We start from the raw sequence: 112,737 nt of genomic DNA on the forward strand, positions 1-112,737 counted from the left end.
ACGCCCGTCAGGCAGTCGTACGACGCTCAGTCGTCAGGAGCGGTCCTGGTCCTGCCACTCGCCGCCGGATTCCGGCGACTCCGAGCCGCCGTCACTGAATCCGCCGCCGGACTCGCTGCCGCCGTCCCCGAAACCGGAGCCCTCGCTGCCGGAGCCGCGCTCGTCCGACCCCTCGCCGAGGCTCGAGCCGGCCTCGCCGTACCCCGACCCCGAGTCGTTCCCGGCCTCGCCGTACCCCGAGCCGGACTCGCCGCCGGCCTCGCCGTAGCCGCCGCCCTCGACGTCACCGCCGGAGCGCTCGTCGCCGAAGCCGCCGCTGTCGTTGCCGGAGGCACCGTCATCGCCACCGCCGTACCCGCTGTCGTTGCTCTCGTCACCGAATCCGCCGCCTCCTCCGCCAGGCGAGGATTGGTTGCCGCTGTCACCGAATTCGGTGTTCTCTTCGTCGTACTGGTTCGTCATTCTTGACGCCTCCCGAGTGTGCTGCTGGTGATGGCAGCCCGCCGGTACCGTGGGCGAGACGGCTTGACGAGTTGTTGAGTTCACGTTCCTACCGAACTCCCCGGACGACCGCAAGCCTTGGAGGCGTGTCGGCCCGAATCCATCCCATTGCAAGGCTTTTACGCCGTTGCCTTTCACAACCACCGGTCGCCGGCGACGCCGGCGGTCAGGAGCTTTCTCTCTCCTCGAGGCCGACGGCCTGGCGCAGTTCCTTGGTGGCGTCACGCAGTTCGGCCGAGTCCCTGGCGTGGGAGTCCATCAGTTGCGCGAGCGCCGCGGCCATCGCGTTGAGCTTGTCCTGGACGGCTGCGTCGGCGCGGGTCTGCGAGTTCTGCAGCAGGGCGACCATCAGGAAGGTCACGATGGTGGTGGCGGTGTTGATGATCAACTGCCAGGTGTCGACCGACCCGATCAGGAAGTACGACGGTGCCCACAGCAGGACCAGCAGGACACACAGCGCGAAGAACCACGCCCGGGAAGCGAACCTCGACGCTGTACCGGCGAACCGGTCGAACAGCCCCACGCTGCCCGACACGTCCGACGGCATGTGCGCCGTACCGGTCTGCTCCGTCACCGTGTTCGCCATCCACCGACCTCCTTCAGTCCAAAGTTGGCAGTCTCCGGTACCCAGGCCGGAAACCTGTGAGCGGATCGGCATACTGGGATCGGTATACCAAGCGAGGGAGCGCGCATGGGGCAGGGTGGATTCGAGTCCGAGGCGGAGCGGGTCACTCGACGGCTGCGCGACGACATCCTCGACGGGGTGCGCGGGCCCGGCGAGCGGCTGGTCGAGCGTGAGCTGGCCGACGACCTCGGGGTGAGCCGGGTGCCGGTGCGGGAGGCGCTCAAGGCGCTGGTCGCCGAAGGACTGGTGACGTTGCGGCCGCGGTCGTGGGCGGTGGTCCGCGCGTTCACCGAGTCGGACATCGCCGATCTGCACGAGGTCCGCGCGGCGTTCGAGCCGCTGACCTTCCGGCTGGCCGCCGAGCGCCGTACCCGGGACGGCCTGGATCGGCTCAAGCGTGCGGTCGATGAGCAGATCGCCGCGGCGCGGGCCGGCGACGCCGTCCGGGCCCGGCGCGCCGCGGCCGACTTCCACGAGATCGTCACCGAACTCGCGTCCAACGAGTTGCTGGTCGAGATCGAGCGGCCGTTGCGCAGCCGGATGCGCTGGCTGTTCGCGCAGCACGACGACCTGTCCGCGGTCGCCGAGCAGCACCGGGAGCTGTACGCCGCGATCGCGAACCGCGACGTCGCCGCGGTCGAGCGCCTCGTCGTCGACCACCTGGAGGCTTCGCGTCGTCTGCAGCGGGACCGCTCGCCGGCCGCCGGCGACTTGACGCGATGAGTTCCGCGGTTTGGTATACCATTATCCGATGAGTTCGCTGCTGCTTACCAACGTCCGCCCGTGGGGTGACGAACCGGTGGATCTGCACATCGCCGACGGAGCGATCGCGGCCATGACGCCCACCGGGACCGAGGACCGGACTGATGGGGTGGAGCGCATCGACGGACGCGGTCTGCTCGCGCTGCCCGGATTCGTCAACGCCCACGCCCATGTGGACAAGAGCTGGTGGGGCCAGCCGTGGATCTCGTACGGCGGTGAGCCGACGACCCAGGGCCGGATCGCCCATGAGCGTGCCGAGCGGGCGAAGTACGGCATCCCCAGTGTGGATGGCGCGATCGCCGTACTGGGTGAGTTCCTCCGGCACGGCACGACCGCGACCCGGACGCACGTCGATGTCGACCTCGGCGTCGGCCTGCGTGGTATCGAGTTCGTCCGCGAGGCCGCTGCCGCCCTCGACGACGCCGTCGACGTGGAGATCGTCGCGTTCCCGCAGGACGGCGTACTTCGGCGACCCGGCGTCCTCGACCTCCTGGACCGGGCCGCCGCGGAAGGCGCGAGCAGCATCGGCGGTCTCGACCCCGCGTCGATCGACCGGGACCCGGTCGGTCAACTCGACGCGTTGTTCGGCATCGCCGAGCGGCGGGGTGTCGGTATCGACCTCCACTTGCACGACGGCGGCGAGCTCGGCGCCTTCCAGTACGAGCTGATCATCGAACGCACCCGCGCCACCGGCTTGGCGGGCAAGGTCAACGTGTCCCACGGCTTCGCCCTCGGCGAGCTGCCGGCGGACCGTCAGGCGCGGCTCGTCGAGCAACTCGGTGCGGCCGGTGTCTCCTGGACGACGGTCGCGCCGGTCAGGTCCGCGCCGCTTCCGTGGCGCGCCATGCGCGCAGCGGGGGTCGCGATCGGCCTGGGTACGGACGGCATCCGCGATCTGTGGTCGCCGTACGGCGACGGCGACCTGCTGCGGATCGCCCTGGGGTTCGCCCGGCTGCACGGTCTGCGCACGGACGAGGAACTCGAGTACGCCGTCCGACTGGCGACCGTCGAAGGCCGGCGGTTCGTGCACCGCGACGGGGACCCGTTCGGCCCCGGTGCGCGGGCTGACGTCGTACTGCTCGATGCCCAGAACGTTCCCGACGCGCTGGTCCGGGCACCGCGGCGTGAGCTCGTGATCGCCGGCGGACGGATCGTTGCCCGCGGCGGTGAACTCGCCGACTGAGCGGCGGTCCTGCCTGTCTCCGGTCGACCGCGGGGGGGCGACATGGTGGGGCAACTTTTGCCGGGGCAGGCGCATCGAAGGAGTAGTGGGGGAGCGCAGGAGGGGGGTGGGGATCCTGGTGATCGGACTTCAGGAGTCACGCTCGGCCTGATTCGGGTCGAGGCATTGTCGACGGCGAGCGGACCGCCCCCGCGGAAGACCGCGTGCTCGCAGACGGCCAGGTGCACTTGGCAGGCCACAAGCAGTGCCCGAGCAGGTGCGCCGGCAAGGCCAGCACGGGCGCGGGCTCAGCCTCGCGTCCAGAGTCGATCCGCGGCGGGAACGACGCTGCCCGGATCGCGAGCCTTCGGCTCTGGTGAGCGATCGGGATCCCGAGCCGTCATGGCGTCGCCGCCGTCCGGTGACGCCGGGGGAGGGACAAATCTCATGCGATTCACGAGCACGGCCGGTGCGGCCGCCGGAATCGTCGCTCTCGTTCTCGGAGCGGGAGTGGCCACGGCAGAATCCCGAAGTACGGCGGCCACGCCGGGCATTCAGATCGTGCCCGCGCCGCCGGGGCCGGAGGAGGCACAGTTCGTGCCCGGCGGCAGCAACGTCGTACCCGCCACGGCGCCGCCCGCCACCGATGTCGGGACGAACCAGGTCCAGACGCTGGCGGCGCCTTTCTACGCGTGTCCGGGGTTCAGCGGGATCGAGCGGACGAACCCGTTGGCCAACCTGTACAAGGACGTGTTCACCTGGGGACCGTACGCGCCGTACAAGGTCGGCAACGGTGGCGGAAACATCAACTGGCTGTCGAATCCGTACAAGAACGCCAGTTGGTACATGTGGTTGCACTCGCTGCGCTGGCTCGGCCAGGGCATCGTTGCCGCTGGCAAGGGAGACCTGACCGCACTGACCCGGGTGAACACGATCGCCTACGACTGGCATCGCGACAACCCGTACTCGTGGAAGGGCAATGTCGGCGCCTGGGAGTCGACCATGCACCGGACGAACGTGCTGATCTGCCTGCGGCAGGCGATCCTGTCCGGCCTGAAGGTGACCACACTGCCGGCCCGCTACGCGTGGGTCGACGCGGCTCTCCTGAGTCACGCGAGGTTCCTCACGTACAACTGGAGCGGCGCCTGGAACCACGGCACCGACGAGAGCATCGCCCTGTTCGGAGTCGGTGTCACGCTGAACCGGGCCGACTACAAGAAACTGGCCCAGCAGCGACTGGCGGCCGGGATCACCACGTCGATCGATGCGCAGGGGTCGACGAACGAGCAGTCCACCGGGTACGCGGCGTTCAACTACTCGCTCTGGGGCCGTGCCATCGCCGTGCTGCAGAACGGCGGTGTCGACCCCGGTACGACGATGTCGACCCGGCGAGCGTTGCTGGCCAAGTGGCTGACCCTGGCGACGAACTCACTCGGCAAACTCCATCAACTCGGTGACACCGAACTCCAGGCGACGTACCCGTGGCCGGGAACGCCGATGGAGTACGCCGGTTCCCGCGGGACGAAGGGTACGGCGCCGCCGTGGCGCGTCGGGATCTACTCGGCCGGCTATGTCTTCGGCCGTACCGGCTGGGGGACCGATCCCAGTCGGGGGTTCGCGGGCGAGTCGACGTACAGCATCCGGTTCGGTCCGGCGAGGGCGTTCCACGGACACTTCGACCACACCAGCATCACGTACACCGCACGCGGCCGGGACATCGTCATCGACGGCGGGTACGCGGCGTACTCGGCCGGAGTGTGGCGCACCTGGGTGATGAGCCCTTCGGCGCACAGCGTGATGACGACGCCGCTCGCGAAGGCCGCGAACCCGGTGACGCGGCTGACCGCGTCGTCGGTGAAGGCGAACGCGGAGTCGTATCAGTTCACCGATGTGCCGGGGACCGGGATCAGCCGCGTCCGCTCGGTCCTGGTGCTGAAGGACCCGGACCTGATGGTCACCTGGGACCGGGCGTCGGCGACGACCGCGCAGGCGTTCCAGACGCTGTGGCATCTGCCACCGGATCAGCGGGCGACCGTTTACTCCCGCACCACCGCAGTGGCGATGGCGCCGGGTGACTCGACCAAGACGGTCCTGTTCCAGATCCCGTTCAAGCAGGCGTTGCCGGCCGGCGCGACCCTGGTCAAGCAGGCCCAGACGAACCCGATCCAGGGCTGGTACTACCCGAGCAGCTACGTCCGCAAGTCCGCGCCGACCCTGATGCTGGCCCGGTCCGGCAGGACCGCGTCGATCCTGTCGTTCGTCGTTCCGGTGCGCGCCACCGGGTCGGTCACCTACACCACCCGGCAGGTCGGTACGACGTTCATCGTCAATCTCAACGTCGGCGGCCGGGCCGCGACGATCGCCATCTCCGGCGGTGGCTCGCTCTACCGCGGCTGACTCAGATCGGATGGAATCTTGACAGAGTGAAGTAAAGGTTCCAATATCCTATTTGATCCGGGTTCTCGGATTCGTGCCGAGAACCCGGAGGCGGGTCTCGGCCGGCAGATCTTCAGAGAGGTCACCGCTCATGACCAGATCCGCACGGAGCAGGGCACGGCGAGGCATAGTCGTGGGTCTCGCTGTTGCCGGGTTGCTTCCGGCCGGCTTGGCTGTCCCGTCGTCCGCCGTACCGGCGCCTCGCACGATCAGTGCGACGGCGAGCGGGAACGGTGGACCGGCGGGGGAGAAGGCGCTGAAGCCCTACATGGGCTGGAGCAGTTACAGCATGCAGGTCTACTCGTCGGACGGCAGCAGCTGGATCTCCGCCGACCGGCTCAAGGCCCAGTCGGATGCGATGCACGAGAAGCTCCAGCCGTACGGGTACGAGTACATCAACATCGACGCCGGCTGGAACGGCAGCACCGACGAGTACGGCCGCCCCGTGCCGAGCACGACGCTCTACCCCGACGGCCTGCAGGCGGTGATCGACCACATCCACGCCAACGGCCAGAAGGTCGGGCTCTACGGCATCCCGGGCATCAGCAAGACCCTGATCGACGCCGACCTTCCCGTGTACGGCGCTCCGGGGTGCCGCACCGGTGACCTGGCCGTCCAGCCGCTGACGAAGGCGGACTACTGGGGCCTCGGTTACCGGATCGACTTCACCAAGCCGTGCGCCCAGAAGTACATCGACTCGATCGCCGACCTGTACGGCGCCTGGGGCGTCGACTTCCTGAAGTTCGACAGTGTGACGCCGGGTTCGGGGATCAGCGACCTCTCGCTCGACGCCCGCGACGACGTCAAGGCGTGGTCGCAGGCCCTTGCCCGTCACAACATCTGGCTCGAGCTGTCCTGGGCGCTCGACATCAACTACGCCGACTACTGGAAGCAGTACGCCAACGGCTGGCGGATCGACTGGGACGTCGAGTGCTACTGCCCCGGTCAGGCGCTGACGACCTGGCAGAACATCGCGCGGCTGTTCCCGAAGCTGGCCGAGTGGTGGCGCCATGCCGGGCCGGGCGGCTGGAACGATCTCGACTCCCTGAACGTCGGCAACGGCCAGATGGACGGTCTCACCCAGGACGAACGTCGTACGGCGGCGACGCTGTGGGCGATCTCGGCCGCCCCGATGTACATCGGCAACGACATGACCAGGCTCGACCCGTACGGCCTGGAACTGCTCACGAACCGCGAGGTGATCGCGGTCAACCAGGCGGGCCGTCCCGCGCAGCCGGTGTCGACGAAGACCAACCGGCAGGTCTGGTTCGCGCTCAACCCGGACAACACCTACACCGTTGCCCTCTTCAACCTCGGCCAGACCGCGTCGGACATGACAGTGAACTGGTCGGATCTCGGACTGGACGGGACCGCCAAGGTGCGCGACCTGTGGGCGCACAAGGAACTGGGCCAGTTCACGTCCGGCTTCACCGCCCAGGACGTGCCGGTTCACGGTGTCCGGCTGCTCAAGGTCACGCCGCAGAAGAACTCGGCGATCAGCGTCAACGACGACGATCTGCGGGTGTCGTACGACGGCGCCTGGCAGCGCAACGGCAACTTCGAGGTTCCGGCGGTCTCGGAGCCGTTGACCGTCACCGTGACCGACTCCGGGACGCAGACCGGTACGGCGCCGACGGACGAGGGCGGCGTACGGACTCTCGAACTGAACAACGACAACCCGCAGATCGTCTACACCGGTTCGTGGAGCCGGAGCACGAATCGCGGACTCGGCGACTATCAGGACGACGTGCAGTACACGGAGACGAACGGCGACTCGTTCTCGTACAGCTTCGTCGGAACCGGCGTCGACTACGTGACCGAGACGCACAACTCGCAGGGTGACGTCGACATCTACATCGACGGTCAGTTCAAGCAGACCGTGAGCACGTACCGAGCAGAAGGGCGCGGCGCCCAGCAGGTCGTGTACAGCATCTCGGATCTGCCGAACGGGACCCACACGATCCGCGGCGTGAAGAAGTCCGGCCAGTTCATGCTGCTCGACAAACTGAACGTCCGGCAGCAGAGCCTGCTGAACCCGAGCACCGCCGGCTTCGACAAGAACGCCCCCGCCGACGTCAGCGTCCAGATCGCCCGCGACCCCGGTGAACTGGTCGCGGTCTCCAGGAACGGCCAGGACCTGGTGAAGGGCACCGACTACACCGTTGACGGAAACACCGTCACCGTGAGGACCGCCTACCTGGCTGCGCTACCCGTCGGCAAGGCGGCGCTCGATTTCCGGTTCCGTGGCGACTATCGCGACGACGTACACGCCGCGACAGCCGACGGCGCAGCGATCAACTTCACCTTCCAGGGCAACGGTGTCGAGTGGATCACCGCACTCGGTCCGGACCAGGGCGAAGCCGACGTCTACCTCGACGGCACGCTCGTACGCAGGGTGAATCTCCACCACGACGTCCGCGTCACCGCCCGCCAGGCCTTCACCGCCCCGACCTTGAAGCACGGCCACCACACCCTCCGCATCGTCAAGGCCTCCGGCGCCACCCTCCGCAACGACACCATCCGTTACACGATCGCCCGTTGAGCGATTTATAAGTTGCCTGGCTACATGTAGCTGATCTAAGCTCGGAGGCCTCGGCAGCGGAGGATCAGGAGGAATCGTGCTGAAGGCCAACCGTGCTGCTGCGGTCGTGGGAGGCGGGATCGGTGGCTTGGCCGCCGCGATCGGACTGCGTCGGGCCGGCTGGGACGTCACTGTCTTCGAACGCTCCAGCGGTCTGCCCGGCACAGGGACCGGGCTGGGTATGTGGCCGAGCGCGCTGCGGGCGCTCGACACACTCGGGCTCGGGGCGCAGGCGCGGGACGTGGGACGACTGCAAGGCAACGGAGTCTTCAGGCGTCCGGACGGTACGGCGTTCGCCACACTCGACGTCGACCGGATACAACAGCGCTACGGAGAACCCGTCTACCTGTTGTCACGTCCCGCTCTGCTCGGCCTGCTCGCCGCCGCCCTTCCGGAGGGCGTCGTACGCTTCGACTCGCCCATCGACGAGGTCGAGGAACTGCGCGGTCGGTACGACGTCCTGATCGGGGCGGACGGCATCCGCAGTGTCGTCCGGACCGAGCTGTTCGCGGATGCTTCCCAATTGCGTTTCGCCGGCGCGACGGTGTGGCGCGGTGTGGCCGATGTCGACTGCTCCGAGGGCGGCGAGACGTGGGGAGCAGGGGTCAAGTTCGGTCTGACACCACAGGAGCCAGGCCGGACCAACTGGTACGCCGTACTGACCGCACCCGAGGGTTACCGGCCACCGGGTGACGATGTCACCGAACTGCGCAGGCTCTTCGGCGACTGGCATGACCCCATTCCGGCGATCCTCGACCGGTACGACGCCTCGGACGTGCTGCGTCACGACCTGCACTACCTGGATCCGCCGCTGCGCAGTTACGTGCGCGGCAATGTCGCGCTAGTGGGAGATGCCGCCCACGCCATGACTCCCGATCTCGGCCAGGGCGCCTGCCAGGCTTTGATCGACGGCGTGACCTTGGCCGAGTGCCTCGCGGCCGCGGCGACGACCACGGAGGGACTGCGCGAGTACGACCGTCGCCGGCGCCGGCCGACGCAACGCATCGCCCGGATGGCCTTGTGGGCGAGCAAGTTGAGCCAGATCCGCCGGTGCACACCGGCCCGAGACCGCGTCCTCAGGCTCGCCCTCGCAGTGGGGACCCCCGCCTGAATGAGCAACTCTTCGGTGGATCTGGGCCGGCCTGATTTTCTCGGTGGCGGTGATCATGGTGTCGATCCTGTTCTACAACCCGAAGATCCTGCCGGCCCGCAGACCCGGCGTCGTCGACTGGTTCGAGGATCTCGTCTTCACCGGTCTGGTCTTCCTGGCCGCGGCCCTGCTGCTCCACCAGGTGCTGGGACTCACCCTCGAGCCCTGACCCTAGAATCCTGACCAGGCCGGACAACTACCCAAGAAGTGTTTGACGGTTGGCCCGGTCTTCGGGCATTGTGCTCCCCAAGATCCGTTGGGGAGTGAGGACGCGATGGCCGAGGACGACATCAGGGAGCTGCGGGCGGTGGCTCATCCGGTTCGGCTGCGCATCCTGTCGCTGCTGACCGGTTCGGCGATGAGTGCCGCCGAGGTGGCCCGCGAGCTCGGGCTGACCCATGCGAACGCGTCGTACCACCTACGGCTGCTGCTCGAGTCGGGCGCGATCGTCGAGGCGGGGGAGGAGCGGATCCGCGGTGGCGTCGCCAAACGCTACCGCTATCCCCACGACGACCCCGCACGGCATCGCCGGCACGCGACCACGCAGACCCAGGTCGCCGAGGTGCGGGCGCTCGCCCGCGAGCTCGAGCGGCGCTTGCGGCAGCGGAAGCGGCGTACCCACAGCCAGCTGAGCGACCTCGAGGGCTGGGTGCGGCCCGAGGTTTGGGAGCGTGTGCGCGAGCTGCTGGCGGAGGCATCGATGCTCATGCACGACCACAATCAGCCGCCGCGGACGCCGGGCACAGTGCACGTCAGTGCCACCTCCTGGACGTTCCAGATGACCAGGAGGGCACGATCATGACCGATGCCCGCGCGCTCGCCCCGCTCCGTGAGCGGAACTTCCGCTACTACTGGCTGTCCCGGCTCATCGACCGGGCCGGCACCACGATGGCCGGTGTCGCGCTCACCTTCGCGGTGCTCGAGGTGAGCAGCTCGGCGACCGCCCTCGGGACGGTCCTGGCCTCCTACAGCATCCCGATGGTCGTGTTCTTGCTGGCCGGCGGCGTCCTGGCCGACCGCTTCGGCCGGACCCTGGTGATCCAGGCATCCAACGTCGCATCCGGACTCAGTCAGCTGGCGGCGGCAGCGCTGGTGCTCAGCGGCACTGCCGAGGTCTGGCACCTGGCGGCGCTCGCCGCGCTGAACGGCACCGCCACCGCCGCGGGCATGCCGGCCTTGGCGGGCGTGCTTCCTCAGCTGGTCCCGCGCGACCAACTCAAGGCCGCGAACCTCGTGCTCGCCGTACCCGAGAACGCGCTGATGGTGCTCGGCCCGGCGGTGAGCGGCGTCCTCGTGGTCGTCGTCGGGCCGGGATGGGCGCTGGCCGTGGACGGCGCCACCTACCTGGTCGCGACGCTGGCCCTCACCCGGGTGCGCATCCCGCGCCCGGCCGAGGGTCACCGGAGCAGGGGCGCCGTCGCCGATCTGCGCGAGGGGTGGACCTACTTCCGCACCACCACGTGGCTCTGGGTGGTCGTCGCGGCGTTCTCCTTGCTCAACGCCATCTCCAGCGGGGCGTTCAACACTCTCGGCCCGGTGCTCGCCACCCGGACCGACATCGGCGAGGCGGGATGGGGTCTGATCCGGTCGGCCCAGGCGGTCGGCTTCCTGGTCTGCTCGCTGGCCCTGATCCGCATCTCCTTCCGCAGGCCACTCCGCTGGGGGATGCTCGCCATCGCCCTCAACGGCGTCCCGCTGCTGGTCCTCGGCATCGAGCCCGTTCTGGTGGCGGCCATGGCGGCCACGTTCGTGGCGGGCGTCGGCAGCCAGGTCTTCGGGCTGGGCTGGGACCTCGCGATGCAGGAGCACGTGCCGGACGAGATGCTGTCGCGCGCCTACTCGTACGACATGCTCGGCTCGTTCGTCGCGGTCCCCGTCGGCCAGTTGCTGTTCGGCCCGGTCGGGCTGGCGTTCGGCATTCAGCAGGTGATGGTGGTGGCCGGCGCGGCGTACGTCGTCATCTCGCTGGTGACACTGGTTTCGCGGCCGGTGCGGGACCTCCGCCGCGCGACGCCGGTCGTCACCACGACCCCTCCGCCACCGTCGTGACCGCCGGATCTCCGGCCGGTCTGATGGGATGAGCACCATGGACTCGACATCGGACCGGCCCAGCATCGTGGTCATCGTCAGTGACGACCAGGGTGCCTGGGCGCTTGGGTGCGCCGGCAACCAGGAGATTCACACGCCCGCGCTGGATGCGCTCGCGTCGCGGGGCGTCCGGATGGACCGGTTCTTCTGCGCGTCTCCGGTCTGTTCGCCGGCCAGGGCGTCGTTGCTGACCGGCCGCATGCCGTCGGCGCACGGCGTACACGACTGGATCCGTGGTGAGGCGTACGGCGTCGTCGAGGCCGACGACGAGCGCTACCTGGCCGGCTTGGTGACGACTCCGGAGGTTCTGGCGAGCGCTGGATGGCGGTGCGGGTACTCGGGCAAGTGGCACCTGGGCAGCGCACGCGAGCCGGCCCCTGGATTCGAGTTCTGGTACGCCCACCGAACCGGGGACGGGCCCTACCACGGCGCGCCCGTGTGGGTGGGCGGCAGGCGGGTCAGCGAACCCCGGTACATCACCGACGCGATCACCGACGAAGCGCTGTCTTTCATCGACGGCGCGGGGGCGAGTGACGCGCCGTTCTATCTCGCCGTGAACTACACAGCTCCGCACAGCCCGTGGACAGGCCAGCACCTGCCCGAAGATCTCGCGCTCTACGCCGACTGCGACTTCGAGACCTGTCCACAGGAGGATGCCCACCCCTGGTTCAGCTGGGAGCCAGGACCGGTCAGCGACGCGATGCGCGACCCCAGGCCGAGCCTTCAGGGGTACTTCGCCTCCATCACCGCGATGGACCGCGGTATCGGGCGGATCGTCTCCCGGCTCGACGAACTCGGTCTGCGTGATTCGACGATCGTCGTCTTCACGTCCGACAACGGCTTCTCCTGTGGCCACCACGGCATCTGGGGCAAGGGGAACGCGACCTGGCCGCTGAACCTCTGGGAACGGTCGGTCCGCGTGCCGTTCATCATCAGCCGGCCGGGCCTGCTGCCGGAGGGCAGAGTCCTCGACGACCTGGCCAGTGCCTGCGATCTGCACCCGACCCTGCTCGAGCTGGCGGGCGTGCCGGTGCCGGCGGATCCGTTGGCGGCCGGCACTTCCATGGTGAACCCGCTCCTCGGCGACGCCGGCGTACATCGGGATACCGTCACCGTCTTCGACGAGTACGGCGGAACGCGCATGGTGCGCAGTGCTGAGTGGAAGTACGTGACCCGCCACGAGGGTCCGGATGAGCTGTACGACTTGACCGACGACCCGGAGGAGCAGGTCAACCTGATCGGAGACCGTCGCCATGCGGCACGCGCCGACGAACACCACGCTGTCCTTGTCGACTGGTTCCGCGATCACACCGACGCCGGCCTGGATGCCTTCGAGCGCCCGGTCTCCGGACGCGGACAACTGCGCCCGGCCCGCCTCGGCCTCGACGACTCGCAGACGTACCAGCCAGGTGGAGCCGAACGCCGCACCGGCGCTTGACCACCTCGCCGGCGCCCGACTCGAACGAGGTTGACCGGGGACTGATCTTCCTCACCGACCCGGCGGGCGACGGGCTGCAGGTGAGCCTCAGTCGGGGCTGACCACAGTCCTGGGCGACGAAGGGGGTGGAACGGCAGGCCTGGCGCCGAGGTGTGGAGGGGACTCGAGACGCCAGGCCCGCCGGCCTGGTGGGGTTGACGGCGCCAGCAAGTACCACGCGGCGCTGTTCGGAGGAAGTTTGTCGCCGGCTTCTTGGTGACTGGCGAGCAGCAGTTCGCCGTCGACCGGCACGGAGACGACGTGTGACGAGCAGTTGACCACACAGCAGAAGCCGTCGCCGCGGGTGAAGGCCAGTACGCCGGACTCTGTCTCCAGCCAGCGGAACTGGTTCGACGCCAAGGCCGGGAGCCGCCGGCGCAGTGCAAGCGCCGCACGATAGAGATGGAGCATCGACTCGCCGGAGCCCAACTGGCGGTCCACGGCGTACTCGGTGAACCAGTGAGGCTGCGGCAGCCATGCGTCCGCGGCCGAGAAGCCGAAGCTGTGCCGGCCGGCGGTCCACGGCAGCGGGATCCGGCAGCCGTCCCGGCCGCGGCGCATGCCGTTGGTGCGGTGGAACATCGGGTCCGTCAACGCCTCGACCGGGAGGTCGGTGACCTCGGGCAGGCCCAGTTCCTCACCCTGATAGAGGTACGCCGCTCCCGGCAACGCGAGCATCAACAACGCGGCGGCCCGTGCCCGGGTGGTCCCGAGTTCGACATCGCCGGAGTCGAGACCCGGCGCGCCACCGCCGTACCGGGTGACGGATCGAGGCATGTCGTGGTTGTTGAGCACCCAGGCGACCGACGAGCCGGAGTCCTGGATCGTGCCCAGTCCGCGATCCACCACGTCGTACAGCGTCTGCTCGTCCCAGTGCGCGCGCAGGAACTCGAAGTAGAAGCACTGGTGCAGCTCGCCCGGGCGCTGGTAGAGCGCCAGTTGACGGGTGTCGAGGACACCGACCTCCCCGATCAGCACGCGTTCGCGACCGGTCGTCGTGCTGTAGCCCTCGGCGATACGCCGCCAGCGGCGCCAGACCTGGTGCACCTCGGGCTGGTCCCAGGCGTACGGGTTGAGCGGGTCTCCGGTGAGTTCGTCGTCCATCGCGTTCTCGTAGTCCGGCAAGCCGTCGGCCTTGTGGAGACCGTGCGCGACGTCGATCCGCACGCCGTCCACGCCTCGCTCGAACCAGAAACGCAGGACCTGTTCGAAGTACGCGGCCACATCCGGGTGCCGCCAGTTCAGGTCGGCCTGCTCCGGGGCGAAGCTGTGCAGGTACCACTGGCCGTCCGGCACCCGCTGCCAGGCTGAACCGCCGAAGACGGACCGCCAGTTGTTCGGCGGCAGGTCCCCGCCCGGACCACGGCCGTCGGCGAAGTGGAACCGCTCGCGTTCCGGGCTGCCCGGGCCGGCCTCGAGAGCGGCGGCGAACCAGGGATGCCGGGTCGAGCAGTGGTTCGGGACGATGTCGATCAGGACCTTGAGGTCGAGCCGATGCGCGTCGTGGACCAGCCGGTCGAAGCAGTCGAGGGTCCCGTACTGCGGGTCCACCGAGCAGTAGTCGGCGACGTCGTACCCGTGGTCGTGCTGCGGCGAGGGATAGAACGGATTGAGCCAGATCCCGTCCACCCCGAGGCTGCGCAGGTACGGCAGCTTCGCCCGCACCCCGGCCAGATCACCGACACCGTCGCCGTCGGAGTCGTGGAAGCTGCGCACGTACACCTGGTAGATGACGGCACTACGCCACCAGCCGGCTCCCTGCTGGGTGCTTCCCGTGGTGAACATGGCGATCGGTCCCTTGGCTGCCCGCGATTCGCTGATGGGACACCACGATCCGCTCCCGGGGCCGTTCACGTCTGCACGGCCAGCGCCCAAGCCGGCTACCTGCTAGCCGGAAGCCCGCCGTCAGGCTGCCCGGCACCGCCACGGGCGGAGGTCACCTGGTCTCGAGATAGGTGATGACGGCAAGCACCCGGCGATGGTCGTCGCCGGTCTCCGGCAGGCTCAGCTTGGCCAGGATGTGGCGGACGTGCTTCTCGACGGTTGCCTCGGTCACCCACAGGCGCCGGGCGATGCCGGCGTTGGACCGCCCCTCGGCCATCAGCGCGAGAACCTCGTGTTCCCGCGGGCTGAGCTCGGCGAGCGGGTCGTTGTGCCGGCGGGCACTCACCAGTTCCTGCACGAGGGCGGGGTCCATCACCGAGCCGCCCCGGACGATCCGCTCCAGCGTGTCGATGAAGTCGCCCACATCGGTCACCCGGCTCTTCAGCAGGTAGCCGATCCGCTGGCCGGAGGCCAACAGCTCCATCGCCTGCTCGACCTCCGCGTGAGCCGACAGCACGACGATCCCGGTCGCGGGGAACTCGCGGCGGATCTCGCGGGCGGCGTCCAGGCCTTCCGTCGTGTTCGTCGGCGGCATCCGGATGTCCAGCACGACCAGGTCGGGCGCCGACTCACGCACCAGCGGCAGGATCCACGCACTGTCACCGGTCTGGGCCACGACCTCGAATCCCGAGCGCTCGAGCAGGCTGGCCAGACCTTCGCGCAGCAGTACGTCGTCCTCGGCGAGGACGACGCGGGTGCGAGCCGCGTCGCGCTCGCCGGTCGACCCGATGGTCATGCCTCCACGGTAGCCCTAGGCATGGTGGAGGATCCGGAGAATGGCACCGGCCGACACGTCGGACTTGGACAGGAACGCCGCGGCCGGGACGTCCCTGACCAGTTCGGCCAGGTCCTCCTCGGCGTGGGTGGAGATCAGCACCACCTTGGACTCGTCCACGGTCGTCTCCCGGTGCATCCGCCGGGCCAGATCGAGGCCGCTCTGTCTGCCGAGATTCACGTCGATGAGTACGACGTCGGGCTCTGCGTCCTCCACGAGGCGCAAGGCCTCCTCGATCGTCGAGGCGACACCGACAACGGTGAACCCGTCCCGTTCGAGCAGGGACTGGGCAGCCTCCAGGAAGTGCAGGCTGTCGTCGACGATGAAGCAACGCAGTGCCATGACATCAGCATCGGCCACCGGCGGTCGCGGCGCATTCCGGCTAACGGGACCTTTCCGGCTACCTGGAGTGGCGGCCGGGCATCTCGCGGAGACCGATTCGGACGGCGGGGGCCTGCTCATTGAGCGGCGAGATCCGCTCTTGTAGCGTCAGCACCGTAGGCGCTGTGCGACGCGCCTTGAGGCGGTGACGGGTGGCATGCAGCCTGCGCGATGGCTGGGAGTGGGAACCGCCCACGGACTGGATCCGCGGGCCGGGTCGCGCGCAGTGGACGACGCCCTGGTGGGCGACGACCCGAAGGTGCTGATCGTCTTCTGCTCGCAGTCGCACGACCTGGACGCCCTGCTGACGGACATCCGCCGGCGGTCGCCCGGCGTACCACTGATCGGCTGCACGACCGCGGGCGAGATCGCCGCATCCGGCCCGAGCGAAGCCAGCGTCGTCGTGACCGCGCTGGGAGGCGAGGGGTTCGCGGTGGAGACCGCGGCCGCCACCGAGGCCTCGCGAGACCTGCGGGCGGCGGGCGCTCAGGTGGCCCGGTGCCTGCCCGTGCGGGAGGACCTCCCGCACAAGATCCTCGTTCTGCTCAGCGACGGCCTGGCCGGCGATCAGCAGGAGATCGTGCGAGGCGCGTACGGCGTACTCGGCGCCGCCGTACCCCTGGTCGGCGGCTGTGCCGGCGACGACCTGAGGATGACGCGCACGCATCAACTGCACGGCGACCGCGTGCTCACCGACGCGGTCGTCGCTGCCGGGATCGCCTCGGACGCACCGTTCGGGATCGGCGTACGGCACGGCTGGCGAAGGGTCGGCGAGCCGATGCTGGTCACCGCGAGCGCCGCCAATCGGGTCTACACCCTTGACGACCTCCCGGCCCTGGACGTCTACCTCAAGCATCTGGGACTCGATCCCTCGATCAGCAGTGACGACCGGTGGCTCGCGCGACTGGCGCTGACCCATCCGCTCGGGCTCAGCCGCCCGAACGGTGAGGACGAGGTGCGGCTGATCAACGGCGGCAACTTCGTGGAGCGTTCGCTGTCCTGCATGGCCGAGGTACCGCAGGGCGCCCTGGTCTGGATCATGGACGGTGACGAAAGGTCGGTGCTCGAGGCAACCGAATCGGCCTGCGGGGACTCACTCGCGGCTCTCGGCGGCCGGACACCGCTCGGCATGATCGCGTTCGACTGCATCGCCCGGCGAGGAGTCCTGGGCGACGCGGGGATCCGGACCGAGATCGACAGACTCGCCGCGGTCGCATCCGGCGTGCCGGTCGCGGGTTTCTACACCTACGGGGAGATCGCGCGGACGCGCGGCCTGCGCGGGTTCCACAACCAGACGCTGGTCGTCCTCTCGGTGGGCTGAGATGGATGCCTCGGCCTGGTCGACGCAGCAGCTCGCCGAGTTCGTCGCCGTCGTGTCGACCGCGAGCAGTGAGGCCGAGGCCGCCCAGGTGGCCGTCGAACGTGCCGCCGAGGCCCTGGACGCCGATGTCGCCGCGATCGTGTGTGACGGCGAGCTGGTCGCAGCGGTCGGTTATCCCGAGAACGCCGTACCGGTCGGCGACATCGAGGCCGCGGGACCCGGTCGGTCGCGGCGGCTCGACGTGCCCGGGGTAGGGGAGTGCCAGGCGGCGGCCGCTTTCCTGGAGCACCCTCCCGGAGCAGCCTTCGTGGTAGCGCGGCAGGACAGCCTGACCCGCGAGGAGACCGGCCTGATGCGCGGCATGGCCAGGGTCGCCGCCATCACGATGCGCATGCTCTGCGTACTCGACGACGAGCGCGCGGCACGGGAAGAGGTCGAGCGACTCGCACGGGAACAAGCGGCCCTGCGTCACGTCGCGACACTGGTCGCGACCGGTGCCTCGCCGACCGAGATCTTCGCCGCGGTCACGGCGGAAGTCGGTCAGCTGCTGGACGCCGACTTCACCGAACTGACGAGGTTCCTGCCCGACGAGACCAAGACTGTCGTGGCCGCCTGGAGTGTGACCGGTGAGCCGGTCCCGCCGGCTGCGCCGACTCCTCTCGGCGGCCACAATCTGAGCACTCTGATCCACCGCACCCGCCGGCCGGAACGGATCGAGTACGACGACGAGAACGCACCACCGCCGAGTACGACCGGCCTGGTCCGGATCCGGTCGGCGGTCGGCGTCCCGATCATCGTGGAGGGCGACCTGTGGGGCGTGATGGCCGTGGGTTCGGCGGGGGACAAGCCGGCCCCTCCCGGCACCGAGACCCGGCTGGCCGACTTCACCGGGCTGGTCGCGACCGCGATCGCGAACGCCGGGGCACAGACCGAACTGAAGGCGTCGCGCGCGCGGATCGTGGCCAGTGCCGACGAGACGCGGCGCCGGATCGAACGCGATCTCCACGACGGCGCGCAACAACGGCTGGTCTCGACGACATTGCGGCTGAGGACGGCGCAGGAGTCCGTACCGCGGGACCTGGATGAGCTGTCCGGCCAGCTGGACAGCGTGGCGGCCGAACTGTCGAGGGCCCTCGAGGAACTGCGGGAGATGGCCCGCGGCATCCATCCGACGATTCTGGCCGAGGGCGGCCTCGCGTCCGCGCTGCGGAACCTGGCCCGCCGATCCTCGGTGCCGGTCGACCTCGACGTCCGGACCAACGGCCGTCTCCCGGAGCGGGTCGAGGTGACGGCGTACTACGTCGTGTCCGAGGCGCTGACGAACGCTGCCAAACATGCGAACGCGTCCTCGGTGACCGTGCGGGCGGACCTGTCCGGAGGAACGCTGCGGCTGGTCATCAGCGACGACGGCACCGGCGGCGCGAATCCCGCGGCGGGCTCCGGCCTCGTCGGGCTGAAGGACAGGGTCGAAGCCGTCGATGGAAGGCTGACGATCCACAGCCCCGCCGGACAGGGCACGACCCTCGTCGCCGAGCTCCCCCTGGCCGGTGAGCAGGCCGGCCGGGGTCACATCGGGTGAGGATCCCGGTACGTTTCGGTGTCGGTGAGCGGAAGTTCCGCCGTCAGGGTGGTGCCCACGCCTCGAGGGCTGTCGAGGGTCAGCCTGCCGCCGAGCGCCTCCACCCGGTCCCTCAGGCCCAGCAGGCCGGTCCCTCGGGTGAAGTCCGCCCCGCCCTGCCCGTCGTCGCGGATCTCGACCCGCAGGACGTTGTCGGCGATGTCCGTGGTCACCGTGACCAGCGAGGCGCGCGAGTGTTTCGCCGCGTTCGTCAGGGCCTCGGACACGAAGTAGTAGGCGCTGGCCTCGACTCGCTCCGACAGCCGCGGCTCGGAGCGCAGGTCCAGTTGGACGGGGATCGCCGACCGTCGGGCCAGTGCCTTGAGGGCTGGACTGAGGCCTCCCTCGGCGAGGATCGCCGGGTGGATACCGCGGGCCGTCTCCCGAAGCTCGTCCAGCGCGTCCGCCAGGCCACCGGCGAGCTGATCCAGCTCCGCGCTCAGCTCGACCAGCTCCGGCGGAACCTTGGCCTGAGCTGCCTGCAGCTGCAGCGCGAGGGAGACGAGCCGTTGTTGTGCGCCGTCGTGCAGGTTGCGCTCGATCTGACGACGCGTCCGGTCGGCGGTGACCACGACGCGTGCACGTGACGCCATCAGTTCGGCCCTGGCCTCGGCGTTCTCGATCGCGGTCGCGACGAGCTCGGTGAAGCCGGCGATCTGCGCCTCGGTCTTCGCGGGGAACTGCGTGTCGCTGGTCGTGGACGCGGCGATGACACCCCAGAGCCGGCCACCGACGTTGATCGGGCAACCGATCGACGAACGGATGCCGAGGGCCTGCGCCTCCTCAGCGATGGCGCCTGCCGCGCCGGCGAAGCTCTCGAGCCGCACCGGTCCGCCCTGCTGCCGGACCTCGCTGGCGACGCTGAGGCCGTCCAGATCGAACCGCTGTCCGACGGCCAAGTGGGCGGGGACCCGGCTCCAGGCCGCCACACCGGTCACCGTCCCGTCCGGTTCGTAGCGTTCCATCCGGGCCAGATCGGCGTTGCAGAGCCGCCCGATCTCCTCGGTCACAGCGGTGAACAGGGCGGCCGCGGGCACGCCTTTCGCCACCTGGGTCGCGACCCGGCGCAGCGCCGACTGCTCGTCGGACAGGCGTTCGGCGACCAGCGCGGCCCGCCGCAGCCGGGCCGCGAGCTCGCCCACGACCACGGCGGTCACCAGGAAGACGCCCAGGCCGATCGCGTTCTGGGCATCGGCGATCAGCAGAGAGTGCAGCGGAGGGACGAAGAAGTACGCGAAAGTCCAGGCGCTCAGCACGGCCGTGACGACGGCCAGCGGCGTACCCCAGAAGACGGCCACCGGCAACACGGCCAGCAGATACAGCACCAGCAGGCTCAGCGTCGGCACATGCGGCTCGCCGAGCTTGACCAGGCCGGTCACGGCAGCGACCAGCAGGCCGGCTGTGAGCAACCCGGTCAGCCGGCGGATGACCGGTGAACTCGCCCGGCGCTGCGCCATCCCGCACCACTTTCCCTGCACGAACGCTAACCGATGCTCCCCGCTGCTGACGACCTCGAACGTCCTGCCACCTGCGGTTGTCGTGCCGGGCGCCGCGGGCCGGTCCGTACCTGCCAGCAGGTATGCCCGGAGTCCGGTCAGCGGGGATGCGGGATGGGGGCTCGCCGCGACGACATCGAGGACGGTCGGAGGGAATCTCGTGGTGTGACGTCCTCCAGTCCAGAAGCCTTGAAGGCCCGGTTCGAAGCCGAGGCGGTTCCTCTGCTGCCCCGGTTCTACCTCGCGGCTCTGCGGCTGACCGGAAACCCGGCCGACGCCGAGGACCTGCTCCAGGAGACCTACCTGCGGGCCTTCCGCGGCTTCTCCCGGTTCCGGGCCGGGACGAACCTGACCGCGTGGCTCTACCGCATCCTGCGCAACACGTTCATCAACGGCTACCGTAAGCGCCGGCGTGAGCCGACGACGGTGCCGGAGGCGTGGGAGCCTGACAGCGAGATGGACCGGTGGCAGGTCGAGGTGTCGGCGGAGGCGACCGTCGTCGGCTCGATCGTCGACGAGCGGCTTCAGCAGGCCCTGTCGTCGCTGCCCGAGCAGCATCGCCGGGTACTGCTGCTCTTCGAGGTCGAAGGGTTCAGCTGTCAGGAGATCGCCGCGATGGTCGGCGTTCCGCGGGGAACGGTGATGTCCCGGCTTCATCGGGGGCGGAAGAACCTCCGGGAGAGGTTGCAACCGGTGCCGGCCGTGCCGGTGTCCGCGGCCTGACCGCTGCGGCGGTGTGCTGCGAGACCGGGTGAAGATTACCTTGCGTGACCATGGGTACCGGATGCGCCAACAGGCAGATGTCACTCCTGGAGGCGTGATGAGTATCGGTGCCGGAATCTTCCTGATCACGGCAGGCGCGATCCTTGCCTTTGGCATCCGTGATCGCAGTGGTGCGGTGGACCTCAACGTCGTCGGTGTGGTCGTCATGCTCGCGGGCGCGGCCGGGATCTGGCTTTCCTACTACATCACCAACAAGCGCCAACGAGTCCGCACCGAGGCGCTGGACCCGGTCGTGGAGGAGGAGTACCGCAGCGTCCAGGACACCGCGGCAGAGCACAGCACTCTGGGGCCATCCGCCGCGTCGACCGCACCCCGGTCGACCGCCGGCGTCGACGGAGATCTTCGCCCTGCTGCGCCCGACCCGGAGCCCCGGCCGGTCGCGGCGACACCGGAGCGTCCGGCCGTTGTCGATCAGTCCGCGGACACCGCCACCGAGCGGCACGTGGATCTGGACCCGGCAGCGAGCGGCCTGCATACGCCGACACCCGACCGGACGCCGCCCGCCGCCGCCCCGACTCCACCGATGCCTCCGGAACCCCGCCACACCTGGAGCAGCCGACTACGCAACCGCTTCAAAACTCGCCACTGAGGCAGCGTCGCGCCTGACAGGTTCGGACCACGGGGCTGTTTGGCGTGTCTGGGACAGGGCACCGGTCCGATACGGACTTTGAGTGAGCAGGGTTCGGCCCGCTCCCATGCAAAGGTCCGAGATGTCGCTACCTTCCCTCAATCGGCCTGTGCCCTTGCCAGGTCCACATCACGTCCCGTTGGCCGTCCCGTCCGGGCTGCGAGCCCGCCCTTCGCCGATCGCCTTGCCGCGATACGACCGATCCGCGCTGCGAGCAGGTGTCGTCCACCTCGGCGTCGGGAGTTTCCACCGGGCGCACCAACTGTCGTACTTCGACGACCTGGCGAATCTCGGCGTCCCGGACTGGGCGGTGGTCGGCGTCGGCATCAGGAACCGTCGGCTGGCCCGGCTGCTGCACAGCCAGGAGAATCTGTTCAGCGTCGTGGAGCGAGGTTCGTCGCACAGCAGCGCACGAGTGATCGGTGCGCTGGTCGACCACCTCGTCCTCATGGACTCCCCGGCCGCGGTGGTGGATCGCCTCGCGGATCCGCGCACTCGAGTGGTGACCTTGACGATCACCGGTGACGGCTACCGGCCTGACAACCCCTTGGGACGATCGGTCTTCGGCGTCATCTGCACCGCCCTCGAGCGTCGCCGCCGCACCGGCGTGCCGCCATTCACCGTGCTCTCCTGCGACAACCTGCCGGACAACGGCGCGGCGAGCCGTGCGGCCGTGCTGGCGGTTGCCGGTACTCGGCGCAGCGGGCTGGCCGACTGGATCGCGGAATCGGTGCGGTTTCCCGGCAGCATGGTCGACCGGATCACACCGGCGATCAGCGACACCGAGCGGCGCCGGGTGGAGTTGGAGTTCGGGATCAGCGACGGCTGTGCCGTCGTCACCGAGCCCTTCAGCCAGTGGGTGATCGAGGAGTCGTTCACCGGCGGACCTCCGCCCGTGGATCGGGTCGGAGCGCGGTTCGTGGACGACGTCGCGCCGTACAAGCTGATCAAGAACCGGATGCTCAACGGCTCGCACTGTGCACTCGGGTATCTCGGCTCGCTGGCCGGTCACCGGCGGACCGACGAGGCGCTGCGCAATCCGGTGCTGGCGAGCTATCTGCAAGTCTTGCTGGCTCGGGAGATCGGTCCGTTGCTTCCGCCGGATGTGCCGGGTATGGCGCTTCCGTCGTACCGGGAGAGCGTGCTGGAGCGGCTGCGCAACCCGGCCGTCGGCGACCCGTTGGAACGCCTTTGCGGCCGGGGCTCGACCAAGGTGCCGGCTTACCTTCTGCCTTCGGTGCGGGCGGCGCAGGAGGCCGGTGCGCCTCGCGCTCTACTCTTGCTCGCACTGGCGGCCTGGCTGCGATATCTCCGGGGGATGACCGATGACGGCCGTAGTTTCGAGGTCGCCGACGTTCGGGCCGCTGAACTCCAGCGCCTGGATCGGTCCGGTGGTCCACGGGCGGTCCTGCGGGTCACCGACATCTTCGGCGATCTCGCCGAGCACGGCGACGACGTACGGGCGATCGAGTCGCTGCTCGCCGAGCTCGACCGCCGCGGCGTCACGGCGACGGTGAGGAGAGTCCTGTGTCAGCACTGATCGAAGCTGACGACCTCGTGCTTCCACCCAGGCTTGCCGGCGGTGTGCGGGTCCTGCTCTGTGATGCCGACGGCAACCTCTTTCCTTCCGAGGAGCCGGCCTTCGCGGCCTCCGCCCGGGTGACGAACGAGCTCCTCGAAACGCTCGGGATCGATCGTGGCTGGACCGGCGAGGAACTGCGCCGGGCCACGACGGGCGTGACGTTCCGGCGGACCGCGGCGGCCTTGGCCGCCGAGTACGGGGTGCACGAGATCGCCGGCCTCGAGCAGTGGGTGGAACGGGAGAAGCAGGTCGTCACTACACACCTGGCAGCCACCCTTCGCCGGGACCGCGAGGTGCTGGAACCGCTCGGCCTGCTGGCGGCCCATCTCGGTCTCGCGGCGGTCAGCTCGAGCGCGCTTGACCGGTTGTCGGCGTGCTTCGTCGCGACGGGCCTCGACGAGCTGTTCCCGCCGGACCGCGTCTTCTCGGCCGAGGACTCCCTGCGTACGCCGACCAGCAAGCCGGACCCGGCGATCTACCGCCACGCCTGTGCGCGGCTCGGCGTCGGGCCGGGGCAAGCACTGGCCGTCGAGGACTCCATAGCCGGCGTCCGGTCGGCCGTCGCCGCGGGCTGCCGAACCGTCGGCAACGTTCAGTTCGTACCACCGGGGGAGAAGACCGACCGCGCTGCGCAACTCGCCGGGTCCGGCGCGGTGGGCGTCGTGGCGTCCTGGGCCGAACTGGCCGACGCGCTGATGCCGGCGCTTGCCGCTCGAGGACCGACCCGCAGGGAGGCATGATGAGAATCGTCTACAACAGCTTCGGCGGCCGGTACTGCGACAACCCCCGGGCGATCTACGAGACGCTGGTCCAGCGGGCTCCGGGCAGCGAGCACATCTGGACCTGCTCACCGGCTCACGAGCACAACTTCCCGGCCGGCGTGGAGCTGGTTGAGTTCGGTGGAGCGGAATGCGTCGCCGCGTTGGAGAGCGCCGACCTGCTCATCTCCAACGACCATGTACCGCTCGACTGGGACAAGCGCCCGGAAACGTCGTACCTCCAGACCTGGCACGGCACACCGCTCAAACGGATCCACCACGACGTCCTGTGGGCGCCGGAGGGCAGGCTCGCGCAACTCGATCACGACGTCGCCAGGTGGGACCGGCTGTTGTCGCCGAACTCGGTCAGTACGCAGCGGTTGCGCCGCGCGTTCGGCTTCACCGGGCCGATCCACGAGACCGGGTACCCGCGCAACGACCTGCTCAGTTCACCGGACCAGGCCGCCGTACGGCGAGACGTTCGGGCCCAGCTCGGCGTGCCGGGCGGCAAGACGGCCGTGCTCTACACCCCGACCTGGCGCGATGACCTCGTCTTCGGCGAAGGACCGGGGCTGCGGCTGGCGATGGATCTGCACGAGTTCACCCGTCGCCTGGGCGACGACCACGTGCTGCTGCTCCGCCTGCACAGCTTGGTCTCCGACCGCGTCGAGGTGCCGCCCGGCGCTCCGATCGTCGACGTCTCGGCGTACCGGGACGTCCGGGAGTTGTACGCCGCCGCGGACCTGCTCGTGACCGACTACTCGTCGACGATGTTCGACTTCGCTGTCACCGGACGGCCGATTCTGCTGTTCACGTACGACCTGGAGGACTACCGGGACCGGCTCCGCGGCTTCTACTTCGACCTCGCCGCGCAAGCCGCCGGCCCACTGTTGCGGACCGACGGCGAACTGTTCGACGCCATCGCGGACATCGACAGCATCGCCGCCTCGCATCGCGCCGCGTACGCCGAGTTCCGCGCGGTCTTCTGCCACCTCGACGACGGCCACGCCACCGAGCGGGTGCTGGACCTGTTGTTTCCTTCCGCCGGCCGAGGCACATCCCCCGCTGTGCAAGGAGAATTCTCATGACGGTCCAAGAGCAACCCCTCGCCGGCACGATGCCCCCAGCAACGTTCCAGGTGGTGATCCTCGCCGCCGGTCTAGGAACCCGTCTCGGCCGGTCGCTGCCCAAGCCGCTGACCGTGCTCCGCGACGGACGAACGATCCTGCAGCGCCAGCTGGACTGCCTCCACGCCGCGTTCGGCGAGGACGTCGACGTGACGCTGGTCGTCGGTCACCAGGCGGGGTTGCTGATGCTCGCCGCACCGGACGCCGCCCACGTACCCAATCCCGACTTCCGCCGGACCAACACATCCAAGAGCCTGCTGCGAGCACTCCGGTGCTCGCGTCCCGGCGGAGTGTTGTGGCTCAACGGTGATGTCGTGTTCGATCCCCGTCTGCTCGAGCAGGTCACGGCGACGGTTGGCGCGGACCGCAGCTTCGTCTGTGTCGACACCGCAGCGGTCGGCGACGAGGAAGTCAAGTACACCGTCGATGCGGACGGCTTCGTTCGCGACCTGTCGAAGTCGGTCGTCGACGGGCTGGGCGAGGCGGTCGGCATCAACTACGTCGGCTCGGCGGACAAGGCGGTCCTGATCGAGCATCTCGAGCGCTGCGCGGACGACGACTACTTCGAACGAGGACTCGAGACCGCGATCGGCGCCGGTTCGCTGAAGGTACTTCCGATCGACATCTCCGCCTACCCGGCGGTCGAGGTGGACTGTGAGGAAGACCTGGCCCGCGCCAACGACACCTGCGTCTGAGCTCGTTGTCAGTCGTCCACCCGATGCAAGGACGCGTACGCAAGATGCAGCGCGTCCGCGGCGGCCAGCACCGTCAAACCGCCCGCCAGGTCCAGCGGGGTGGGCTGCGCCGGTGGACGGCGGCCGGTCGGCCCGGCCACACCGGCGACGGCTCCGCAGTACCCGGGCGGTCCGCTCACAGGACGAAGTAGCGCAGCCAGAGGTACGGCGCGGCGACGAGGATCGTGATTGCGGTCATCACGGCGCCCTTGCGGGTGAACTCCCAGAAGCTGATCGGGTTGCCGGCGCGCAGGGCGATGCCGATCACGACGACGTTGGCGCTGGCGCCGACGGCGGTCGCGTTGCCGCCGAAGTCGGCGCCGGCGGCGAGCGCCCACCACAACGCCTGCGCGTGGGCGGGGTCCGCGACGCTCTTGGTGAGTTCGAGGACCACGGGGCTCATCGTGGCGACGTACGGGATGTTGTCGACGATGCCGGACAGGACCGCCGACACGCCCAGGATCAGCATGACCGCGAGCAGCGGCCTGCCGTCGGTGGCGTTCCCGACCTGTTCGGCGAGGTCGCCGATGACGCCGGTCTTGACGAGCGCGCCGACCATGATGAAGAGGCCCGCGAAGAACAGCAGCGTCTGCCATTCGACGCTGCCCATGTAGTCCTTGGTCGGTACGCCGGAGATTAGCACCAGCAGGCCCGCGCCCAGCAGCGCGACGACCGACGGCTCGACATGGAACACCGAGTGCCCGATGAAGCCGGTGAAGACGACCAGCAGTACGACGGCGCACTTGATCAGCAGCCGGGTGTCCTCGATCGCCTCGCGCTCGTTCAGCCGCAGGACGTTCTCGACCTTGTCCGGGTCGACGGTGAACGAACCCTTGAACAGCCGCGGCACCACGAGCGTGAACACGATCAGCTCGATCACCACCAGCGGCGCCATGTGCACGAGGAAGTCGTTGAAGGTGAGGCCCGACCGGCTGGCGATGATGATGTTCGGCGGGTCGCCGATGAGTGTGGCCGCGCCGCCGATGTTGGAGGCCAGCACCTCGGCGATCAGGAACGGGACCGGGTTGATCGCGAGCCGGTCGCAGACCAGCAACGTGACGGGCGCGATCAGCAGCACCGTGGTGACGTTGTCCAGGAACGCCGAGGCCACGGCCGTGATCAGGGTCAGCAGGATCATCACCCGCAACGGTGATCCCTTGGCGCGTTTGGCCGCCCAGATCGCGATGTACTCGAAGACCCCGGTACGGCGCAGTACGCCGACGATGATCATCATCCCGAGGAGCAGGAAGATGACGTCCCAGTCGACGCCGGTGTCGTGGGAGTAGAACGCGTGCTCGGAGTCGGTCACGCCGAGCGCCAGAAGGACCGCCGCACCGCCGAGCGCGGCGAGCAGCTTGTGCGTCCACTCGGTCGCGATCAGGACATAGGCGATGGCGAAGACGACGACGGCGATCACAGCCATGCGATCACCCGGACGTCGCTCAGTGCGGTCCGACCACCAGCTCCAGCAGGCGGGACGCGGTGATCGCGCCCAGGATCTCCTGGTTCTTGACGACCGCCACCAGCGGGCATCGCAGCCGGGCCATGATCGCGGCCACCTCGAGGACCGTGTCGTCGTGGTTGACCACCGGCAACTCGACCGGTTGCGACGGCAGCAGCCTCCGGACGGTCACCCCCGCCAGCTTGTCCGCGACCTGGTCGGCCAGCGACTCGTCGATCACCCGGGCCAGCGACGGGTCGTCCTGCACGTAGCTCGGCACCAGGAACCGGACCACCTGGGACGCGGGCAGGACCGAATGCGGCCGTCCCCGTTCGTCCACGACGATGAGACCCGGCAGTCTGCGCGAGGCGAGCAGCTCCACCGCCTCGCGAGCGTCGGCGTCCAGGCTGACCACCGGGAACTCTTCTGCCATCTGCTCTCCGTGCACAAGTGCACGATACGCCCGCTCCGGCTCGCTCACCCAGGGCTGGTCTGCCATGGCTGAGGACAGGGGCTGCCGCCGGCGTCATGCCGCCTCCAGGATCGTCGACCAGCTCGCACCCCGGCTGAGGGCGAGCACTGCCGACCAGACTTCCCGGCGCACCAGGCCCAAGCTTCTCCCATCCGCCGGGCTGCGCGCAAACGATCCCACCATCCGGGCGCGTTCCATCCATTGCCCCGAGCAACCCCCGTCGGCGTCCATTCTGTTGCTGGAGGCAACCGTTAACCCGTCGGGTTGGCCCGCCGACCCCGGGGGGTTGTGGTCCGAGATGACCGGAGTGATGAAAACGGTTATCGTTTGCTGTTGTGTCAGTCAACTCAGCCGCGGTCCGGCCGGTCGCCGGACGCGACCCTGCACCGCCACCGCCTCGACCCGTCCGATTCCGCCTGGTGCCGGCCGGGCTGCTCGTCGCACTGGCGGTCGCGGTGGTCGTCAGTTCGGGCATCGGGCCGGTCGCCGTCCCGATCGGTACGACGGCCAAGATTCTGTGGGCTCATCTCGCGCCCGGTGAACACATCGCGACCTGGACGCCGGCGCAGGATCAGATCGTCTGGCAGTTCAGGCTGCCCCGTACGCTGCTCGCTGCCCTGGTCGGGGCCGCGCTGGCCGTCGCCGGCGTGGTCCTGCAGGCGGTGATCCGAAACCCGCTGGCCGATCCTTTCGTCCTCGGCGCTTCCTCCGGCGCCTCGCTCGGCGCGGTCGCCGCGCTGGCGGCCGGAGCCGTCGTGCCTGGCGTGCTGGTCTCCGGCGCTGCGTTCTCGGGCGCTGCCGTGGCGGCCCTGCTCGTCTTCGTGCTCGCCCAGCGCGGCGGCCGGGTCGAGTCGCTGCGCCTCGTCCTCGCCGGAGTGGCATCGTCGTACCTGTTCAGTGCTGGCACGAGCTGGATCACTGTCACCGCCGAGCACGGCAAGCTCCCCGGCCTGGTGTTCTTCCTGCTCGGCAGCGTGTCGGCCGCGACGTGGGAGATGCTCGCGATTCCGGCGGTCGTCGTGACGATCTGCGTGATCCATGCGATGGTCCGGGTCGGCCCGTTGAACGCCGTGATGACCGGTGACGAGACCGCGACCTCGTTGGGTGTGGACGTCTCCCGCTTCCGGATCGAGATGCTCGTCGCCACCTCCTTGCTGACCGGCGCGGTCGTGGCCGTCAGCGGCGGCATCGGGTTCGTGGGGATGGTCGTCCCGCACGTGTGCCGGCTCGTGGTCGGTGCCGACCATCGGCGGCTGGTCCCGGTGGCCGCTCTCGGCGGAGCGATCTTCCTCGTGCTCGTCGACATCGTCGCCCGGACCGCCGCCCCCCCGCAGGAGTTGCCGATCGGCATCGTCACGGCCGCGGTCGGCGCGCCGTTCTTCCTCTGGTTGCTCCGTCGCCGCCCGGTCGGGGGTGTGCGATGAAGGTCGAGGCGCGAGAGGTCGTCGTCAGCCTGTCCGGACGGCCGGTGCTCACCGGCGTCGACCTGGAGGTGCGCTCGGGAGAGGTGCTCGGTCTGCTCGGCCCGAACGGATCCGGCAAGTCCACGCTGCTCCGTACCGTCTACCGGGCCATCCGGCCGGACGGCGGGGCCGTCGAGGTGGGCGGCCTCGACGTGTGGAGTTCGACCATCCGGGAGGTCGCCCGGCGTTGCGCCGTACTGACCCAGGACCACGCCGTCGACGTGGAACTGAGCGTCCTCGACGTCGTCCTGCTCGGCCGCATCCCGCACCGCTCCCTGATCGGGCGCAGCGACCTGGACGAGGTGGCGCTGGCCCGTGAATGCCTCGATCGGGTCGACGCCGCCCACCTCGAGGACCGGACCCTGCCGACGCTGTCGGGTGGCGAGCGCCAGCGGGTGCTGCTCGCGCGGGCGTTGGCCCAGCAGCCGAAGGTGCTGCTGCTCGACGAGCCCACCAATCATCTGGACATCGCGCACCAGTTGGAACTTCTCGGTCTGGTACGGCGCCTTGGCGTGACGGCCGTGGTGGCACTCCACGACCTCACGCTGGCCGCGGCGTACTGCGACCGCCTGGCGCTGCTCGACCTGGGCCGCCTCGTTGCCATCGGCCCGCCCGAGGAAGTGCTGACCCCCAACCGCGTGCGTGACGTCTACGGCGTCAGCTGCGACGTACTCGTCCATCCCCGGACCGGCCGGCTGCTGCTGGCCCTGGACCAAGCCGAATCCCCTGCAAAGGAACCCACCTCATGACCATCCGCCCCTTCGCCACGGCTCTCACCCTGACCACCCTGGTCGGCTGCGGGACCGTCTCGGCCGGCCCCGAAACACCGGGCGCACAGACGACGGCCCAGTCGCAGTACGCGATGACGATCACCAACTGCGGCCAAGAGTACGCGATCGCGAAGGAGCCGCAGCGGATCGTCAGCCTCTACCCCGGCCAGACCGAGATCCTGCTGCGGCTCGGCCTGAAGGACCGGATCGTCGCCCAGGCCCAGGAGGCACGGTCGGAACCCAACCCCGAGCTCGCCGACGACTTCAAGTCGATCCGCTCGCTCGGAGCCAAGACGCCGCCGAGCAAGGAGGTCCTGATCGCTCAGCAGCCGGACTTCGTGTACAGCGGCTCCGAGTACGAGTTCAACACCGAGCAGGGTTTCGCCGGCAAAGAAGAGTTGGTGAAGGCCGGTGCGACGCCGTACGTCGCGACCGCCGGTTGCCGGGAGCGCAGATCGACCGGCACGGTGGAGGACGCGTTCACCGACCTGCGGACGCTCGGCAAGGTCCTGGGCCGCGCGGACCAGGCCGCGGAACTGGAGAAGAAGGCGCGCGCCGACCTGGCCGCGGTGACGGAGCGGATTGCCGGACGCCCACCGGTCAAAGCGGCGCAGGTGTTCTACGAGGGCGGGAAGCTGTACGCCATCGGCGCCGCCATCGAGGTGGACATGCTGCGGCTCGGCGGCGGCCAGAACGTCTTCGCCGCCACCGAACAACGGTTCGCCGACTTCTACGCCGCCGAGGTGAACGCCGAGGTCGTCCTCGAGCGCAACCCGGAGGCGTTCGTGTTCGCCGTCCAGGACGACGCCCACCAGCGGCAGACGATCGACTACCTGAGCCGGACCTTCGCCAGTACGCCGGCGGTCCGCGACGGCCGGCTGGTCCCGGTCCGCAACACCACGTTCGCGCCCGGCACGCTCGCCTCGATCGAGGGTGTCGCCGCCATCGCCGACGGTCTGCACCCGAAGAGCTGAGCAGATGACCCCAACCGCCGAGGTCCCGCTCCTGCGGGACAAGGCCTTCAGGTACTTCCTCCTCGCCCGCACCGTCGCGGTGGTGGGGTCGGCGATCAGCTCCGTCGCACTGCCACTGCTGGTGTTCCAGGTCACGTCCTCGGCCCTGGTGACCTCCCTGGTCACGGCGGTCCAGGTGGTTCCGTACCTGCTGTTCGGGCTGATCGCCGGCGCGATGGCCGACCGGCTCCCTCGCCGCCCGCTCATGCTCACCTGCCAAGCGGTGTCGGCTGCCGCGCTCGTCAGCGTGCCCGTCGCTTCCTGGCTCGGCGTGCTGACGGCGCCGCACGCGATCGCGGTGGCGGCGGTGGTCGCCACCAGCTTCGTCTGGTTCGACGCCGGATCCTTCGGCGCCCTGCCGGCTCTCGTCGGCAGGGCGCGGGTCGTCCCCGCGAACAGCATGGTGTGGATCGTCACGACACTGGCCGGTCTCGGCGGACCGGTCGTCGGCGGCGTCCTGGTCGCGACCGTCGGCGCCGCTCAGGCGCTGTCTTTCGACGCCGCGTCGTACGTCGTCGCCGGTGCTCTGCTGGCGCTGATCGGCCGGTCCTTCGACGCGAAGGAACCGCGAACCGATCGCCAGGGCGGGTTGCGGACCGGGATCCGTGAAGGTCTGGAGTTCGTCTGGCGGCAACCGGTCGTCCGCTCCCTGACCCTGCTGGGAGTCGGCAACTCGGTCACCGGGGGAGCGGTGAGTGCGCTGCTGGTCGTGTTCGCGGTGCGCGACCTCGGGCTGTCCGAGGAAGGCAGCGGCGTCGGGATCCTGATCGCCGTCACCGCGACCGGAGCCTTTCTCGCCGCCCTGGCGCTGCCCAGACTGACCGACCGGGTCCCGATCGGCTGGATCACGATCGCCACCCTGACCGCGAACCCGGTCGCGCTGCTGCTCACCGCGGCCGCCCAATCGTTGCCCTGGGCAATAGCGCCGTTGCTGCTGTGGAGCTTCACGAACACCCTCACCGTCATCAACGGCATCGCCGCCCGCCAGCTCGTGACGCCACTGGAACTGCAGGCGCGGGTGAACACCACCGCCCGGATGGTGGCGTGGGGAGGCACGCCACTGGGAGCCCTGCTCGGCGGCGTACTGGCCGAAGCGGCCGGCGCGAGATCCGCCTACGCGTTGATGTCGTCCGCCGTACTGATCAGTGCCGTCCTCGCCTGGCGATCGCCACTGCGCGACCGCACCTTCGGCGCCGCGGAGCCAGCTGCTCAGGCCCGGTAGTCGAGAACCAGTTCGGGCTGGCGGCGCGGATACGCCGTACTGTGCCGATCGACGCGACCTGCTGGCACGGGCTGGACCCGCGGACGCTGATGCTGACCTCGGCCGACCCCGTCGAGCTGCTGGCCGGCGGGTTCATCACCCCGGAGACCGAACCAGGTGCGGCCCAGGCCGTGCTGTCGAGCGAGTACGAGCGCGACGACTACAACACCTTCGCCTCGATCGCCGGTCGGCGGGCACCGGTCGGAATCCTCGGTGAGTCGACCCGGGGACGCCCGGAGCGAAGCGCTCGCTACCGGGAATTCCTGGCCCCGTACGGCACCCCGTTCGAGCTGCGGACCGCGTTCGTCGCGCGCGGCCGCACCTGGGGCTGTGTGGTGTTCCACCGTACGGCGGCAACCGGGGACTTCGCGCGTCAGGAGGCGACCCTCATCGCGCGGCTGTCGCGGCCGATTGCCGAAGGGCTCCGCGCCTCGCTGCGGCTGGATGCGGCGCGACGGCACGACGACGATACCGCGCCCGGGCTGATCATGCTCGGGCGGCACGACGAGGTGGAGCTGATCACTCCGCCGGCCCGTGCGCTGCTCGACGACCTGGCCCGTGAGAGTACGACGAAGCCGCAAGAGGTCCCGTTGCCGATCCCGTCGCTCGCGGCCGTCGCTCGCCGGCAGGCGCGCGGGACCCCTGACCGGGCGTCGCCGGCGATGGAGGTTCCCACCTCGGCCGGTTGGCTGTCCCTGTACGCCTCGGTGCCGGCCGGCGCCGGATCCGATCAGGTGGCGATCGTGATCCAGCGGGCCGCCCCGGAAACCGCGGTCGCCCTGGAACTCGAGGCCTATGGCCTGACCACGCGCGAGCGTGAAGTGGCAGGCCTCGCCGTCCGCGGCCTGTCCACCGCTGCGCTGGCCGAGCGACTGCACCTGTCACCCTGGACGGTCCAGGACCATTTCAAGTCCGTCTTCGAGAAGACCGGCACCCACAGCCGCCGCGAACTCCGTGCCCTGGTCTTCTACGAGGAGTACCTGCCCTCCATGACCGCACGCACACCCCTCGACGCCGACGGCACCCTCGCCCGAATGCGCTGAACCACAACTCCGGCCGCGTGGGACGATGCGGGCATGGGTGATGTCGCTGGGCGCTCGGGACCGCCTGCCATGGTGGGGAATCTGACGTTTCTGCTGGCGATGGCGGGTGGGTCGGCTCGGGTGAGGGTCGAAGAGGTGCTGTCCGCGTTCGGCATCGGCCTGCGGGGTCTCGGCATCCTGGCGCACATCGCGGCTGAACCTGATCTGTCGTACTCCGCGCTGGCTCGCCGTTCCAACGTCACGGTCCAAACCATGACGGCTTCGATCAAGGCGCTGCAGAACAGCGGCCACATCGCGCCACGCGATCCCACCCGGGCCGGTCGGGCGGCTCGGCTGCTGCTGACGCCGTACGGCGAAGAAACCCTGGCCGCCGTGGACAAGTCGATCGCGGCGATGTCCGACAGTTGGCTCCCGCTCGATCCGGAGGAGCGCAAGACGCTCGCCGCCCTGCTCGGCAAGGTCGTGCGCGCCACCGCCGAGCGCCCTTCGTGACACCTCCGCGATTCCAACCTACAGGCACCCTGTAGGTTGGGGTTCATGTCCTCCGATCCGAGACCTTCGACGGACCGCTTCCGGCCGACGCGTCGTTCAGTCATCACCCACGGAGCCGCGGCGGCCACCGCGGCTGCCGTCGGTGGTGCCGTGGGCTCACAATTCAGTTCCACCGACGCCGCCGCCTCGCCCAGCCCGGTGGTGCCGTTCCACGGCGACCATCAGGCAGGCATCGTCACCGAGCAGCAGTCGAACGTCGTACTGGCCGCCTTCGACGTCACTGCCGACCGGTCCGGTCTGCGCGGGCTCCTCGACGACTGGACGGCACTCGGCGCCGCGCTGAGCGAGGGCAGGCCGGCGCCCGCGCGCAAGCAAGAGACGGCCGACCTGGCGGCCGACTCGGGGATCGCGGTCGGGCTCGGGCCGGCCCGGTTCACGATGACCGTGGGCTTCGGTCCCGGTCTCTTCGACAGCCGGTTCGGGCTCGCCGGGCGCCGACCGGCGAAGCTCGACCCGTTGCCTTCGTTTCCGGGCGACGACGCGGTCGATCCGTTGCGCAGCGGTGGCGACCTGATCGTGCAGTTGTGTGCCGACGACCCGCAGGTGCTGAGTCACGCGTTCCTGCAACTGCGGGCAACCACCGTGGGCCTGGCGAAACTTCGCTGGTCGGACGCGGGGTTCATCAGCGGCCCCTCCGACGGGCGAGCTCCGCGGAATCTGCTGGGACTGCACGATGGTACGGCGAACCCGGCGCCCGGCCCTGGGCGGGAACGCCTGGTGTGGGTCGACAACGCAACAGAACCCACCTGGATGCACGGCGGCACCTACCTGGTGTTCCGGCGCATCAGGTTGCGCCTGCCCGAGTGGTCGTTGACTCCGGTCGCCAAGCAGGATCAGGCCATCGGACGCCGCGCCGACGGCTCGCCTCTCTCGGCGGCGCCCGGGACGGACCCGTCCACGCCGCTCGATCTGGACGCGAAGGATGCGTCCGGCGGTCCGGTGATCCCGGCCCGCGCTCACGTACGGCAGATGCATCGTTTCGAAATGTTCCGGCGCTCGTACAACTACGACCGAGGCTTCGATCCGCACGCCGCGTCGGGTCACGGGACGGACGGGGAGACCTCCGCAGGTCACGGTCACGGACACGGCCACGTCGGTCATGACGGGTATGACGCCGGTCTGCTCTTCCTGACCTTCAACCAGGACCCGGCGCGGCAGTTCGTCCCGGCGCAGCACATCCTCTCCACCGTCGACGACCTCAACCGCTTCCTCCAGACCACAGGTAGCGGGATCTTCGCGATCCCTCCGGGAGTACGTCCGGGCCAGTCGTTGGCCCACGGCCTGGTCTGACGTACGGCAAGGGGTGGCCCGGCAGAAAGTCCGCGGATCGGCGCATCAGAACGGGAGGTGGGGTCGTCTTTAGCGGGAGGATCGGTTGACCGAACCGGTCCGAGGAGGGAGTCGACGGTGACCTTCGAGGAGTGGACGCGACAAGGCGTGCCAGGCCTGGTGCGGTTCGCGACCGTGCTCTGCGGGTCCGGTCAACTGGCCGAGGACCTGGTGCAGGACACCGTGATCAAGGTGCACCGGAACTGGGACCGGATCCAGCAGGTCGGCAACCCGGACGCGTATGTGCGCCGAATGGTGGTCAACGAGCACCTGTCCTGGCGCCGCAAGTGGTCCCGGATCGTGCCGCGCCCGGAGATCTGGAGCGAGGCCGGTCGCGAGCAGCCCGATCACGCGGCCCGCCTCGCCGACCAGGACGAAATCGTCGCCGAGCTCGCCAAGCTGCCGCGCCGGCAGCGCACGGTGCTCGTGCTGCGGTACTACGCCGGCCTCAGCGACGCCGAGATCGCGGAGACGATGGGTTGCTCGCCGCACACCGTGCGTTCGTACGCCTCCCGGGCGCTCGCCACACTCCGCATCGAGCTGGCCTCCTCACCCGCAACCACCGAACCCCACGGAGTGATCAATGCGCACTGAGCAAGACCTCCGGAACGCCCTCGACCGGCTCGCGGCGACAGCCCCCGACGTCACCCCGGTCGTCGACGACCTCCCCGCCGTACGCCCGGCCCGGCGGCGCCGTACGACGCTCGTCCTGGCGACCGTGATGGCGACGGCCGCGGCGATCGTCGGCGGCTCGGTCGTGGTCGACCGGTTGCGGGCAACCACTCCGCCACCGGCCGGCCAGGATTCCAGCTCGCCGTGGGTGGGCTGGGCCAAGGTGACCGCGCCGGACGGGATGATCGTGAACCCACGCGTCTACGAGCCGAACCGGCAGCTGTACCAGTTGGCCGGAGTCGGCAGCCCGTGGTCGTCGTACTGCCTGCTCAGCCTGCACCGCAACGGCGACTTCGACCCACGCAAGATCCCGGCGGACAGTCCGCGGATCGACGTGAACGGCCTGGCCGGCCGGCTGATCACGATGCCGGACGGTCAGCCGATCGTGCCCTTCCCCCGCGGGTACGCCATCTCGGCCGTCGGGCCGGTACGGCCGATGACGACGCTTGCCTGGCAGCCGTCGAGGGGCCTCTGGGCGCTGGTCAGTTGCGTCCAGCAACAACAACTCGGGACTCGTGAGGTGCCACAGATCGACGCTCCGGTCGATGCCGCCGCGGACTCCGCCGTCGCGGTCGCGAGGAAGCTCACCGCGACGCAGCAGCGGGTGCTGTCGCCGTTCAGGATCGGCTACGTGCCGAGCGGTCTGAAGGTGAAGTCGGTCAGCGACAAGACCTCCAACTTCACCGGTGACGGTCACCAGTTCCGGGTTCTGTTCAGCGACGGGAACCCGAGGACCGGGCTGCAGGGGGCCGACCACGGGGAGAGGTCGATGTGGGGTCCGATGCCGGGGGCCGGCGACGACCTCGAGATCACCTACACCACCGACAAGTTCTGGAACCAGAACACCAGGTTCGAGCAGCACAATCCGGCAGACCTGACCATCCACGCCTACAAGGCCTGGTACACCGCCGACGTCCTCGGCGCCGTGGCGGGGTCCAAGCCCGTGGACAAGACCACGCGCGACAACGGGATCCGTCTGGAGGGCAAGGGCATGGCGATCACCGTCCGCCGGTTGGGGAACGGGCCGGCTGACAAGGCCGAGCTCCGCAGGATCGCCGAATCCCTGACCATCCCCGGCAACCCACTCTCGACCGATCAGTGGTACGACGCCACCACCGCCATCCCGCGGTGATCGAGGTCGGCGAGGGAGGTGTCCGCGAGGACCGCGCGCCACGCCTCCTCCGCCGCGCGAGGTCCCAGCTGTTCTGAGCGTTCAGCCGATTCGTACGCCGAAGACCTGGAGCAGGGTGTAGACGCCGAGCAGGCCGATCGCGACGCTGCTGACGGCCAGGAGGACGTTGAACAGGGTGGCGCCGTACAGCCTCGGGTCGGTCTCGGTCCTTCGCAGGTACCAGACCGCGACGACGACGGCCACCAGGAAGATGCCGGTCATCACGCCGCCGATCTGCACCATGATCACCGGCGACTGGATGGTCAGGTAGGCGACGCCCCACAGGATGGGCAGCGCGACGGTGAAGATGCGGATCCAGCGGAGCCGGGCGACCGGGTCCTGCCAGTCGAACACCCCCAGCGTCGCCAGCACGTTGGAGTACATCCGCGACCAGCTCGGGATCGAGGCCCACATGGTCGAGCCGAGGACCGCGATCGCACCGACCAGGAACAGGATGTTCGCCCATTCGCCCAGGGTGTCGGTGTAGATGCGGGACAGCGCGGTGATCATCTCGTTGCCCTTCGGCAGGATGCCCTGTGGTTTCAGCACGGCCGCACCCATGATGAAGAACGCCAGCGTGCCGAAGGTGTAGACGCACCAGGAGATGAAGGCGTCCTTGTACATCACCTTGATCCAGCCGTTGGCACGGCGTACCCATTCCTCGCTGCCGTCGTTCGGACCCGCCCAGCGGGCGTAGCCCTTCTCGACGCACCAGTAGGTGTAGAAGGTGATCTCGTCGGCGCCGACGCCGGTGATGCCGAACATCGCGATCGCCGCGCCCAGCGCGCCGGCCGGGATCATGAAGGTGAGGCCGCCGGCGATGTCGCCGGCGTCGTACGAGTACGGCGTGAACGGCAGGCCGAGGGCGATCAGGATCGTGACCGTCGAGAAGATCACCACCAGGGCGACCGCGCCGCGTTCGATCAGGCTGTACTTGCTCTTGTAGAGCATGGCGATGCTGGTGATCACAAGGAGGACCGTCCAGATCGTCAGCGAGGTCTTGCCGAGCGGGTCGTCGCCGAACGGCATCAGGATGCTGAACGCGACCGCCGTACCGCCGATGATGCCGCCCAGTTGGAGGAGCTTCGACAGCGCGAGGATGATCCACAGGAAGTTGATCCAGCCCATCCGGCCGAGTCTGGGCGGCACCTTGTTGTAGCCGCTGAGGGCCGGCTGGCCGGTGGCGATGGTCCAGCGCGCCAGCTCGACCTGGACGGCGACCTTCACGAACGTGCTGAAGATGACCATCCAGAGGATCGCGAAGCCGGCCTGCGCGCCGAGCGTGGTGGTCGCGATGAGCTCGCCCGACCCGACGATCGACGCGCTCAGGATGAGTCCGGGGCCGAGGTACCGCACGCTGGCGCGCCAGCCCACCGGTGGTTCCTTGATGCCGTCCGCGGTCAGTGTGTACGGATCGGTGGCGGACGCTTCCGTACCAGTGCTCATCGAGGCTCCTCAGGACAAAGTGCTCGGGCTGGCATCATCGACAACACGTGGTGACTCGTCAACCACTCGCCGTACCGGAGGCGTGACGCTCGGCCGACTAGGAGGAGGTGAGCAGTTCGGGTGGGAGCAGTGGGGCGTGGGCTTCGAAGAGGTCGTCGACCATGGTGCGGATCTGCTGAAGGGTGAGCTGGGCGCCGGTGAGGGGGTCCAGCATCACGGCCTGGTAGACGTGTTCGCGGTTGCCGGTCAGGGCGGCGTTGACGGCGAGTTCCTGCACGTTCACGTTGGTGCGGTTCACCGCGGCGCACTGGGGTGGGAGCGGCCCGACGGCTGTCGGCTGGATGCCGTTGCCGTCCACCAGGCACGGAACCTCGACGCAGCATCCCTGGGGAAGGTTGGGGATGATGCCGCGGTTCTCCACGTTGCCGTAGATGACGCTGGTGCGGTTCGTTTCCATGCTGTTGACGATCACGGCGCCGTACTCGACCGAAGGCGCCAGTTCGTTCTTCAGCTCGGCCAGGGCCGTGGAGATCTTCTCGTCCTCGTCGTGGTCCCGGCAGATCTCGTAGTAGTCCCAGCGCACCGGCACGAAGTCACGCACCAGCTCCGGGTTCTTGCGGAAGTACGGCAGGTACTCCGACGCGTGGTGGCTGGACTCGGTGTGGAAGTAGCCGAAGGCCTCCATGATCGAGGTGCGGACCCGTTCGACCCCGCCCTCGTACGTCGACGCGCCGCGATCGTTGCCGCTGTGGTCGCCGTCGTCCTCGGCGAGTCCGCTGGTGTCCTGCCAGTTCAGGTGCCGTTGCATCCGCCGGCGCAGGGCGGGATAGAGATCCTGGCCGCCCCGGCGGAGCTCGAGGATCCAGGCCTGGTGGTTGATCCCGGCGGACAGGTAGTGCACCTCGTCGTACGGAACGTCGAGTTCCCGGGCGAGCATCCGGGTCGTGCCCTGGACGCTGTGGCACAGCCCGACCGGCCGCAGTCCCAGGCTGGTCAGGTACCAGGTCGCCATCGCCATCGGGTTGGCGTAGTTGATGACCTGCGCACCAGGGCACAGCTCGTGGATGTCCGCGGCCAGTTCCCGGTACGCCGGGACGGACCGCAGGAAGCGGAACACGCCACCGGGGCCGATGGTGTCGCCGACCGGCTGGTCGATCCCGTAGGTGCGGGGGATCTCGACGTCGTACCCGTACGCCTCCACGCCGCCGACCTGGAACGTGATGATCACGTAGTCCGCGCCGTCGAGCGCCTCCTTCCGGTCGGTGGTCTCGAGCACCGCGGTCGGGAAGCCATGGTGATCGATCAACTCGCGGGCCGCCGACGCCGTACGGCGCAGCCGCCCGGAGTCGATGTCCATCAGCGCGAGCGTGCTGTCGCGCAGCGCCGGGAAGCTGAGCAGGTCGGCGATCAGGCGGAACGGGAAGACGTACCCGCCCGCGCCGATGATTGCGATCTTCGCCATGGTGGTCCCTTCGTCGGTGAACGCCTTCACGCTAGGAGCTGAGGGGAATAGAGTTCCTCCGCATGAGTACGGCGGACTTCCCGGATCCTCAGGTGACGGACGGGGCCGAGGTGGTGCTGCGTTCGCCCGAGCTGTGGTGCCGCCGCGGGCCGGCACCGACGATGCGCCAGGCACACCGGCACGACGACATCGAGCTCAACGTGGTCACCCAGGCGCCGCTGCGGTACCTGTTCGGCGGCACGCCCGCCGAGATCCGCCCGGGCGAGGTCGGTCTGTTCTGGGCCGCGATGCCACACCGGTTGCTGGACGGGACGGACAACTGGCGCGCCCACGTCGGCTGGGTGCATGTCCCGCTCAGGATGGTGCTCGGTTGGGGCTTGCCGGAAGCGGGCCTCGCGCAACTGCTGGGTGGCCGACCGCTGGTGGCCCCGGTGGAGGCGGCCGGGGACCTGGACGTTACCGCGTTCGACCGGTGGTCCGGCGACTTCGACAGCGGTTCCGCCGAACGGCGCCGGATCGCGTTGCTGGAGATCCAGGCACACATCCGGCGCCTGCTGTACGACGTACGCCGTACGGACCTGTCGTCGGCGGAGTGGGGTGGATCCGACGACGGCTTGCGGCATGTCGCAGCGATGGCCCGCTACGTGATGGCCTACTTCCGCGAGCCGATCACCGCGACGGAAGTCGCCGCAGCCGCACACCTGCACCCGAACTACGCGATGACGCTGTTTCGGCGAGTGGTCGGCACCACGCTCGGTGCGTATCTGGCGCAGTGCCGGGTCGCGGAGGCGCAGCGTCTGCTCATCACCACGAACATCACGACCACCGCGGTCGCAGCAGCGGCCGGATTCGGTTCCCAGAGCGGCTTCTACGCCACGTTCACCCGCCTCTGCGGCACATCACCCGGCGCCTACCGCCGTATCTCCCGCTTCGCCCCTCACGAACCAGGTCGACGCGAGTGAAATGCGAGCCTCACCGACGGTCGGGAGTCCGTCCGACGGATAGCGTGAGGGTTCGGACGGATCGCTCGGTTGCCGAGACCGCGGCCTCCAGCGGGCCACGTCGGCGGTAGGTCCGCCAGGCCACCGCGAACGCCAGCGCGACGATCACGTGGACCACCAGAAGCGCAGTACCGTCGGCGCCATCTCCGGTCATGCCGAGTGCGATGACGTGCAAGCTGTAGAGCGTGAGCGTCATGCTGCCGGCGGCGACCAGTGGAGTCAGCAGGGGTGCTGCGACGCGAACAATCAGCAGGCAGGCGCCGAGTACGCCGAGCGCTGTGCCGATCGTGTGGAGCAGGTCGAGTGGTGTTCCCGAGTGCGGAGCGGACACAGCGAGCCACCACCACGACGACGTGGGCGTGGTACCGCCGAGCGAGGTCGACAGTCTGCGCTCGACCACCGGACTATCCGCGATGCGGTCGAGGCCACCGAGCGGGTGCAGGAGTGTCCACGACACAGCCTTGGTAAGGAGGGCCAGCCCAGCGCCGCCGACGAGCAGGCCCGCAGCCACTCGGGGCGAGTCGAGAGCGAGCCGGCCGACGGCCAATCCGGCCAGCAGGTAGGCCAGCCACGGGAACACCGGGTAGTAGCCGGTCAGGACGAGCTCAGTTGCCAGTGCGCCGGGCTCGGCGAGCGAGCCGAAGGTTGGGTTGCCGCCGCCGGATTCGTACAGCGACGAGCGCACCAAATGGCTGACGGCCGGCGCGAGGAGCGCCCAGGCCACGGCGAGTGGCACAAGTGCTCTAGCGCCGAGCGAGAGGAACGGCAAGGCGCAGACGAACAGCAGCGCGTAGTACACGAGGATGATCGCTACGGGCGTTTCGACCGCTCCGAGCGCCAGTCCCAGGAGTGCGAGCAAACCTGCCCGGGCAACGAGTCCGCTTCGTGCGGCCAGTAGGCGCCTGTCCCGATACGGATGTGAGCCGCCGGTGATCAGGGCGAGACCGACACCGGCGAGTACGGCGAACAACGCCGACGCCCGTCCACTGGCCACCAGGAAGGCGGTGCTCGTCCGACCTGTCTCGTCGACGGCCGGAACGATATGCACCGACATCATTCCGAGCAGGGCGATCCCGCGGGCGGCGTCCACGCCGGACAACCGGCCTCGGCGCCCGACAGACGTGCCGTCCTGCGAGGCGTCGGTTGGCACCTGCTGCAGCGCCATGTGGCCTCCTCTTCCCGTGACTTGCCCGCCTGCCATGCGGACAGCAAACACGGAGAGGCCGAAAGCCAGTGCAAAGCGAGGCGGTCGCAGGGAGAGGGTGGGGTCTTTGTGCACGGGGAGATCAGTGCTGCTGCGCAGATCGATACTCTGCTCACTTGGAAGCTTGGCCGAACAACGCCTCGCCTTCGAGTAGTGAATTGCCGACCGAGGTACGGCGATAGACGACGCGCCGACCCCGTCGGCTGCGTTCGACGAGGCCGGCCCGCAGAAGTACGTGAAGGTGATACGACACTGTCGGCGCGCTCCAAGGGAGCCGGCCGGTCAACTCGCTTGTGGACTGGTGTTCGCCGAGCTCAGCGAGCAGCACCGCGCGGGTGTCACCCAGCAGATCCGCCACGGCTTCGTGGGACACCTGAGCGTCGCGCTGCCACAGGCGCGCGATCCCGTTCGAGCGGTACACGACGGACGGCTGTTCGGGGGCACTTCACGGTGAACTGCACCGGGCCGACGTGCGTCGACGTCGGGATCATCAGCACACCGTCGTCCGCCCAGTCGACGACGACCTCGAACGGTCGATCCAGGACGATTCCCTGGCCGTCCCAGACCATCCCCGGCCCGAGGTCGTTGAGCATCGCCACCGCCCCGCGTGAGGCCAGAAGATCACTCTTGCGCCGGAAGTCGTCCTCGAGGACCAGTTTGGTCTTGTTCCAGTCCGGTTCGACGGCGAGTTCGAAGAACAGTTGCACCGCCTTGGACGCGGCGTCCGCCACCGCTTCCGGCCCTTCGGCCATCAATCGCGTGAGCGCATCGGGCGCCGGACGACGCCAATTCTCGTAGGCCGCCTCGTCCCCGAACAGTGCCACCACATCGGGGCGGACGGGTCGCCCGCGGAGACCGATGTCGAGTTGGCGCTCCACGTCGTCGCGGGGAGTCTGTGCAATCGTCCGGGCCTGTTCGTCGATTGTCTCCACGGACCGCAGTGGGGGAGGAGTGAGGAAATCCGGCGCGTAATCATGGTCCGCCGGTATCAACGCCTTCAGGAGGGCCAGTTCATTGGCCGGCATCAACTCTTCCGCTCGCGCGTACCAGGTCCTGGCATGGCGTGCGGGATGTGCGTCGCGAAGGCGAATGGTGCTCACGACTTCCTGAGCGGGGGAGATGGCAAAGCGCGATCGGCCGAGTTGGTCGGCCGTCATCGTGATGTGAATCGCCACCGACCCAGTATGCACATCGTCCGTGGTTCGGCGAGCAGACGAAATCTGGGCAAAACCCACTGTTCGAACCACTTCGAATCATTTGTCAGAGAAGCTTCGTGGTGGTGGCTATCGGGTGAAGGCCAGCACGATGGCCGCCACGCCGAACAGCACGTCGAGGACGATGCAGAACTCGCTCAAGGATCTCGGTACGACGACGTTGCGGCGCCAATGAAGGAAGTCCCACACGGCATGGCTGGCCAGTGCTACACCGGCCAGCGCCAGACCCAGGCGTGGCGAGACCAGTACGCCGACGACTGCCAGGCCGCCGAATCCCAGCATCGCGAGGCTCTGCGCACCGAGAGCGCCGGCATGGGCTCGCCGCACGACGCCGACCGCGACCAGTACGGCGGCGAAGATCGACAGGCCCAGCCACCACGGGACGCCGGCCAGTTCGCTGACCGTGACGACGGTCGAGCCGACCAAGATGTTCGCCCAGGCGACCCAGGGTAGGCCGAAGGCGGCAGCGGCCAGGTAGCAGCTCGCGGCGACCGCTACGGTGATGGCCACAGCGTCGGTGGCTACCCCGGTCACGAGCTGGAACGCCGCGGCTGCCAACCCCAACGCGGCCGGCCAATACTGCAGCCCCGGCCGTTGCGTCGCCACGATCTCAGCAGAGATGCTTCCTTCGTTCACGCCTGGCAGTGAACCCCGCGAGGGCCGGGACCGCCACCGTTTCGAACACCCTGGAATCTCTCTCGCCGCCTTGTCCGGCGGTAGAGACGGGCATCGCCGGGCCGATGTCATCCACAGAGCGACAGACCGTACCGCTGTGGTACAACGTTGTCAGAGAGTTTGATCGCTCGAGTGATTCAGGCGCTCCAGCGCACCCGACGTTGAGAAGCCAGCGTCGGGTAGGCCCAGACCTCCTGTTGCCGCAACGCTGTGGCACCAGGAGACCTCTGGCCCGGCTCAGGGGTGGGAGATGTCTTGGACAGTTCCGCCGGTTACCTGGTCGGGCATGGCTCGGGCGATGTCGGCCTGAGCCAGTATGCCGACCAGGTCGTGTCCGTCGATGACCGGCAACCGGCGTACCTGATGCTCGCTCATCGTCCGCAGCGCGTCCTCGATGCTGTCGTCCACGGAGATCGCGACGAGCTTGCCTTGCGCGAACTCGCCCGCGCGGGCGGTCGCCGGGTTGCCGCCCTCGGCGATACAGCGAACGACGATGTCGCGGTCGGTCAGCATGCCCCGGAGCCGGTTGTCCTCACCGGCGATGGGCAGTCCCCCGACATCGAGATCCCGCATCTTGCGGGCGGCGTCAACCAGCGTCTCGTTCTCGCCGACGCACTCCGCACCGGCCGTCATCAGATCCCGCGCCGTAGTCATCGATGTCCACTCCCATGAGTGATTGGCCTTGACTGCCCCTGCGGTTCCCCCCTCACCGGCAACCAAACCCGCAGTCCGCCCGCCGAGCCGTCGCCCACCCGGACCGTGGCTGCCGCGGGGGTCCTGAAAGTCGCCGACCGCGGACGACATCGACGCCAACGTCACCTCGGTGCCAAACGCCGTACCGGCCGTTGCTCGCGAGCGCGGCGCCGTACGACGTTGCCGAGGGCAGCCGCCTGGTCGAGAGATCGTCGCGCGGTCCGGTGGAGTCCGTGACCTACCGGGCTCGTGGTGACAGGCGCGGCGGCGCCGCCAGACCCGCACGTCTTCACGACACCGTCCGCCTGACAGTCGGCGTACCCGTCACCGTGCATCTGTCCGCCAACCGCCGGACGCCTCCGCCAACCGTTGTCCTCGGCAACGTTCTGGACACTGTCGGGAGTACGAGAAGTAGTGGACGTCGCCCCAGAGCGCTCCAGATCAGACCAGGTAGCGCCATTCTGGCCATTGGGGGCGTTCTGGTGAGGTGAGGGCGTCGAGCATGATGTGCTCGATCTGGTCGGGGGTCAACCCCTGTTTGTCGGTGGCTCCCGGTGCGGCCGCGAACCACGACTTGTCGCCGTCGGCGAGGTATACGCCGAGTGGGTGATGGCGGTCGGCGACGGCTGCGACGGTGCCCCACGATCGGTGGACGAAGATCTGCTGGTCGCGGTCAGGTGACAGTTCGCGCAACCACCGCTGAACCGTCTCGCGATCGGACAGTTCCGCCGACTCCTTCGTGGTCCGGAACAAGCCTCGCCCGGTCAGCCGCTCAGCGGTCTCCTCGGGCCGACCTCGAAAGCGAGCGACCAGATCCTGCAACCAGCCCATCGGTGTCCTCCCATCCGCCTGCTGAGTCAGCATCGGCGAACCGACTGCTACCGGCAAGTGCAACCGACGTATCGATCGTCCAGGAGTCAGCGGAGGGCGTTCCAGATCGCGACTCCGCCCAGCACCACGCCGAGACCGATCGCACTCGCCAGCAGTCCGGCGGCCCAGCCGGGGAGGCGCCGGCGGAACGCGCGGAGGGCGAGGGACGCGACCAACCAGCTGACGGCGATCGCGAGGATTACTGCCCCGCCGAGTAGGAGTGCCAGCAACCACCACGGAAGCGAGATGTACGTCGTGTTGATGACGTCCGGCCAGGTCATCACCCAGCCGAGGAATGCCAGCACGAGGAGGCCGTGAACCACTGCGACGACAGCGTTTCCGGAGCGGCGTACGTCCACAGCCCAGCAGTGTGGTCCCGTAGAGGGTCACCACCGACGAGCCACGCGCGGAACCCGACGCGCACGATACTTCCCGGACACGCCGAGTGACGGTACGGCGGACGCGTGGTCGTTCCTAGACTCGCCGTCATGGTCGGAAGTCCGTGGAGGCCTGTCGATGAGCGTTGATGCTTGTTCCTCGGACGATCCCTATGACAGGGCCAGGGCGGCGCGGATACTGTTCGACCTGGCGATGCCGGGCCTGTTCGCCAACATTGATGTGCCACCGCCGGACGTCCCGCGGATCGAGTACCGCAGCGAGCCGGTCGCCCGTGCACTGGGCAGTCATCTCAGTACGGCGCAACTCGACTACGTCAGACGGTCGATGCAGGGCTGTCCGCCGTACCTGGTCACGTCTGCCGGCGGGCGCGTCACCTGGCGCGACAGTCAGGGGATCGTCAACGTCGCCCACACCGGACCGCTCGGTGCTGTGGTTCCGGTAATTGCCCGGGAGGCGACCCTGGTGCTCTGGCAGCTGCTCGCGACCGACGCGACGCTCGAACGCCGAGTGGCAGCGCTGGACGAGGCTGACGTGAGGTTGCTTTCGGCAACTACCACCGACAGGGTTCCGCTGGAGATCTTCCGCACGGGGGTGGACGCAGCCGCGAAGGCCCTTGTGCAGCACGCGTATCTCGCCGCCCAGACTCCCTATCCCACGCCCCCCGAGTTCGCTCGGGGCCTGCGCGACAGCGGCATCTTCGAGACCGTGGCCAACACCTGGTACTGGGGCCTGCAAGCCTCGACCTATCGGCGCGGCATCATCCCGGTCTCCTTCGTCGCTCTCGCGGACCGGTTGCGGTACTCCACCGATGCGGTGATCGCTCTGCGTGCGATGAAGGATGCCCGACTACAGCAGGCACAGGAGCGGGCTCACCGTACGACGGGCCCGGGGCCCGACGGACTGATGGAAGTCGACGCAGTGCCCGCCAGCGTGGCGCATTACGCGCGACTCAGCCCAGGCGAGCGTCCGCGCTGTCTAGCGCAGATGCCGCAGATGTACGACGGTCAGCGGCTGACGGTGCTCTCCGCTGTCGCGGACGCCTTCGTGGAGACGTTCGTGCGGTTGGTCGAGGTGATCGAGGTCGAGCGTGCCGTGGTCGAGCACGGCGATGCGGCTCCGCCGGCCCGCGCCGAGGTTTTCGAGGTGCCGGACATGACGTGTAGCCACTGCACCCGCACGATCACCCGCGTTCTGGGTGAGCTCGGCGTCGCCCCACCGGAGTTCGATCTGGTCACGAAGAAGGTCATCGCGGTGTTCCCGTCGAAGGACGTCCGGGCCCGTGGCTTCGAAGCCATCCGACGGTGCGGCTACACCGTCGTACCGCTGGAGTGAGGTGGTGGCGCTCTGACGAAGCCGACACACTCACCGCCATGAGGTGAGGAAGCAACGGTCCCCGGCCGCCGGGTCACGTGCGGGGGTGGGCGTGGGTGGTCCAGGCAGCCAGCAGGTCGAGGGCCTGGGCGGTGGGGGAGGCGGGCTCGGCGGCGTACAGGGTGAGGGTGAGACCCGGTTCGGAGATCATGTCGAGGCTTTCGTAGGCGAGTTCGAGGTCGCCCACCTCGCGGTGGTGGAAGGTCTTGGTGCCGGCGCCGTGGATGCGGACGTTGTGGCTGCTCCAGCGGCCGCGGAAGTCCGCGCTGCGGGTGGACAGTTCGCCGACGAGATCGTGCAGATCCTTGTCGTACGGGTCGCGGCCGGCTTCGGTGCGCAGGATCGCGACGCAGGTGTCGGCGGCGCGGTCCCAGTCGGGGTAGAACTCGTGGGCGGCGTCGAGCTCGAGGAAGGTGAACCGGGCGAAGTTGGGTTGCCCGCCGGGCGCGGCGTCGTACAGCGAAGCGTGCATCGCGCGGCCGAGGTGGTTGCACGCGAGCAGGTCCATCCGGCCGTTGCGGACGATCGCCGGGGCGGTGAACCGGTCCAGCACCCACTGCAGACTCGGCCGCGGGGTCCAGCGCTTGCCTGTGCGGCGGCGCGGCCGCATGCCGGCGCTGGTGCCGTCGGCGGCGTGCGCGAGGTGGAACAGGTGGGCTCGCTCGGCGTCGTCGAGCTGGAGCGCGCGGGCGATCGCGTCCAGCACGGACGGTGACACCCCGCCGAGGGAGCCGCGCTCCAGTTTGGAGTAGTACTCGACGCTGACTCCCGCCAGCACCGCGACCTCGCCGCGGCGGAGCCCGGGCACGCGGCGGGTGCCCACGTCGGGCAGTCCCGCCTGCTGCGGGGTGATCTTGGCGCGCCGCGAGATCAGGAACTCGCGGACCTCGGCGCGGTTGTCCATAGCAACGACGGTACGACGTCCCTCGCCCGGGTGGGGTGCTCTGTCAGTACACGTTTCGACAGGGACTCCTCCAGCGCTCGCCTGGCGTGTTGACTGAAGTCACCGATGCGGTCCTTCCCGTGGGCCGCTCAGTGTGATGCGAGGAGATGTTCCACCGATGCGTGGTGTCGTGATGTACGCCCCCGGCGACGTCCGGGTCGAGGACCGGCCCGAACCGGCGATTCTGAAACCGACGGACGCGATCATCCGGTTGTCCGCGACCTGCATCTGCGGGTCGGACCTGTGGCCGTACCGCGGCGCGGACGAGGTCGCCGGGCCGACGCCGATGGGTCACGAGTACGCCGGGATCGTCGAAGAAGTCGGTACGGCGGTGACGTCGGTCAAACCGGGTCAGTTCGTGGTCGGATCGTTCTTCGCCTCGGACAACACGTGCGAGATCTGCCGGGCCGGCTATCAGACGTCCTGCGTTCACCGCGAGACTCTCGGCGCCTCTGGTGCGGCGCAGTCGCAGCGGATGCGTGTGCCGCTGGCCGACGGGACGTTGGTCGCGACGCCGGAGGTCCCCGACGATGATCTGGTGCCGGACTTCCTGGCTGCTTCCGACGTACTCGGGACCGGCTGGTTCGCCGCGGTTGCCGCCGAGGTCGGTCCCGGCAAGACCGTCGCGGTGGTCGGCGACGGCGCCGTCGGGCTGCTCGGCGTGATGGCTGCCCAGCAGCTCGGTGCCGAACGGATCATCGCGATGAGCCGGCACGAGTCGCGCCAGAAGCTGGCGCTGGAGTTCGGGGCGACCGACATCGTCACCGAACGCGGCGACGCCGGCGTCGATGAGGTCAAGGCGCTGACCGGCGGGCTTGGTGCGCACTCCGTGATCGAGGCGGTCGGCACTCAGGAGTCGATGATGCAGGCCATTCGCTCCACGCGCCCCGGCGGTCACATCGGGTACGTCGGTGTCACCCACGACGTCGCTCTGAACGGTGACGAGTTGTTCTTCTCGCACGTCCACCTGCACGGCGGTCCGGCGCCGGTACGCCGGTTCCTGCCCGACCTCATGGACCGCATCTGGAACCGGACCATCCGCCCCGGCCGGGTCTTCGACCTCGACCTCCCACTCGACGAGGCGGCCGCCGGCTACGAGGCGATGGACAGTCGCCGCGCGATCAAGGTCCTGCTCCGCCCTTGAATCACAACACGACCATGCACACCGCGTCCGGGCACCCCGCGACGCCTGGATTGCCCGTGGAACCGTCGCGTCGGCAGGCCCGGCTGACTGCAGGGTTGGTGGCGACCGTGGTGTTCCTGACCGCGATCGCGCCGCTGGCGACCGACATGTACGTGCCGGCGTTTCCACAGGTTGCAGCTGACCTGACCACCACCGCCACCCAGGTCCAGCTCACGCTCACGACGTTCTTCGTCGGTATGGCGCTCGGGCAGCTGGTCGGTGGGCCGGTCTCGGATCAGCGTGGCCGGCGGCTGCCGCTCGTCGCCGCGATCCTCGCGATGACCGCCGCCTCGGTCGTCTGCGCGCTCACGCCTACGATCGCGGTGATGGCCGCGGCCCGGTTCGTCCAGGGCTTCGCCGGGGGCTGGGCGATGGTGATCGGGCGGGCGGTGATCGTCGACCTCGCCAGCGGCGCGCGGCTGATCAAGGTGCTCAACGTGATCGCCGCGGTCGGCGGCATCGCGCCCATCGTCGGCCCGCTACTCGGCGCGGTCATCCTGCAGCTGTCGGACTGGCGAATGTCGTTCTGGGTCCTCGCCGCCCTTGGTCTCGCGATGACGCTGGCCGTCCTGGTCGCCGTACCCGAGTCCCTTCCGCCCGAGCGACGCCACGGCGGAGGCTTTCGCAGTTTCCTCACCGCCGGCCGGGTGGTCCTCGGCAACCGCTCGTACGTCGGCTATCTGCTGGTCGCCGGCGCGTCGATGGGCGCCTTGTTCGCGTACGTCGCGACGTCCGCGTTCGTGCTGCAGTCGATGAACGGACTCTCGCCGGTCGCGTACTCGATCGACTTCGCCGCCAACGCCGCCGGCATGACAGTCGCCGCCCTGATCGCGGCCCGGCTCGCCGGTCGCGTCTCCACCCGCAAGCTCATCCTGGTCGGTCAGCTCGCGGCCCTCGCGGCAGGTGTGGCGATGCTGGTCGGCGCGGTGTGGTTCGGTACGCCGCTCGTCGTGGCGATCGTGTCCTTCTTCGTCCTGATGAGTGCGCAGGGTTTGATCATCCCGAACGGCGGTGCGCTCGCCTCGGCCGCCGTACCCGATCACCCCGGCACCGGATCCGCCCTCCTCGGCTTCGTCCAATGGGTGGCGGCCGGCACCATCGCCCCGATCGCCGGACTCGGCGGCGAGCATACCGCCGTACCCATGGCCGCCCTCCTCATCGTCGGCGCCGCCACCTCCCTGATCGGACTCCTCACCCTGACCAGGCCGATGCCGGGCTGAACGTCCGCGAAAGGATCCGGGCGGCGGGTGTCGGATCGGGGCCGAGGTGTTCGTAGCAGGAGTGAGCGGGCGCCCAGGAGAGGGCGCCCACCGTTCTCGAGGAGAGCATCATGACCGCTACCTACACCTTCGACGTCTTCTCCAGCCTCGACGGCTACGGTGCCCACCGCGGCGACTGGGGCGGCTACTGGGGCAAGCAAGGCCCCGAGCTCCTCGACCACCGCCTCGCCTTGTACGGCGGGGAGCAGCGGGTGGTGCTCGGGGCCACCACCTATCGGGAATTCGTGGAGTTCCTGAGGTCAAGCACCGAGGAATCCGAGGTGCGTGACTCCTGGGTCACCCAGATGAGGAATCTGCCGGCGACGGTGGTGTCGACGACGCTCGAAGGCCCCCTCGACTGGCCGGACGCGACGCTTGAGAGGAGCAACGCCGTGGAGGTCGTCGCGCGGCTCAAGGAGGAGTCGGAGGTGCCGTTGCGCTCACACGGCAGCCTGTCGATGAACCGGGCGCTGATGGCCGCCGGTCTGGTCGACCGTGTCCAGGTGACGATCTTCCCGGTGATCACCGGTCAGACCGGGGTGGAGCCGATCTTCCGAGGCGCGGCCGACTTCGACCTCGAACTGCTCGAGAGCCGAACCCTCGACCGCCACATCCAAGAACTCACCTACCAACCCACCCTGCACAGCTGAGACCCTCCAAACATCACGTCAATCATCCGAGGCCCGCAAGCTCACCCAGCAGCTCTGACCTCGGCCGCTGCCCCCGGTCACCAAGGTGCCGGTGATGGTGGGTGGGGGTGGCATGGGGGCCACTGGTCGAGGTCTTGCTGGGTTTCGCCTCTGCGCTCGCAGTGGAGACAGACCACGCATTCCAGGTCGGGATCGACGGCGAGATCGTGGCCGCGGGGATCGGTCACACCGGACGGGAGGCCGGGGCAGGGGTGATCGTCGGTGGCGCATCGGTCGTCGAACCGGGCACCGCAGCGTACGCAGAACTCCCACACCATCGAGCCGCCGCCGTCGATGTCGACGATCTCCACATCGATCAGGCGATGTCCGTTGACCAAGGGATCCAGATCGGGCGTCACCGAACCCACCGCCGCCTCTACCGAGCCCCCGCGCGGGATCCGTCCTGAATCACCGCACCCCGGTACCCGCCCAGCCACCCCACACGCGGATCAGCAACGTGGAGGCCACACCTGGCACCGCGCCGTGGCTCAGGTGCCTTGCGGGGTGCCTTCGAGCCTTGCCAGACGCCGCGTCCACCAGGTCGGCCGGAGTTGTGCCTGTTGGCGGAGGCGCCGGTATTCCCACCGCTGTGCCGCGGCGATCACCGGTACGGCGACCATCGGCAGCACGACGCCCGAGGCGAACCTGTGCCTGCTCTCCCGCAGCAGTCCACCGACGGCCGCAGCGCCGGTGAGATAGAGGATCGTGTTGTACGCAGGCATGAGTTCGGGGCCAAGACCCTCGCAGTCCCGCAGCCATGGCAAGCCGAGTCGCGTACGCCGCGTCGGCCACGCGGAAAGGTGGCCGATCATCGCCGCGACACCGAACCCGTTCACCAGACCGGCGAGCGTCGCACCCTCCGGGCGGCCCAGTTCGCGCAAAGTCTTCGTGGTCGCCGCCGCCCAGAGTCCCGCAGCCGGCGCCGGGCCGATCACGGAGGCGAACGGCATCCCCACTCCCGCGCCGAGTTCGAAGTACACATGCCCGGCCAACCCGAGCACACCCCACCGAGTGAACGGCCGGGCCGTCATCCCGTCCTCCTTCCGTAACGCCATACGGCTGCGGCAGTCAGGGTCTTGGTGGCTGTCAGGCTCGTACGGCGGCGCAGCGCTGATGTCAGCCTGTACCCGAGTTCAGGACCAGAGACGCCATCCACCATCGGCCGGCCTTCGGGGGGCCGAGGCCGGCCGACGGTCGCGGTGCGCGTGGTTACGAGGTGTGCGGGTTGTCCCGGAACTCCGCGTGGCACTTCAGCGTGTCGCCGAGGTCGACACAGACCTGCAGGCCGGCCTTCATGATGTCGCCGCTGGTGTTCAGCTCCTTGCCGTCGTACGGACCCCACTCGTCGCTCTCGCACAGACCGTCGTCCTCGTGCCACACGCCGTTGGCGAAGGTGCCGTTGCGGAGCTGTGCCCGTGCACGCGCGATGACGCGGTAGCCATCACCCGGACAGACGTCGTTGATGGTCCAGTTGTTGTACGTTACGGAACGGGCCGCGGTGAAGTTGAGGTCCGCGTCGGTCTCGCCACCCGACGTACCGCCGGACGGATACGTGTAGACCCGGGCGTACACATGACCGTCCGCGGCCATGGCGGGCGTCAGGCCGACACTGAGCAGCGCGGCCGAGCCCACCGCGATACCGAGGGCTCTGATGGGGAATCGCATATCCGAACTCCTTCTCATTGGGCGGTAGCTGTCCGGTCACGGACAGTGCCCCATGCTCACCCTGCCGGAGCGGCGGCGTCCCACTTCCCGATCGAATCCGGTCAAGCCGAACTAGGCGGACAGGGTGGCCAGATGGGTGGCGACGGTCTGGGCCTCGGGGGTGTTCAGGCGGTCGAAGAGGGCCAGCGCCAGGCGGAGCTCGCACCGGGCAGCCCGAGCGTTGCCGAGGAGGACCAGGGCCCGGGCACAGCCCTGGTGGCTTCGCGCCTGCTCGTACGGATCGCCCAGCTCTTCGGAGATGGCCAGCGCGGTCCGATGCCGGTCGAGCCCGGCCGAGGGTGATCCAGCCGCACAGTCCAAGGTGCCGGACTCGTTCAGCGCGACTGCCTCGGCGTCCCGGTTCGCGACCTCGCGGGCGATCAGCAGGGCCAGCTCCAGCCGCGCCCGCGCCGGCTCGAGAGCGCCCAGCGCGCCGAGGGCCCGGCCGAGGGTGATCAGCGCGTAAGCCTCGCCGGTGCGGTTCGCTACCTCGCGCGCGATGGCGATCGCCTCCTCCGCATCCGCCCGTGCCTGGTCCAGCCGCCCGAGACTCAGATTGACGGCCGCCCTGCTGTTCAGCGCGCGTCCCTCCGTCACCCGGTCACCCGTCTCGCGCAGTATCGAGAGGCACTCCTGGGCCCGCTCATAGGCCTCGTCGTACCGGCCGAGTCGTTCGGCCAGGTGCACCACGTTGTGCAGAGCGTGGGCCGTCGCGAGCCGGGAGCCGATCATGGCCGAGATCTCGATCGCCTGCAGGTAGTCCCCACGGGCGTCGTCGTACGCGCCGACCCGTTCGAGCACCAGGCCCCGGTTGATCAGGGCACGGATGCGCTCGCGATGATCACCGGCAGCCGTCGCGATGGCGAGTGCCTCGGCGTACACCTCGCGGGCCTCCCCGAACTTGCCGAGCCGCCAGTAGGCGACCCCGAGACTGCTCAGGGCCTTCCCGCGCAGGGCGCGCGGAGCGACTCGGGCGGCACCCGCATGCAGCACCTCACCGTCGGCGTAGTGGCCGGCGTCGTCGAGATAGCGATAGAGGATCGACGACAGGTCGGCCGCGTGGTCGGCCAGATCCTGCTCGGCGGCGCGGAGACCACAGGCCACCAAGTTGACCCTCTCGGCCTCCAGCCAGGCCAGGGCGGCCTCTCGGTCCGGTGGTTCCACCACCGGTACGACGGACGGCGGCACCCGCGGACGCCAATCGGTCTCATGTGGCGCGTAGACCGCCATGGCCACGGCGGCCATCGCCTGGTAGTGGTCGACCAACCGGGTGAACGCCGCCCGGCGGGCGCTCCCCGGGTCCTCGTCGCCGCCGCGTTTCGCCGCATACACCCGGACCAGATCGTGCAGCTCGAACCGACCGGGGGAGCGCTGTTGCAGCAGGCTTCCGGTGAGCAGGTCGCCAAGCAGGGTTGACGTTGCGGCCACGTCCGCGCCCGCGAGCACGGCCGCCGCGGAGGCGTCGAAGTCGGCGCCCGGGTGCAGCGCCAGCATCCGGAGCAAAGTGCGATGGCTCGGCGGGAGACTTGCGTACGACTGGGCGAGCGCGATCTCGACGGCATCGTCCAGGCACAGGGTCCGGCCGCGTTCGGCCAGCCGCTCGAGGTGATCGGTCAGACTCCAGGCCGGCGTGGCCTCGATCCGGCCCGCGACCAGCGCGAGCGCGAGCGGCAACTGACCGACCTGTACGGCGATGCGCCGAGCGGTCTCGGGGTCGGCGCCGATCCGGGCAGACCCGATCGACTTCCGCAGCAGTTCGTCGGACTCTGCCGGGGTGAACGGGCCGAGGTGGAGCCGCTCCGCACCGGGCAAGTCGAGTCGCCGCCGACTGGTGACCAGGACGACGCTGCCGGGTACGCCGGGCAGGAGGGGTTCGACCTGATCGGCGGAGGCGGCGTTGTCGAGCAGGATGACGGATCGCCTGTCCGCGAGGACGTCGCCGAGTTTCGCCGTACGGGTGGCGTGGTCGCCCCCTGGCAGCCGCGTGACCCGGACCCCGAGCAGGCGGAGGAACGCTTCCAGTACCGCGCCCGGTTCGGCCGGTTCGCGCGGGTCGAAGCCACGAAGATTGACCGCGAGAACCTGGTCGACACCGGTCATCAGGTGCGTGGCGTGCACGATCAACCGGGTCTTGCCGACTCCCGCCATCCCGTCCACCGCGATCACCACCGGCTCCGACCGCCCGAAGGCGGACCGCCGCAGCCGGGCGAGCGCCTCTGCGCGGCCGGTGAAGAGGTCGAGGTCATCGGGAAGCCGGTCGGTCACGTTCACCACGGCCGCGTCGGAGGCAGCTCCGCTGACCACTTGGTAGGCCTGCCGCCAGGCGAGGACGGCCTGTTCGTCCGCGTCGCCGGTCAAAGCCCGGACGACATCGACGACCAGCTCGACGTCCAGGCGGCTGCGACCGGGCTGAAGGCAGCGGTACACCGTGTCGTACGCGGGGACCTCGGCGACTCCACGTGCCGTGCGGCTCTTGACGATCCGCCGGTGCAACTCGCGATAGGACACGCCCGACCAGACGCGCAATTCGCGCAGGCGGGATCCGAATTCAGCCATCCCCGCGACGTCATCCGGCCGTGGCGGTGCGGTTCTCGACATACTGCGTGCGCCTCCCCCGTGGTTCCCCCCGAACCTGCTCGCCGGGTGAGGCTAACGCCTCAGCACACGGAACGCGACAACTCGGCGCGGCAGAACTTCCGCGGGGTCGAGGGCCCTACTTGGCCAGCTGGGCATGGTGGCCCGACCAGAAGCCACCTTTCCCCTGGGCGAGCCGCTGGTACGGCGGGATGGTGTAGATCCGGATCCGGTTGTCGAGGAAATCGGAGATGGCCAGCACACCGCCGTCGTTGCTGACGTCAAGGCCGGTGGTCTGGTTGCCGGCCACTATCGCGTCCAGCGGCCGCCCGGTCCTGGCGTCCAGCGCGACCACCGAACCCCACTCGGGACCCGGGATGTAGTAGCTCTTGGGGTTGTTACGGCCACGGCAGGAGACATACAGCACCCTCCCGTCCGGGCTGAGGTCGATGGTGTTGGGATGATCGTCGACCTTTGCCAGCCGCTGTGCCTTGCCGGACGTCAGGTCGACGACGTACACGGAGGCGGTGCCCATGTCGCTGGCATAGAGCCGCCGTCCGTCGCCGACCAGGTGCCGCATCGCGCCGCCGGTGCGGAGCAGGATCTTCTGCTGGCCGCTGCGAAGGTCGAGCCGCGCGACCTCGCCGTTCTCGTAGCCGGCCACGTAGAGGGTCCGGCCGTCCGGCGCGGGGTAGAGACCGCGCGGAGTGCGCACGGTGGGCAGAACCTTTCGGACCTGCCAGGATCGTACGTCGATCACCGACACGTCGTTGCTGGTCCAGTTCGCGGCATACAACGTGCGTTCGTCCGGCGACAGCGCCAGTACCTTCGTCCAGGTACCTTTGACGTCCAGGCTGCGCTGCACCTTCCGCGAGGCCACGTCGAGTTGCCAGACGGTGCCTGTCTCCATCTGCGAGACGTATGCGGTCTTCCCGTCACGCGTGAAGGTCACCTCGACAGCACCGCCGTGCCGGCCCAGGCGGATGCCGGCGAGCTTGGCCCCGGACACCGCGTTGTGCACCGCAACGCCATCGCCACCGAGCAGCGTCACCCAGAGTTCTTTGCCGTTCGGCGTGAATGCCACCTGTTTGGGAGCCCGTCCGGTGGCATAGCGGTTGACCGAGCGGACCAGCTGGGCGGCCGGGTCCTTGTACCGCGTGCTGGCTGGGATCCTCGGAGTCGGTGACGACTGTGTGGCGCTTGGTGCCGGCGGGCTCGCGGATGTCGGCGTCGGCGTTGGCGTCGGCGAGGCTGCGCCCGCCGAGACGGTGGAGGCCGGTGCCGACGACGGCGCCGAGGCAGAATCCGAGCACCCGGCTGCGGTCAGCGCCGTGGCTGAGAGAAGCAGGACGGGAATCGCGCTGTGCCTGCGCATTCAGTCAGCGTAGCGGCCGATCGGCGATCACTGGTGAGCGACGGGCCGGTCGAGAACTGGTCTCGTGCGCTGCCGGCCAGGCGGCGCGAGTGACATTGCCCGGGTCCGATGCAGGGCCCGGGCAGCCGTGTCGTGCAATCATCTGTTGATGGATGCTGCGTCGATTGACGAACTGTCTGCTGAGGTGCTCGCCAAAGCAGTGTCCGCCGAGAGCGGGCGCAGTTCGGTCACGGTCTACAGCAGGCCGGGTGCCCGCCTTCGGCAGACGCTGATCGCGCTGGCCGCGGGCCGGGTGATGGCTGAGCACAAGAGTCCCGGGGACGCTTCGGTGTACGTCCTGCGAGGTCGGGTCCAGGTGCACGCCGGCGATGCGGAGATCGAGCTCGGTCCAGGTGACCTGGTCGCCGTACCCCCGCAGCGCCACGACGTCGAAGCCCTCGAGCCGTCTGTCCTCCTGCTCACGGTCGCCTTGCACTGAACCGAGCCCGCACTACTCCGGCCCTCCCAGGATGTCGATGCCGTCGACGGTGAACGTGCCCGTCACGACGGTGACCGTCAGTCTGTGGGGATCAGTGGTCGTGAGCCCGCGGAGCCAGTACGACGTCTGGCGCGTGCCGGTGGCACCGACGGTGATCCGCTGGGCGGGTGCACCGTCGACAGCTACGTCGAGCGTGGCCCGTGCGGTCGCTCCGAAGATGTTGAGCTCCGCACCCTGGAACGGCACGGTCACCGATGCACCCGGGCTGAGCACGTGCAACGTTCTGTTGTAGTTCGCGAAACCCACTTGCTGGAACTGCGTCGCGCCGGTGTAGGTGAGGCCCGATGCTGTGTCGTCCAGCTTGTCCGAACGCCAGGCGTGGCCCTCGACCGGTTCGACGGAAAGGTTGTCCCAGCTGTTCTGGTAGTAGCCGGAGGTGAGCGCGATGCGACCTGCCATGACCGGGTTCGGCGCCGAGTCGGTCCAGGTCGTCAGCACGGAACCATCAACGGCCGGGGTGATCTGGTTCTCCTTCGCCTCCAGCGAGATGCGGTGCCAGGCGTCCGGGTCGAAGCCCGTGATGGTGCCTGAAGCGACGACGGTGTCGAGTTTGCGCAGTTGCCAGGCGCCGGCGGGGGACAGGCGCAGGGCGTAGGCGGCGAGATCCGATCCCTGGGTCACCACTTGCCGTACCCCCAGCCCGGCGAAGTTGGGAAGGGCCGGGTTGCGGACCGTCCGGTCGAAGCGCACATCGATGGACGCGCGGTAGTTCGCCCACGTGTGATCGCCGAGGATCGTCGCCGGTGTCGCCGTCGAGAGCCGGTTCTGGGATCCGTCGCCCCAGACGTTCCAGGTGTAGCCGCGGTTGTCTGCGTGGATGCGTTGCTGGAGGACGTTGTCGTGGTTGCCGTCGCCGGACTCGACCACCTCGAAGGCGCCGTTCTGGTCGGCCGTGTAGCGCGGGGTTCCTCCTCGCCGCTCCAGGTAGGTCATGTCGACGCCGTTGACGTTCTCGGTCGGATAGCCGGCGTACTCGAAGTCGTCGGAATACGGGAGCGCAAGCGGTGAGTTCTCGGCGTTCGGCGCGTACTCGCCAGTGGTGTAGTCCTTGGCCGAACGGTGGATCCCGCGGGCTTGCGACGACATGGTGAGGATCGAGTACGGCTCGACCTTGATGCGGTACACGAAGTACCTGCTGCCGTTGTCACCCGTCTCCGAGCGCACCGGCGTGACGTACCCGATGTTCTTGAAGTGGTTCACGTCGACCGGTTGCCTGGCGGCGTCGTCCGGTCCTTTGGTCTGCCAGAGGTAGAGCGGTGTCTTCGAAGTGGTGCCGAGATCGGTCACCTTGACCTCGAAGTACCGGGCCTTGCTGGTGTTGTTGGCGTGGACCTGGGTGAAGTCGGTGCCGCGGCGGTCGGTATTCGCGTCGGCCGGCTTCGCCGGCTCCCGCAGTGTCAGGTACGTACGGGTACTCGAGTCGACCGCGGTGCCGCCGTCGGCGAACGTTCCGTCTCCGTAACTGGCGCCCTCGATGTACTCCCACCCCTGGTCGATGAACTGCATGAAGTGCCGCACCAGAGTGATCCCGACGCCGCCCTCGTAGTAACCGGACCACGGGTCGGAGGCCCGGATCAGATGCTTGGGCGAGTACGACGACCCCTCGTAGAGGGCGCTCACCGCCGGCTGGAAGAGGAAGGACGTCATGTGCGCCGGGTGGTTACCGGAGCCGGACCACCGGTAGGCGTTGATGAACCGATCCGCGATGTCGACCGCACCGACCGTCCCCCCGATCCCGCCCCGCTCCGGCTGGGCGTTGATGCGGTACTCCGGGTCGATCATCGGCGCGACACCCTCGGAGTACAGGATCTCCTTGCCGTACTCCTTGTTCAGCCTGGTGAGGTTCGGCCCGCCCCCGATCGTGTAATGGATGCCGATGGCATCGATCTGGCCGAGTGCCGCCGCACTGTTCAGGATGGCCGCGGAGACCGTTTCGCCGTTGCGGTAGGAGTCCATCGCGACGACCTTGATCTTGGAGTAGTCGTAGCGGGCGTCGTCGGCCCGGGCATCCGCTTCCAGCCGTTGCGCGAAGTCGACCACCCAGCCGAGTTCGGAGGCGAGGTGGTTCATGCTCACCTCGTTCTGCGACGGGCTGATGTAGTCGAACTTGACGCCGTACGTGTCGTAGGCGGCGTCGATCGTCTCCTTGTACCACCGGTACCGGTCGGCCGGACGGTTGCCGGTCCACGACGGCTCGCCCCAGCGCAGCGCCTCGACCTTGACGTGCGGGTTGATCTTCTTCGCGTCCGCGATCAGCCGGAAGCCTGCGCCACGCAGGACGTTCGCCGGTTCGTCCGCGCTGCGCTTCGTCGCGGGCTCGGCGCCGGACGAGGTGTCGGTGTCCGAGCCGAGCTCGACCTTGATGTGGTTCAGACCCGCACCGGTCCGCCGGTTGAACAGGAGGTTGAGGATCCGCCAGTACGCCGCCGGGTTCTCCTCGCGATAGTCGAGCAACAGCCGCGACGTGTTGTTGCAGGAGACCGAGCCGAAGCCGCCGAAGACGTTGTACGCGTTCCCGTCGGCGTCTCGCTCCACATCGTCGCCGTCGACGACGATGTCCTTCCAAGGGGTGGCGTCGTCGCCGAAGGACAGCGCCGGGAGCGTTCCCGGGTCACTGGTCTCGTTCACCGAGGTGGCGACGGAAGGCGCAGTGGCCCAGATGGACGTAGCGATCAGCGCCACGGACGCCGCCCGGCGCCACCGGATCTTGCCAAGCATGCTGCTGCCTCCCAGTGCCAGATGCCCAAGTCCTCTCACCCGGTCCGGACGAGAGGCGCAGAGACAGGCTCATCCGCACCCGGCATCAGCAACAAGACTCCGAACGCATTCGATCAAACCCCACCACAACCGCTCAGGCACGCCGCGCCGAGCGGCGGACGGCCTGTTGAGCTCATGAGGACGTAGGCAGCCTACGAAGGAAGTCGATCAGGCCATCCGTGAACGCCGATTCGTTCTCGAGATGTGGCCAGTGGCCCGCGCCGTCGATGATCAGATAATCCCAATCCTCGCCAAGTACGGCAGCTGTCTGCTTGATGGTGGCCGGCGGAGCCAGGTCTTCAGCGCCGCCGACGACGAGCCCGGGCATGGTGGGAGGCTGCGTCACCTCCGGTGGAGTTCTGGGGGACATGTCGCGGTAGTACTGGATGGCGGCTTCAAGCGAAGCGGGGGTCTGGAAGCAGGCCTTGACCTCGGCGACCGCTTTCTCCCTGATTGGGCCTGACCAGTTGGGCGCCCACCGTCGGTAGAGTTCGTTGATGTAGGCGAAGTCGTCCCGGCGCGCAGCGTGTGCCGCTCTCGGCAGTTTCAGACGTGCGATATGGCGGACCCTCCAGAAGAAGGCGGGCGATCGGGGTATCAGGTCCGGCAGTGGGAACGAGATCGGTACCAGACCACGGATACGTCCTGGTGTCAGAGAGGCTGCCCCGTAGGCCAGTATTCCTCCCCAGTCGTGCCCGACGACCACGGCGGTGTCCTCGCCCAGGGCGTCGAGGAGCTTGCCGGTTTCCTCCGCAAGGTGCAGTGCTCGGTAGTCGAGTCCCGTGACGGCGGTTTCTGGGTGGTAGCCCCTCAGCCACGGCGCGATGGTTCGGTAGCCGACCGCGGCAACCTTGCCGGTGATGCCTGTCCAGCTGTACGGCGTATCGGGAAAGCCGTGCCAGAACACGACGAGTGGTCCCACACCGTGCTCGGTGAACACGAACGTCTGTCCGGCGGATGTGCTCGCCCGCGACCACGTGACCATGGCGGCCGTCCTCAGCCGCGTTCCGTCGTACCGGCCGGGCGCGGTGGCAGGTCCCACTCGTGGTCGGGTGTGCGCAGGACGGTGACGGCGGCGATCGCGAAGCACAGCGCCATCAGGCCCCACGCCACCGAATCCATGACGACGTTCTGGAAGACGACGAACGCGACCACGTGACCCGGCTGCGACAAGATCATCGCCAGCCATCCGACGGTCGGGATGCTGCCTCGCAGCGCGAGGCCCATCAGGATCGCACCGAGAACATGACCGATCACGAACATCGCCGTACTGAGCCCGGACGCACCGCTGGACCAGGTCGCGTCGATCAAGGCGGCGGCGCCGTCTCGTTGCTGCGCCGGAACGGCGGCTCCGGCCAGGTAGAGGCCGTCGATGGCGAACATCGCGTAGCCGCCCAGGTAAGCCGCCAGGTTGATCCCCAAGGCGATGGTGGTGAGAACCGGGCGCCGGCGTCTGGCCAGCCGAGCGAGGGCCAGAAAGGCGGGGACGACGGTGAGCGCGGACAGAAACCCCAGCCAGACGACGACACGCTGGTCGCTGGGATCCGCCGCGATCTGGTCCAGCGCCCTGCGCGTGTCGGAGTCATCGGTCATGAACAGGCGGGCGATCGTCACCGAGCTGGCCGGAACGACCAGGACGATCCCCGCCACGATGCGCTGGAACCGCCGTAGATCGCGTGTCGGCGCACTCGGTGGGTTGTGAACACGCTCAACCCGCGTTCCCCTCGTCAGGGCATCCATGGCAAACCCTCTCGGCCGATCGGACAACTTGGTGCCCCCAGCGTCCGCCGCTCGAGTCGCCGCCGCATCGTGCGAAATGCTCACCCGCTACTCACATCGGCGGCGCCAGGACGGCGGTGAGGTCCTGGTCGTCGCTTCGTTCTGGGCTAGGAGGCTTGGGACGCGTCCGCCTCGAGGCGGACGCAGCATCGCCCTGGGTGCGGCTTGAGGTGGGCTGTCAGGTGGGTGGAGCCCAGTCCGGCCAGGAGTCCTTCGAGCAGGCACAGGTTCATTTCGCAGACCAGGTCCGTGTGCTGCTGGGCCAGCGCGTGGAACGGGCAGTTGCCGAGGACGATGGCGTTCGCTTCGGCGCGCGGTTCGAAGCCGTGTTCCTCGAGGAGGTGCATCACGGTGGCTCGGCTGTCCGTCTCAGGAGTCGCGCCGGTGACGGTGGCTGCTGCGGCCAGCTCGGCACCTACTTGGCGCGCACGCCGTTCGAGGGCTGCTCGCGGGGACTCTCCCGAGGTTTCGGCATCTTCGATCGCCGTGGCAAGAAGGCTGCCGGCCAGGTCGTAGCGGTGTTCGGGCAGCGATACGCCGACGTGCCGGCTGGAGCGGCGGTACAGCTTCGACGGTCGTCCGGCACCGGGCCCGGATCGCCCGGTGCGGCGTTCGAAAACGACTTCGAGCAGGCCTTCGTCGGCGAGTCTGTCGAGGTGGAAGGCGGCGGTGGAGCGGGGGACACCCAAGGAGGCGGCAGCCTCGTCCCGGGTCACCGGACCCGCCTGGCGTACGACGTGGTCGTACAGCCGCCGTCGCGTCGGCTCCTCCAACGCCGCGACCGCCACGATCCGAGCCTCCCGCGAGCCGTCCACGGGACCACTCTAAAGCCAAGTCCCATTGACGAAAACCACGCAGGCTTCTAAAGTCAAGATGTATCTACTTTAGAAGGAGTGGGAGCGATGACGACTGAGGTGCCCAGCACCCGCACTGCACGCCGGGAGGCGTTGTCCGACCCGGCGTATCAGGCGTTCCTGGTGTTGCGAACGGTCTTCACGGTGGCGCCGATCGTGTTCGGCCTGGACAAGTTCGCCAATCTGCTGACCGACTGGCCGGGCTATCTGGCCCCGTGGATCGATGACATCGTTCCGGGGTCCGGTCAGGACGCGATGTATGCCGTCGGTGTCATCGAGATCGTCGCCGGCGTCGCCGTCGCTCTGATCCCGCGGTACGGCGGGCTGATCGTTGCGGCCTGGCTCGCGGGCATCATCCTCAACCTGCTGACGATCCCAGGCTTCTATGACGTCGCGCTGCGCGACTTCGGGCTCCTGGTCGCCGCCGTCGCGCTGGCCCGGCTCGCCACCCGGTACGCACCTGCCCGCCACGGCTCCTGAGCCGGCCGGAGGCGATCATGACCGAAGAACCAAGCTATGTCATCGTCGGCGCGAGCCTGGCGGGTGCCAAGACGGCCCAGGCCTTGCGGGAGCATGGCTTCCGCGGGCGGATCGTCCTGATCGGTGACGAGACCGAGCGTCCCTACCAGCGGCCCGCGCTGTCCAAGGGCTACCTGATGGGCAAGGACGAACGCGACAAGATCTACGTTCACGAGGAGCCCTGGTACGCCGAACACGGCGTCGAGTTGTTGCTGGGCCACCGCGCGACGAGGCTGGACCGTGTCGCCCACGAGGTCGAGCTCGACACCGGAGATCGCATCGGTTACGCGAAGTTGCTGCTGGCAACAGGGGCGTCGCCGCGACGTCTCCGGCTGCCGGGGGCGGATCTCGACGGCATCCACTACCTGCGCCGGGTCGGTGACTCCGACGTCTTGCGCGAGGCGCTCCGAGGCGGCGGGCGGATCGTTGTCGTGGGCGCCGGCTGGATCGGGTTGGAGACCGCGGCCGCCGCCCGCGAGTACGGCTGTGACGTCACGATCGTCGATCCACAGCCGACGCCCCTGGTCGCCGCGCTCGGGACCGAGATGGGCGCCTTCTTCGCGTCGCTGCACCTGCGCAACGGTGTCGGCCTGCGGCTCGGGTGCAACGTGACCGAGTTTCGGGGGACCGGCCGGGTGACCGGTGTCGTGACCGACGACGGCAGCGAGTTCGCGGCCGACGCGGTGGTGGTGGGCATCGGCGCGATTCCGAACACCGAACTCGCGCAGCATGCGGGTCTGAGCTGCGACAACGGGATCCTGGTCGACGAGTCGCTGCGCACCGATGACCGGGACATCTACGCGGTCGGCGATGTGGCGAATTCGCATCGTCCCTTCTACGGCGGGCAGTTGCGGGTCGAGCACTGGGACAACGCGCTGAAGGCGGCGCCGGTCGCGGCCAGGGCGATGCTGGGTGAACGGGTCGCCTATGACGAGCTTCCGTACTTCTTCACCGATCAGTACGACGTCGGGATGGAGTTCTGCGGCTTGATCGGCCCGGACGGCTACGACCGGCTGGTGATCCGCGGAGCGGTCGAGAAGCAGGCGTTCCACGCGTTCTGGCTGGCCGATGACCGAGTGGTCGCAGGAATGCACATCAATCTCTGGGACGACGGCATCGGACCGGTCCAGGAACTCATCCGCACGCGGCAACCGGTCGACGCGGACCGGCTGGCGGACACCTCAGTGTCCCTGGCGGCCGGCGCCATGGCCTGACGGGACCCACACCAACCCGCCGGCGAGTCACCCGGCCAGGGTGCCGCAAACGACGGCATGGAACGGTCCTCAGAGGTCGTGGCCGGGTGGACGTTGGCGGAGGTAGTCCTCGACGCCGAACAGGTGGGCGGCCATCCGGACGCGGGCCCGGTCGGGGTCGCGACCCGCCAGGGCATCGAGGATGGCCCGGTGCTCGCCGTGGGTGGCTTCGTCGGCGCCTTCCTGACTGATCGAGCGCCACAGTCGATCGCGGGTGGTCCGTCCGCCGAGAGCCTCGATCAGCGCCGACAGCACCGGATTGCCGCACGCCTGGGCAATGACGCGGTGGAACGCGATGTCGTTGTCGATCAGGGCCTCGTGGTCCGGCACGCCGTCGGTCAGTTCGGCCTCGGTCCGGCGCAGGATCTCGTCGGCCGCGGCGAGCGCCTCCTCGCTGATCCGGGTCGCCGCCAGTCCGGCCGCCTCGGTCTCGAGCATTCGCCGTACGGCGTGCAGGTGGTGCGCGCCGCTGTGGTCCTGCAAGTCCACCACGAAGCCCATCGGTGCCAGCAGCAACGATGGGTCGAGGGCGGTGACGTAGGTGCCGTCGCCCTGCCGGGTTTCGAGCACACCCATCATGGACAGCGCACGGACACCCTCGCGCAGCGGACCGCGGGAGACTCCCAACGCCTCGGCCAGGTCCTTCTCGACCGGCAGGCGGTCACCCGGCCGGAGCGCGCCGTCGATGATCAGCTTCTTGATGCCCTGGACGACGACGTCGGTCTGCGAGACACCGACGCGAGCGGCTGTCCGGCCGTCGTCCGCCGGGGCGCTCGGTTCCCGGCGGGGCCCGACGCCGGCTGTCATGCCACCGACTCCGCGCTGTCCTGCGACGCCCAGTAGGATCCGGTCGGGAACGTGTACCTCGCAAGCGACGGTCTGCGCATCTCGGCGCTGTACCCGGGCGCGGAGGGCAGCAGGTAGGCCCCGTTCCGGACGATGCAGGGGTCGGTGAAGTGCTCGTGCAGATGGTCGACGTACTCGGTGACGCGGCGGTCCAGTGAGGCGGAGACCGCCACGTAGTCGAAGATCGCGAGATGCTGGACCAACTCGCACAGGCCGACTCCGCCCGCGTGCGGGCACACCGGTACGTCGAACGAGGCAGCCAGGAGGTACACGGCGAGAACCTCGTTGACGCTACCCAACCGGGCGGCATCGAGCTGGCAGTAGTCGATCGCGCCGGCCTGGAACAGCTGCTTGAACAGAATCCGGTTCATGCCGTGCTCGCCGGTGGCGACGCCGATCGGCGCGACCGCCCGGCGGATCGCGGCGTGCCCGAGAATGTCGTCGGGATGCGTCGGCTCCTCGATCCACAACGGACCGAACGGGGCCAGGGCCTTGACCCACTCGATCGCCTCGGGCACGTCCCAGACCTGGTTCGCGTCGATCATCAGATGACCGCCCGGACCGATCACCTCGCGGGCGATACCGCATCTGCGCATGTCGTCGGTCAGGTCGGCGCCCACCTTGAGCTTGACGTGTTTGTAGCCGGCCGCGACGGCCTCTTCGCAGAGCCGGCGCAACTTGTCGTCAGAGTACCCGAGCCAGCCGGCCGATGTGGTGTAGCACGGGTACCCGCTGGCCTCGAGTTCCTTGATCCGCTGCGCCCGGCCCGGTTCGCGGTCGGCGAGGAGCGCGACCGCCTGCTCCGGCGTGAGCACATCCGACAGGTACCGCAGGTCGGCGGCCGCGACCAGCTCCTCGGGTGACATATCGGCCAGGAGTCGCCACAGCGGCTTCCCGGCTCGCCGCGCGGCCAGGTCCCAGACGGCGTTCATGACGGCGGCCAGCGCCAGGTGTACGACGCCTTTGTCCGGCCCGAGCCAGCGCAGTTGCGTGTCCGACTGCAGCTCCTGGTAGATCCCACCCAAGTCGCGGCTGAGCTCGTCGACGTCCCGCCCGACCAAGGGGCGGCCGCGTTGTGCCGCCGCAGCGACGCACAGGTCGTTGCCGCGCCCGATCGTGAACGTGAAGCCGTGCCCGGTCAGCTTCGGGTCGTCGGTGTGCAGGACGACGTAGGCGGCCGAGTAGTCGCCGTCCTTGTTCATCGCGTCGGAGCCGTCGCGGGTGAGCGAAGTCGGGAAACGTACGTCGACGACCTCCACCGACGTGATGCGTGGCATGAGACCCCCTGCTGCTCCGATAGATTAGATGATTTCGCCCTCAGACGCGCTTCAGTATGGACCATGCGCCGCCTCAGCGCTACGATCCACTGAATTCATATGATGATTCTCCTATACAACCCTCGCTGGAGGTGCTGGGATGAGCGACCTGGTGGGCTCGGACCGGACGGCTGCGAACCGGCTGTACTACGACCGGCCCGCCGGTACCTGGCTGGAGGCGTTGCCGCTCGGCAACGGCCGGATCGGCGCGATGTGCTTCGGTGGCGTCGGAGCCGACCGGATCGGTTTGAACGACGAGACTCTGTGGTCAGGCGGTCCGGAGACGGCGCGCCTGCTGTCGGAGCCGCTCGGCGCCGTCGGAGCCGAGGCGGTGCAGGCAGTGCGTGCGGCTCTGGCTGCCGGCGACCTCCGGCGCGCACATGAGCTGGCCCGCGGATTCCATTCCGGCTACTCGCAGGCATACCTGCCGCTCGGCGATCTGCTGCTCGACATCGCGATCGACGGCTCCACGCCGGCTGCCGGCGACGTAGCGCAGTACCGCAGAGAACTCGATCTCGACACGGCAACGGCGTCGGCGGAGTACGAGATCGGGGGAGTGGCAGTCCGGCAGGACGTGTTCGTGAGCGCACCGGCCGGGGTGCTGGTCCTGCGCATCACGTCATCGAAGTCAGCCGCGCTCAGTGTCACGGCGTGGCTCACCTCGCAGCTACGTTCGCGGCCGCAGCTCGCCGACGGCGGGGTCGGACTGCTACTGCAGGCCCCGGCTGATGTCGCGCCACCGCATCGCGACGTACCGGAGCCGATCCGGTACTCCGACGGCCCGGATCGTGGCATGTCAGCGGCGATCGCCTTGCGCTCGCGGACCGACGGTGAGGTGACCGCCGACGAGACCGGTCTCACCATCCGGGGAGCCGGCGAAGTGACTCTGATCCTCTCCACAGCCACCGGGTACGACGGCCCGTCGACACCGCCGACCCGGACGGCGGAGGAATGCTGGACAGCGGCTGACGAGCGGGTGCTGGCCGCGCTGGGCCATGAGTACGACGAACTCCGCGCCGAGCACACCGCGGACCACCAGGAGCTGTTCCGCCGATCGTCGCTCGAGCTGACCGGAGCGCGGGACTGCGCGGATCTGCCGACCGACGCGCGGTTGACCCAGCATGGCGATGACCCGGCGCTGGCGGCTCTGGTGTTCAACTACGGGCGCTACCTGATGGTCGCGAGCTCGCGTCCCGGTGGACTGCCGACCAACCTGCAGGGGATCTGGAACGACATCCTCCGGCCGCCGTGGAGCTCGAACTTCACGGTCAACATCAACACCGAGATGAACTACTGGCCGGCGGAAACGACGAATCTGCCCGAGTGCCACGAGCCGCTGCTCGACCTTCTCGGGCACCTCGCCGAGGCAGGTCGTCGTACGGCGGAGGACCGGTACGGCTGTGGCGGCTGGACGGCACATCACAACACCGACGCTTGGTGCTGGACGCTTCCCGTCGAGGGCGATCCGAGGTGGTCCAACTGGCCGATGGCCGGTGCCTGGCTGGTCCGCCATCTGTGGGATCACTACGCCTTCACGGGCGATCTGGAGTTCCTCGGCCGGGCGTGGCCGATCCTTCGAGGCGCCGCGGAGTTCTGCCTGGACTGGCTGGTCGAACTGCCGGACGGCAGCCTGGGTACGTCGCCGTCCACCTCGCCGGAGAACGACTACCTGGCCGATGACGGCGAACCGGCGTCGGTCACGGTCTCGGCGACGATGGACCTCGCACTGATCTCCGACCTGTTCGACCGGTGTGCGCAGGCCGCCGGACTGCTCGGGTTGATCGATCCACTGGTGGAACGTCTCGTCCTGGCCCGCAAGCGGATCCCCGAGCCGCCCATCGGCAGCCGCGGGCAACTGCAGGAGTGGGCCGCCGACCTGCCCGAGGAGGACCCGCACCACCGGCACATGTCGCATCTGGTCGGCCTTCACCCCGGCGACGCGATCACCCCCGACGGCACCCCGGCCCTCGCGGCAGCCGCCGCGCGCACGCTCGACCTGCGTGGTGACCAGGCCACCGGATGGTCGCTGGCCTGGAAGATCAACCTGCGGGCGCGGCTGCGGGACTCCGCCGGCGCGCACCGGTTGGTCCGGGCGTTCCTGACGCCGGCGGACGACACCGGCACGGACTATGTCGGCAGCGGAGCCGGCGTCTACCCGAACCTCTTCTGTGCACACCCGCCGTTCCAGATCGACGGCAACTTCGGCGCGACCGCCGGGATCGCGGAGATGCTCCTGCAGAGCCACACCGGGGAGATCGAGGTACTGCCGGCCCGGCCGGACGACTGGCCGACCGGCCGGGTGACGGGTCTCCGCGCCCGTGGCGGCGTCACGGTCGACATCGCCTGGAGCACGGGTGGTGTCGACGTGGTGCTCACCGCGGATCGGGACCAGGAGCGCGTCGTCCGCTACGGCCATGAGCGGATCGCAGTCCAGCTGAGTGCGCGCACATCCCACCGTCTCGGCTTCAGCTGACCGGTCCGAGGGAGGAGACCCTGATGGCAGTCCTGACGAGCATCCCGCCGCCCGTCGGCGAAGCACCGGCCCCGCAACGGCGACGCCGACGGCGTGAACGCACCACGATCACCGGTCTGCGGCGGAGTCTGCGCCGGCACTGGACTCTCTATCTCCTGATGGTCGTGCCGCTGATCTGGTTCGTGGTGTTCAAGTACATCCCGATGTCGAACGCCGTCCTGGCGTTCAAGAACTACAACGTGGTCAGGGGCATCTGGGGCAGTCCGTGGGTCGGCTGGCAGAACTTCGAGCTGTTCTTCCAGAACCCGGTGTTCTGGACCCTGCTGAAGAACACGTTCCTGCTGTCGGTGTACACCGTCGCGGCGAGCTTCCCGTTCGCGATCATCCTGGCGCTGGCCCTGAACGAGGTGCGCACCGGTCTGTTCAAGAAGTCGGTCCAGCTGGTGACCTACGCGCCGTACTTCATCTCGACGGTGGTCGTGGTGTCGATGACGATCCTGATGCTGTCGCCGCGGCTCGGCATCGTCAACGAAGGGCTCGGGTTCTTCGGGGTGCCGGCGATCGACTTCCTCGGTGACCCGGACTACTTCCGGCACATCTATGTCTGGTCCGACGTCTGGCAGACGACCGGGTACTCCGCGGTGATCTACCTCGCGGCGCTGGCCGGGGTCGACCCCGCGTTGCACGAGTCGGCCAAGATCGACGGCGCCAGCCGGCTGCAGCGGATCGTGCACGTGGATCTTCCGGGCATCATGCCGACCGCGGTGATCATCCTGGTTCTTGCCGTCGGCAACATCATGGCGATCGGGTTCGAGAAGGCCTTCCTGTTCCAGAACCCGCTGAACCTGAGTGAGTCCGAGATCATCGCCACCTACGTGTACAAGACCGGGCTGCTGAACGCCGACTTCAGCCTGGCCACCGCCGTCGGTCTGTTCAACTCTGTCATCAACCTGGTCCTGCTGCTCGGCGTGAACATGGTCGCCAAGCGCATCACCGGAAACGGACTGTGGTCATGAGCGCCGGGAGTGAGACCGCGACGCGGGTGAGCGCGCGGAAGGAGCGGCGTGCGTCGCGGGCGCGGCGGATCCGGGAGTCGCGCACGGACCGGATCTTCATGTTCTGTGTCTATCTGCTGCTGACGGTGTTCCTGGCAGTCGTTCTGATGCCGCTGCTCTACATCGTGGCGAGTTCGTTCAGCAGCCCTGAGGCGGTGTCGTCGGGCAGGGTGCTGTTCTGGCCGGTGGAGTTCTCGCTGCGCGGGTACGACGCGGTGTTCGAGAACCCGCAGATTCTCCGCGGCTACGCGAACTCGTTGTTCTACACGGTCGTCGGCACGATCGTCAGTGTCGTGATGACGATCGCGATCGCGTATCCGATGTCGCGCCGGACCCTGGTCGGGCGGAACCTGGTGATGAGCCTGATCCTGTTCACCATGCTGTTCACCGGCGGGCTGATCCCGACGTACCTGGTGGTCCAGCAGGTCGGACTGCTGGACACCCGTTGGGCACTGATCGTCCCGCAGGCCATCGGGGTCTGGCAGGTGATCATCGCGCGGACGTACTTCCGCACCGTGATCCCCGAGGAGCTGGTCGAGGCATCGCAGCTGGACGGCTGCGGCGACCTGCGGTTCCTCTGGTCGGTGGTGATCCCGCTGGCCAAGCCGATGATCGCCGTGGTCGCGCTGATGTACGCGATCACGCAGTGGAACTCGTACTTCGACGCGCTGATCTACCTGAAGAACCCGGACCTGTTCCCGCTGCAGCTCGTACTGCGCAACATCCTGATCCTCAACACCTACAGCGGCGGCGCGATCGACGCTTCCGTCGTCCTGCAGCGGCAGCAACTGGCGGATCTGCTCAAGTACTCGCTGATCGTCGTGGCCAGTGTGCCGGTGCTGCTGATCTACCCGTTCGTCGCCCGCTACTTCACCAAGGGAATCATGATCGGCGCCGTCAAGGGCTGATCCTTCGCACCACCTCTACCCCCTGTGAGGGACAACATGACAACTCAGCTCAGGAGAACCAAGTCCGCGGCGGTCGCCGGGCTCTGTGTGCTGGCACTCGGTCTGGCCGCGTGCAGCGGATCCGGTACGACGGCGGACGAGAGCAAGCCACTGCCCACCGTGACCGGCAACCCGGCCGTGACACTGGACGTCTTCGCGCCACAGGGCGCCGAGACCAACCTGGCCACGAACGACTTCACGAAGCTCGCGAAGCAGAAGTTCAACATCACCTTCAAGTGGCAGACCACCACGTTCGATGCCGGACCGGCCAAGGAGAAGCGGCAGATCTCGCTGGCCAGCGGCGACTACCCGGACGCGTACATGCTGATTCCGTGGGTCGACCAGTTCACGCCGACCGAGCTACTGAAGCTGGGCAACCAAGGTGTCCTCGTACCGCTGAACCAGTTGATCGACCAGTACGCGCCGAACATCAAGAAGGCGCTCGACGCGGAGCCGGAGTGGAAGGCGATGGCGACCGCGCCGGACGGCAAGATCTACGGCATGCCGCAATGGGTCGACTGCTACCACTGCTCGTACCAGGGCAAGCTGTGGATGAACTCGGCCTGGCTGAAGAAGCTCGGCCTGCAGCAGCCGAAGACCACCGAGGAGATGCGGGAGGTGCTGCGGGCGTTCAAGACGCGAGACCCGAACGGGAACGGGAAGGCGGACGAGGTCCCGCTCAGCGCGAGCGTGCGGACGCCGCCGCTCGCGTATTTCATGAACGCCTTCATCTACAACCCGCAGGGCGCCAGCGGCTACAACAACTCGACGCTGGTCCTGAACGACGGCAAGGTCGACGTGCAGGCCAACAAGGACGGCTGGCGTGAGGGTCTGGCGTACCTGAACTCGCTCTACAAGGAGGGCCTGATCGACAAGGGCGCCTTCACCCAGAACGCGGACGCGCTGACCCAGCAGGGTGACGGTGGCAAGGTGCCCATGCTCGGTTCGACCACCGTCCTGCACCTGGGCGAGGCGGTCAGCATCGGGGTGCCCGACGGCCGGGACAAGCAGTACGACGCGGTTCCGCCGCTCACCGGACCGAAGGGGGTGAATTACGCCGGGTACAACTTCCCGAGTGCGCCCGGTGCGACGTTCGTGCTGACGAACAAGGCCACGCCGGAGGAGCAGATCCAGGCGATCAAGCTGCTCGACTACATCTTCACCGACGAGGGACAGATCAACGGGCAGTTCGGCAGCGAGGGCAAGGCCTGGCAGAAGCCACAGCCCGGGGACGTCGCGCTCGACAAGTCACTGAAGCCGACGTTCAAGCAGATCCCGCAGAAGCCCGGCTCGCCGCCGCGAAACTCCGGGTGGGGAGCGATGGCGCAGTACAACAACACCGAGAAGTTCCGGAATTCCGAGGCGATCGCGACCGACATCTACAGCCAGGCCGGGTACGAGCGGCGCCTGTTCGAGGCCACCAAGCTCTACGCGGGCAAGGAGGACAAGTCACAGATCTACCCGTTCTGGAAGGTGTGGATCGATCCGTCGCTGGCGACTGAAGTCGCGACGCTCCAGACGAACATCGACAACTACGTCCAGCAGAACGCCCTGCAGTTCATCACCGGCTCGAAGAACATCGAGTCCGACTGGGACGCCTACGTCAAGGGCCTCGAGGGCCTCGGCCTGAAGCGTTACCTGGAAATCCAGCAGACCGCGTACGACAAGATGCCCAACAAGTAGGTCGACCCTGGACCGGCCGGAGTGTGCCGGCCGGTCCACACTCCCATCACTGACGAGGAGCGACGGTGCCGTTCGACGCAACCTTCGAGTCCCTGGCCACCTTCGAGTGCCCTGACTGGTTCCGGGACGCGAAACTCGGCATCTGGTCACATTGGGGACCCCAGTCCGTGCCGCGCTACGGTGACTGGTACGCCCGGCACATGTATCGGCAAGGCACCGATCAGTATCGGTACCATCTGAGGACGTACGGCCATCCGTCGGAGTTCGGCTACAAGGACGTCGTACGGCTGTGGCGGGCGGAGCGGTTCGACCCCGAAGAGCTGATGGACCGGTTCGTCGCGGCCGGCGCACGGTACTTCGTGGCGCAGGCCGTTCACCACGACAACTTCTTCAACTACGAGTCGACCGTCAATCCCTGGAACTCGCTGAAGGTCGGCCCGGGCAAGGACATCGTGGGCCTGTGGAAGGCGGCCGCGGACGGGCGCGGACTGCCGTTCGGGATCACCGAGCATCTCGGTGCCGCGCTCGGATGGATGGCCGTCAACAAGGGCAGCGACAAGCACGGTCCCTTCGCGGGTGTGCCGTACGACGGAACCGATCCGGCCTACCGGGACTTCTACCTCGACAACAGTCGGTATCTGCCGGCAGACGACGTGGAGGTGCCGGACCCGTGGTACTGCGACGATCCCGAGTGGCGTCGTTACTGGCTCGAAGCGGTGACCGAGATGATCGACCGGTACCAGCCCGACCTCCTGTACTCCGACGGTCCGTTGCCGTTCGGCGAGGTCGACTACGCGCCGGGTCTCGGTGCGGTTGCTCATCTCTACAACACCAGCGCGCGGATCCACGGCATCAACCGTGCTGTCTACCAGCAGAAGGATCGTCGACCTGAAGTGAGCACGGTCGGCGTGATGGACATCGAACGGAGCCAGACGCCTGGCATCCACCCCGCACCGTGGCAGACGGACACGTCGGTCGGGGACTGGTTCTACAACGTTCGCGATGTCTACAAGACCTCTGGCCACGTGATCGAGATGCTGGTCGACATCGTGTCGAAGAACGGCAACCTCCTGCTCAACGTCCCGCAGTTGCCGGACGGCACGCTCGACGCCGAATGCCGGCAGCTTCTCGACGACCTCGGCGCGTGGATGCGGGTGTGCGGTGACGGCATCTACAGCACTCGACCGTTCCGGGTCTTCGGAGAGGGGCCGTCCAGCGTGATGATCGACGGGTTCACCGAGGATCGCGTGAGGTGGACGGCGGCCGACTTTCGCTTCACCCGCCGGGACGACACGGTCTACGCATTCCAGATGGCTTGGCCGAGCGACGGACGGGCAGTGATACGTAGCCTCGCTGACCATGAGATGGTGACCGGCGTGACGCTGCTCGGCCACGGCCCAGTTCCGTTCGAGCAAGCTCAGGGCATCCTGGTCGTCCGACTACCCGACACCCGGCCGGTCGACGTCGCCAACTGCCTCGCGCTCGACCTCCGCACCGGCTGACCGCAACGACCATCCGGGGGCTGGTTCAGGGCTCACCAACCGTGTCGGTGCGGCTGCCCGTTCTCGCCGCCGGATTTCCGAACCATTGCTGGTGGCAATTATCTAGCTTCTGACCACGGTGTACGTCGTCGAGGTCTCGGCCCGGCTTGGACGAGATTGTGTTACCCCGCCTTGCGACGTACCTTGCGCAAGCTTCGACGGTTAGGCATTGCGTTCACGCGGGGGGCGCGGGTCTACCCAGATCCAGACGTCGGTGCCGTCGCCGGCGGGGTGATAGGCGAGGGCCCAGCCGCGGATGTCGTCCGGGGTGCGGCCCATTCGCCGGGCCGCGCGGCGACGTTCCTCCCAGTCGTCGACGTAGAAGACCTGGCCGTGACCGGGACCACCGGACAGCCTGATCGTGCGTCGGCTGTCGGTCATTGTCAGACCAGCCGCCGACCGCCCTGACCCATACAGAGATGATCGGTCCTGGCACCGACAATTTCAGCCGGCAGCGGCGGCCGCGGTCCGAAGACGGTCAGTCCTCGAGCCTCGCGAGCGTTTGCTGGTTCGCGTCGCGGCGACGTTGGGCGATCGCCGCGTTTCTGGTTGTGCGCGCCAGCTCGACCTGAAGTCGCCTGGTCCGGCGGTTGGCGTCTCGCAACTCCTGGCGCGCCCGTTCCAGCGACTCCGCGAGGCGTTCGATGGTGGCTTCCAGGTCCGCGATGTGGTGGTCGTGTGCGCTCAGTTGCGCTTCGGCCTCGGCCCGTTCTGCCTCGGCGGCCGCGTACTCCGACTCGGCCTCCTTCGCCCGAGACTCGAGTTCGGAGCGGCGCTTCTGGAGAGTGCGGTCCACCTTCGGGGCTCGCCGCGGACGGGTGGTGGTGGTCTTCTTCTCCGGCACTTTGGGTCGGGTACTGCGGACTACCCGAGGCTTGATCGGGGCGAGTTCGGCGAATCCGCCGGTCTCGTCGACGACGCCGAAACCGACGTGGCGCAGCGCGCTGGTGAGTTGTCCGGACCGCAGCAGCTGCGCGGCGCCGGGGTCCACCACGGCCGCGTCGAGAGTCTCGGTCAGTCGCTGCGCGATCTGCTGACTCACCGGGCGCCCGTGGTCACGCGCCAGCGCTCGAGCCGTCTTGACCAGCTGCTGGACCAACCGGTGGCGGTGTGGGGTCAGCTGGCGCAGCCGTGCACCGTCGCCGGAGATCTGCGCTTGGCGCAGTTGTTCTCCGAGTTCGGTGAGGTCGTTGATCTGGTCGGGGGCGGCGCGGATCAGCTGATTGGCCAGCCAGGCCGCGACTGTGGGCTTCTTGAGAGTCTTGATGACGGCGCTGGTCCGCGGGTCACCGGCGTCCCTGGCCACTCTGGCGAGCTCGTTGCGTGCGGGGGTGAACTGCTCGGGCGGCAGCCCGTACAGCTCGATCACCGCCGCATCGACGTCCACGTGATCAACCATGCGGTGGCCCGTCCGACAGGCGCAACGCCGATCGCGATGCGCGTCTGATCGCTCACTGTCTGGGTACCGGGGCGGTGGGCAACAATCGAAGGAGGACACGGTGTCTCAGACGGTGACAGGCCGAAAAGGCGGCGAAGACTGGACTGACCAGGACGTCGCAAGACTGCGACAGCTTGCCGACAGCAACACCCCGACCGGCGTGATGAGCATCAAACTGGGACGCAGCGAGGACGCAATCCGCGCCAAGGCCCACGCAGAAGGCATCTCCCTCGCACCGGCAGTTCCGCCCGCCGTACGGCAACGTCACCACCTGACCGCATTCCGCCGCCGCCCGGTACGGCGCACTGCGCGCGAGCGGTCGCCGATCGATCCCAGGCGGACTACGGTGTTGTCGGCCAGGTCGACCGCACGAGCCCGCCAGGAGTTGACGCCTCAAGGTCTGAGCGGCGACGCGGATGCACGGAGGCGCTCTGGTGGATGGGACGACGTGTCGCCGCGAGGAGATCGGCAATGATCTCGACGGCGATCTCGTCGGGGCCTTGGCCGCCCAGGTCGAGGCCCACGGGACCACGCAGCCGGGCTTCGTCGGCCAGGCTGGGGATGAAGCCGTCGGAGGCCAAGTACTCCTGTATCCGCCGGAGCCGGCGGTTCGGCCCGAGCACACCGATGTACTTCGCGGGCGTGGCGAGCGCGGCGGCGAGGTATTCGCAGTCGCGGAGGAAGTTGTGCGTCATCACCAGGACGTAGCTGAAGGCGTCGACCTCCGGGAGTGTGCGGACCAGCGTCGTACCGGCGGGGAAACGCTCAGGAGCGAGCAGGAGGCGGCGGTGATCGACCACGACGACCTCCCAGCCCAGGCCGGTCGCCGCGCGGACGACGGGCGGTACGTCGTCCCCGGCGCCACAGATGACGACGCGGGGGGCCGGCAGCAACGTTTCAGTGAAGACATCGTGCCCGTCCGGCTCAGTGTGCGACGGCATGGACCCAGGTAGCGTTCCGGCGGGTTCCTCCCCGTCCACCTGCCACCAACGGTGTCCGGTCTGGGGTCCGGACACCACCGTGGCGATTCGGACCGGTCTGCGAAGCCGCACCGTCTGATCAAGCAGGTGGAGCAAGCTGTTGTCCGCGGTCGCGGGCTCGACAAGGATGCGCAGCAACCCGTTGCACCCCATCCCCCAACCGAGGACCGCCTCCTCGGCACCGCGCAGGTCGTACTCGACGACCTGCGCGACACCGCTGCGGTGAACCTCCCGAGCCGCCTCGACGATCTCCTGGTCGAGGCAGCCGCCGGTGAGGTTGCCGACCGTGCGGCTGCCGGCGTCGATCAGCAGCCGCGCGCCGGGACGCCGGTACGACGACCCTTCCACCTCGATGAGCGTGGCCAGGGCGAGGGCCGACCCGCGACTGCTCCGCCATTCCCGGTTGATCGCGGCGAGCTCGGCGGCCGTGGCAGTCATGTCGTCACATCACGTCCTCGATGCGGATCGGCAGGTGGCGCACCCGCCGGCCGGTGGCATGGTAGACCGCGTTGGCGATGGCCGGTGCGACGCCGACCATCGACACCTCGCCGAGGCTCTTGACACCGACGGAGTTGAGCCGGAGGTCGGGCTTGTCGATGAGGCTGACGTCGATATCCCCGATGTCGGCGTTGACCGGAATCGCGTAGTCCTCCAGGGACGCGCTCAGGAACCCGCCGAAGCGCGGGTCGACTTCGCTGCCTTCTCGCAGTGTCGCGCCGATGCCCCAGACCACTCCGCCGCGAACCTGGCTGACCGCTGTCACCGGGCTCGCGACCCGGCCGCAGTCGGCGACGCTAACCACCCGTGGCACCCGGATGCGCCGGATCCGCAGCTCGATCCTCACCTCGACGAAGTGGGCGATGTAGCTCATCGAGGTGAATTCCGGGTACTGCGGCCCGACGCCGGCCGCGATCCCGGTGGCGACGCGGTCCCAGATGTCGTCCGGCTGGCCATGAGCCTTGGTCCGGGCCTGGACCTCGACCGGAGGCCGGCCGGCCATCGCGGCCGGCAGGTCGACCCGGCCGCTTGGGGGCAGACCGAGCTGTTCGCGTAGCTTCGCCAGCGCGGCGTCGACCGCGGGCAGCGCGGTGGCGGTGCCCCACGACCCGGCGGTGGTGTGCATCGGCGGCGCGCCCCGGGTGTCGCCCACGATGACGACGACGTCCTGGACCGGGACGCCGAGGTTGCTCGACATCAGGGTGGTGATGGCGGTCCGGATGCCTTGGCCCATCTCGTGGCCATCGACGGTGATGGTGACCCGGCACCGCCGGCGTCCGAGACTTTCGGCCCGCAGTACGGCGGTTGCCGGTGCGGTGGCTGCTTTGTACGCGCCGGACGCGACGCCCCAGCCGATCCGGGTGCCGTCCTTGGCGCGCATCGATCCGGGGGCAGGCCGCCGGTCCGCCCAACCGAAGAGGCTCGCGCCCCGGCGCAGGCACTCGGCGAGATGCCGCGACGAGAACGGGTTGCCACTGATCGGGTCGGTCGTGGGCGCGTCGTTGGCGAGCCGCAGCGCCACCGGGTCCTGTCCGAGCCGGTAGGCGAGCTCGTCGACGGTCGACTCGAAGGCGAACGCCGCGATGTGCTCGAACGGTGCCCGCATGTATCCGGGCGTCTGGGTGTCGGTCCGAACCAGCTGGTGCCGGCCGCGGAAGTCGGGGATGTCGTAGAGCCGGCCGGTGAGCTCGGTGTACTGCATCGGGAACAGGTCGTGCCGTGAGGTCTGCGCGTCGATCTCGTGGATCGCCGCGAGCATCCGGCCCGAGCGGTCGGCACCGAGCCTGACGCGCTGCCGGCTCGCCGGCCGGAAGCTGCCCGCGTGGAACGTCTGGGTGCGGGGGATGACCAGCTTGACCGGTCGACCCACCCGGCGGGCGGCGACGGCGAGCGGACCCAGGTGCATCTGGAGCGAGTTCTTCTGCCCGAAGGCGCCACCGGCCGACGGGGAGATGACCTCGACGCGGTCCGCGGAGATGCCGAGCTCGTACGCGACGCCGTGCTGGACGCTGTTCGAGTTCTGGGTGCTCTCGTAGACGATGAGGTTCTCGCCCTGCCACTCGACCGTGCCTCCGAGCAGCTCGATCGGCACCGTGTGCTGGGGCGGGCCGTGGTACGTGACGTCGAGCGTGACCGGGCTCGCCGCGTAGGCGGCGTCCGCGTCACCCATCACCGTGTCGGGGAAGCGCGGGTTGACCGTTGCCTGGAGCAACGTCTCCGCGCCGTCGGCGTCCAGCTCCACCGCGAAGGGCTCGGTCTCGTATCGGGCCTTGACCAGCGCGGCGGCCTCGGTGGCAGCGACCAGCGTGTCCGCCACCACGAGCGCGATCATCTGTCCCCTGTACGCGATGCGGTCGGAGGTCATCGGCTGGTGGCTCTGGACGGCGAATCCACCCGCCAGCAGGAACGGGGCCGCACGGAGCTCGTCGGAGGGAATGCGGGTCAGCACCAACTGCACCCCGGGGACCGCCTCCGCGGCGGCCGTGTCGAACTCGACCACCCGGCCCTTGTTGATGGTGGCGACGACGGGCACGGCATGAGCCAGCCGGGCCGGTGTCCGGTCGGCCCCGTACCGAACGGCGCCGGTGACTTTGTCGCGGGCATCGACGCGGCGGACATAGGGCCGGCGCTCGGTCTGCTCGCCGACCAGGGCGGCGGCCGGCACCGCGGATCCGACCGTCTCCACTCCGGCCAGGGCAGTGGCCGCACCCGCGCCGCGGAGGAAATTACGCCGTGTGGGCATGTCGTCAACAGCCTCCTGTGGTCGTGCGGCTCATCGAGTGGCCCGCGTTCCGGCGATCATCAATGCTTCGGTGACGGTTCGGATGCCGAGCTCGATCCGGAACCCGTTGTGGTGGCCGGCCCGGGCGCCGGCGAAGGCGACCTCGCCGGCCCGGCGCGCGGTGTCCTCGGTCAGTCGTTCGCCGATCAAGGTGTGCTCGGCCGCCGGCACGCGCCAGGGGCGTGTCGCCACGCCGCCGAGGGCGACCCGGCATTCCTCGATCCGGCCGCGCCGGCTGACGGTGAGGCCGACGGCGGCCGAGGCGAGCGCGAAGGCGTAGGACTCGCGGTCGCGGATCTTGAGGTACGTCGACCCCCGGCCGGCGCGGGTCTTCGGCACCCGGATGCGCACGATCACCTCGTCGGGCGCCAGGTTGTGCTCGCGTTGCGGCGTACTGCCCGGCTCGCGGTGCAGATCGGCGACGGGGATCGTCCGCCGCGCGGCCGGACCGACCACGTCGACCATGGCGTCGAAGGCGAGCAGCGCGATCGCCCAGTCACCCGGGTACGTCGCGATGCAGGCGTCGCTGCCGCCGAACAGTGCGTGGTGGCGGTCGATCCCGTCGATCGCCGAGCACCCACTACCTGGCTCGCGCTTGTTGCAGGGGAAGGCGGGACCGCCCCGGAAGTAGCTGCACCGGGTGCGCTGTAGCAGGTTGCCGCCGACGGTCGCCATGTTGCGCAACTGCTGCGAGGCCGCCCGCCACAACGACTCGGACAGCGCCTGGTAGTCGCGTCGTACCGTGGGGTGGTCCGCCACGTCTGCCATCCGGGCGCCGGCGCCGAAGCGCAGCTCAGGACCGGAGACGTCGATCTCGGTCAGCTCGGCGATCCGGCTGATGTCGACCACCGCCCGCGGGTTCTCGACCCGCAGCTTCATCAGGTCGTAGAGCGTGGTGCCGCCGGCCAGGACCTTGGCGCCCGGACCACCGTCGGCCAGAGCCTCGACCGCCTGGTCGACGGTGCGCGCGGCCGTGTACGTGAAAGGTCGCATCGTCAGCGTCCCGTCCGTCGAGCCGTCTCGCGGACCGCGGCCACGATGCCGACGTATGCTCCGCACCGGCAGAGGTTGCCGCTCATGTACTCGCGGATCTCCGCCTCGTCGCTTGCGTGCCCTTCGGCGATGCAGGCGAGGCCCGACATCACCTGGCCGGGAGTGCAGTAACCGCACTGCAGGGCGTCGTGGTCGATGAAGGCCTGCTGCAACGGATGCAGCTCGCCGTCCGGTCCCGCCACGCCTTCGATGGTGGTCACGGCACGGCCGTCCACCTGGACCGCGGGAGTCAAGCAGGAGACCACCCGGCGTCCGTCGAGGTGCACGGTGCACGCGCCGCACTGACCGTGGTCGCACCCCTTCTTGGCCCCGGTGAGGTCGAGTCGCTCACGCAAGACGTCGAGCAGCGACTCGCGCGGATCCACGGTGACCCGGATCGGACGTCCGTTGACGCTGAATGCCAGGTCGGCGGACGCGGGTGCCGACGCGGCGGAGAGGGCGTTGTCCATGCGGACACGGTAGGAATCGCGGTTCAGCGGTCGCATCCGTCAGATTGCTGCCGCGACCGGCGGATTGCTGCCAGGTCAGTCAGACGCTCCGCGCATCGCCGAGGCCTCGGTCGTCTTGTCCGCTCACTGCTGTTTGCGACGACGTCCGCTCACGGCTGGCTGCGGCGATGTCCCACTCACGGCTGATTGCGGCGGCGGATGCGCCGGTACTCCGACGGGGACGTGCCGGTCTCGCGGGCGAACGCGGACGACAGGTGGGCCGGGCTGCTGAACCCGCACAGGTGCGCCACCTCGCTGATCGAGGCGTCGCTCTGGGCGAGGTGCCGCCGGGCGGCCTCGACCCGCAGCGACGTGAGGTAGCGGCGCGGCGTCTGCCCGGTCGCCGCCTTGAACACCCGGAGGAAGTGGTAGACGCTCAACCAGACCTCGCCGGCGATGTCCGACAGCGTCAACGGTGCCTGCAGATTGTCCCGCATCAGCTCGATCGCCTTGCGGACCCTGGCGTCCTCGTACCGCGGTACCGCGGCCGGCGGCATCCCGCCGTACCGGGTGTGCAGGTGGACCGCGAGGAATTCGGCGGCGGCCTCGGCGTACAGGTCGTCGACGTGTTCGGCTGCCGCCGTGGACAGTCCCAGCAGGACCTGTTCGACGACCGGGTCGGTGACCGCCAGCGCGTCCGGCTGCCGCGACTCGACACCGTCGCGACCCCATAGCTCCAGTCCGACCCGCTGCATGAGGCTGCCGGGCAGGTAGAGGTGCAGCGTCGTCAGGCCGACCGTTGACCGCCAGCGCAACCGGGTCGGCCGGCCCGGCGCGGTCAGCCCGATCTGCCCCGGCCGGTAGTGGGCAGACCGCCAGCGGGATTCGCTGTGCGACTCCATACGCCCGTCGCCGGCCGTGACGAGCACCAGGTGCTGGTCTCTGATCGGCGGCATGAAGAAATCTTCGGTGACCGGTCGGTCCGCGTGGACCTGCAGCAGTACCGAGCGCCAGCCGGTGTCGGTCCAGCTGCAGAAGGTACGCCGAGCGTGCTGTCCAAGGTCGTGCTCCAGCGCTTCGTAACCCTGCATCGCACCGCCTTACCGCTCGCCCTCATGACTGTCCCGGGTGACCGGGCGGGGACGCCATTTCCTGACGTGGCGGAAACTACCACCGGCCCAAAGGGGGATCCGGCCGCTGTCCACCAGGCGAGTACATGTCACCCCGGGGCGGGCGGCCGAGCACGGTAGTTACGCTTCCCAGCATGCGGATCGCCGGGTTGGTGCTGGCCGCGGGTGCGGGTCGACGGATGGGTGCACCCAAGGCGCTGGTCCGCGACGAGGACGGCAGGGCGTGGGTCGTGCGGACCTCCCGTCTGCTCGCGGCCGCGGGGTGTGAACCGGTGCTCGTCGTGGTCGGCGCATCCGCGGCGCTTGTGGCGGCCGAGCTCAGCGGCGAGCCGGTCGAGCTTGTGGTGGCAACTGATTGGCAACACGGCATGGGCGCGTCACTGCGCGCCGGGCTGGACGCGTTGGACGCGCTGGATGCGACCGATGCGGCGCTCGTCGTTCCGGTCGACGTGCCCGGCCTGACCGCGGCCGCCGTACGCCGGATCGCCGCCGAGGCCGAGCCCGGTGCGTTGGTCCGCGCCGTGTACTCCGGCACGCCCGGTCATCCAGTGCTGCTCGGGCATGACCACTGGCCCGGAGTCCGGAACGCCGCGGTCGGCGACCAAGGAGCCCGCTCCTACCTGCGCAGCCACCCGCCACGTGACGTCGACTGCTCAGACCTTGCCGATGGCGCAGACGTCGATCGGGCCGACCAGTTGCCCCCGGGACATCACCTCAGAGTGTGAAATCGACCTTCTCGTTGCCGGTACGGACCAGGGTCTGCCAGAGGGGGCTGGGGTTCCCGAGGGCTGCGGCGCGGAACTCTCGCCAGTACCAATCGCGGCCCAGCATCTGCTTGGCCCGCGGGATGATCTCGCCGTCCGGCCCCGAGTAGTAGCGGCGGACATTGCCGACGCGGTGGGGATGCACAAGTCCGCGATGTTGCGGTACTTCGAGACGCGGGAGCAGATCTTCCTCACGATCACCGGTCAGGAGTGGCGGGAATGGTCCTCCGCGGTCTGCGAGCGTCTCCAAGGCCTGACGAAGGCAACGCCCGCGGACGTCGCAGCGCTGCTCGCCGAGTCGCTGATGGCGAGACCGCTGTTCTGCGATCTGCTGGTGCACACGCCGCTCAACCTCGAGCGCAACGTGTCTCCGGGGACGGTCCGCGAGTTCAAGATCCTGGCCATCGAGGTGCATGGCAACGTGGTCGCCGAGCTGCGGCGGCTGTTCGGTCTCGAGCGGGCCGTCGCCGGCGACGTCGTCACGGTCGCGACCAGCATGGCCGGCGCACTGCGACAGATGGCCGAGCCCGGACCCCGGCTACGCGAGCTCTACCGGACCGATCCAGAGCTTTCCCACGCCGTGGTCGACGTACCGCCTCAACTGAAGCGCATCATCGAGGCGCTCATCGTCGGGCTCAACGTGTGAACCCGCTGCCCACCAGGACGGCCGGTGGGCAGCGGGTTGAGAAGGGTCACCGTGCGAGGTCAGACGAAAGCTCTTCGCCGAAAGTTCGCCGGGCTCGTCGGCGGCTGTGCTTCATCGGGGAGCTGTGCACGTTCACACATTTTCTGACACGAGCTCTTGAAACTGTCGAGAACATGCGTTTCTATCTGAGGTGCCGTCCCGCGCCTGAGAGCTGTGAACGTTCACAGGCGCTCTATATCTCAGCTCCTGTCTCCGCCCCGTTTCGCGACAAGGAAAAGAGGTACTCCGTCATGCCTCGACCAGCGCAGCTGTTCCCCGGATCGAATCCGCCCGGCCGGCGGGCCCGCGGCCTGCCCGGCCGGATCATCCGACGGGCGATCGTCGCCGCGACCGTCGATTGGAGAGTTCAGCATAGGTTCGCCATCAGAGGCCGACTGGCCGTCGCGGCCGTCGGCGTCGTGACGGTCGGGCTACTACCGAGCACCGCGGCGGGAGCGATCGACATCCCGTCCGCACCTGCCGCGCCGCAGGCGGCTGGACCCCAGATCGACAAGCTGAACCGCGGCGTGATCCATGTGCACACCGGAAAGGGCAACCGGGTCAGCTGGCGGCTGCTCGCCGACGACCCGCCCGGCGTCGCTTTCAACGTCTACCGCAACGGCACCAAGGTGAACGCCACACCGGTCAGCGGGCCGACCACGTACGACGACATCGGCGCTCCCGTCGGTGCGAAGTACACCGTGCGGCCCGTGGTCGACGGTGTCGAGCGACTGTCGACGTACGCCGAGGAGGAATCGCTGACGCTGAACGGCGTGTCCGGTCCCACCGGTATCACCGCCAGCACGCGGGACGTGCCGTTGCAGATCCCGGCCGGCGGCACCACGCCCTCCGGTGAGAGGTACACCTATGTCGCGAACGACGCGAGCGTCGGTGACCTGGACGGTGACGGTCAGCACGAGATCGTGCTGAAGTGGGACCCCACCAATGCCAAGGACAACGCGCACGCGGGCTACACCGGCAACGTCTACCTGGACGCGTACAAGCTGAACGGCACCCGTCTGTGGCGCATCGACCTCGGCCGCAACATCCGGGCCGGCGCGCACTACACGCAGTTCCAGGTCTTCGACTACGACGGCGACGGCCGCGCCGAGGTGGCCGTGAAGACCGCGGACGGCACCCGCTCCGGCACCGGCCAGGTGATCGGCAACGCGAGCGCCGACCACCGCAACTCGTCCGGCTACATCCTCTCCGGGCCCGAGTTCCTGTCCGTCTTCCGTGGCACCGACGGCGGCGTACTGGCGACCGCGAACTTCGTGCCACCGCGCGGAGACGTCTCGTCCTGGGGTGACAACTACGGCAATCGCGTCGACCGGTTCCTTGCGGGTACGGCGTACGTGGACGGCTCGCGGCCCAGCATCGTCATGGCCCGCGGCTACTACACCCGGTCCGTGATCTCGGCGTGGGACTTCCGCAACGGAGCGCTGACTCGCCGCTGGACGTTCGACTCGAACATCGCCGGCAGCCAGTGGACCGGCAAGGGCAACCACAACCTGTCGGTGGCCGACGTGGACGCCGACGGTCGCGACGAGATCATGTACGGATCGATGGCCCTCGACGACGACGGCCGCGGGCTGTGGCAGAACAACACCCATCACGGCGACGCGTACCACGTCAGCGACTTCATCCCGACCCGCCCCGGGCTGGAGGTGTTCAAGCCGTCGGAGTGGACGAACGAACCGACGCACTGGATGGGCGACGCTCGCACCGGCCAGATCATCTGGAGCGCCCCGTCGTGCGGGTGCGACAACGGCCGTGGAGTCGCGGCGGACATCTGGGCCGGCAACCGAGGCGCCGAAGCGTGGTCGGCGTCGGTCGGCGGCCTGCGCAGTGCCACCAACGGGAGTCAGGTCGCGTCCCGCAAGCCGAGCTCCATCAACTTCGTGATCTGGTGGGACGGCGACGCACAGCGCGAGCTGCTCGACGGCACGCACATCGACAAGTACGGCACCAGCGGGGACACCCGCCTGCTGACCGGCTCGGGCGTCTCGTCCAACAACGGAACCAAGTCGACGCCGGCGTTGTCGGCCGACCTTCTCGGTGACTGGCGAGAAGAAGTGATCTGGCGTACGTCGGACAACCGCGCGCTGCGGATCTACTCCACCACCGACAGCACGAGCATCACCCGACCGTCGTTGATGCAGGACCGGCAGTACCGGGTGGCCGTCGCCTGGCAGAACACCGGCTACAACCAGCCCCCACACCCGAGCTTCGCGCTCGGAGGATGAACCACCGCAGACAGCCACACCGCCGAAACGAACACCCGGGGGAGACGAGGAACGAGCATGACGCGCAAGCATCCCATCCGCACGGCACTCGGCATCACTACCGCAGTCACGCTGGCTTGCGGTGCATCGGTACTCGGTCCGGTTCTCCCGGCCGCCGCACTGTTCGGCGAGGCGGAGATCAAACCGATCGAGAGCAACCTCAGCGCAAAATCATGGGCGAGCGTCGACGCCAGTAGCGGGGCGTCCACCGCTGAGCTGGCGATCGACCAGAACGACCAGACCGCGTGGATCGCCGACGGCACGTCCCGCAGTCAGTGGCTGACGCTTGATCTGGGCGGTGCCTACGACAACGTCAGGAAGGTTCGGGTCGTCTTCCCGGACGCGGGTGCGGTCTACCAGTACGTCGTCGAGGCGTCTGCGGACGGGAGGAGTTGGAGCGTCATCGCCGACCACTCGGCCAACCAGCAGGCCGGCCGCGGATCGGTGGACCTCTTTACCAAGCCAGGCACGAGGTACGTCCGAGTGAAGATCACCGGAGCGTCGCCAGGCGCGACCCTGGGGATCAGTGAGCTCGGCGTCTACAACTACCTGCGTGACGAACTGGTGCTCGGTTCAGACGCCTCCTGGGTCGACAACGACGTGGCCGAAGGACGCAACTACTGGGTGAATCCGCTGGCGGCGGACCGAGGCGCGGGTCCGCACCTGCTCGACGTCCTGAAGGACCGCGGCTTCGAATACACCCGGCTGCGCATCTTCAACGAGCCCCGCAGCGAGACCACGGGCAGTCTGCTCGCCACGCCGTACCAGGGTCCGGAGCGATCGGCCGAGGTGGCCAAATGGGTCAAGGCGCGGAACATGGGTCTCGGGATCGACTTCCACTACGCGGACTCGTGGGCCGATCCGTCCAAGCAACCGAAGCCGCGGGCATGGGCCCAGCTCGAGTTCGGCGATCTCACGAAGGCGGTGTACGACTACACCTACGACTACATCGACCGGCTGATCGAGCAGGGTACGACGCCAGACAAGGTGGCCGTCGGCAACGAGATTGCGAACGGCTTCATGTTCGGCAGTGAGGCCGCTCTGGCCGGTGTGACCAATCCGGCCTACTTCCGGAACCAACCGGAGATCTATCAGTCGAAACCCGGCGGGGGCCTGCTGTGGAACTACTGGCGCTCCGAGGACCCGGTCGAGCAACGTCTGTACGACGAGGCGTGGGACCGCTTCACCACGCTGTCCGCGGCGGGCATCCGCGCGGTTCGCGATGTGTCGGCTGCCCACGGCAAAGACATCAAGGTCGAGACCCACATCGTCACCAGTGGTCAGGCCGGCAAGACGCTCGAGTTCTGGCGCCAGTACCTCACCCGCTTGAACGCCAAGGGCGTCGACACCGATGTCATCGCCCACTCGTACTACCCGCAATGGCATGGGACGCCGGAGTACTACGAGTCCGTGATCAACGCTGTCGCGGCGGCGCATCCGAAGTACAAGATCGAGGTCGCCGAGACGTCGTACCCGGCCTCCGGTGGAGGTGGAACCCCACTTCCCAACTCGCCGTACCCGCGGACCGTCCAAGGGCAGGCCGACGCCCTGCAACGCGTGTTCCAGATCGCCAACGACATCCCGAACAACCAGGGCCTGGGCGTGCTGGCGTGGGAGCCGGCGAGATGGGAGTCAATGTTCCGCGCTGTTCCTGGAATGACGCGCACCTGGGAGCCGAACGCGTCGATCGACGTCTTCAGCAAGAGTCATGCATCGCACGTGCTCGAGGACACCGTGTACTCGGCCGCAGTGGTCGGCGACGAGGTCGTGTTGCCGGACTCCGTGCGGGCGCTGACCACAGCGGATGGTTCGACCCGACCGGTCCCGGTCGTATGGGGCCCAGTACCGGACGGTGGCACTGACACGGCCGGCCGGCTCACGGTCCACGGCTCCACTGAGTTCGGATCGGTGACAGCGGTCGTCGACGTGGTCGAAGCGTACGTCGGCGTTGAATGTGACCGGGTGATCAGCGGCCGGCATGCCGGGCAGTTGACTGTGACCGACGGCGTGACCTGTCTGGACGGAGCGACCGTGTCGGGGCCGGTGTCGGTACGGGCCGGGGCGTCGCTGCAGTTGGACGGCGCGGTGATCGCGGGCCCGGTGCAGGCTGACGGCGCGGCCGCCGTGGTGGTTTGCGACAGCCGGATCTCCGGCCCGGTGACGGTTTCTGGGAGTACGTCGGTGATGCTCGGCAACCCGATGCTCGGCTGTGCCCCGAACGAGTTCGCCGGCCCCGTGACAGTGAGCGGGACGCAGTGGTGGAACGTGATCGCCGGGAACACGATCACAGGCCCGTTGTCGTGCAGCGACAACGCCGTACCTCCAGTGAACAACGGATTCACCAATGCCGTGACCGGCCCGAAGTCAGGCCAATGCAAGCCGCTGTAACCCAGCTGTCCAGGAGGATTGATGAAACTCGGATCGTCTGCCAGCGGCACCACGACCGCCCGGCCCGCGGACGTCGTCGTGAATGCCGGTGTTGCGTGACCACCGATTCAGCTGATGCCGAGGCCCATCTCCGCCACGGTATGGGCCTGGACGTGGGGACGCGGTCCGTCGGCGACGTGCTCCACGACGGCTCGCACATGGGCCTGGGCCGCTTCCGCCAAGCCGTCGTACACCGCGAGAAACACCTCTCGCGCGCGGGCGCGCGGCCACCCGGACGGCAGGAGTTCGAGCGGGAGCAGGGGATCGAGCGCCGGGAACCGGCGGTAGGTGTCCATCACCTCGGTACGAGCCCGTACGGCGGCCGCGCCAGTGATGTCACCGCCCCGGATGCGGGGGAGAAGCGGGTCCCAGCGCTGGACGAAGGTCCCGTACTCCTTCGCGATGCCCGCAAGGTCCCAGGCTGTGATCGGGTCACGGGTGGCGTCCGAGGTGAACTGTAAGTGCTGCCCGCGGAACACGGTCGTGACTCCGGGGGTCACCGCGACCAGATCCGCGTGTTCCTGCTCTGTCAGCGGATGCGGCGACACCCAAACCCCGTCGTAGAGCGGTGCGAATCCCTGCCACCGCAGGTCGGCTCGCAGCGAGCTTCGCCCAGCCTTCTCCTCCTTCGGCATCGTGAAGACGACAACCGTCCATGACCTGTCCCAGGAGTCCGGACCGGTGGCGAATGCCGCGATGGAGGCGCCGCCGATCGACAGGTTGGCGGCGGCGGGCTCGGTCAGACGATAGGAACTGTGCCGACCCTGGCGGCTGACGTCCAGCACGCCTCGGCGGCTCAGCCTGCTGATGGCGGTCCGCGCCGCGCCGGTGGTCACACCGAACTCGCCCAGGAGGGTCACGATTGCCGCGCTCGGCAGCCAGGCACGGGTGCGCACGGTGTAGTCGGCGATCAGGGTCACCGCCAGGCTTTGCGGTGAGCTGCCGCTCTGCCGGCGCGGCAGCCGGACGGAATCGGCGGCGACGTCGGAGAAGATCTCTTCGACGTTGAACGGGCTGACCACGGTGTGCTCCCGGCGCAGGTCGGCGTGAGGGCGATGCCACTGTAGCGACAACGTCCGAGGGTCATGCGGCCGATGCCGAAGGCGGCGGCGTGCACGTCGGCAGGCACGTCCCCGATGAGCCGCCGGGAACCCGCGGCGTGCGCGACAATGGTCGCCCGAGGACCGCAGACTCGTGCTCGCCGGATCTGCGGCGCGTTCTCATCAGCCGACAGCAAACTCCGAGGCGTCGTCAGTGACCGGAACCGAGAAGGGCCCGAGCCGGGACGCGCGGCTGCGTGTGCTGATCGCCGAGGACCAGTACCTGATGCGCGAGGGCACCAGGCGGCTGCTCGACGAACACGGTGGACTCGACGTGGTGGGCGTCGCTTCGAACTACGACGAAGTCATCGCCGAGACCCGGAGGCTGCGACCGGACGTCGTTCTGATGGACATCAAGATGCCTCCGACACACTCCATGGAGGGGATCGAGGCGGCTCACGCGATCAAGGGTGAGTATCCGGACATCGGCGTGATCATCCTGAGTCAGCACGACGACGAGGGCTACGTCTGGGCGCTACTGGAGCACGGGGTCGCCGGTTACGGCTACCTGCACAAGGTGCGCGTCGGAGACGTCGAGCAGTTGGTCCGCGCGATACATGAAGTGGCCGACGGCGGGTCGGTGCTCGACCCGCGGATCGTCGAGAAGTTGCTCGCCCTGCGTTCCCGGAAGCCAGGCTCACCGCTCGCGGAGCTCACCCCGGGGGAGCTGGACGTACTGCGGCTGATGGCGGAGGGAATCGGCAACAAGCGGATCGCGGAAGCGCTCTATCTGTCCGTCGGCAGCGTCGAGAAGCGCATCGCCGCGATCTTCGCAAAGCTCGGACTCGCTCCGGAGAGCGAGCTGAATCGCCGGGTGGCCGCCGTTCTGGTCTACCTGCGGGAATCGCCGGCCGGGCGTTGAAGCGGCACGATCCGCGCCTCCAGGGGAACCTCCGCGCGGATCCAGGTCCCGGCGCCCGGTCGGCTGTCGATGTCCAGGGTGCCGCCGACCGCGGCGATCCGGTCCGCCATGTTCTGCAGGCCGGAGCCACCGGTCGGGTCGGTGAGACTGAATCCCGGACCGTCGTCATGCACCTCGAGAACGAGTCGCCGGAAGTCGTCCGCCCCGTGCACCGACACGGTCAGCTCGGCCCCGGCGGCGTGTTTCTGCGCGTTGGCCATCGCCTCGAGAGCAACGAAGTACAGCGCGGCCTCCTGGTCGCGACCGAATCGGCGCCCGGTGAGTGCCGGTTCCACCTCCACCCGTACGGCGGCGGGCACCCGGGCAGCGTGCGTGCGCAGCGCGGCCGGTAGTCCCTGATCCGCGAGCAGGCTCGGGTAGATACCCCGTGCCAGATCCTGGAGCGCGAAGACGGTTTCCTCGGCCTCGGTGGCAGCCTCCGTGAGAAGCTGCTGCGCCGCAGCGGGCGCCGCGAGCGAGGCCCGCTTCAGCTTGGCGGCCAGCGCCACGAGTTGTTGTTGGACGCCGTCGTGCAGGTCGCGTTCGATCCGCCGCCGTTCGGCGTCCTGGACACTGACCAGCCGTTGCCGTGAGCGTCGCAGTTGCCGGGTCTGCTCCTCGATCTCGTCCAGCCGCCGGCGCAACTCCGACTCCAGCCGCACGTTGCGCAACGCGAGCGCGGCCTCCTGCCCGAGTACTCCGAGCAGCTCCAGATCGGAGGAGACCAAGGGATGCTGCGGCCGCCGACCGCAGGCGATGATCCCGACCAGGTCCGTCCCGGCGACGAGCGGAAACACGGCGCTCGGCTCGACGTCCTGGAGAACGCCAAATGTGGCCAGCTCGGACGGCATGTCATCGGCCAGGAGACCGCCCGTGCTCGCCTGGAGCGCTGCGATCTGCTCGTCGGAAGCAACCCCTGCCGGGCCGACGTCGCAGCCCGCGATGGCTGCCGGTTGCAGAATCGATGTCCCACCGGACTGGACATGCAGCCACACGCCGGCCCAGTTCGTCCCAAGGGCCCGCTGCACCGACTCGGCGATCGCCTGGGCGAGCGTTCCTGACCTCGACGCCTCGGTGAGCATGTCGGTGTAGCGGACGACCGCGGCATATCCGGCGGGCTCCGGGCCGTAGACGAGTCGGCGTACGAGCCTCTCGAGGCGCGCGAGCAGGGGTCGTCCCGCTACTGCGACGGCGAGGGCGAGTAGCAGCGGCACGAGTACGCCGGATCCGCCGGCCAGCAATCCGGCTCCGAGCGCGACCCCGATGAACGCGGCGGAGAGTGCGACCCAGATCGTCCCGTAGACGATTGCGTGCGAGATGAAGAGGTCGAGCTCCCACAGGCGGTAGCGCAACACCGCAAGCGCTATCGCCAGCGCGGGCAACGGGTCGGCGATGAGACCGACAACCGTGCCGGCGGTCCCCAGCGCACCGCCCGCGGTATCGAGCGCGACGCGCGCGAGGTTGGCCAGTCCTGTCAGGGCCGCCGCCACCAGCACCCACTTGAGCTGCTGTCGGGCGACCGGATCCGCCTTCCGGAATCGGGCGATCAGACCCAGGAGGGCGAGCAAGGGCAGGACCGCCAGGAACGGCTGCCCGACCTGGTAGAGCGGCTCCGGCTGGGCGAGATAGGCAAGCGGGCCGGAGACCTCGGCCGGTGCACTCGCCGGCGGGAACTCGGGAACCTGACCGGGACCCGCGAAGAGATAGCCCGCCACGGCAACCATGGCTGCGAGAACGCCAGCCACGACCAGGAAGCCACGGCGCAGACCGGCTCCGAGCTCGCCGTCCGGAAGAGCCAGGATCGTGATCGTCCAGACCATGACCAACGGCGCCTGACCTACCCAGATCCAGGCGAACGCCGCCTCTTCGGCCGGCGCGGGCCCGGCCGACGAACCGAGGACTCCGGCGGCCAGCACGGACAGCCCGAAAAGCGCTCCGGCTCCGGTGAGCAACCACCCGATCCGGTTCTCCGGTCGCTGCCAGCGAACGAGAAGCCCGAGCAGCGCCGCGGCGAGACCGGTTTCCGCGGCGCCGAGGACAGCTGCGTCGACGCCGGGCCCGGCGCCGAGGAGCAGCGCCAGGCCGCCTCCAACGGTGACCAGGACGAAGACCGCGCTCAGGACAGCTGTCAGTCGGACGCCCGACATAGCTCGAATGATCACCGCGCACAGGAGAACCCGCAACCGGGTCAGCCCCCATCGGGAACGGAGGCCAGCCCCCACACAGTGTCCGGTCATCCGGCCTCCGACCGCGGTGTCGTGTGCCTAGCGTCGGAGTACCCGAACGAAAGGAGAGACCGATGACCGATCGGGTCGAACGTGTGTCAGCCCTCGCCGGCGTCCTGGCGACGCTGTTGTGGGCGGGAGGGGTTGTCCTGATCGGGGGCGGCCATGTCGGCCTCCCGGGAGGTGTCCCCGAGGAACCGGCGGACGAGGTTCTCGCCCACTTCCAGGGCGCCGGCGACGCGGTCGTGTCGGGAGGCTGGTTGTTCATGCTGGGCTCCCTCGCGTTCCTGTGGTTCGTCGGCATGCTGCGCAGCCGGCTCCTCCGAGCCGAGGGCGGTGCGGGGACCTTCGCTTCGCTGGCGTTCGCCGGCGGGATCGCGACGGGTGTCTTCGCGCTCGGCATTCCCACCGGGGGCGTGGTGGCGGCCCTCGGTGTGGCTCAGCTGGGAGCGTCGGAGGCGGCCACGCTCAACGCATTGGAGGCCACGTTCTTCATCGGCGCCGAGCTCTCCGCCATCGTGCTGCTCGCCGCCGCGGCGATCGTCGCGGCCCGCACTGCGGTCCTGCCGCGCTGGTGGGCGGGGATGAGCATCCTGCTCGCGGTATGGCTGGCGATCGGCCCGATCGGTTGGATCGGTGTCCTGGCCGGGATTCCCGTCTGGACGATCACGACCAGCGTGATGCTCACACGAGCGGACCGGCACGCGCAGATCTCCACCGTCCCAGCGTCGTCCGCGCAGCACTGATCGGGGAGAAGAACGATGGACTTCCGCATCCGGCTCAAGCAACGACGCGGCTCACAGGAAACGGACGGCAACCCGACAGCTCGCCGCGCTGCTTCGGGCCGGGTCGAGGCGCACGAGTCGACAGGCAAGGGGATCGTCACAGCGGGGCTCGCCGTCGGTGGCGTGCTCGGTTTCAGCGGCAGCTTCCTTGGTCCGGGGGAGGTGCAGGACGTGTTGTACGCGGTGAGCGCCGTCGGACTGATTCTGGCGGCGACACTGCTCGCCGTGGAGCACGCTTCGACTGGACGGCGGCTTGCCGCGGCCGGCTTCGCTCTGCTTGCTTTGGGCGAGACCCGGTTGCTGAGCCCGACCGACGCGCCCGGGGCCGATGTCTCATTCGCAGCGGGGGTCATGCTCTACGCGCCCGGCCTGCTGCTGATCGGGCTGTCCTCGTGGGCGCCACGATGGGCCCGCGCGACGGGTGTGGCCGCAGCCGTCTTCTTCGCCGCACACGCGCTGGCGTACTTCGGTGGACGCACCGTCGACAGCACCGGACCGCTGGCCTCGATCGGCTACGGATTGCTCACCGTGACCGTCGCCGGCTGGGTCATCACGGTCCTCCGCTCATCGGGCCTGTGGAGCGCTCGGTTGTCAGATCAGCATCGGCAGGAGACCGAGGATCGGCTCTCCGAGAGAGCCCAGCCACTGCGCGAGCGTACGGAGGGGCGCGACCAGAGCCGATCCCGCCGCGGCCAGTGAGCCCGCGGCGAGGAGGATGCGGGTCAGCCGCTCGAGCCTCGGCGCGATCCGGGCCCTGTCCGGCTCCGGCTGGCGCAGTCCGGCCTCGATGTCGCGGAGTTCCGACTCCGCCGCGACCGAGGTCACCGGGTCGAGCCGCGTGGCCTTGACGCCCACCCGCAGGTCGGCGAGCGCCTGCCGGGCCTGCTCCGGCGTCACCACGATGCCGGTCTGGCCTCCGGTGATGTGCTGATCGCGGCCGACGTTGTTGATGTTGGCGGCGTTCTGGTTGCCGATGTTGAAGGTCATGGCGACTCATCTCATGAGCTGGGGTGGCGGTAGTTCCCGGTCGACCCGCCGGCGGCGCGCGGTGGCGACGATGTGCAGCACGATCCCGGCGATGATCAGCAGTACGCCGACCAGGTTGACCAGGGCGCCGAGCGCGAACACCAGGAAGCCGCTGAAGTCGTCCTGGGTGGGCATGCCGGATGCGGACGCGAGGTCCATGATCTGACCGAAGTACGTGTACCAACCGACGGCGGCGATGGCGAGTCCGGCCAGGAACACCACGACACCGGTCCAGATCAGCCCTCGGGCCTTCGTCTTCGTCGCGGCGATCTCACGGAAGAAACTCTCCCGCTGCTGAATGACGTGCTGGACGTACTGGTCCCGGCCGACGTTGTTGATCGTGCGCGCTCGCTGATCGCCGATGTCGTAGCGGACCCCGGTCGGCGCGCCCTCGCCCGTGCTGTAGCGAAGCTGTACATCCGCGAACGTGACGCGGTCGCCCGGGTACAGCCGCCGCGGCGCCGTGACCGGCTCCCCGTTCACGAAGGTGCCGCCGACCGAGCCCAGATCCTCGACGTAATCCACACCGCCCCGCTGCCACAGCGCCGCATGCGTGCGGCTCAGGTACGGGTCCTCGAACCGTACGTCGCAGCTCGGCAACCGGCCGACCGTCAAGTGGGCGCCGGTCAGCTCGATCCGCCGCCCTTCATGCGCTCCGGCCTCCACCACGAGGTACGGCGTACTCGATCCATCGCTCATCATCCCCCGCGGCAACCACGAACCCCTCGCCCGAAGTCACCGCGCCCCCACGATCAGTTAAACACCCGCTCCCGGACCGGAACAAGACGCAGCCTCCGGCCTTGGTTCCATCGCGTCCGCATGACCGTTGTGCATTGATGCACGAAACTGCATCATAGAGTCCATAATTACGCAGTACGCCCGGATGGTGCCGCGGCCAGTTCCGCGGCCTTCGCATGTGTCGGAAGGAGTGGTCCGAAGTGGCCGCGAAGTGGGAGTTCGTTCTCTGCGATGCGCTCGCGAAGGTGCACCCGGTTCGGGACCCGCGTCCCGTATCCGCCGAGACCCGGTTCCAGGCGTTCCTCGGCGAGCCCGCGTCGTTCCAGCTCGCCTACCGCCCTCCGCTCGACCCGAAGTTCCGCGACCCGAGCCCACTCCGGGTGCGGGTCGAAGGTGAGGCGGCCGACCTGGTCGCTGTGTCGAGTGTGGATCTCGTGCCTTGCTCCTTCGTCGCTCTCCCCGGGCATGACGACGGCTACGAGTGGGACGAACCCGGGTTGTATCCGGACGTGTTGCGCCCCGTGCCGAACGGCGAAGCTCCCGTGCGGTTCGGCGGCTGGGGAGCGCTGTGGTTCGACGTCACCACGACCGATCCGGCGCGGGCCGGCGTACACGAACTCACGATCGTGATGATCGCGCCCGACGGATCCGAACTGCATCGGGCGCCGGTCACCGTTGAAATCACCGGCATCGAGCTGCCGCCGCTCGACATCGTGTCGAGTCACTGGATACACCTCGACGCGCTTGCGGACCACCACGGCGTCGAAGTCTTCAGCGAAGAGCATTGGACGCTCGTCGAGCGGTTCATGGCGTCGGCGGCTGAGATGGGCGCGACGTCACTGCTCGCACCGGTCTGGACGCCGCCGCTCGACACCGCGGTCGGGTCGTACCGCACCGTTGTGCAGCTCGTCGACATCACGGCGACCGGCGACGGATACCGGTTCGGCTTCGATCGACTTCGGCGCTGGCTCGACCTGTGCCGGCGTACCGGGATCACCGGCGTCGAGGTCGCGCATCTGTTCACCCAGTGGGGCGCGAAGGCCACGCCTGGAATCGTGGTGAGCGACGACGGTCTGGACCCTCGGCGTGCCTTCGGCTGGGACGTCCCGGCGACCGACGCACGGTACCGGAACCTGATGGAAGCGCTCCTGCCGGCGCTGCAGGCCGTGCTCGACGAGGAATGGGACCGCGACCACGTGGTCTTCCACATCTCGGACGAGCCGTCCGGGGAGGACGGGCTCGCGAGCTATCTCGCCGCGAAAGCCGTCGTCGCCGATCTCCTGAAGGGCTGGACGGTTGTCGATGCCCTCAGCGAGCACTCCTTCTACACGTCGGGCGCCGTCCCTGTGCCCGTCGTCGCGACCGATCACGTCGAACCGTTCCTGGCGCAGCGCCCGGAACGCCTGTGGGTGTACTACTGCGTCAGCCAGGACCGCGATGTCGCGAACCGGTTCATCGGGATGCCCTCGTCGCGCAACCGTGCGATCGGGCACCAGCTCTTCGCATCCGGAGTGGACGGATTCCTCCACTGGGGATTCAACTTCTGGTACACCTGGCACTCCATCCGGAGGGTGGACCCTTTCACCGACACCTCGGCCGGAGGTGCGTTCCCGTCCGGGGACGCCTTTGCCGTCTACCCAGGTCCGGACGGAACGCCCTGGCCGTCGATCCGGCATCGCGTCTTCGCACAGGCGATGTGGGACCACCGCGCGTTGCAGGCCGTACGCGCTGCCCACGGAACCGCTGCGGCGCTGGACATCATCGACCCCGACCGCACCCTGCGCTTCAACCGACCTGTCCTCGAGCCACAGCACTACTACGAAGCCCGCCAACGCATGACCACGGCACTGACGACTGCCAACACCGCCCCCGCGGAGTAGTCCGAGCACGTGGACAGGCTCGGATTCGCCTATGCCGCCTTGGAGTCCGAGCCTGGCTTACCTGTCCGTTTCTTGAATGAGGGCGTCCCAGTTGATGGGTGGGCGTCCGGAGGCGACGTCGCCCAGGACGAACCTGGCCGGGTTGCCGGCGGCTCGAGCTCCTGAAGCTAGCCAGGCGGCCACTCCTGGGGGATTTCGCCGCGCGAGTTCGTCGAGATACCTGCAACGCTCTTCGACGACGAGCAGTCGCTCGGCCGGCGAGTTGGCTCTCTGCAGGGCCGAGAAGCTGGTCCGCCAGGCCAGGCACAAGGCATCGTCGCTGAGCTCGGCCACCTCGACCTCTGGCTCGACGGTCAACTCGAGTTCTCGAGTGGTGGGTTCGGCAGCGGGGACCGGGTTGCGCTCGCCAGGATTCGCGGGACTCGGCAGCTGGCCGTGATCTGTGAGCCGGCCGATCCAGCGGGGAGCGACGTACGGCGAGCTTCCGATCGTCAGGATCAGGACGAGCATCGCCATCGGTGCACCGAGCAACGTTCCGAGGCCGACGAAGGAGACCGCCCCGGCACCGGCAAGAGCCGCACAGTTGACCACTGATCGCCGGCCGGCCCGGTCGAGCGGCGAGTCGTCATCGGGGGTCAGGGCAACGAGGGCAGCGACGCCTCCGGTCAGCGCGGCGAAGGCGAACAAGAGAACTATCACCGAAAGCGACCAGGTGAAGGCGACCGCTGCGCCGATCACCCCGACGATGCCGCAGAAGCCCAGCCAGGCAGCCCGATACGCCCTCATCGTCAATCCTCCCGCATCCGATCTCGCGCAGTACAACCTTGCGCTTCCGGGACGCGGACGACTATGACCACGTTCGGCCAATCCGAGGCCGCGCTGGTCGCCGATCCCCGGCAACGAAACTAGGCCCCGGACGGCAGTTCCTGAGCCGGCCAATCCAGGAGGCGTGCGCCGAGTACGGCGGTGTGCAGCATGAACCGCTGGGTCGGATCGCCCGGATCATGCCCGGTCAGGTCCTTCACCTTCGTCAACCGGTAGGTGACGGTTCGGACGGAGACGTTGAGGCGCCGCGCCGCCTCGGTGGCGACCTCACCGGTGGCGAAGTACGTCTCCAGGGTCTGCAACAGCGGCTCGGCTCCGCCCCGCGCGCGAGTCAGCGGCGACAGTACGGCTTCGATGAGGTCCACGATGGCGGCCTGATCGCGGATGAGGACGCGATACGCGAGCATGTCGCGAGCATCGACGACCGCGCCGGCGAGTTGCAGCCGATCGGCGAAGATCAGCGCCTCGCGTGCCTCCTCGTACGAGCGCGCGATCCCATAGGCGCCGGGATAGGGCCGACCCGCCGCCACCCGCCACTCCCGGCCTTTCCGATGTCGGCGCAGCGCATCATGGATCAACGTCCCGGCGCTCTTGGCGACGGTGCGCGGCGCCGTGCTCGCTATGGTCGCCGGGATCAGCACGACCAGCAGACCTTCCTTGGTCGCAACGAGCACCTCGCGGTCTCCGAAGCGGTCGAGAATGAACCGCTCCAGCATTCCGGCGCTGGGGTCGCCTTCGGTGAGTCCGTCGGCGGGCCTGGCCAGAACCACCTGGTGTGGCCGCCCCAGATCGAGGCCGAACGGCTCGGCCCGCTCGACGATGCCGGACAGATCGGGATCGCCGCGCAGCAGGTCGTCGACCAACTCCCGGCGGAGCGACTCCTCCTGCCTGATCAGTTGCTGGGTTGCCGCCTGATAGCTGTCCACCAGTACGGCGATCGCCTGGCCGACCGCCATGAGAACCGACTGAGCCGAGGCACGCACGGTGTCGCGGTCACGGTACGGTACGACGTCCGGGAGGTCCCGCCACATCCGCGATGCCGCGGACAGGTACAGGTCGACGACTCGCCCGGCGGGGATGCCTTGTTCGGCGGCACGGCGGCCGAGTTCGCGCACAACGGCCAGCTCGTGCTCGTGCGGACGCCGACCCGAGATGGCAGCATCGGCAAGCAGGGTGAGGTATTCGACGAGGAGTTCCAGCGGTGCCTGGGAATCGCCGGCAGCCGCTTGCGCGATGGCGGTCAGCCAGGCTTCGTCCGCGCTGTTCCCGGCCTCGGACCCCGGCCACGGGATCCCGCCGGATGCGCTCATGTCACTCCCACTCGCTCAGCCTCTGGAGCCGCCGCACTATTTATTACAAGTGGGATTGGTATAAATTACAAGGACCTGGAGGGGAACCATGCGCCGAGGAGAGCAGGTGGTCGAACAGAGCCCGCGGCGCGACGCCGCCCTCGGGGTTCTGCGCGCCGCCGAGAGTCCGCTCGGCATCGTCGAGATCGCCTCGCGCAGCGGCCTTCATCCGAACACCGTGCGCTTCCATCTCGACGCGCTCACCTCCCAGGGCCTGGTCGAGCGCTCACAGGAGAAGCCGTCCGGAAGAGGCCGGCCACGGACGGTCTACGTAGTCCGTCCGGGGATGAACCGGGGTGGCCGACGCGACTACCGCCTCCTCGCCGAGATCCTGCTCGGCCGGCTGGCAGCGACCGAGGGCGGTTCCGGCGCGGAGGACACCGGCCGGGCCTGGGGCCGGCAGCTCATCGAACACGTCCCGCCGTTGCGCCGGACGAGCCGTGCCGAGGCCATCCGGCGGCTGACCGCGATGATGAGCGATCTCGGCTTCGCTCCCGAGTACTCCGGTGACACGCCGGGGCAGGTCCGGCTGCGGCACTGCCCCTTCCTCGAACTGGCCGAGGACTACTCGTCCACCTTGTGCCCGCTCCACCTGGGCCTGATGCGGGGCGCACTCGCCGAGATCCGCGCCCCGATCGAGGCGACCCGCCTCGAGCCGTTCGCCGAACCCGATGCGTGCCTGGTCCACCTCGAGTCAAAGTCGCGCCGCGGGTAACTGCGACGGCGACTCACCAGTTATCCGGCGACCCGGCCGGCGAGGATTCCTCGGCGTACTGGCACGGCAGGCACAGGCTGGCCATCGGTATCGCCTCCAGCCGTTCCGCGGGGATCGTGCCGCCGCAGAGCTGACATCGACCGAAGGAACCGATCGCGAGCCGGAAGAGGGCCGCGTCGATCTCCGCCAGCACGGCGCGGGCGCCATCCATCAGCGCTTCCCTCACCTCGGCCTGAGCTCCCTCGGAGTCCACGCGCGCCTCGTAGGACAGATCCCTGAGCTGATCGAGCCGGAATCCCCGTTGCTGCTCGAGGTCCCTACGAAACCACTCCACGTCCCCAATTGCCCTGCCAGAGGCCGCGGCAGGAGCTACCTGATCCAGATCACCCATCGATACCCTCCTTACGGCGACAGGTCGCTGAGCCTGCACACCGCCAACCATCCCGCCTCGACAACGGACGCAGTACGCCCCTGACCGGCGAACGTCCCACGCCCTCATTGCCGAACACCGGCAACTCTCGACCCGACCAGGTGCTCGGGCCGGCGAGCAGGTTCGAGGCGGTGGGGGATGATGTCAAGACGGCCTGGTTGGTTCCGACCTTCTCGTGATGGCGCCGGATGGCGGTGCCACTGGAGCGAAGGAGCAATCCCATGTCCGTTGTCCGCATTCACAATTTCGCGATCTCGCTCGACGGTTTTGCCACCGGGGAGGGTCAGGCCCTCGACACCCCGTTCGGGCATGCCGGCGAACGGCTGCACGAGTGGTTTGTCGGCACCCGGTTCTTCCGCGCACAGGACGGCCTGCCCGGCGGCACTGTCGGCGTCGACAACGCGTTCGCCGAGCGGCACGACCCGGGCATCGGAGCCGAGATCATGGGCGCCGGAAAGTTCGGCCCACCCGGCTGGCAGGACGACCCGGACTGGAAGGGCTGGTGGGGACCGAACCCTCCGTTCCACACGCCGGTCTTCGTGCTCACCCACCGCCCGCGGCCCTCGATCGAGATGGAGGGCGGAACCACGTACCACTTCCTCGACGCCACGCCGAGCGAGGCGCTCGAGCAGGCCCGTGCGGCGGCCGACGGTGCCGACATACGGATCGGTGGCGGACCAACCGTCGTACGCGACTTCCTCGCCGATGGTCTGGTCGACCACATGCACATCGCACAGGTGCCCATCGTGCTCGGCCGCGGCGTCCGCCTCTGGGACGGCCTGGAATCACTCGAGGAGACCTACACCATCGAAGCAGTCTCAACCCCAACCGGCGTAACCCACCTAACCTTCACCGCCAAAAGCCAATGAACGATTACCAATTGTCCGATCGCGCTGCGGCCGTCGAGGGGTGTTGGGCTGAGCCCTCAGCCTGCCGAGAGGCGACGGCTTCCGTCGAGCCGGTCACAGCGCGACAATGGCGAGCACAGGCGCGTTGGGGGGACCATGGACGCCGAGTCCGAGCCGACGGATGCAACTCGCTCCAAGCCGCTCGTGCGCGGCGTGGGCACCTTGGTTCGCGGTCTGGGCAATTTCTTCGCCGGCTTCCAAGGCTCCACCTGGGATCGGAAGGCGGATGAGGCGATCGACGCCTACCTCCGTGAGGTCGCCGAGCTCAGGTCCCTCTCCGAGGTGCACAGGCAGCGGATCGACTCGCTGCTGAGGACCAAACGACTGTTTCTCCGTGACCAGTTCGCGGTGGAGCTGATCGCGAACCGGCTGACGCTGCTCCTTGGTATCTCGGCCGTGCTCGTACCGGGCGTGATCGTCGGGCTCGAGGTCCCAAGAAGTGATGGCGATCAGAACCCCGTCTGGCTCTACGCCTTCGCGCTGATCGGGCTCATGCTCGTCCTGTCCTGGCCCGCCGTCGCTCTGGAGAAGCTGACCGGCCGGGAGCGGGCCGGAATGACCTGGGCTGCGCTAGTCCTCTCGACCTACATAGCGATCGCCGTCTGGTACGCAGCGACGCCGGGCCGCGGCGATGAGGACGCAATCCTCATCGCCGCAGTCACTGCCTGGACGTGCCTGATCATCGTGCTCCTCGCGCGCGTGTACGTCGTTAGCTGGAACCAGGCGGCGCTCACCAAGGCCTGGAGGGAGCAGCGGGTCGAGGCCGCCGTAGTCCTCGATCTGGTGGCAGTCCTTCAGATCCTTGAGCACACGACTGACCGTGATGACACCCGCCGGCCCTTGAAGTCGACCGGCGATGCCCGTGCATTGCTGGCCGATGCGGCGCAGGCAGTGAACGACCATCTGCCCAGGCTGATCGACGGCCGCCCCGCGTTCAGCGTCGATGCCGAGACGATCGCCCGCGAAGCAGCCGCAGCCATTCTCGATCTGAGATCCGCGGTCACGCTCCCAGGCGGCCGCAGCAGCGACGAGGACCTGGAACGGCTCAAGACAGCCGTCGAGGCATGGGCCATCGGCAGCCTCGCCGATCTCCCGCGACAGCCACCGCCTGCCGCTGAGGAGGCCCTTGAAGTAGCGCGTCGACGCTCGGGCCTCCGCCAAGTCGCGCGCACGCTCGCGTTGGGCGTCGTACCACTCGGCCTCCTGGCTGTTGTGACGCTCCTTCCACTCAAGCTGTCAGGAGCTGTCACTGAGGCCCTTGCCCCCTTCGCCGTCACCTGGCTCCTGCTGTCCGTCGCCGCCCTCCTCGCTCCCGCCGACGTCAAGCTGGACACCAAAACCCTCTTCAACCGCTGACGATCCAACGAAAGCTGCGCGCCGGCATATGTTGCCTGTGGCATCGGTACAGCCGCCACGGGCGCACACAAGCAGAGGTGTCTGACCAGAGCCATCACCCCGGCCTGGGTTGCAGGGGTTGACGAACGCCCTGCGGTGATGCGGTGGTGAAGTAGTGCAGGAGCCGGGCTGCAGTGACCACACCGAGCAGGATGGAGTTGTTGCCGTCTGTGTCGACGACGGCGACCAGTGGAACGCGGCTATGGGCCATCAGCACTGCGACCTTGATCGGCGGTGCCTCTGGCCCGACGACGGGCGGTGGGTACAGGTGGCGCGGCGCCCATTCCGCAACCGTGTGCCCGGCCAGGCGTTTCACATGCTCGGTATCGTCGCGTCCGTCGTCTACGGCGGCGAGTAACGGGTCTTCGACGAAGCAGAACGGGACGAGTTGGCGCACGAGCTGAGTTCCGGGTACGACGGCTTGCGGGTGTCCCTGCGGATCAAGGACCAGCAGGGCAGGTAGCGACAGTTTGGCAACCATCTTCGCCGCGTCTACGGCGCTGTCGTCGGTGGTCACGAAGGGGTAGGGCTGGGCGAGATCACGTGCGCGCATGCCGTCCTCCTCAATTCATGCCCGCGATGCCGCGTGCGGGCTCGACCTGCTGGTGGACATCGGGGACACCGTCGGCGTCGTCGTCCTGCGTTTCTGCCTGCCACAACCGGCGGTAGATGTTGTTGCGACGTTTGATCAGGGCCGCGGCGACCGCTGCGGCGATCAGTGAGCCGACGAGAACGGCTGCCTTGATCCGCTCGGCGTCGGCAGGATCGGTGAAGGCGAGGTCGCCGAGCAGCAAAGCCACGGTGAATCCGATTCCGGCCAGCACCGCCAGCGCGAACACGTCCGCCCAGGCAAGGTCTGGGTTGAGGTCGGCCCGGGTGAACCGGGCTGCCAGGTAGGTACCTGCGAAGATGCCCAGCGTCTTGCCGACGGCAAGACCGAGGACCACGCCGAGTGGCTCGGGACGGGTGAACACCTCTCCGAGCGCCTGGGTCGAGACAGTGACACCGGCCGCGAACAGCGCGAACAGCGGCACCGCCACCCCTGCCGACAGCGGACGCAGCAGATGCTCGGTCCGCTCCGCGGGCGAAGCCCTCTCGCTACGGCCCCTGGTGGTGCGGATGAGCAGGCCCATGGCGACACCGGCCACCGTGGCGTGAATGCCGCCGTTGTACGTCAGTGCCCAGATGGTCAGGCCCAGGGGTACGTACCACCACCAGCCGCGGACTCTGAACCGCTGAAGCAGGTGGAAGACGACCAGCCCGGCCACTGCACCGCCGAGTGCGAGCGGATTCAGCTCGGCGGTGAAGAAGAGCGCAATCACGAGGATTGCTCCCAGATCATCGACCACGGCAAGGGTCAGTAGGAAGGCGCGCAGAGCTGAGGGCAGGTGCGTGCTGAGTACTGCGAGGACGGCCAGCGCGAACGCGATGTCGGTGGCCATGGGTACAGCCCAGCCGTTCGGGCTGCCTTGACCGATTGCGGTCGTGGCCAGATAGAAGGCGGCCGGGATCGCCATGCCGCACACGGCTGCGACTACGGGAAGGGCCGCGGTCGCCGGAGTTCGGAGCTCGCCGACAACCAGTTCCCGTTTCAGTTCGATGCCGGCGACCAAGAAGAAGATGGCAAGAAGACCGTCGGCGGTCCAGTGTCCCACCGAGAGGTCGAGGCCGAGTGCGGATATGCCGAAGTGCGCGTCGCGTACCTGGTGATACGACTCGCTCCAGGGTGAGTTGGCCCACACGAGTGCTGCTGCGGCTGCCGTCAGCACGAGCAAGCCGCCGACCGTCTCGGTGCGCAAGGCTCGCGCAACCTGTACGCGCTCAGCCCATGGCAGCAACCCGAGGAAGACGGAACGCTCACGCGGGACAGCACTCATCCAGGGGACCTCCGGGGGCATAGACGCACGGCCAGAGAGCCTCGAACCCGTCCGGACTTCCCGGCACACGAGCTCTGACGCTTCGTTCGGGTTGATCGGCCCCCATTGGGGCCTGGGCTGGTGCGGCTGGAGACCCAACTCAGTGTGCCGGGAGCGGGGCCTCCGCCGCGCTACCAGTCTTCCGGCGCCGTGTGCAGGGCGGTATGGGGTCCAACACCCATCTTCGGGCCGCGGTGCATTGACCAGATGGACAGCAGGACCGGGATGGCTGAGGCTGGTCGGTGTGAAACGAGGCGCAGGTATGCCGTTGTATTGGAGAGTTTGCCTCATCAACGGGGCGGTGTTCGCCGTCGCGACCCTCGCGCTGGCGCTCGGTCCTGCCACGGTGTCGAGGCCGGTCCTGATCTCCGAGGCGATCGTTCTGGTCGTCGGGCTCACCGCGATCGTCGTGGTGAACTCATTGATGTTGCGGACCAGCCTGGCGCCATTGGATCGGCTTGTCCGGCTGATGGAAACCGTCGATCTGCAGCGACCGGGGCAACGACTCCCGGAGGCCGGCAGTGGGGCCGTCGGCAACCTGGTGCGCGGCTTCAATGCGATGCTGGTGCGGCTCGAGACCGAGCGACGTACCAGTAACGCAAAGGCTCTCACCGCGCAGGAAGCCGAACGGCACCGCATCGCGCAGGAACTCCACGACCAGATCGGCCAGCGATTGACGGCCGTGCTGCTGAGTTTGAAGCAGATCGCGGACCGGGCGCCGGGAGACTTGGTCGACGAGATCCGCGTGGCGCAAGACGCCACCCGGGCCAGCTTGGAGGAGGTGCGAGATGTTGCGCGCCGACTCCGGCCAGGCGTCCTGGAGGACCTCGGACTTCACGACGCACTCGCCGCGCTTGCGACCGATTTCGCCACGCACGGCGTACAGATCCGCAGGATCGTCACCCCCGGCCTGCCGGACCTCGAATCCGATGTCGAACTTGTCATCTACCGAGTGGCGCAGGAGGCGCTGACGAACGTCGCCCGGCACGCCCGGGCCGATGACGTCGAATTGTCCCTGACCCGGCACGGCGAGGCGATCATGCTGCGCGTGGCTGACAACGGACGCGGCCTTCTCGGCGCCGAGGAAGGTACCGGCATCCGTGGAATGCGGGAACGCGCGTTGTTCGTCCATGGCGAACTGCGGATCGCCCCACGGGCCGGCGGCGGTAGCGAGGTAGCACTGAAGGTGCCGCTGAAGGAGAGGCCATGACCCGCATTCTCCTTGCTGACGACCACGCCCTCGTGCGCCGCGGCGTACGGCTGATCCTCGACAGCGAACCGGGGCTCAGCGTCGTCGCGGAAGCCGGCGACGGCGTCGAAGCGGTCGAGCTGGCTCGGCGTACCCCGGTCGATCTCGCGGTGCTGGACGTCGCGATGCCGCGAATGACGGGGCTCCAGGCCGCCCGGGAGCTGTCGCGACTGCGCACACCACCGCTGGTTCTCATGCTGTCGATGTACGACAACGAACGGTACTTTTTCGCCGCCCTCAAGGCCGGCGCATGCGGCTACGTACTGAAGTCGGTCGCGGACCAGGATCTGGTCGACGCGTGCCACGCGGCCATGCGGGGAGAGTCTTTCCTGTATCCGGGCGTGACCAGCACCCTTGTCCGTGACTACCTGGAGCGGGTACGCCGCGGTGAGGACGTGCCCGGACATGTCCTCACCCCACGCGAGGACCAGGTCGTCAAGCTGATTGCCGAAGGACACTCGTCACGCCAGATCGCGACCGCCCTGACCATCAGCGTGAAGACGGTCGAACGCCATCGCGCCAACATTCTCCAGAAGCTCGGCATGCGGGACCGCACCGAGCTCACCCGATATGCGATCCGGGCCGGCCTGATCGAACCCTGAACGGCCGTGACCCCAACCTCGAGTGAACGGGCAGCCGCGATAGAGAGGAGGCCATCGATGAAGGCCTATCGCGCGTTGTGGTTGAGTCTGGTGGCGCCCCTCGGATTACTCGCTCTGATCTGCGCCGCAGCGGCGTCTTCGGTGTGGACGGTCGTCGTAGTGTTCCTCCTGGCGACACTGACGTTGGTCGGCGTGTCGGCGAATCTGCAAGCGATCGGAACCACTGGAAGGCCGCACAGCCCGGTGTCGTTGTCCAAGTCCTTCGGACACGGAATCGCCGGCGGCGGCACAGCCGTGTGCCTGTTCGGGTTCGGCCACATCGCGGGGGTTTCCGGGATAGCTTTGGTCGGGCTGATGGTCGCCAGTTCGCCCACCGCTGTGCGGCTGTTCCGCGGTCCGGCCACGCGGCACCACGAGCCGAGGCGAGAACACGGCCGGCTCCCGTCCGACCAGCCCGCGACATCGCCCTGCGGGCAAGAACGCCTCTTCGACGACATGACAAATGCCGAACTGTGCATGGCCTGGCGTCGAAGCTTCATCGACCTGCTCGACGCGAGTTCGCCGGCCGACGTGGCTTCAGTCGCCGCGTACCGGGAGCAGTTACTGGACGAACTCGAAGCGCGCAGCCCCGGCGGATTCGCCGAATGGATGGCATGCGGAGCACGTGCTGCGAGCGACCCGTCGAAGTACCTCTGCCACGGGAGCGACGCAGGCCGCCTGACGGGTGACGGCAACGATTCGTGACGTCACACATGGCGTCGGCAACACGGGCTGCCCAAGTCAAGCCTTAGGCGAGGCGGTTCGGCTTGTACTCCGCGGTCGCTGCCAAGCGGGCTGCGGGCTACCAGACCGCGACGCTCGAGGAGTTGACCGTCGCGGAATCGATTTGCCTCCGGCCACTACGACCGGCACGTCCGCCCGACCACGCCTACCCCGGTGCCCTCGACCTCCATTGCCAGGCGCCAGGTGTGTGCACTCCAGCACCAGCCGAGCTTCCACGGTGCCTACCGCAACAAGAGAACCCGATCGTCGAACGGGCAGGAGGACACTGAGGCGTAATAGCCAACTGGGCGTTCGATCCGGAAGTACCCACAAGACCCTCGAGGTCTTCGAAGGCACCCAGCAAATCCAACAGTTGATTGACTTCCGCTCCTGCTCGGCAGACCCTTGGTCGAGCTGAAGTAGCCAGGGACGGCGTGAGCCGTAGGGCGGTTGTCGTCGATTTCTGGTCTTCGATCGGTGCTGCCGTGCGAATGTTTGATGGGATTGATCCACCCGGCTCTACGTCTGGTCACGCACGCTTGCTTCGGCCGACGGCGGTTCGACGACCTGGTGTGAGATGGCCCAGGCGACCGCCTCCAACCGGGAGTGCGCATTGAGCTTTGCGAGCATCGCGCGAACGTGCGAGCGCAGCGTGTTGACCGAGATACCCATCGCCTCCGCCATGGCGGAGGTGCTCTCGCCGTGCACGATGCGTTCGAGGACTTCGCGCTCGCGAGGGGTGAGGAGTTCGGCGAGCTGGCGGGCCTTAGCCACTTCGAGCGGCGCCGGAACGAAGGCGTCCCGGAGCACCTGGGCGTCGTAGACGATCTCACCGGCCGCTACCTTCTCGAGCGTGCTCACCAGGTCATCCAGCTCGGCCTGCCGGGTCAGCAGGCCAGATGCCCCGGCTTGGATGGCAAGTGAGATAGCGTCGGGGTCTGTGCGCGCAGTGAGCACAAAGACCCGCGGCGCCGACGGTAGGCGTCTCAGGGCCTCGGCCGCGGCGAACCCGTCGCCGGTCGGGAAAGCCAGGTCCATCACCACGACGTCGACCGAAGTCTCGGCGGCCGCGGACAGAGCCTGATCGGGCCGGTCGGCGATGAGCACGATCTCGTGGCCGAGCCTTCGCAGGGCAGCGGCCAGCGCAACTGTGAACATCTTGTGGTCGTCACAGAGAATGACTCGCATGCGCCTCACCGTCGCCTCACTCAGACTCCCCCTGTGAGTCGGCAAAGTGCCTGACTTGTCAACCATACGCGCGGGATTATGAGACCGAACATTCTCACTGCGTGATGGTTCGGTACGGCGGAGTGGGTGGGATGGCGGGCAGGAACGTGGCGTACCCAGAGGGTGTTCGCAACCTGTCTCTCAAGCGCGGGTCTCATCCAAGTTGAGGATGCAGGCTCACCCGCAAGATGCAATGTTTGTGAGAGATCACCAATATCTGGTGATCCACAGGGAAACGTCAAGTTGCCGGGGGGGCCACGATGACGGTTTGGCAGTCGCATGCTCAAGTGACCGGACGACCCTGCAGGAGCAGCACGCCCAGGTCGTACCGGAGTGACCCGTGACCGGCACCCCCGATCTCCGGCACACGCCGGCCGCCGAACCACAACGACCGGCCCGCGGGGGCGAGGTGGAGTTGCAGCCGCTTCGGCGGCTGTGCCATGACGTCGCCCAGGAGCTGGCCGTCATCCAGGCGCTGGTCGATCTCGCCGGCATGGAGCCGAACCTGCCCCAGCGGTCGCTGCGTCGCCTGGAACAGATATCCGCGCGTGCGGAGTTCATCACGCAGATGACACGGCAGTTCCTGGAGGGGACGGCGGCGTGGGTGGAGATCGACCTGGCTCGGCTCGTCGAGGAGGCGATCGAGGATGTGCAGCTGCGCACGGACACCAACTGCCGGCTGGAGGCCGGGCCGGGCAGGCTGATTGCTGATCCGGTGATGTTGCGCCGGGCAGTGGTCAACATGCTCGACAACGCGGTGCGCGCCGCCGGGCCCGCGGGATCGGTGACCGTGCGCACCCGGCTGGACGGGGGCCAGGCGCTGATCGAGGTCGAAGACACCGGACCGGGCTTCGGTCACGCGGATCCGGGTCTGGCGTCACTCGGGCTCGGCGTCGTGAGGGACTGCGCCGTACGCCACGGTGGTGAGGTTGCCACCGGGGCCGGCGAGTCAGTGGGTGCCCTCGTCCGTCTTCGCCTGCCGCAGTCGCCGTCGACGCATGGCACTGGTCTTCGGGACTAGCCATGCATGTCCTGCTGTGCGACGACCATCAGTTGTTCCTCGAGGTGATGCGCCCCGCCCTCGAAGCCCACGGATACACGGTCGACGTCTCCAGGTCGGTCGACGAGGCGGTCGAGCGTTTCCGCAGCCGCCACGCCGATGTCGCGGTGCTGGACGTGTGCCTTCCGGAGAGTTCGGGCATCGACGTCGCCCGGCGGCTCCTCGCGCTCGATCCGGATGCCAAAGTGGTGGTACTCACGGGATTGACCGACCCATCGGTGGCACGCGAGGCCGTCGAGGCCGGCGTGGTCGGTATTGCGAACAAGGCGCGTCCGCTGGCCGAAACGGTGCGGATGCTCGAGGTCGTACTGGCCGGCGGGACAGCTCTCGACGGGTATGCGGTCCACCGCCCGGCGCGGCGGAAACCGGAGAACACGCAGCAATGGCTCGCCGGCTTCCTCACGCCGCGCGAGCGTGAGGTCCTCGTCAGACTGGTCCTCGGCGAGAGCACGGTACGCATTGCGTCCGGGATGGGGATCGGGTTGAGCACGGCTCGCACTCATGTCCAGAGCGTGCTGACCAAGCTGGGAGTGCATTCGCGGGTGGAGGCTTGCTCGTTCGCGGTGCGTCACCACATCGTCGACCTGCCCGCCGCGGAGAACTGATCGCGGGGGCCGCGCACGGGTTCGGACTCGGCGGATTCGTCCCTCTCGTCGCCCCGCACCCCAGCGGTCAGTGCCAGCGCGACGGCCTCGAGACTGCTGTGTACCTGAAGCTTGGCCAGGACTCTTTGGACGTGCGTGCGGACGGTGTTCGACGACAGCTGGAGCCGGCGAGCGATGGCGCGCCGGTCCAGCCCGTCGATCATGCAAACCAGAATCTGCCGCTCGCGGTCGGTCAGTCCGGCGAGCAGGTCGTCGTAGCGGTTCCTCGCCTCGGGACGTGCGAGCAGCGGAAGCATCCCGCCGAGCAAGGCCGGGGGAAACAAGCTGTGTCCCTGGGGGGCTGCGCGGACGGCTGCCAGTAAGAAGTCGACGCCCATGTCCATGCTCACCCACGCGCGCACGCCCATGCGGACCGCACGCACGGCTGCCCGCGGATCGTCCACGCCGGTCACCGCGACGAAGACGGCGCGTGGCGCGATGTCGCGCAGCTGTACACCGACGGCGAGTCCGTCTTCGGAGCCGAGGTGAAGATCGAGCAGGACCAAGTCGGGGTTCAGGTTCGTCACGGCGGTCAGTGCGGAGCGGCCGTCGGCCGCCGTGCCGACCACATCGATATCGGGCTCCGCGGAGAGGCGTTCTTGCAGCGCCTCCGCGAAGGCGGGCTGGCCGTGCACGATCACGACGCGCAACGGACTCACCAGCGGCGGTACGGAGCCGACTGCCTGCTGCGCCGAATCGGTCATCGTTGCGATGTCCTCGGTCGTCTGTGCATGAACGTCCGTCTGGACCGAACTGTTCACAGTATCTCGTGGATCGTAACCGGGGCAGTACTGCAGCTGACCTACGCCGCTTGGGGGATGGTGCCGTCCGGGTCGGCTATCTGCAGCACCGGATCCTACGTCGCTTGTGGGGTGGTCGCGCCCGATGTCGACGCTACCGTCGGTGCGTCGAATCAAACACCTGCTCGCCGGCGAAGGAACCACGAAACCGGTGTCGGCCGAACGACTCCTCGCAGTTCGCGACGGTGAAGCCGACTGTGCTCTCCTGAGCCCGCGTCCGCCATGAGCTCAACCGAGGTGAGGCTGCCGATGACCATGCAGATGCCCATGCAGATGACCGGGCAACGGGCCGTGGTGACCGGAGGCGCCGGTTTCCTTGGGTCCCATTTGTGCGAACGGCTGCTCGACAACGGCTACGAGGTGCTGTGCCTGGACGACTTCTGCACCGGTACGCCGGCCAACGTCTCGCATCTGGTCGAACGCGACGGCTTCAGGCTGATCCGTGTCGACGTGACCGGCTACATTCACGTGGCCGGTCCGGTGAACGCCGTACTGCACTTTGCATCACCTGCGTCCCCGGTGGACTACCTGCAGCTACCCATTCAGACACTGAAGGTCGGGTCGATCGGTACGTTGCACGCGCTCGGCCTGGCGCGTGAGAAGGGCGCGCGGTTCCTGCTCGCGTCCACCTCGGAGTGCTACGGCGATCCGTTGGTGCACCCGCAGGCGGAGAGCTACTGGGGCAACGTCAACCCGGTCGGCCCGCGCGGTGTGTACGACGAGGCGAAGCGGTTCGCCGAGGCGATGACGATGGCCTATCGCAACCATCACGGCGTCGACACGGCGATCGTGCGGATCTTCAACACGTTCGGTCCGCGGATGCGCCGCGACGACGGTCGTGCGATTCCCACGTTCATCTGCCAAGCGCTCGCCGGCGCGCCGCTCACCGTGGCCGGGGACGGAGCTCAGACCCGCTCGGTGTGCTACGTCGACGACCTGGTCGAAGGGATCGTGCGCCTCCTGCACTCCGGGCACGCCGGTCCGATGAACATCGGGAATCCGCGTGAGATGGCTGTGGTCGAGCTCGCGGAACTGATCCGCGACCTCGCCGGCTCGACGTCGCCGATCGAGTTCGTGCCACGCCCGCAGGACGACCCCACGGTACGCCGGCCGGACATCTCGCTCGCCACGCAGCTACTGGCGTGGGAACCGAAGGTCGACATCGAAGACGGGCTACTGCGCACCATCCGGTGGTTCAGCCGGAACGGCCTGGCGAGCCGGCCGGTCCGGCACCCGGCTTGAGCTGTACGACGCAAGCCGCGATCTCCGCGACACCCATGTCGTCGCCGACCCGGGCCAGACCGCCCGCGGAGTTGTCGGCGCGCCACCACTCGACGATCCGGTCGAGTAGGCGCTCGCCGTACTCCAGCTCTGTCCGTTGCCCGACAGGGTCGAGGAACTGGGTCCTCGCATGTCGCGATCCTCGTGAAGCGAGCCGCTCGGCGACGACCTCGACCGGAACGGCCACGACGACGACGAGGTCGGGGCCGGCCCAGACCTGCGAGGACGCCAACGTGCGCAGCACAGGCTCGGGGTTACCGCGCAGTCCGAT

107 protein-coding genes (1 of these 107 cut by a window edge) are annotated in these 112,737 nt (G+C 68.5%); 57 read left to right on the forward strand and 50 right to left on the reverse strand.

The window, feature by feature from the left end:
• Positions 1-33 precede the first annotated feature (33 nt).
• Positions 34-462: a hypothetical protein gene (locus tag ACYVOK_RS14415; RefSeq protein ID WP_460662887.1), complete on the reverse strand. Its 429-nt coding sequence runs from the start codon at positions 460-462 to the stop codon at positions 34-36.
• A 205-nt stretch (positions 463-667) separates the two neighbouring features.
• A complete protein-coding gene (locus tag ACYVOK_RS14420) occupies positions 668-1,087 on the reverse strand; it encodes a low affinity iron permease family protein (protein ID WP_460662888.1) in 420 nt (139 codons plus the stop codon).
• A 105-nt stretch (positions 1,088-1,192) separates the two neighbouring features.
• Between ACYVOK_RS14420 and ACYVOK_RS14425 the strand changes: the two genes are divergently transcribed.
• The 9 genes from ACYVOK_RS14425 to ACYVOK_RS14465 all read left to right on the forward strand — a co-directional run bounded on the left by ACYVOK_RS14425 (position 1,193) and on the right by ACYVOK_RS14465 (position 12,743).
• Entirely contained in the window at positions 1,193-1,849 is a 657-nt protein-coding gene (locus ACYVOK_RS14425) for a GntR family transcriptional regulator (RefSeq protein ID WP_460662889.1), read from the forward strand.
• A gap of 28 nt (positions 1,850-1,877) precedes the next feature.
• Positions 1,878-3,071, forward strand: coding sequence for an amidohydrolase (locus ACYVOK_RS14430; protein WP_460662890.1), 1,194 nt, complete (start codon positions 1,878-1,880; stop codon positions 3,069-3,071).
• 426 nt (positions 3,072-3,497) lie between these two features.
• Complete coding sequence (locus ACYVOK_RS14435; RefSeq protein WP_460662891.1) at positions 3,498-5,447, forward strand: heparinase II/III domain-containing protein; 1,950 nt, start codon at positions 3,498-3,500, stop codon at positions 5,445-5,447.
• A gap of 130 nt (positions 5,448-5,577) precedes the next feature.
• Positions 5,578-8,028: a X2-like carbohydrate binding domain-containing protein gene (locus ACYVOK_RS14440; protein WP_460662892.1), complete on the forward strand. Its 2,451-nt coding sequence runs from the start codon at positions 5,578-5,580 to the stop codon at positions 8,026-8,028.
• 76 nt (positions 8,029-8,104) lie between these two features.
• The gene (locus tag ACYVOK_RS14445) at positions 8,105-9,178 is read left to right on the forward strand and encodes an FAD-dependent oxidoreductase (RefSeq protein WP_460662893.1); all 1,074 of its coding nucleotides are present in this window, start codon (positions 8,105-8,107) and stop codon (positions 9,176-9,178) included.
• Between the two features lie 43 nt (positions 9,179-9,221).
• A complete protein-coding gene (locus ACYVOK_RS14450) occupies positions 9,222-9,386 on the forward strand; it encodes a hypothetical protein (RefSeq protein ID WP_460662894.1) in 165 nt (54 codons plus the stop codon).
• A 105-nt stretch (positions 9,387-9,491) separates the two neighbouring features.
• On the forward strand, positions 9,492-10,019 hold the full coding sequence (locus ACYVOK_RS14455; RefSeq protein ID WP_460662895.1) for an ArsR/SmtB family transcription factor: 528 nt from the start codon (positions 9,492-9,494) through the stop codon (positions 10,017-10,019).
• The gene (locus tag ACYVOK_RS14460; RefSeq protein WP_460662896.1) at positions 10,016-11,266 is read left to right on the forward strand and encodes an MFS transporter; all 1,251 of its coding nucleotides are present in this window, start codon (positions 10,016-10,018) and stop codon (positions 11,264-11,266) included. Before ACYVOK_RS14455 ends, ACYVOK_RS14460 begins: the two co-directional genes overlap by 4 nt.
• A gap of 37 nt (positions 11,267-11,303) precedes the next feature.
• Positions 11,304-12,743: a sulfatase-like hydrolase/transferase gene (locus ACYVOK_RS14465; protein ID WP_460662897.1), complete on the forward strand. Its 1,440-nt coding sequence runs from the start codon at positions 11,304-11,306 to the stop codon at positions 12,741-12,743.
• A gap of 87 nt (positions 12,744-12,830) precedes the next feature.
• Here ACYVOK_RS14465 and ACYVOK_RS14470 read toward each other — a convergent pair whose 3' ends face one another.
• The 3 genes from ACYVOK_RS14470 to ACYVOK_RS14480 form a co-directional block, all read right to left on the reverse strand.
• The gene (locus tag ACYVOK_RS14470; RefSeq protein WP_460662898.1) at positions 12,831-14,567 is read right to left on the reverse strand and encodes a glycoside hydrolase family 13 protein; all 1,737 of its coding nucleotides are present in this window, start codon (positions 14,565-14,567) and stop codon (positions 12,831-12,833) included.
• A 151-nt stretch (positions 14,568-14,718) separates the two neighbouring features.
• Complete coding sequence (locus tag ACYVOK_RS14475) at positions 14,719-15,402, reverse strand: response regulator (RefSeq protein WP_460662899.1); 684 nt, start codon at positions 15,400-15,402, stop codon at positions 14,719-14,721.
• Positions 15,403-15,417: 15 nt separating this feature from the next.
• Positions 15,418-15,783 carry a response regulator gene (locus ACYVOK_RS14480; protein ID WP_460662900.1) on the reverse strand — a complete coding sequence of 122 codons (366 nt, stop codon included), beginning with the start codon at positions 15,781-15,783 and terminating at the stop codon, positions 15,418-15,420.
• A 196-nt stretch (positions 15,784-15,979) separates the two neighbouring features.
• Between ACYVOK_RS14480 and ACYVOK_RS14485 the strand changes: the two genes are divergently transcribed.
• Positions 15,980-17,143, forward strand: coding sequence for an FIST signal transduction protein (locus ACYVOK_RS14485; protein WP_460662901.1), 1,164 nt, complete (start codon positions 15,980-15,982; stop codon positions 17,141-17,143).
• Position 17,144: 1 nt separating this feature from the next.
• Positions 17,145-18,722 (forward strand): GAF domain-containing sensor histidine kinase, encoded by a 1,578-nt coding sequence (locus tag ACYVOK_RS14490; protein WP_460662902.1) that lies wholly within the window; start codon positions 17,145-17,147, stop codon positions 18,720-18,722.
• On the opposite strand, the gene ACYVOK_RS14495 is transcribed toward ACYVOK_RS14490, so the two are convergent.
• Positions 18,710-20,218 carry a DUF4118 domain-containing protein gene (locus ACYVOK_RS14495; RefSeq protein WP_460662903.1) on the reverse strand — a complete coding sequence of 503 codons (1,509 nt, stop codon included), beginning with the start codon at positions 20,216-20,218 and terminating at the stop codon, positions 18,710-18,712. The two genes, ACYVOK_RS14490 and ACYVOK_RS14495, sit on opposite strands and share 13 nt — an antisense overlap.
• A gap of 204 nt (positions 20,219-20,422) precedes the next feature.
• Here ACYVOK_RS14495 and ACYVOK_RS14500 point away from each other — a divergent pair, with 204 nt between their 5' ends.
• The 6 genes from ACYVOK_RS14500 (at position 20,423) to ACYVOK_RS14525 (ending at position 25,830) form a co-directional block, all read left to right on the forward strand.
• Complete coding sequence (locus tag ACYVOK_RS14500; protein ID WP_460662904.1) at positions 20,423-20,980, forward strand: sigma-70 family RNA polymerase sigma factor; 558 nt, start codon at positions 20,423-20,425, stop codon at positions 20,978-20,980.
• A gap of 97 nt (positions 20,981-21,077) precedes the next feature.
• On the forward strand, positions 21,078-21,629 hold the full coding sequence (locus ACYVOK_RS14505) for a DUF6458 family protein (protein WP_460662905.1): 552 nt from the start codon (positions 21,078-21,080) through the stop codon (positions 21,627-21,629).
• 148 nt (positions 21,630-21,777) lie between these two features.
• Complete coding sequence (locus ACYVOK_RS14510; protein ID WP_460662906.1) at positions 21,778-23,208, forward strand: mannitol dehydrogenase family protein; 1,431 nt, start codon at positions 21,778-21,780, stop codon at positions 23,206-23,208.
• Positions 23,196-23,990 (forward strand): HAD family hydrolase, encoded by a 795-nt coding sequence (locus tag ACYVOK_RS14515; RefSeq protein WP_460662907.1) that lies wholly within the window; start codon positions 23,196-23,198, stop codon positions 23,988-23,990. The genes ACYVOK_RS14510 and ACYVOK_RS14515 overlap by 13 nt, the downstream gene beginning before the upstream one ends.
• On the forward strand, positions 23,990-25,096 hold the full coding sequence (locus ACYVOK_RS14520) for a CDP-glycerol glycerophosphotransferase family protein (protein WP_460662908.1): 1,107 nt from the start codon (positions 23,990-23,992) through the stop codon (positions 25,094-25,096). Before ACYVOK_RS14515 ends, ACYVOK_RS14520 begins: the two co-directional genes overlap by 1 nt.
• Positions 25,093-25,830, forward strand: coding sequence for a phosphocholine cytidylyltransferase family protein (locus tag ACYVOK_RS14525; RefSeq protein WP_460662909.1), 738 nt, complete (start codon positions 25,093-25,095; stop codon positions 25,828-25,830). The genes ACYVOK_RS14520 and ACYVOK_RS14525 overlap by 4 nt, the downstream gene beginning before the upstream one ends.
• A gap of 8 nt (positions 25,831-25,838) precedes the next feature.
• Here ACYVOK_RS14525 and ACYVOK_RS14530 read toward each other — a convergent pair whose 3' ends face one another.
• Genes ACYVOK_RS14530 through ACYVOK_RS14540 form a run of 3 tightly spaced genes read right to left on the reverse strand, consistent with a single transcriptional unit; the run spans position 25,839 to position 27,743 of the window.
• Positions 25,839-26,009 carry a hypothetical protein gene (locus tag ACYVOK_RS14530; protein WP_460662910.1) on the reverse strand — a complete coding sequence of 57 codons (171 nt, stop codon included), beginning with the start codon at positions 26,007-26,009 and terminating at the stop codon, positions 25,839-25,841.
• Positions 26,006-27,292 carry an ArsB/NhaD family transporter gene (locus ACYVOK_RS14535; protein ID WP_460662911.1) on the reverse strand — a complete coding sequence of 429 codons (1,287 nt, stop codon included), beginning with the start codon at positions 27,290-27,292 and terminating at the stop codon, positions 26,006-26,008. Before ACYVOK_RS14535 ends, ACYVOK_RS14530 begins: the two co-directional genes overlap by 4 nt.
• A 19-nt stretch (positions 27,293-27,311) precedes the next feature.
• Positions 27,312-27,743, reverse strand: a complete 432-nt coding sequence (locus tag ACYVOK_RS14540; RefSeq protein WP_460662912.1) for a CBS domain-containing protein — start codon at positions 27,741-27,743, stop codon at positions 27,312-27,314.
• Between the two features lie 374 nt (positions 27,744-28,117).
• Here ACYVOK_RS14540 and ACYVOK_RS14545 point away from each other — a divergent pair, with 374 nt between their 5' ends.
• From ACYVOK_RS14545 to ACYVOK_RS14585, 9 genes are all read left to right on the forward strand, one after another.
• Positions 28,118-29,206 carry a FecCD family ABC transporter permease gene (locus ACYVOK_RS14545; protein WP_460662913.1) on the forward strand — a complete coding sequence of 363 codons (1,089 nt, stop codon included), beginning with the start codon at positions 28,118-28,120 and terminating at the stop codon, positions 29,204-29,206.
• Entirely contained in the window at positions 29,203-29,994 is a 792-nt protein-coding gene (locus tag ACYVOK_RS14550; protein ID WP_460662914.1) for an ABC transporter ATP-binding protein, read from the forward strand. Before ACYVOK_RS14545 ends, ACYVOK_RS14550 begins: the two co-directional genes overlap by 4 nt.
• Positions 29,991-30,989 carry an ABC transporter substrate-binding protein gene (locus ACYVOK_RS14555; RefSeq protein ID WP_460662915.1) on the forward strand — a complete coding sequence of 333 codons (999 nt, stop codon included), beginning with the start codon at positions 29,991-29,993 and terminating at the stop codon, positions 30,987-30,989. The genes ACYVOK_RS14550 and ACYVOK_RS14555 overlap by 4 nt, the downstream gene beginning before the upstream one ends.
• 4 nt (positions 30,990-30,993) lie before the next feature.
• The gene (locus ACYVOK_RS14560; RefSeq protein WP_460662916.1) at positions 30,994-32,250 is read left to right on the forward strand and encodes an MFS transporter; all 1,257 of its coding nucleotides are present in this window, start codon (positions 30,994-30,996) and stop codon (positions 32,248-32,250) included.
• A gap of 41 nt (positions 32,251-32,291) precedes the next feature.
• Entirely contained in the window at positions 32,292-33,332 is a 1,041-nt protein-coding gene (locus ACYVOK_RS14565; protein WP_460662917.1) for a helix-turn-helix transcriptional regulator, read from the forward strand.
• Between the two features lie 69 nt (positions 33,333-33,401).
• Positions 33,402-33,824, forward strand: coding sequence for a MarR family winged helix-turn-helix transcriptional regulator (locus tag ACYVOK_RS14570; protein WP_460662918.1), 423 nt, complete (start codon positions 33,402-33,404; stop codon positions 33,822-33,824).
• Between the two features lie 150 nt (positions 33,825-33,974).
• Entirely contained in the window at positions 33,975-35,174 is a 1,200-nt protein-coding gene (locus tag ACYVOK_RS14575) for a Dyp-type peroxidase (protein ID WP_460662919.1), read from the forward strand.
• A gap of 117 nt (positions 35,175-35,291) precedes the next feature.
• Positions 35,292-35,807, forward strand: a complete 516-nt coding sequence (locus ACYVOK_RS14580; protein ID WP_460662920.1) for a SigE family RNA polymerase sigma factor — start codon at positions 35,292-35,294, stop codon at positions 35,805-35,807.
• Positions 35,797-37,017, forward strand: a complete 1,221-nt coding sequence (locus tag ACYVOK_RS14585; protein WP_460662921.1) for a hypothetical protein — start codon at positions 35,797-35,799, stop codon at positions 37,015-37,017. Before ACYVOK_RS14580 ends, ACYVOK_RS14585 begins: the two co-directional genes overlap by 11 nt.
• An 81-nt stretch (positions 37,018-37,098) precedes the next feature.
• Here the strand turns inward: ACYVOK_RS14585 and ACYVOK_RS14590 are convergent, their stop codons facing one another.
• Both ACYVOK_RS14590 and melA read right to left on the reverse strand, forming a co-directional pair.
• Positions 37,099-38,502, reverse strand: coding sequence for an Nramp family divalent metal transporter (locus tag ACYVOK_RS14590; RefSeq protein WP_460662922.1), 1,404 nt, complete (start codon positions 38,500-38,502; stop codon positions 37,099-37,101).
• 97 nt (positions 38,503-38,599) lie between these two features.
• Positions 38,600-39,964 (reverse strand): alpha-galactosidase, encoded by a 1,365-nt coding sequence (gene melA / locus ACYVOK_RS14595; protein ID WP_460662923.1) that lies wholly within the window; start codon positions 39,962-39,964, stop codon positions 38,600-38,602.
• A 62-nt stretch (positions 39,965-40,026) separates the two neighbouring features.
• Here melA and ACYVOK_RS14600 point away from each other — a divergent pair, with 62 nt between their 5' ends.
• A complete protein-coding gene (locus tag ACYVOK_RS14600; protein ID WP_460662924.1) occupies positions 40,027-40,926 on the forward strand; it encodes a helix-turn-helix domain-containing protein in 900 nt (299 codons plus the stop codon).
• A gap of 10 nt (positions 40,927-40,936) precedes the next feature.
• Here ACYVOK_RS14600 and ACYVOK_RS14605 read toward each other — a convergent pair whose 3' ends face one another.
• From ACYVOK_RS14605 to ACYVOK_RS14635, 7 genes are all read right to left on the reverse strand, one after another.
• Positions 40,937-42,130 carry a heparan-alpha-glucosaminide N-acetyltransferase domain-containing protein gene (locus ACYVOK_RS14605; protein ID WP_460662925.1) on the reverse strand — a complete coding sequence of 398 codons (1,194 nt, stop codon included), beginning with the start codon at positions 42,128-42,130 and terminating at the stop codon, positions 40,937-40,939.
• Positions 42,131-42,281: 151 nt separating this feature from the next.
• Positions 42,282-42,527 carry a winged helix-turn-helix domain-containing protein gene (locus tag ACYVOK_RS14610; RefSeq protein WP_460662926.1) on the reverse strand — a complete coding sequence of 82 codons (246 nt, stop codon included), beginning with the start codon at positions 42,525-42,527 and terminating at the stop codon, positions 42,282-42,284.
• Complete coding sequence (locus ACYVOK_RS14615) at positions 42,508-43,344, reverse strand: hypothetical protein (protein WP_460662927.1); 837 nt, start codon at positions 43,342-43,344, stop codon at positions 42,508-42,510. Before ACYVOK_RS14615 ends, ACYVOK_RS14610 begins: the two co-directional genes overlap by 20 nt.
• Positions 43,345-43,452: 108 nt before the next feature.
• Positions 43,453-44,019, reverse strand: a complete 567-nt coding sequence (locus ACYVOK_RS14620) for a hypothetical protein (protein WP_460662928.1) — start codon at positions 44,017-44,019, stop codon at positions 43,453-43,455.
• 276 nt (positions 44,020-44,295) lie between these two features.
• The gene (locus ACYVOK_RS14625) at positions 44,296-44,712 is read right to left on the reverse strand and encodes a CBS domain-containing protein (RefSeq protein WP_460662929.1); all 417 of its coding nucleotides are present in this window, start codon (positions 44,710-44,712) and stop codon (positions 44,296-44,298) included.
• A gap of 480 nt (positions 44,713-45,192) precedes the next feature.
• Positions 45,193-45,582 (reverse strand): hypothetical protein, encoded by a 390-nt coding sequence (locus ACYVOK_RS14630; protein ID WP_460662930.1) that lies wholly within the window; start codon positions 45,580-45,582, stop codon positions 45,193-45,195.
• A gap of 86 nt (positions 45,583-45,668) precedes the next feature.
• The gene (locus ACYVOK_RS14635; protein WP_460662931.1) at positions 45,669-45,980 is read right to left on the reverse strand and encodes a hypothetical protein; all 312 of its coding nucleotides are present in this window, start codon (positions 45,978-45,980) and stop codon (positions 45,669-45,671) included.
• A gap of 157 nt (positions 45,981-46,137) precedes the next feature.
• Between ACYVOK_RS14635 and ACYVOK_RS14640 the strand changes: the two genes are divergently transcribed.
• Positions 46,138-47,352 carry a heavy-metal-associated domain-containing protein gene (locus tag ACYVOK_RS14640; protein ID WP_460662932.1) on the forward strand — a complete coding sequence of 405 codons (1,215 nt, stop codon included), beginning with the start codon at positions 46,138-46,140 and terminating at the stop codon, positions 47,350-47,352.
• 73 nt (positions 47,353-47,425) lie between these two features.
• Here ACYVOK_RS14640 and ACYVOK_RS14645 read toward each other — a convergent pair whose 3' ends face one another.
• A complete protein-coding gene (locus ACYVOK_RS14645; protein WP_460662933.1) occupies positions 47,426-48,295 on the reverse strand; it encodes a helix-turn-helix transcriptional regulator in 870 nt (289 codons plus the stop codon).
• Between the two features lie 157 nt (positions 48,296-48,452).
• Between ACYVOK_RS14645 and ACYVOK_RS14650 the strand changes: the two genes are divergently transcribed.
• The 3 genes from ACYVOK_RS14650 (at position 48,453) to ACYVOK_RS14660 (ending at position 51,426) form a co-directional block, all read left to right on the forward strand.
• The gene (locus ACYVOK_RS14650) at positions 48,453-49,478 is read left to right on the forward strand and encodes a zinc-dependent alcohol dehydrogenase family protein (protein ID WP_460662934.1); all 1,026 of its coding nucleotides are present in this window, start codon (positions 48,453-48,455) and stop codon (positions 49,476-49,478) included.
• 56 nt (positions 49,479-49,534) lie between these two features.
• Entirely contained in the window at positions 49,535-50,737 is a 1,203-nt protein-coding gene (locus tag ACYVOK_RS14655) for a multidrug effflux MFS transporter (RefSeq protein ID WP_460662935.1), read from the forward strand.
• 110 nt (positions 50,738-50,847) lie between these two features.
• Positions 50,848-51,426 (forward strand): dihydrofolate reductase family protein, encoded by a 579-nt coding sequence (locus ACYVOK_RS14660; RefSeq protein ID WP_460662936.1) that lies wholly within the window; start codon positions 50,848-50,850, stop codon positions 51,424-51,426.
• Positions 51,427-51,503: 77 nt separating this feature from the next.
• On the opposite strand, the gene ACYVOK_RS14665 is transcribed toward ACYVOK_RS14660, so the two are convergent.
• The 5 genes from ACYVOK_RS14665 to ACYVOK_RS14685 all read right to left on the reverse strand — a co-directional run bounded on the left by ACYVOK_RS14665 (position 51,504) and on the right by ACYVOK_RS14685 (position 56,914).
• The gene (locus ACYVOK_RS14665) at positions 51,504-51,824 is read right to left on the reverse strand and encodes a hypothetical protein (protein ID WP_460662937.1); all 321 of its coding nucleotides are present in this window, start codon (positions 51,822-51,824) and stop codon (positions 51,504-51,506) included.
• A 129-nt stretch (positions 51,825-51,953) separates the two neighbouring features.
• A complete protein-coding gene (locus ACYVOK_RS14670; protein WP_460662938.1) occupies positions 51,954-52,496 on the reverse strand; it encodes a hypothetical protein in 543 nt (180 codons plus the stop codon).
• 178 nt (positions 52,497-52,674) lie between these two features.
• The gene (locus tag ACYVOK_RS14675) at positions 52,675-53,130 is read right to left on the reverse strand and encodes a hypothetical protein (protein ID WP_460662939.1); all 456 of its coding nucleotides are present in this window, start codon (positions 53,128-53,130) and stop codon (positions 52,675-52,677) included.
• A 111-nt stretch (positions 53,131-53,241) separates the two neighbouring features.
• Complete coding sequence (locus tag ACYVOK_RS14680; protein ID WP_460662940.1) at positions 53,242-55,725, reverse strand: tetratricopeptide repeat protein; 2,484 nt, start codon at positions 55,723-55,725, stop codon at positions 53,242-53,244.
• Between the two features lie 157 nt (positions 55,726-55,882).
• On the reverse strand, positions 55,883-56,914 hold the full coding sequence (locus ACYVOK_RS14685) for a YncE family protein (protein ID WP_460663073.1): 1,032 nt from the start codon (positions 56,912-56,914) through the stop codon (positions 55,883-55,885).
• Here ACYVOK_RS14685 and ACYVOK_RS14690 point away from each other — a divergent pair.
• Complete coding sequence (locus tag ACYVOK_RS14690; RefSeq protein ID WP_460663077.1) at positions 56,859-57,131, forward strand: hypothetical protein; 273 nt, start codon at positions 56,859-56,861, stop codon at positions 57,129-57,131. The two genes, ACYVOK_RS14685 and ACYVOK_RS14690, sit on opposite strands and share 56 nt — an antisense overlap.
• A gap of 135 nt (positions 57,132-57,266) precedes the next feature.
• Entirely contained in the window at positions 57,267-57,596 is a 330-nt protein-coding gene (locus ACYVOK_RS14695) for a cupin domain-containing protein (RefSeq protein ID WP_460662941.1), read from the forward strand.
• Between the two features lie 12 nt (positions 57,597-57,608).
• Here the strand turns inward: ACYVOK_RS14695 and ACYVOK_RS14700 are convergent, their stop codons facing one another.
• The 4 genes from ACYVOK_RS14700 to ACYVOK_RS14715 all read right to left on the reverse strand — a co-directional run bounded on the left by ACYVOK_RS14700 (position 57,609) and on the right by ACYVOK_RS14715 (position 63,007).
• Positions 57,609-60,374: a glycoside hydrolase family 30 protein gene (locus ACYVOK_RS14700; protein WP_460662942.1), complete on the reverse strand. Its 2,766-nt coding sequence runs from the start codon at positions 60,372-60,374 to the stop codon at positions 57,609-57,611.
• A 172-nt stretch (positions 60,375-60,546) separates the two neighbouring features.
• Positions 60,547-61,398, reverse strand: a complete 852-nt coding sequence (locus tag ACYVOK_RS14705) for an alpha/beta fold hydrolase (RefSeq protein ID WP_460662943.1) — start codon at positions 61,396-61,398, stop codon at positions 60,547-60,549.
• Positions 61,399-61,409: 11 nt separating this feature from the next.
• Positions 61,410-62,063, reverse strand: coding sequence for a hypothetical protein (locus tag ACYVOK_RS14710; protein ID WP_460662944.1), 654 nt, complete (start codon positions 62,061-62,063; stop codon positions 61,410-61,412).
• Between the two features lie 236 nt (positions 62,064-62,299).
• Complete coding sequence (locus ACYVOK_RS14715; protein ID WP_460662945.1) at positions 62,300-63,007, reverse strand: helix-turn-helix transcriptional regulator; 708 nt, start codon at positions 63,005-63,007, stop codon at positions 62,300-62,302.
• Between the two features lie 87 nt (positions 63,008-63,094).
• Here ACYVOK_RS14715 and ACYVOK_RS14720 point away from each other — a divergent pair, with 87 nt between their 5' ends.
• Together ACYVOK_RS14720 and ACYVOK_RS14725 are read left to right on the forward strand one after the other, a co-directional pair.
• The gene (locus tag ACYVOK_RS14720; protein ID WP_460662946.1) at positions 63,095-63,526 is read left to right on the forward strand and encodes a hypothetical protein; all 432 of its coding nucleotides are present in this window, start codon (positions 63,095-63,097) and stop codon (positions 63,524-63,526) included.
• 17 nt (positions 63,527-63,543) lie between these two features.
• On the forward strand, positions 63,544-64,779 hold the full coding sequence (locus ACYVOK_RS14725; RefSeq protein ID WP_460662947.1) for an NAD(P)/FAD-dependent oxidoreductase: 1,236 nt from the start codon (positions 63,544-63,546) through the stop codon (positions 64,777-64,779).
• Between the two features lie 69 nt (positions 64,780-64,848).
• Here ACYVOK_RS14725 and ACYVOK_RS14730 read toward each other — a convergent pair whose 3' ends face one another.
• Positions 64,849-65,625 (reverse strand): FadR/GntR family transcriptional regulator, encoded by a 777-nt coding sequence (locus ACYVOK_RS14730; RefSeq protein ID WP_460662948.1) that lies wholly within the window; start codon positions 65,623-65,625, stop codon positions 64,849-64,851.
• Positions 65,622-66,941, reverse strand: coding sequence for an L-fuconate dehydratase (locus ACYVOK_RS14735; RefSeq protein ID WP_460662949.1), 1,320 nt, complete (start codon positions 66,939-66,941; stop codon positions 65,622-65,624). The genes ACYVOK_RS14730 and ACYVOK_RS14735 overlap by 4 nt, the downstream gene beginning before the upstream one ends.
• Positions 66,942-67,080: 139 nt before the next feature.
• Here ACYVOK_RS14735 and ACYVOK_RS14740 point away from each other — a divergent pair, with 139 nt between their 5' ends.
• The 5 genes from ACYVOK_RS14740 (at position 67,081) to ACYVOK_RS14760 (ending at position 74,640) form a co-directional block, all read left to right on the forward strand.
• Entirely contained in the window at positions 67,081-69,453 is a 2,373-nt protein-coding gene (locus ACYVOK_RS14740) for a glycoside hydrolase family 95 protein (protein WP_460662950.1), read from the forward strand.
• A 23-nt stretch (positions 69,454-69,476) separates the two neighbouring features.
• Positions 69,477-70,469 carry an ABC transporter permease gene (locus tag ACYVOK_RS14745; protein WP_460662951.1) on the forward strand — a complete coding sequence of 331 codons (993 nt, stop codon included), beginning with the start codon at positions 69,477-69,479 and terminating at the stop codon, positions 70,467-70,469.
• Positions 70,466-71,416 carry a carbohydrate ABC transporter permease gene (locus tag ACYVOK_RS14750; RefSeq protein ID WP_460662952.1) on the forward strand — a complete coding sequence of 317 codons (951 nt, stop codon included), beginning with the start codon at positions 70,466-70,468 and terminating at the stop codon, positions 71,414-71,416. The genes ACYVOK_RS14745 and ACYVOK_RS14750 overlap by 4 nt, the downstream gene beginning before the upstream one ends.
• 36 nt (positions 71,417-71,452) lie before the next feature.
• Positions 71,453-73,138, forward strand: a complete 1,686-nt coding sequence (locus ACYVOK_RS14755; protein ID WP_460662953.1) for a type 2 periplasmic-binding domain-containing protein — start codon at positions 71,453-71,455, stop codon at positions 73,136-73,138.
• Between the two features lie 65 nt (positions 73,139-73,203).
• Positions 73,204-74,640: an alpha-L-fucosidase gene (locus ACYVOK_RS14760; protein WP_460662954.1), complete on the forward strand. Its 1,437-nt coding sequence runs from the start codon at positions 73,204-73,206 to the stop codon at positions 74,638-74,640.
• A gap of 201 nt (positions 74,641-74,841) precedes the next feature.
• Here ACYVOK_RS14760 and ACYVOK_RS14765 read toward each other — a convergent pair whose 3' ends face one another.
• The 7 genes from ACYVOK_RS14765 to ACYVOK_RS14795 all read right to left on the reverse strand — a co-directional run bounded on the left by ACYVOK_RS14765 (position 74,842) and on the right by ACYVOK_RS14795 (position 82,448).
• On the reverse strand, positions 74,842-75,060 hold the full coding sequence (locus ACYVOK_RS14765) for a hypothetical protein (protein WP_460662955.1): 219 nt from the start codon (positions 75,058-75,060) through the stop codon (positions 74,842-74,844).
• A gap of 97 nt (positions 75,061-75,157) precedes the next feature.
• Positions 75,158-76,066 carry a hypothetical protein gene (locus ACYVOK_RS14770; RefSeq protein ID WP_460662956.1) on the reverse strand — a complete coding sequence of 303 codons (909 nt, stop codon included), beginning with the start codon at positions 76,064-76,066 and terminating at the stop codon, positions 75,158-75,160.
• Between the two features lie 392 nt (positions 76,067-76,458).
• Positions 76,459-77,535, reverse strand: a complete 1,077-nt coding sequence (locus ACYVOK_RS14775) for an XdhC family protein (RefSeq protein WP_460662957.1) — start codon at positions 77,533-77,535, stop codon at positions 76,459-76,461.
• Positions 77,536-77,539: 4 nt separating this feature from the next.
• On the reverse strand, positions 77,540-79,837 hold the full coding sequence (locus ACYVOK_RS14780) for a xanthine dehydrogenase family protein molybdopterin-binding subunit (protein WP_460662958.1): 2,298 nt from the start codon (positions 79,835-79,837) through the stop codon (positions 77,540-77,542).
• 30 nt (positions 79,838-79,867) lie between these two features.
• Positions 79,868-80,869, reverse strand: a complete 1,002-nt coding sequence (locus tag ACYVOK_RS14785; protein WP_460662959.1) for an FAD binding domain-containing protein — start codon at positions 80,867-80,869, stop codon at positions 79,868-79,870.
• A 2-nt stretch (positions 80,870-80,871) separates the two neighbouring features.
• The gene (locus ACYVOK_RS14790; protein ID WP_460662960.1) at positions 80,872-81,378 is read right to left on the reverse strand and encodes a (2Fe-2S)-binding protein; all 507 of its coding nucleotides are present in this window, start codon (positions 81,376-81,378) and stop codon (positions 80,872-80,874) included.
• A gap of 176 nt (positions 81,379-81,554) precedes the next feature.
• Entirely contained in the window at positions 81,555-82,448 is an 894-nt protein-coding gene (locus tag ACYVOK_RS14795; protein ID WP_460662961.1) for a helix-turn-helix domain-containing protein, read from the reverse strand.
• Between the two features lie 173 nt (positions 82,449-82,621).
• Here ACYVOK_RS14795 and ACYVOK_RS14800 point away from each other — a divergent pair, with 173 nt between their 5' ends.
• The gene (locus ACYVOK_RS14800) at positions 82,622-83,212 is read left to right on the forward strand and encodes a nucleotidyltransferase family protein (protein WP_460662962.1); all 591 of its coding nucleotides are present in this window, start codon (positions 82,622-82,624) and stop codon (positions 83,210-83,212) included.
• Here ACYVOK_RS14800 and ACYVOK_RS14805 read toward each other — a convergent pair.
• Entirely contained in the window at positions 83,202-83,396 is a 195-nt protein-coding gene (locus ACYVOK_RS14805) for a hypothetical protein (protein ID WP_460662963.1), read from the reverse strand. The two genes, ACYVOK_RS14800 and ACYVOK_RS14805, sit on opposite strands and share 11 nt — an antisense overlap.
• Between ACYVOK_RS14805 and ACYVOK_RS14810 the strand changes: the two genes are divergently transcribed.
• The 3 genes from ACYVOK_RS14810 (at position 83,391) to ACYVOK_RS14820 (ending at position 88,609) form a co-directional block, all read left to right on the forward strand.
• Positions 83,391-83,897 carry a hypothetical protein gene (locus ACYVOK_RS14810; protein WP_460663074.1) on the forward strand — a complete coding sequence of 169 codons (507 nt, stop codon included), beginning with the start codon at positions 83,391-83,393 and terminating at the stop codon, positions 83,895-83,897. The genes ACYVOK_RS14805 and ACYVOK_RS14810 overlap by 6 nt on opposite strands.
• Before the next feature lie 290 nt (positions 83,898-84,187).
• Positions 84,188-86,182: a rhamnogalacturonan lyase gene (locus ACYVOK_RS14815; protein WP_460662964.1), complete on the forward strand. Its 1,995-nt coding sequence runs from the start codon at positions 84,188-84,190 to the stop codon at positions 86,180-86,182.
• Between the two features lie 57 nt (positions 86,183-86,239).
• Positions 86,240-88,609, forward strand: coding sequence for a glycosyl hydrolase 53 family protein (locus tag ACYVOK_RS14820; protein WP_460662965.1), 2,370 nt, complete (start codon positions 86,240-86,242; stop codon positions 88,607-88,609).
• Between the two features lie 107 nt (positions 88,610-88,716).
• Here ACYVOK_RS14820 and ACYVOK_RS14825 read toward each other — a convergent pair whose 3' ends face one another.
• Positions 88,717-89,721 (reverse strand): PaaX family transcriptional regulator, encoded by a 1,005-nt coding sequence (locus tag ACYVOK_RS14825; RefSeq protein ID WP_460662966.1) that lies wholly within the window; start codon positions 89,719-89,721, stop codon positions 88,717-88,719.
• Positions 89,722-89,902: 181 nt separating this feature from the next.
• Here ACYVOK_RS14825 and ACYVOK_RS14830 point away from each other — a divergent pair, with 181 nt between their 5' ends.
• A complete protein-coding gene (locus tag ACYVOK_RS14830; protein WP_460662967.1) occupies positions 89,903-90,610 on the forward strand; it encodes a response regulator transcription factor in 708 nt (235 codons plus the stop codon).
• On the opposite strand, the gene ACYVOK_RS14835 is transcribed toward ACYVOK_RS14830, so the two are convergent.
• Positions 90,580-92,796 carry a GAF domain-containing sensor histidine kinase gene (locus ACYVOK_RS14835; RefSeq protein ID WP_460662968.1) on the reverse strand — a complete coding sequence of 739 codons (2,217 nt, stop codon included), beginning with the start codon at positions 92,794-92,796 and terminating at the stop codon, positions 90,580-90,582. The genes ACYVOK_RS14830 and ACYVOK_RS14835 overlap by 31 nt on opposite strands.
• A gap of 152 nt (positions 92,797-92,948) precedes the next feature.
• Between ACYVOK_RS14835 and ACYVOK_RS14840 the strand changes: the two genes are divergently transcribed.
• Both ACYVOK_RS14840 and ACYVOK_RS14845 read left to right on the forward strand, forming a co-directional pair.
• Entirely contained in the window at positions 92,949-93,620 is a 672-nt protein-coding gene (locus ACYVOK_RS14840; RefSeq protein ID WP_460662969.1) for a hypothetical protein, read from the forward strand.
• A gap of 15 nt (positions 93,621-93,635) precedes the next feature.
• Positions 93,636-94,358, forward strand: a complete 723-nt coding sequence (locus ACYVOK_RS14845) for a hypothetical protein (RefSeq protein ID WP_460662970.1) — start codon at positions 93,636-93,638, stop codon at positions 94,356-94,358.
• Here the strand turns inward: ACYVOK_RS14845 and ACYVOK_RS14850 are convergent.
• Together ACYVOK_RS14850 and ACYVOK_RS14855 are read right to left on the reverse strand one after the other, a co-directional pair.
• On the reverse strand, positions 94,251-94,646 hold the full coding sequence (locus ACYVOK_RS14850; protein ID WP_460662971.1) for a hypothetical protein: 396 nt from the start codon (positions 94,644-94,646) through the stop codon (positions 94,251-94,253). The genes ACYVOK_RS14845 and ACYVOK_RS14850 overlap by 108 nt on opposite strands.
• Before the next feature lie 6 nt (positions 94,647-94,652).
• Positions 94,653-95,384 carry an FHA domain-containing protein gene (locus tag ACYVOK_RS14855; protein WP_460662972.1) on the reverse strand — a complete coding sequence of 244 codons (732 nt, stop codon included), beginning with the start codon at positions 95,382-95,384 and terminating at the stop codon, positions 94,653-94,655.
• Positions 95,385-95,623: 239 nt separating this feature from the next.
• Between ACYVOK_RS14855 and ACYVOK_RS14860 the strand changes: the two genes are divergently transcribed.
• The gene (locus ACYVOK_RS14860; RefSeq protein ID WP_460662973.1) at positions 95,624-97,303 is read left to right on the forward strand and encodes a DUF4091 domain-containing protein; all 1,680 of its coding nucleotides are present in this window, start codon (positions 95,624-95,626) and stop codon (positions 97,301-97,303) included.
• Positions 97,304-97,360: 57 nt separating this feature from the next.
• Here the strand turns inward: ACYVOK_RS14860 and ACYVOK_RS14865 are convergent, their stop codons facing one another.
• Entirely contained in the window at positions 97,361-98,089 is a 729-nt protein-coding gene (locus tag ACYVOK_RS14865; protein WP_460662974.1) for a hypothetical protein, read from the reverse strand.
• Positions 98,090-98,208: 119 nt separating this feature from the next.
• Positions 98,209-99,438, reverse strand: coding sequence for a PucR family transcriptional regulator (locus ACYVOK_RS14870; protein ID WP_460662975.1), 1,230 nt, complete (start codon positions 99,436-99,438; stop codon positions 98,209-98,211).
• Between the two features lie 106 nt (positions 99,439-99,544).
• Between ACYVOK_RS14870 and ACYVOK_RS14875 the strand changes: the two genes are divergently transcribed.
• A complete protein-coding gene (locus ACYVOK_RS14875; protein WP_460662976.1) occupies positions 99,545-100,192 on the forward strand; it encodes a helix-turn-helix transcriptional regulator in 648 nt (215 codons plus the stop codon).
• A gap of 13 nt (positions 100,193-100,205) precedes the next feature.
• On the opposite strand, the gene ACYVOK_RS14880 is transcribed toward ACYVOK_RS14875, so the two are convergent.
• Positions 100,206-100,583, reverse strand: coding sequence for a TraR/DksA family transcriptional regulator (locus ACYVOK_RS14880; protein WP_460662977.1), 378 nt, complete (start codon positions 100,581-100,583; stop codon positions 100,206-100,208).
• Positions 100,584-100,843: 260 nt separating this feature from the next.
• Between ACYVOK_RS14880 and ACYVOK_RS14885 the strand changes: the two genes are divergently transcribed.
• Positions 100,844-101,491, forward strand: coding sequence for a dihydrofolate reductase family protein (locus tag ACYVOK_RS14885; RefSeq protein ID WP_460662978.1), 648 nt, complete (start codon positions 100,844-100,846; stop codon positions 101,489-101,491).
• Positions 101,492-101,626: 135 nt separating this feature from the next.
• Positions 101,627-102,886, forward strand: coding sequence for a hypothetical protein (locus ACYVOK_RS14890; RefSeq protein ID WP_460662979.1), 1,260 nt, complete (start codon positions 101,627-101,629; stop codon positions 102,884-102,886).
• Between the two features lie 94 nt (positions 102,887-102,980).
• Here ACYVOK_RS14890 and ACYVOK_RS14895 read toward each other — a convergent pair whose 3' ends face one another.
• Entirely contained in the window at positions 102,981-103,478 is a 498-nt protein-coding gene (locus ACYVOK_RS14895) for a CBS domain-containing protein (RefSeq protein WP_460662980.1), read from the reverse strand.
• Positions 103,479-103,488: 10 nt separating this feature from the next.
• Entirely contained in the window at positions 103,489-104,802 is a 1,314-nt protein-coding gene (gene nhaA, locus ACYVOK_RS14900; protein WP_460662981.1) for a Na+/H+ antiporter NhaA, read from the reverse strand.
• A 301-nt stretch (positions 104,803-105,103) separates the two neighbouring features.
• Between nhaA and ACYVOK_RS14905 the strand changes: the two genes are divergently transcribed.
• The 3 genes from ACYVOK_RS14905 to ACYVOK_RS14915 are packed head-to-tail and all read left to right on the forward strand — an operon-like array spanning position 105,104 to position 107,436.
• Positions 105,104-106,051 carry a HAMP domain-containing sensor histidine kinase gene (locus ACYVOK_RS14905; protein WP_460662982.1) on the forward strand — a complete coding sequence of 316 codons (948 nt, stop codon included), beginning with the start codon at positions 105,104-105,106 and terminating at the stop codon, positions 106,049-106,051.
• Complete coding sequence (locus tag ACYVOK_RS14910) at positions 106,048-106,692, forward strand: response regulator (protein WP_460662983.1); 645 nt, start codon at positions 106,048-106,050, stop codon at positions 106,690-106,692. The genes ACYVOK_RS14905 and ACYVOK_RS14910 overlap by 4 nt, the downstream gene beginning before the upstream one ends.
• Positions 106,693-106,698: 6 nt before the next feature.
• Positions 106,699-107,436: a hypothetical protein gene (locus ACYVOK_RS14915; RefSeq protein WP_460662984.1), complete on the forward strand. Its 738-nt coding sequence runs from the start codon at positions 106,699-106,701 to the stop codon at positions 107,434-107,436.
• A 537-nt stretch (positions 107,437-107,973) separates the two neighbouring features.
• Here ACYVOK_RS14915 and ACYVOK_RS14920 read toward each other — a convergent pair.
• Positions 107,974-108,642, reverse strand: a complete 669-nt coding sequence (locus ACYVOK_RS14920; protein WP_460662985.1) for a response regulator — start codon at positions 108,640-108,642, stop codon at positions 107,974-107,976.
• Positions 108,643-109,021: 379 nt separating this feature from the next.
• Here ACYVOK_RS14920 and ACYVOK_RS14925 point away from each other — a divergent pair, with 379 nt between their 5' ends.
• Together ACYVOK_RS14925 and ACYVOK_RS14930 are read left to right on the forward strand one after the other, a co-directional pair.
• On the forward strand, positions 109,022-109,702 hold the full coding sequence (locus ACYVOK_RS14925) for a sensor histidine kinase (RefSeq protein WP_460662986.1): 681 nt from the start codon (positions 109,022-109,024) through the stop codon (positions 109,700-109,702).
• Positions 109,703-109,704: 2 nt separating this feature from the next.
• A complete protein-coding gene (locus ACYVOK_RS14930) occupies positions 109,705-110,346 on the forward strand; it encodes a response regulator transcription factor (protein ID WP_460662987.1) in 642 nt (213 codons plus the stop codon).
• On the opposite strand, the gene ACYVOK_RS14935 is transcribed toward ACYVOK_RS14930, so the two are convergent.
• Entirely contained in the window at positions 110,310-111,146 is an 837-nt protein-coding gene (locus ACYVOK_RS14935) for a LuxR C-terminal-related transcriptional regulator (protein ID WP_460662988.1), read from the reverse strand. The two genes, ACYVOK_RS14930 and ACYVOK_RS14935, sit on opposite strands and share 37 nt — an antisense overlap.
• A 288-nt stretch (positions 111,147-111,434) precedes the next feature.
• Between ACYVOK_RS14935 and ACYVOK_RS14940 the strand changes: the two genes are divergently transcribed.
• Complete coding sequence (locus tag ACYVOK_RS14940; protein WP_460662989.1) at positions 111,435-112,427, forward strand: UDP-glucuronic acid decarboxylase family protein; 993 nt, start codon at positions 111,435-111,437, stop codon at positions 112,425-112,427.
• On the opposite strand, the gene ACYVOK_RS14945 is transcribed toward ACYVOK_RS14940, so the two are convergent.
• Positions 112,381-112,737 carry the 3' portion of a P-loop NTPase family protein gene (locus ACYVOK_RS14945; RefSeq protein ID WP_460662990.1) on the reverse strand. The gene runs 408 nt beyond the window's last position, so the window shows 357 of its 765 coding nt (coding positions 409-765); its start codon lies off the right edge, out of view; its stop codon occupies positions 112,381-112,383. The two genes, ACYVOK_RS14940 and ACYVOK_RS14945, sit on opposite strands and share 47 nt — an antisense overlap.

The organism is Kribbella swartbergensis, from assembly GCF_054784135.1.

Bases quoted from the DNA above. Each gene is read 5' to 3' on its own strand.
- ACYVOK_RS14680 (WP_460662940.1), bottom strand. From the start codon at position 55,725: ATGGCTGAATTCGGATCCCGCCTGCGCGAATTGCGCGTCTGGTCGGGC.
- ACYVOK_RS14560 (WP_460662916.1), top strand. From the start codon at position 30,994: ATGACCCCAACCGCCGAGGTCCCGCTCCTGCGGGACAAGGCCTTCAGG.
- ACYVOK_RS14845 (WP_460662970.1), top strand. From the start codon at position 93,636: ATGGACTTCCGCATCCGGCTCAAGCAACGACGCGGCTCACAGGAAACG.
- ACYVOK_RS14440 (WP_460662892.1), top strand. From the start codon at position 5,578: ATGACCAGATCCGCACGGAGCAGGGCACGGCGAGGCATAGTCGTGGGT.
- ACYVOK_RS14435 (WP_460662891.1), top strand. From the start codon at position 3,498: ATGCGATTCACGAGCACGGCCGGTGCGGCCGCCGGAATCGTCGCTCTC.
- ACYVOK_RS14525 (WP_460662909.1), top strand. From the start codon at position 25,093: ATGACGGTCCAAGAGCAACCCCTCGCCGGCACGATGCCCCCAGCAACG.
- ACYVOK_RS14540 (WP_460662912.1), bottom strand. From the start codon at position 27,743: ATGGCAGAAGAGTTCCCGGTGGTCAGCCTGGACGCCGACGCTCGCGAG.
- ACYVOK_RS14460 (WP_460662896.1), top strand. From the start codon at position 10,016: ATGACCGATGCCCGCGCGCTCGCCCCGCTCCGTGAGCGGAACTTCCGC.
- ACYVOK_RS14720 (WP_460662946.1), top strand. From the start codon at position 63,095: ATGACGACTGAGGTGCCCAGCACCCGCACTGCACGCCGGGAGGCGTTG.
- ACYVOK_RS14895 (WP_460662980.1), bottom strand. From the start codon at position 103,478: ATGCGCGCACGTGATCTCGCCCAGCCCTACCCCTTCGTGACCACCGAC.
- ACYVOK_RS14840 (WP_460662969.1), top strand. From the start codon at position 92,949: ATGACCGATCGGGTCGAACGTGTGTCAGCCCTCGCCGGCGTCCTGGCG.
- melA (WP_460662923.1), bottom strand. From the start codon at position 39,964: ATGGCGAAGATCGCAATCATCGGCGCGGGCGGGTACGTCTTCCCGTTC.
- ACYVOK_RS14820 (WP_460662965.1), top strand. From the start codon at position 86,240: ATGACGCGCAAGCATCCCATCCGCACGGCACTCGGCATCACTACCGCA.
- ACYVOK_RS14415 (WP_460662887.1), bottom strand. From the start codon at position 462: ATGACGAACCAGTACGACGAAGAGAACACCGAATTCGGTGACAGCGGC.
- ACYVOK_RS14785 (WP_460662959.1), bottom strand. From the start codon at position 80,869: ATGCGACCTTTCACGTACACGGCCGCGCGCACCGTCGACCAGGCGGTC.
- ACYVOK_RS14490 (WP_460662902.1), top strand. From the start codon at position 17,145: ATGGATGCCTCGGCCTGGTCGACGCAGCAGCTCGCCGAGTTCGTCGCC.
- ACYVOK_RS14765 (WP_460662955.1), bottom strand. From the start codon at position 75,060: ATGACCGACAGCCGACGCACGATCAGGCTGTCCGGTGGTCCCGGTCAC.
- ACYVOK_RS14585 (WP_460662921.1), top strand. From the start codon at position 35,797: ATGCGCACTGAGCAAGACCTCCGGAACGCCCTCGACCGGCTCGCGGCG.
- ACYVOK_RS14660 (WP_460662936.1), top strand. From the start codon at position 50,848: ATGACCGCTACCTACACCTTCGACGTCTTCTCCAGCCTCGACGGCTAC.
- ACYVOK_RS14475 (WP_460662899.1), bottom strand. From the start codon at position 15,402: ATGACCATCGGGTCGACCGGCGAGCGCGACGCGGCTCGCACCCGCGTC.
- ACYVOK_RS14605 (WP_460662925.1), bottom strand. From the start codon at position 42,130: ATGGCGCTGCAGCAGGTGCCAACCGACGCCTCGCAGGACGGCACGTCT.
- ACYVOK_RS14725 (WP_460662947.1), top strand. From the start codon at position 63,544: ATGACCGAAGAACCAAGCTATGTCATCGTCGGCGCGAGCCTGGCGGGT.
- ACYVOK_RS14735 (WP_460662949.1), bottom strand. From the start codon at position 66,941: ATGCCACGCATCACGTCGGTGGAGGTCGTCGACGTACGTTTCCCGACT.
- ACYVOK_RS14420 (WP_460662888.1), bottom strand. From the start codon at position 1,087: ATGGCGAACACGGTGACGGAGCAGACCGGTACGGCGCACATGCCGTCG.
- ACYVOK_RS14650 (WP_460662934.1), top strand. From the start codon at position 48,453: ATGCGTGGTGTCGTGATGTACGCCCCCGGCGACGTCCGGGTCGAGGAC.
- ACYVOK_RS14920 (WP_460662985.1), bottom strand. From the start codon at position 108,642: ATGCGAGTCATTCTCTGTGACGACCACAAGATGTTCACAGTTGCGCTG.
- ACYVOK_RS14485 (WP_460662901.1), top strand. From the start codon at position 15,980: ATGCAGCCTGCGCGATGGCTGGGAGTGGGAACCGCCCACGGACTGGAT.
- ACYVOK_RS14880 (WP_460662977.1), bottom strand. From the start codon at position 100,583: ATGGGTGATCTGGATCAGGTAGCTCCTGCCGCGGCCTCTGGCAGGGCA.
- ACYVOK_RS14470 (WP_460662898.1), bottom strand. From the start codon at position 14,567: ATGTTCACCACGGGAAGCACCCAGCAGGGAGCCGGCTGGTGGCGTAGT.
- ACYVOK_RS14885 (WP_460662978.1), top strand. From the start codon at position 100,844: ATGTCCGTTGTCCGCATTCACAATTTCGCGATCTCGCTCGACGGTTTT.
- ACYVOK_RS14790 (WP_460662960.1), bottom strand. From the start codon at position 81,378: ATGGACAACGCCCTCTCCGCCGCGTCGGCACCCGCGTCCGCCGACCTG.
- ACYVOK_RS14810 (WP_460663074.1), top strand. From the start codon at position 83,391: ATGCACAAGTCCGCGATGTTGCGGTACTTCGAGACGCGGGAGCAGATC.
- ACYVOK_RS14630 (WP_460662930.1), bottom strand. From the start codon at position 45,582: ATGGGCTGGTTGCAGGATCTGGTCGCTCGCTTTCGAGGTCGGCCCGAG.
- ACYVOK_RS14795 (WP_460662961.1), bottom strand. From the start codon at position 82,448: ATGCAGGGTTACGAAGCGCTGGAGCACGACCTTGGACAGCACGCTCGG.
- ACYVOK_RS14705 (WP_460662943.1), bottom strand. From the start codon at position 61,398: ATGGTCACGTGGTCGCGGGCGAGCACATCCGCCGGACAGACGTTCGTG.
- ACYVOK_RS14775 (WP_460662957.1), bottom strand. From the start codon at position 77,535: ATGACTGCCACGGCCGCCGAGCTCGCCGCGATCAACCGGGAATGGCGG.
- ACYVOK_RS14555 (WP_460662915.1), top strand. From the start codon at position 29,991: ATGACCATCCGCCCCTTCGCCACGGCTCTCACCCTGACCACCCTGGTC.
- ACYVOK_RS14455 (WP_460662895.1), top strand. From the start codon at position 9,492: ATGGCCGAGGACGACATCAGGGAGCTGCGGGCGGTGGCTCATCCGGTT.
- ACYVOK_RS14625 (WP_460662929.1), bottom strand. From the start codon at position 44,712: ATGACTACGGCGCGGGATCTGATGACGGCCGGTGCGGAGTGCGTCGGC.
- ACYVOK_RS14835 (WP_460662968.1), bottom strand. From the start codon at position 92,796: ATGTCGGGCGTCCGACTGACAGCTGTCCTGAGCGCGGTCTTCGTCCTG.
- ACYVOK_RS14645 (WP_460662933.1), bottom strand. From the start codon at position 48,295: ATGGACAACCGCGCCGAGGTCCGCGAGTTCCTGATCTCGCGGCGCGCC.
- ACYVOK_RS14600 (WP_460662924.1), top strand. From the start codon at position 40,027: ATGAGTACGGCGGACTTCCCGGATCCTCAGGTGACGGACGGGGCCGAG.
- ACYVOK_RS14590 (WP_460662922.1), bottom strand. From the start codon at position 38,502: ATGAGCACTGGTACGGAAGCGTCCGCCACCGATCCGTACACACTGACC.
- nhaA (WP_460662981.1), bottom strand. From the start codon at position 104,802: ATGAGTGCTGTCCCGCGTGAGCGTTCCGTCTTCCTCGGGTTGCTGCCA.
- ACYVOK_RS14905 (WP_460662982.1), top strand. From the start codon at position 105,104: ATGCCGTTGTATTGGAGAGTTTGCCTCATCAACGGGGCGGTGTTCGCC.
- ACYVOK_RS14520 (WP_460662908.1), top strand. From the start codon at position 23,990: ATGAGAATCGTCTACAACAGCTTCGGCGGCCGGTACTGCGACAACCCC.
- ACYVOK_RS14535 (WP_460662911.1), bottom strand. From the start codon at position 27,292: ATGGCTGTGATCGCCGTCGTCGTCTTCGCCATCGCCTATGTCCTGATC.
- ACYVOK_RS14865 (WP_460662974.1), bottom strand. From the start codon at position 98,089: ATGAGGGCGTATCGGGCTGCCTGGCTGGGCTTCTGCGGCATCGTCGGG.
- ACYVOK_RS14640 (WP_460662932.1), top strand. From the start codon at position 46,138: ATGAGCGTTGATGCTTGTTCCTCGGACGATCCCTATGACAGGGCCAGG.
- ACYVOK_RS14850 (WP_460662971.1), bottom strand. From the start codon at position 94,646: ATGACCTTCAACATCGGCAACCAGAACGCCGCCAACATCAACAACGTC.
- ACYVOK_RS14815 (WP_460662964.1), top strand. From the start codon at position 84,188: ATGCCTCGACCAGCGCAGCTGTTCCCCGGATCGAATCCGCCCGGCCGG.
- ACYVOK_RS14930 (WP_460662987.1), top strand. From the start codon at position 109,705: ATGCATGTCCTGCTGTGCGACGACCATCAGTTGTTCCTCGAGGTGATG.
- ACYVOK_RS14745 (WP_460662951.1), top strand. From the start codon at position 69,477: ATGGCAGTCCTGACGAGCATCCCGCCGCCCGTCGGCGAAGCACCGGCC.
- ACYVOK_RS14870 (WP_460662975.1), bottom strand. From the start codon at position 99,438: ATGAGCGCATCCGGCGGGATCCCGTGGCCGGGGTCCGAGGCCGGGAAC.
- ACYVOK_RS14750 (WP_460662952.1), top strand. From the start codon at position 70,466: ATGAGCGCCGGGAGTGAGACCGCGACGCGGGTGAGCGCGCGGAAGGAG.
- ACYVOK_RS14550 (WP_460662914.1), top strand. From the start codon at position 29,203: ATGAAGGTCGAGGCGCGAGAGGTCGTCGTCAGCCTGTCCGGACGGCCG.
- ACYVOK_RS14890 (WP_460662979.1), top strand. From the start codon at position 101,627: ATGGACGCCGAGTCCGAGCCGACGGATGCAACTCGCTCCAAGCCGCTC.
- ACYVOK_RS14675 (WP_460662939.1), bottom strand. From the start codon at position 53,130: ATGCGATTCCCCATCAGAGCCCTCGGTATCGCGGTGGGCTCGGCCGCG.
- ACYVOK_RS14780 (WP_460662958.1), bottom strand. From the start codon at position 79,837: ATGCCCACACGGCGTAATTTCCTCCGCGGCGCGGGTGCGGCCACTGCC.
- ACYVOK_RS14425 (WP_460662889.1), top strand. From the start codon at position 1,193: ATGGGGCAGGGTGGATTCGAGTCCGAGGCGGAGCGGGTCACTCGACGG.
- ACYVOK_RS14910 (WP_460662983.1), top strand. From the start codon at position 106,048: ATGACCCGCATTCTCCTTGCTGACGACCACGCCCTCGTGCGCCGCGGC.
- ACYVOK_RS14730 (WP_460662948.1), bottom strand. From the start codon at position 65,625: ATGACAGCCGGCGTCGGGCCCCGCCGGGAACCGAGCGCCCCGGCGGAC.
- ACYVOK_RS14855 (WP_460662972.1), bottom strand. From the start codon at position 95,384: ATGAGCGATGGATCGAGTACGCCGTACCTCGTGGTGGAGGCCGGAGCG.
- ACYVOK_RS14755 (WP_460662953.1), top strand. From the start codon at position 71,453: ATGACAACTCAGCTCAGGAGAACCAAGTCCGCGGCGGTCGCCGGGCTC.
- ACYVOK_RS14465 (WP_460662897.1), top strand. From the start codon at position 11,304: ATGGACTCGACATCGGACCGGCCCAGCATCGTGGTCATCGTCAGTGAC.
- ACYVOK_RS14940 (WP_460662989.1), top strand. From the start codon at position 111,435: ATGACCATGCAGATGCCCATGCAGATGACCGGGCAACGGGCCGTGGTG.
- ACYVOK_RS14740 (WP_460662950.1), top strand. From the start codon at position 67,081: ATGAGCGACCTGGTGGGCTCGGACCGGACGGCTGCGAACCGGCTGTAC.
- ACYVOK_RS14505 (WP_460662905.1), top strand. From the start codon at position 21,078: ATGAGTATCGGTGCCGGAATCTTCCTGATCACGGCAGGCGCGATCCTT.
- ACYVOK_RS14570 (WP_460662918.1), top strand. From the start codon at position 33,402: ATGGTGGGGAATCTGACGTTTCTGCTGGCGATGGCGGGTGGGTCGGCT.
- ACYVOK_RS14430 (WP_460662890.1), top strand. From the start codon at position 1,878: ATGAGTTCGCTGCTGCTTACCAACGTCCGCCCGTGGGGTGACGAACCG.
- ACYVOK_RS14670 (WP_460662938.1), bottom strand. From the start codon at position 52,496: ATGACGGCCCGGCCGTTCACTCGGTGGGGTGTGCTCGGGTTGGCCGGG.
- ACYVOK_RS14700 (WP_460662942.1), bottom strand. From the start codon at position 60,374: ATGCTTGGCAAGATCCGGTGGCGCCGGGCGGCGTCCGTGGCGCTGATC.
- ACYVOK_RS14480 (WP_460662900.1), bottom strand. From the start codon at position 15,783: ATGGCACTGCGTTGCTTCATCGTCGACGACAGCCTGCACTTCCTGGAG.
- ACYVOK_RS14495 (WP_460662903.1), bottom strand. From the start codon at position 20,218: ATGGCGCAGCGCCGGGCGAGTTCACCGGTCATCCGCCGGCTGACCGGG.
- ACYVOK_RS14800 (WP_460662962.1), top strand. From the start codon at position 82,622: ATGCGGATCGCCGGGTTGGTGCTGGCCGCGGGTGCGGGTCGACGGATG.
- ACYVOK_RS14695 (WP_460662941.1), top strand. From the start codon at position 57,267: ATGGATGCTGCGTCGATTGACGAACTGTCTGCTGAGGTGCTCGCCAAA.